Annotated in this window: 86 protein-coding genes and 1 riboswitch (1 of these 87 running past the window's edge); of the genes, 16 read left to right on the top strand and 70 right to left on the bottom strand. The window is 45.6% G+C overall.

Annotation, left to right across the window (positions count from 1 at the left end; genetic code table 11):
* The 18 genes from QVE09_RS00430 to QVE09_RS00345 all read right to left on the bottom strand — a co-directional run.
* Positions 1–344, bottom strand: the 5' end (the start) of a protein-coding gene (locus QVE09_RS00430) for a glycoside hydrolase family 32 protein (protein WP_315935171.1). The gene continues 1,132 nt to the left of window position 1, outside the view; only the first 344 of its 1,476 coding nucleotides appear in the window; it begins with the start codon at positions 342–344; its stop codon lies beyond the left edge, outside the window.
* A 346-nt stretch (positions 345–690) separates the two neighbouring features.
* Positions 691–1,674, bottom strand: a complete 984-nt coding sequence (locus QVE09_RS00425; RefSeq protein WP_315935170.1) for a LacI family DNA-binding transcriptional regulator — start codon at positions 1,672–1,674, stop codon at positions 691–693.
* Positions 1,675–1,918: 244 nt separating this feature from the next.
* Positions 1,919–3,592, bottom strand: coding sequence for a ribonuclease J (locus QVE09_RS00420; protein WP_315935169.1), 1,674 nt, complete (start codon positions 3,590–3,592; stop codon positions 1,919–1,921).
* Positions 3,593–3,750: 158 nt separating this feature from the next.
* A complete protein-coding gene (gene rhaA / locus QVE09_RS00415; protein WP_315935168.1) occupies positions 3,751–5,022 on the bottom strand; it encodes an L-rhamnose isomerase in 1,272 nt (423 codons plus the stop codon).
* 19 nt (positions 5,023–5,041) lie between these two features.
* Positions 5,042–7,111 carry a bifunctional aldolase/short-chain dehydrogenase gene (locus QVE09_RS00410; RefSeq protein ID WP_315935167.1) on the bottom strand — a complete coding sequence of 690 codons (2,070 nt, stop codon included), beginning with the start codon at positions 7,109–7,111 and terminating at the stop codon, positions 5,042–5,044.
* 178 nt (positions 7,112–7,289) lie between these two features.
* Complete coding sequence (locus QVE09_RS00405) at positions 7,290–8,222, bottom strand: glycoside hydrolase family 5 protein (protein WP_397387001.1); 933 nt, start codon at positions 8,220–8,222, stop codon at positions 7,290–7,292.
* Positions 8,223–8,633: 411 nt separating this feature from the next.
* Positions 8,634–10,973 carry a beta-galactosidase gene (locus QVE09_RS00400; RefSeq protein WP_315935165.1) on the bottom strand — a complete coding sequence of 780 codons (2,340 nt, stop codon included), beginning with the start codon at positions 10,971–10,973 and terminating at the stop codon, positions 8,634–8,636.
* A 52-nt stretch (positions 10,974–11,025) separates the two neighbouring features.
* Complete coding sequence (locus tag QVE09_RS00395) at positions 11,026–14,361, bottom strand: DUF5107 domain-containing protein (protein ID WP_315935164.1); 3,336 nt, start codon at positions 14,359–14,361, stop codon at positions 11,026–11,028.
* Between the two features lie 173 nt (positions 14,362–14,534).
* Entirely contained in the window at positions 14,535–15,245 is a 711-nt protein-coding gene (gene treR, locus QVE09_RS00390; protein WP_315935163.1) for a trehalose operon repressor, read from the bottom strand.
* Positions 15,246–15,372: 127 nt separating this feature from the next.
* Positions 15,373–22,875, bottom strand: a complete 7,503-nt coding sequence (locus QVE09_RS00385; RefSeq protein WP_315935162.1) for a fibronectin type III domain-containing protein — start codon at positions 22,873–22,875, stop codon at positions 15,373–15,375.
* A gap of 155 nt (positions 22,876–23,030) precedes the next feature.
* A complete protein-coding gene (locus QVE09_RS00380; protein WP_315935161.1) occupies positions 23,031–24,053 on the bottom strand; it encodes an SDR family oxidoreductase in 1,023 nt (340 codons plus the stop codon).
* A gap of 96 nt (positions 24,054–24,149) precedes the next feature.
* A complete protein-coding gene (locus tag QVE09_RS00375) occupies positions 24,150–24,575 on the bottom strand; it encodes a cupredoxin domain-containing protein (protein ID WP_017688751.1) in 426 nt (141 codons plus the stop codon).
* A 205-nt stretch (positions 24,576–24,780) separates the two neighbouring features.
* Positions 24,781–25,740: an EamA family transporter gene (locus QVE09_RS00370; protein ID WP_315935160.1), complete on the bottom strand. Its 960-nt coding sequence runs from the start codon at positions 25,738–25,740 to the stop codon at positions 24,781–24,783.
* A gap of 106 nt (positions 25,741–25,846) precedes the next feature.
* Positions 25,847–25,957, bottom strand: a riboswitch (purine riboswitch).
* A gap of 145 nt (positions 25,958–26,102) precedes the next feature.
* Positions 26,103–28,322, bottom strand: coding sequence for a DEAD/DEAH box helicase (locus QVE09_RS00365; RefSeq protein ID WP_315935159.1), 2,220 nt, complete (start codon positions 28,320–28,322; stop codon positions 26,103–26,105).
* A complete protein-coding gene (locus QVE09_RS00360; protein ID WP_076330930.1) occupies positions 28,319–29,662 on the bottom strand; it encodes an ATP-binding protein in 1,344 nt (447 codons plus the stop codon). Before QVE09_RS00360 ends, QVE09_RS00365 begins: the two co-directional genes overlap by 4 nt.
* Positions 29,663–29,668: 6 nt before the next feature.
* Entirely contained in the window at positions 29,669–31,249 is a 1,581-nt protein-coding gene (locus tag QVE09_RS00355; protein ID WP_315935158.1) for a TerB N-terminal domain-containing protein, read from the bottom strand.
* A gap of 210 nt (positions 31,250–31,459) precedes the next feature.
* Positions 31,460–34,000 carry a diguanylate cyclase domain-containing protein gene (locus QVE09_RS00350; RefSeq protein WP_315935157.1) on the bottom strand — a complete coding sequence of 847 codons (2,541 nt, stop codon included), beginning with the start codon at positions 33,998–34,000 and terminating at the stop codon, positions 31,460–31,462.
* A 322-nt stretch (positions 34,001–34,322) separates the two neighbouring features.
* Complete coding sequence (locus tag QVE09_RS00345; RefSeq protein ID WP_315935156.1) at positions 34,323–34,919, bottom strand: biliverdin-producing heme oxygenase; 597 nt, start codon at positions 34,917–34,919, stop codon at positions 34,323–34,325.
* Between the two features lie 347 nt (positions 34,920–35,266).
* Between QVE09_RS00345 and QVE09_RS00340 the strand changes: the two genes are divergently transcribed.
* The 4 genes from QVE09_RS00340 (at position 35,267) to QVE09_RS00325 (ending at position 38,062) form a co-directional block, all read left to right on the top strand.
* On the top strand, positions 35,267–36,064 hold the full coding sequence (locus QVE09_RS00340; RefSeq protein WP_315935155.1) for a Nif3-like dinuclear metal center hexameric protein: 798 nt from the start codon (positions 35,267–35,269) through the stop codon (positions 36,062–36,064).
* Between the two features lie 337 nt (positions 36,065–36,401).
* Complete coding sequence (locus QVE09_RS00335) at positions 36,402–36,827, top strand: DMT family transporter (RefSeq protein ID WP_017688761.1); 426 nt, start codon at positions 36,402–36,404, stop codon at positions 36,825–36,827.
* A gap of 33 nt (positions 36,828–36,860) precedes the next feature.
* Complete coding sequence (locus QVE09_RS00330) at positions 36,861–37,559, top strand: Crp/Fnr family transcriptional regulator (RefSeq protein ID WP_315935154.1); 699 nt, start codon at positions 36,861–36,863, stop codon at positions 37,557–37,559.
* Positions 37,560–37,573: 14 nt separating this feature from the next.
* On the top strand, positions 37,574–38,062 hold the full coding sequence (locus QVE09_RS00325; RefSeq protein ID WP_315935153.1) for a DMT family transporter: 489 nt from the start codon (positions 37,574–37,576) through the stop codon (positions 38,060–38,062).
* Between the two features lie 183 nt (positions 38,063–38,245).
* Here QVE09_RS00325 and QVE09_RS00320 read toward each other — a convergent pair whose 3' ends face one another.
* The 5 genes from QVE09_RS00320 to QVE09_RS00300 form a co-directional block, all read right to left on the bottom strand.
* On the bottom strand, positions 38,246–39,229 hold the full coding sequence (locus QVE09_RS00320) for a helix-turn-helix transcriptional regulator (protein ID WP_315935152.1): 984 nt from the start codon (positions 39,227–39,229) through the stop codon (positions 38,246–38,248).
* 488 nt (positions 39,230–39,717) lie between these two features.
* The gene (locus tag QVE09_RS00315; RefSeq protein ID WP_315796303.1) at positions 39,718–40,434 is read right to left on the bottom strand and encodes a YebC/PmpR family DNA-binding transcriptional regulator; all 717 of its coding nucleotides are present in this window, start codon (positions 40,432–40,434) and stop codon (positions 39,718–39,720) included.
* Positions 40,435–40,712: 278 nt separating this feature from the next.
* Positions 40,713–42,434, bottom strand: a complete 1,722-nt coding sequence (gene cysI / locus QVE09_RS00310) for an assimilatory sulfite reductase (NADPH) hemoprotein subunit (RefSeq protein WP_315935151.1) — start codon at positions 42,432–42,434, stop codon at positions 40,713–40,715.
* A 53-nt stretch (positions 42,435–42,487) separates the two neighbouring features.
* Positions 42,488–44,323, bottom strand: coding sequence for an assimilatory sulfite reductase (NADPH) flavoprotein subunit (locus QVE09_RS00305; protein WP_315935150.1), 1,836 nt, complete (start codon positions 44,321–44,323; stop codon positions 42,488–42,490).
* A 219-nt stretch (positions 44,324–44,542) separates the two neighbouring features.
* Complete coding sequence (locus QVE09_RS00300) at positions 44,543–44,920, bottom strand: winged helix-turn-helix transcriptional regulator (RefSeq protein WP_315936061.1); 378 nt, start codon at positions 44,918–44,920, stop codon at positions 44,543–44,545.
* A 192-nt stretch (positions 44,921–45,112) separates the two neighbouring features.
* Here QVE09_RS00300 and QVE09_RS00295 point away from each other — a divergent pair, with 192 nt between their 5' ends.
* The gene (locus QVE09_RS00295) at positions 45,113–45,673 is read left to right on the top strand and encodes an NAD(P)H oxidoreductase (RefSeq protein WP_315935149.1); all 561 of its coding nucleotides are present in this window, start codon (positions 45,113–45,115) and stop codon (positions 45,671–45,673) included.
* A 169-nt stretch (positions 45,674–45,842) separates the two neighbouring features.
* Here QVE09_RS00295 and QVE09_RS00290 read toward each other — a convergent pair whose 3' ends face one another.
* Positions 45,843–51,068, bottom strand: a complete 5,226-nt coding sequence (locus QVE09_RS00290) for an S-layer homology domain-containing protein (protein WP_315935148.1) — start codon at positions 51,066–51,068, stop codon at positions 45,843–45,845.
* A gap of 424 nt (positions 51,069–51,492) precedes the next feature.
* Positions 51,493–53,049 carry an ABC-F family ATP-binding cassette domain-containing protein gene (locus tag QVE09_RS00285; RefSeq protein ID WP_315935147.1) on the bottom strand — a complete coding sequence of 519 codons (1,557 nt, stop codon included), beginning with the start codon at positions 53,047–53,049 and terminating at the stop codon, positions 51,493–51,495.
* 197 nt (positions 53,050–53,246) lie between these two features.
* On the opposite strand from QVE09_RS00285, the gene QVE09_RS00280 reads away from it, so the two are divergent.
* Positions 53,247–53,720, top strand: a complete 474-nt coding sequence (locus tag QVE09_RS00280; protein ID WP_315935146.1) for an SET domain-containing protein — start codon at positions 53,247–53,249, stop codon at positions 53,718–53,720.
* A 230-nt stretch (positions 53,721–53,950) separates the two neighbouring features.
* On the opposite strand, the gene QVE09_RS00275 is transcribed toward QVE09_RS00280, so the two are convergent.
* From QVE09_RS00275 to QVE09_RS00260, 4 genes are read right to left on the bottom strand one after another with little or no spacing between them, the layout of a single operon-like run.
* Complete coding sequence (locus QVE09_RS00275) at positions 53,951–54,571, bottom strand: DUF1349 domain-containing protein (protein WP_315935145.1); 621 nt, start codon at positions 54,569–54,571, stop codon at positions 53,951–53,953.
* Positions 54,572–54,608: 37 nt separating this feature from the next.
* Entirely contained in the window at positions 54,609–55,955 is a 1,347-nt protein-coding gene (locus tag QVE09_RS00270; RefSeq protein ID WP_315936060.1) for a dihydrolipoyl dehydrogenase family protein, read from the bottom strand.
* A 50-nt stretch (positions 55,956–56,005) separates the two neighbouring features.
* The gene (opuFB, locus tag QVE09_RS00265) at positions 56,006–57,520 is read right to left on the bottom strand and encodes an osmoprotectant update ABC transporter permease/substrate-binding subunit OpuFB (RefSeq protein ID WP_315935144.1); all 1,515 of its coding nucleotides are present in this window, start codon (positions 57,518–57,520) and stop codon (positions 56,006–56,008) included.
* Complete coding sequence (locus QVE09_RS00260; RefSeq protein ID WP_315935143.1) at positions 57,513–58,493, bottom strand: ABC transporter ATP-binding protein; 981 nt, start codon at positions 58,491–58,493, stop codon at positions 57,513–57,515. Before QVE09_RS00260 ends, opuFB begins: the two co-directional genes overlap by 8 nt.
* Before the next feature lie 254 nt (positions 58,494–58,747).
* Here QVE09_RS00260 and QVE09_RS00255 point away from each other — a divergent pair, with 254 nt between their 5' ends.
* Positions 58,748–59,110, top strand: a complete 363-nt coding sequence (locus tag QVE09_RS00255) for an iron-sulfur cluster biosynthesis family protein (protein WP_315935142.1) — start codon at positions 58,748–58,750, stop codon at positions 59,108–59,110.
* A gap of 462 nt (positions 59,111–59,572) precedes the next feature.
* Positions 59,573–60,346 (top strand): M15 family metallopeptidase, encoded by a 774-nt coding sequence (locus QVE09_RS00250; protein ID WP_315935141.1) that lies wholly within the window; start codon positions 59,573–59,575, stop codon positions 60,344–60,346.
* A 133-nt stretch (positions 60,347–60,479) separates the two neighbouring features.
* Here the strand turns inward: QVE09_RS00250 and QVE09_RS00245 are convergent, their stop codons facing one another.
* A complete protein-coding gene (locus QVE09_RS00245; RefSeq protein WP_315935140.1) occupies positions 60,480–60,719 on the bottom strand; it encodes a hypothetical protein in 240 nt (79 codons plus the stop codon).
* Between the two features lie 130 nt (positions 60,720–60,849).
* Here QVE09_RS00245 and QVE09_RS00240 point away from each other — a divergent pair, with 130 nt between their 5' ends.
* Complete coding sequence (locus tag QVE09_RS00240; protein WP_315935139.1) at positions 60,850–61,482, top strand: nitroreductase family protein; 633 nt, start codon at positions 60,850–60,852, stop codon at positions 61,480–61,482.
* Positions 61,483–61,713: 231 nt separating this feature from the next.
* Here the strand turns inward: QVE09_RS00240 and QVE09_RS00235 are convergent, their stop codons facing one another.
* A complete protein-coding gene (locus QVE09_RS00235; RefSeq protein ID WP_315935138.1) occupies positions 61,714–62,874 on the bottom strand; it encodes a leucine-rich repeat domain-containing protein in 1,161 nt (386 codons plus the stop codon).
* Between the two features lie 165 nt (positions 62,875–63,039).
* Here QVE09_RS00235 and QVE09_RS00230 point away from each other — a divergent pair, with 165 nt between their 5' ends.
* On the top strand, positions 63,040–63,504 hold the full coding sequence (locus QVE09_RS00230; RefSeq protein ID WP_315935137.1) for an AraC family transcriptional regulator: 465 nt from the start codon (positions 63,040–63,042) through the stop codon (positions 63,502–63,504).
* A gap of 208 nt (positions 63,505–63,712) precedes the next feature.
* Here the strand turns inward: QVE09_RS00230 and QVE09_RS00225 are convergent, their stop codons facing one another.
* The 4 genes from QVE09_RS00225 to QVE09_RS00210 all read right to left on the bottom strand — a co-directional run bounded on the left by QVE09_RS00225 (position 63,713) and on the right by QVE09_RS00210 (position 66,034).
* Positions 63,713–63,865 carry a hypothetical protein gene (locus tag QVE09_RS00225; RefSeq protein ID WP_315935136.1) on the bottom strand — a complete coding sequence of 51 codons (153 nt, stop codon included), beginning with the start codon at positions 63,863–63,865 and terminating at the stop codon, positions 63,713–63,715.
* Positions 63,866–63,901: 36 nt separating this feature from the next.
* On the bottom strand, positions 63,902–64,444 hold the full coding sequence (locus QVE09_RS00220) for an NADPH-dependent FMN reductase (RefSeq protein ID WP_315935135.1): 543 nt from the start codon (positions 64,442–64,444) through the stop codon (positions 63,902–63,904).
* A 34-nt stretch (positions 64,445–64,478) separates the two neighbouring features.
* Complete coding sequence (locus QVE09_RS00215) at positions 64,479–64,907, bottom strand: Rrf2 family transcriptional regulator (protein WP_315935134.1); 429 nt, start codon at positions 64,905–64,907, stop codon at positions 64,479–64,481.
* 128 nt (positions 64,908–65,035) lie between these two features.
* Positions 65,036–66,034, bottom strand: coding sequence for an NAD(P)/FAD-dependent oxidoreductase (locus QVE09_RS00210; protein ID WP_036608580.1), 999 nt, complete (start codon positions 66,032–66,034; stop codon positions 65,036–65,038).
* Between the two features lie 202 nt (positions 66,035–66,236).
* Here QVE09_RS00210 and QVE09_RS00205 point away from each other — a divergent pair, with 202 nt between their 5' ends.
* Complete coding sequence (locus QVE09_RS00205) at positions 66,237–66,476, top strand: ferredoxin family protein (protein WP_036608584.1); 240 nt, start codon at positions 66,237–66,239, stop codon at positions 66,474–66,476.
* A 69-nt stretch (positions 66,477–66,545) separates the two neighbouring features.
* Here QVE09_RS00205 and QVE09_RS00200 read toward each other — a convergent pair whose 3' ends face one another.
* Positions 66,546–67,193: a helix-turn-helix transcriptional regulator gene (locus QVE09_RS00200; protein ID WP_315935133.1), complete on the bottom strand. Its 648-nt coding sequence runs from the start codon at positions 67,191–67,193 to the stop codon at positions 66,546–66,548.
* A gap of 332 nt (positions 67,194–67,525) precedes the next feature.
* On the opposite strand from QVE09_RS00200, the gene QVE09_RS00195 reads away from it, so the two are divergent.
* Entirely contained in the window at positions 67,526–68,167 is a 642-nt protein-coding gene (locus QVE09_RS00195) for a superoxide dismutase (protein WP_315935132.1), read from the top strand.
* A gap of 99 nt (positions 68,168–68,266) precedes the next feature.
* Here QVE09_RS00195 and QVE09_RS00190 read toward each other — a convergent pair whose 3' ends face one another.
* The 3 genes from QVE09_RS00190 to QVE09_RS00180 all read right to left on the bottom strand — a co-directional run bounded on the left by QVE09_RS00190 (position 68,267) and on the right by QVE09_RS00180 (position 72,488).
* Positions 68,267–69,511: an aminopeptidase gene (locus tag QVE09_RS00190; protein WP_145147292.1), complete on the bottom strand. Its 1,245-nt coding sequence runs from the start codon at positions 69,509–69,511 to the stop codon at positions 68,267–68,269.
* A gap of 114 nt (positions 69,512–69,625) precedes the next feature.
* The gene (mbcS, locus tag QVE09_RS00185; RefSeq protein ID WP_397386982.1) at positions 69,626–71,218 is read right to left on the bottom strand and encodes an acyl-CoA synthetase MbcS; all 1,593 of its coding nucleotides are present in this window, start codon (positions 71,216–71,218) and stop codon (positions 69,626–69,628) included.
* A gap of 265 nt (positions 71,219–71,483) precedes the next feature.
* Positions 71,484–72,488: an aldo/keto reductase gene (locus QVE09_RS00180; RefSeq protein ID WP_315935131.1), complete on the bottom strand. Its 1,005-nt coding sequence runs from the start codon at positions 72,486–72,488 to the stop codon at positions 71,484–71,486.
* A gap of 201 nt (positions 72,489–72,689) precedes the next feature.
* Between QVE09_RS00180 and QVE09_RS00175 the strand changes: the two genes are divergently transcribed.
* A complete protein-coding gene (locus QVE09_RS00175) occupies positions 72,690–73,535 on the top strand; it encodes an AraC family ligand binding domain-containing protein (RefSeq protein WP_315935130.1) in 846 nt (281 codons plus the stop codon).
* Between the two features lie 79 nt (positions 73,536–73,614).
* Here QVE09_RS00175 and QVE09_RS00170 read toward each other — a convergent pair whose 3' ends face one another.
* The 13 genes from QVE09_RS00170 to QVE09_RS00110 form a co-directional block, all read right to left on the bottom strand.
* Positions 73,615–74,013: an Asp23/Gls24 family envelope stress response protein gene (locus QVE09_RS00170; RefSeq protein ID WP_076330908.1), complete on the bottom strand. Its 399-nt coding sequence runs from the start codon at positions 74,011–74,013 to the stop codon at positions 73,615–73,617.
* Positions 74,014–74,042: 29 nt separating this feature from the next.
* A complete protein-coding gene (locus QVE09_RS00165) occupies positions 74,043–75,122 on the bottom strand; it encodes an AI-2E family transporter (protein ID WP_315935129.1) in 1,080 nt (359 codons plus the stop codon).
* A 35-nt stretch (positions 75,123–75,157) separates the two neighbouring features.
* Positions 75,158–76,615, bottom strand: coding sequence for a sensor histidine kinase (locus QVE09_RS00160; protein ID WP_315935128.1), 1,458 nt, complete (start codon positions 76,613–76,615; stop codon positions 75,158–75,160).
* Positions 76,593–77,300: a response regulator transcription factor gene (locus QVE09_RS00155; protein ID WP_315935127.1), complete on the bottom strand. Its 708-nt coding sequence runs from the start codon at positions 77,298–77,300 to the stop codon at positions 76,593–76,595. The genes QVE09_RS00160 and QVE09_RS00155 overlap by 23 nt, the downstream gene beginning before the upstream one ends.
* Positions 77,301–77,514: 214 nt before the next feature.
* Entirely contained in the window at positions 77,515–78,960 is a 1,446-nt protein-coding gene (locus QVE09_RS00150) for a 4-hydroxyphenylacetate 3-hydroxylase family protein (RefSeq protein ID WP_315935126.1), read from the bottom strand.
* Between the two features lie 173 nt (positions 78,961–79,133).
* Positions 79,134–81,092 (bottom strand): FtsX-like permease family protein, encoded by a 1,959-nt coding sequence (locus QVE09_RS00145; protein WP_315935125.1) that lies wholly within the window; start codon positions 81,090–81,092, stop codon positions 79,134–79,136.
* Positions 81,067–81,837, bottom strand: coding sequence for an ABC transporter ATP-binding protein (locus tag QVE09_RS00140; RefSeq protein WP_315935124.1), 771 nt, complete (start codon positions 81,835–81,837; stop codon positions 81,067–81,069). Before QVE09_RS00140 ends, QVE09_RS00145 begins: the two co-directional genes overlap by 26 nt.
* 324 nt (positions 81,838–82,161) lie before the next feature.
* Positions 82,162–83,145, bottom strand: coding sequence for a sensor histidine kinase (locus QVE09_RS00135; protein WP_315935123.1), 984 nt, complete (start codon positions 83,143–83,145; stop codon positions 82,162–82,164).
* Entirely contained in the window at positions 83,142–83,846 is a 705-nt protein-coding gene (locus QVE09_RS00130) for a response regulator transcription factor (protein WP_315935122.1), read from the bottom strand. Before QVE09_RS00130 ends, QVE09_RS00135 begins: the two co-directional genes overlap by 4 nt.
* A 41-nt stretch (positions 83,847–83,887) precedes the next feature.
* The gene (gene nagZ, locus QVE09_RS00125) at positions 83,888–85,216 is read right to left on the bottom strand and encodes a beta-N-acetylhexosaminidase (protein ID WP_315935121.1); all 1,329 of its coding nucleotides are present in this window, start codon (positions 85,214–85,216) and stop codon (positions 83,888–83,890) included.
* 398 nt (positions 85,217–85,614) lie between these two features.
* On the bottom strand, positions 85,615–86,718 hold the full coding sequence (locus tag QVE09_RS00120; RefSeq protein ID WP_315935120.1) for an NADH:flavin oxidoreductase: 1,104 nt from the start codon (positions 86,716–86,718) through the stop codon (positions 85,615–85,617).
* 331 nt (positions 86,719–87,049) lie between these two features.
* Positions 87,050–88,363, bottom strand: coding sequence for a hypothetical protein (locus QVE09_RS00115; protein WP_315935119.1), 1,314 nt, complete (start codon positions 88,361–88,363; stop codon positions 87,050–87,052).
* Positions 88,364–88,544: 181 nt separating this feature from the next.
* Positions 88,545–89,594: a 2,3-butanediol dehydrogenase gene (locus QVE09_RS00110; protein WP_315935118.1), complete on the bottom strand. Its 1,050-nt coding sequence runs from the start codon at positions 89,592–89,594 to the stop codon at positions 88,545–88,547.
* 386 nt (positions 89,595–89,980) lie between these two features.
* On the opposite strand from QVE09_RS00110, the gene QVE09_RS00105 reads away from it, so the two are divergent.
* Positions 89,981–91,018, top strand: a complete 1,038-nt coding sequence (locus QVE09_RS00105; RefSeq protein ID WP_315935117.1) for a LacI family DNA-binding transcriptional regulator — start codon at positions 89,981–89,983, stop codon at positions 91,016–91,018.
* A gap of 177 nt (positions 91,019–91,195) precedes the next feature.
* On the opposite strand, the gene QVE09_RS00100 is transcribed toward QVE09_RS00105, so the two are convergent.
* Together QVE09_RS00100 and QVE09_RS00095 are read right to left on the bottom strand one after the other, a co-directional pair.
* Positions 91,196–92,164 (bottom strand): D-2-hydroxyacid dehydrogenase family protein, encoded by a 969-nt coding sequence (locus tag QVE09_RS00100; RefSeq protein ID WP_315935116.1) that lies wholly within the window; start codon positions 92,162–92,164, stop codon positions 91,196–91,198.
* Positions 92,165–92,233: 69 nt separating this feature from the next.
* A complete protein-coding gene (locus tag QVE09_RS00095) occupies positions 92,234–92,815 on the bottom strand; it encodes a TetR/AcrR family transcriptional regulator (protein WP_315935115.1) in 582 nt (193 codons plus the stop codon).
* A gap of 240 nt (positions 92,816–93,055) precedes the next feature.
* Here QVE09_RS00095 and QVE09_RS00090 point away from each other — a divergent pair, with 240 nt between their 5' ends.
* Positions 93,056–94,276, top strand: coding sequence for an MFS transporter (locus tag QVE09_RS00090; protein WP_315935114.1), 1,221 nt, complete (start codon positions 93,056–93,058; stop codon positions 94,274–94,276).
* A 1-nt stretch (position 94,277) separates the two neighbouring features.
* Here the strand turns inward: QVE09_RS00090 and QVE09_RS00085 are convergent, their stop codons facing one another.
* From QVE09_RS00085 to QVE09_RS00025, 13 genes are all read right to left on the bottom strand, one after another.
* On the bottom strand, positions 94,278–94,439 hold the full coding sequence (locus QVE09_RS00085) for a hypothetical protein (RefSeq protein WP_155985038.1): 162 nt from the start codon (positions 94,437–94,439) through the stop codon (positions 94,278–94,280).
* A gap of 14 nt (positions 94,440–94,453) precedes the next feature.
* Entirely contained in the window at positions 94,454–94,927 is a 474-nt protein-coding gene (locus tag QVE09_RS00080) for an SRPBCC family protein (RefSeq protein WP_315935113.1), read from the bottom strand.
* Between the two features lie 161 nt (positions 94,928–95,088).
* Positions 95,089–96,180, bottom strand: coding sequence for an HD-GYP domain-containing protein (locus QVE09_RS00075; RefSeq protein ID WP_315935112.1), 1,092 nt, complete (start codon positions 96,178–96,180; stop codon positions 95,089–95,091).
* Between the two features lie 284 nt (positions 96,181–96,464).
* The gene (locus QVE09_RS00070; protein WP_315935111.1) at positions 96,465–98,300 is read right to left on the bottom strand and encodes a UbiD family decarboxylase; all 1,836 of its coding nucleotides are present in this window, start codon (positions 98,298–98,300) and stop codon (positions 96,465–96,467) included.
* A gap of 215 nt (positions 98,301–98,515) precedes the next feature.
* Positions 98,516–99,847 (bottom strand): sensor histidine kinase, encoded by a 1,332-nt coding sequence (locus QVE09_RS00065; protein WP_315935110.1) that lies wholly within the window; start codon positions 99,845–99,847, stop codon positions 98,516–98,518.
* Between the two features lie 2 nt (positions 99,848–99,849).
* Positions 99,850–100,518, bottom strand: coding sequence for a response regulator transcription factor (locus QVE09_RS00060; RefSeq protein WP_315935109.1), 669 nt, complete (start codon positions 100,516–100,518; stop codon positions 99,850–99,852).
* A gap of 27 nt (positions 100,519–100,545) precedes the next feature.
* Positions 100,546–102,510 carry an ABC transporter ATP-binding protein/permease gene (locus tag QVE09_RS00055; RefSeq protein WP_315935108.1) on the bottom strand — a complete coding sequence of 655 codons (1,965 nt, stop codon included), beginning with the start codon at positions 102,508–102,510 and terminating at the stop codon, positions 100,546–100,548.
* Positions 102,511–102,990: 480 nt separating this feature from the next.
* Entirely contained in the window at positions 102,991–104,946 is a 1,956-nt protein-coding gene (locus QVE09_RS00050; protein ID WP_315935107.1) for an S-layer homology domain-containing protein, read from the bottom strand.
* An 89-nt stretch (positions 104,947–105,035) separates the two neighbouring features.
* Positions 105,036–106,067, bottom strand: a complete 1,032-nt coding sequence (locus QVE09_RS00045; protein ID WP_315935106.1) for a dockerin type I repeat-containing protein — start codon at positions 106,065–106,067, stop codon at positions 105,036–105,038.
* Positions 106,068–106,259: 192 nt separating this feature from the next.
* A complete protein-coding gene (locus QVE09_RS00040) occupies positions 106,260–107,552 on the bottom strand; it encodes an amidohydrolase (protein ID WP_315935105.1) in 1,293 nt (430 codons plus the stop codon).
* Between the two features lie 78 nt (positions 107,553–107,630).
* Positions 107,631–107,924 carry a hypothetical protein gene (locus QVE09_RS00035; RefSeq protein WP_315935104.1) on the bottom strand — a complete coding sequence of 98 codons (294 nt, stop codon included), beginning with the start codon at positions 107,922–107,924 and terminating at the stop codon, positions 107,631–107,633.
* A gap of 74 nt (positions 107,925–107,998) precedes the next feature.
* Entirely contained in the window at positions 107,999–109,096 is a 1,098-nt protein-coding gene (locus QVE09_RS00030) for a saccharopine dehydrogenase family protein (protein ID WP_315935103.1), read from the bottom strand.
* Positions 109,080–109,787 carry a class I SAM-dependent methyltransferase gene (locus QVE09_RS00025; RefSeq protein ID WP_315935102.1) on the bottom strand — a complete coding sequence of 236 codons (708 nt, stop codon included), beginning with the start codon at positions 109,785–109,787 and terminating at the stop codon, positions 109,080–109,082. The genes QVE09_RS00030 and QVE09_RS00025 overlap by 17 nt, the downstream gene beginning before the upstream one ends.
* 129 nt (positions 109,788–109,916) lie before the next feature.
* On the opposite strand from QVE09_RS00025, the gene QVE09_RS00020 reads away from it, so the two are divergent.
* Entirely contained in the window at positions 109,917–111,026 is a 1,110-nt protein-coding gene (locus QVE09_RS00020; RefSeq protein WP_315935101.1) for a helix-turn-helix transcriptional regulator, read from the top strand.
* A 240-nt stretch (positions 111,027–111,266) separates the two neighbouring features.
* On the opposite strand, the gene QVE09_RS00015 is transcribed toward QVE09_RS00020, so the two are convergent.
* From QVE09_RS00015 to QVE09_RS00005, 3 genes are all read right to left on the bottom strand, one after another.
* A complete protein-coding gene (locus tag QVE09_RS00015; protein WP_315935100.1) occupies positions 111,267–112,280 on the bottom strand; it encodes a FecCD family ABC transporter permease in 1,014 nt (337 codons plus the stop codon).
* Positions 112,277–113,302 carry a FecCD family ABC transporter permease gene (locus tag QVE09_RS00010; protein ID WP_315935099.1) on the bottom strand — a complete coding sequence of 342 codons (1,026 nt, stop codon included), beginning with the start codon at positions 113,300–113,302 and terminating at the stop codon, positions 112,277–112,279. Before QVE09_RS00010 ends, QVE09_RS00015 begins: the two co-directional genes overlap by 4 nt.
* Before the next feature lie 116 nt (positions 113,303–113,418).
* On the bottom strand, positions 113,419–115,233 hold the full coding sequence (locus QVE09_RS00005) for a helix-turn-helix domain-containing protein (protein ID WP_315935098.1): 1,815 nt from the start codon (positions 115,231–115,233) through the stop codon (positions 113,419–113,421).
* Between the last annotated feature and the right edge of the window lie 110 nt (positions 115,234–115,343).

The raw sequence follows: 115,343 nt of genomic DNA, 5'->3' as shown, positions 1-115,343 counted from the left end.
CCGTCTTTTTCAATCGCACTGCCGGAATAAGCTCCGTGTGAATCATACCTGCCACCCGGTTCGATTCCAATTCCAACGTTTTCCCAGTTCACCAGATTCTTCGAGCGGGTATGATACCAGTATTTCATGCCATGTTCTGTCCCAAGTGGAAACCACTGATAGAACAGATGATAATAACCTTGATAATATACAAAGCCGTTAGGATCATTAAGCAGACCTGTTACAGGCTGAATATGGTAACTCTGTCTCCAAGGACATACAGATATCTGTGCTTCAAGCTTTGCAATCTCTCCAGGCTCCGCTTGCTCAATTCGTCTGTAGCGTTGCTCTCTAGTCATTTTCATAGCTGTTCTCCATTCTTGCTTATATAAGTTAGACCAAGAAATTTTACACTGGGACTACGATGCCAGAACAATCCTCCGATCGCTGTTATCCCCAGATTTCCTGATCCCTTTTCTAAAGGGTGAAATCCGGTGCTAAAGGCGAACACTACGTTTCTTCAGATTTTTTCTGCCCTCTCCGTAAATGCTTATTTCTTATTTAACTTATACGAAAATCAAATATAGGAACCGGTTCCGTTGAATACAAAAAAAATAATTCCATATGGCATTCATGCCTGCCCGTGTTCGCATATCCCAATTGGATATTCACAATGGAACCGGTTCGATGGAATTATCATAAAGGATGTTTTTATAATTTGTCAACGCTTTCTCGAGGAATAAGTTCAACATCAAGTGTTGTTCGTTCCTCCACCGATTCGCCTTTGACCAGACGAATAATGTGATTCGCGGCTACTTTCCCTGCCTGCAAATAATGATATTTCACAGTCGTCAGCGTGGGGTGAATCATCTCCGTAATATCATACCCGCCGAATCCGGTAACGGACAAATCTTGAGGTATGCGGATTTTATTGGAGAACGCAATCTTCATCACACCCAGTGCAATATTATCCGTAGCCCCGACAATGATTGTTGGTGTGATCTCTTTCAGGATGGCTTCAGCGGTAACGATGGCTTCAGACATCTTAAAGCTTGTCTCATAATACTTCACTTCACATCCACCACACTCGGCGATTGCTCGCTGGAACCCTTGTTTACGATAGATCCCTACCGCCCGATCCTTCTCGCTAACTCCCATATACACGATCTTGCGGTGACCCTGTTCGACAACATATCTACCCATCTCATAACCTGCCTGGTCATCATTGTGAACCAGACTGTGCAATTGATCATGCTGTTGCCCTACCAATAACACCGGAATCCGTATATCCTCAACGGCCTTCAGATGTGCTTCAGTCACTTCAGCAGCCAGCAGAATAATACCCGATACCTTCTGTCGTGCAAAATCATAGATGGCATCAATCTCGCGCTGCATGTCCTGACTCGTATTTGCGATCAGCATCTGATACTGATTACTCCGCAGTTCTTCATCAATTCCGATCAATGTCTGAGATGTAGCAAAAGAATCGAGACGTGGCACAACCGTACCGATAATACTGGTCTTCTTGGCCTTCAGACTCTGTGCAAATGTGTTGGGAACATAATTGTATTGTTTGATAATACGCTCAATCTTCTGGCGTGTATCTTCACTAACCGATCCCCCATTCAGGAAACGAGAGACCGTGCTTTTCGCAACACCTGCCATCTGAGCGATATCAGAAATCGTTTTATTCATAAAGACTCCTCTTGTTTCTATTAGCTAGTTTACCTTTTATTATACTTCGAATCGCAAACCCATGGGGAATTTGATTCAACTCCATTTATCGCACGTCTATTGTACATTCCCGATGTAATAACAAAAGCCCGATATCAATGTCGCTCATACAAAAGTATGATCCGACATTCATCAGGCTGTTAAACATCCATATAACACGTTTGCACAGACCATCACGGCAAGGATAATGCCTATTCCTACTGACTCAAACTTCAATAATAATAGGCAAGATCATAGGTCTTCTCTTTGTTTGAGCGTATATATAGTGACCGATCTCGTCTTTTAGCTTTCTTTTGATCACATTCCACTGATTCACGCCAGCCGCGGTTAATTCACCCATCCGATTTAAAACCAGCTCATGAATCTCATGCATGAATTCTTCCGAGTCCTTAACGAATACAAACCCTCTGGAGATAATTTCAGGTGACGTGACCATCTGTTTTTCCGTTTTGCTCAATGTGGTTACTATTACCAGCATGCCATCGGATGACAGTTGCCTGCGGTCACGCAGTACAATATTGCCGACATCACCCATGATCAGACCGTCTACGAGACTGTTCCCTGATGCAATTTTGGGACCCAGCGAAGCAATGCCGTCTTTGTACTGGACCATATCCCCATTATTCACGATAAACACATGATCACGCTCTATACCTACGGATTCAGCAAGCAGTCTGTGTTGATACAACATGCGAAACTCACCGTGGATCGGAATCAGGTAATTCGGTTTCATCAGAGTAAGCATCAATTTGAGTTCTTCCTGACTGCCGTGTCCGGAGACGTGCATTCCTGCTGCACCACTTGAACCATATATCACACGTGCTCCGAGAACATACAGGTTATCAATTACATGTGCAAGATTTCGTTCATTACCCGGAATGGCTCCGGCAGCAATAATGACCGTGTCCCCGGCGTTAATTCTTACGTGAGGATGTTTACCGGATGCCAAGCGTGACAATGCTGCCATCGCTTCTCCCTGGCTACCGGTGCATAATACAACGACTTGTTCAGGTGGAAACTGATCCGAATCGATAGCTTCAATCAACAATCCGTCAGGAACTTGCAAATACCCCAATTCACTGGCCACCGATACCACATTAACCATACTTCTGCCCAACAGTGCCAGTTTGCGCCCCGTCTCGAATGCTGCATTCACAATCTGCTGTACCCTGCTGACATTCGACGCAAAAGTAGAAATGAATACTTTTTGTTTTGCACGGATAAAGGCATCCAGAATGTGGTCTCCCACAACACGCTCGGAAGGTGTAAATCCAGGTCTTTCTGCATTGGTACTCTCGGAGAGCAAAATATGGACACCCTGTTTGCCAATCTCGGCCATACGGTGCAGATCAGGGAAAGGTCCATGTACAGGCGACATATCAAATTTGAAATCTCCGGTATGCACAACATTGCCTGCTGGAGTCTGAAAAAAGATACCAAGACAATCCGGTATACTATGACTGGTTGCGAAAAAAGAAACCTCGATCCCTCCCAGCGTAATGCTGGAATGAGCATCGATCGTATGCAAGTCGGCCTTGCGCAGCAGCCCATGCTCTTTCAGTTTAAGTTCGATCAGCCCACGAGTGAGCCTAGATGCATACACCGGGATGTTCATTTGTTTTAATAAATAGGGAATGCCACCGATGTGATCTTCATGTCCATGGGTAACTACAAGACCCCTTACTTTATCTAGGTTCTCCAGCAGATACGTTACATCCGGAATGATCAGATCAATACCAGGCAATGTTTCATCGGGAAACTTCGAACCACAGTCAATCACGATGATGTCCTGATGGTACTGGATGAAATACATATTCTTCCCTATTTCATTCACGCCGCCAAGTGCAGCGATATACAGTTTGTTGTGGGCTAGATTCAACTCTGTTATTCCTCCTCTGCGTGGCAATCGTATACGATACGGATCTATATTCCTAGTATGGAAGCAATCGCCTCAGTTATGCATTTCAGCGTGATTATGCCAAAAAAACCACCATGGAATTTTCATTCCATAGTGGTTTATACGAAAAATAAATGCGGTTACACCAATGATTTATCACGCTGTAGTAATACGTCTTGTTCATAGGTTTTGATATCGGTGATCCACTTTTCACGAACTGGAACGCCTTGCTGAGCACAATAGTAGTCCCAGATCGCGCCAAACGGATAGGATTTGAACTCTTCCGTTAAGGCAAGGCGCAACGTGTAATCCCCTTCCAACTCGGCTTGTTTCAAAGCATCCACCGGTTCGAGCATCGCTCGGAGAAGGGCTTTGATCGTGTTGCGAGTCCCCACAACCCATGCAGCTACACGGTTAATACTTGCATCAAAGAAATCCAGTCCAATATGTGTGGTCGCAAGCAGATCATGTCGAACCAGTTCACGGGCAATTTCCAGCAACTCATCGTCCATAATTACCACATGGTCACTATCCCAACGCATCGGGCGGCTTACGTGAAGCAGAATGCCACTTGTAAACAAAGACAAGGACGACAGTTTATTGGAAATAACCTCTGTTGGATGGAAATGACCCGCATCCAGGCAGATTAACGTATCATTTTGCAAACCGTAACCCATATAAAATTCATGAGAACCCACCACATATGCTTCCGAACCCAGACCAAACAACTTACTCTCTACCGCGTCCAGGTTGTGCTCCGGGTTAAGTGGTTCGCCGAATACTTCATCCAGCGATTCTTTGAGACGTTTGCGTGGTGTCAACCGATCAACCGGATTATCTTTGAATCCGTCCGGTACCCATACATTGGTTACACAAGTCTGACCAAGCTGTTCCCCGAAATAAGCACCAATCCGGCGGGACGCCTTACAGTGATCAATCCAGAACTTGCGAATCTCAGAGTCTGGATGACTGAGCGTGAACCCGTCACTTGATTTTTCATGGGAAAAACATGTTGGGTTGAAGTCCAGACCAAGTCCTTGTTCTTTGGCCCATTTCACCCAGTTCTCATAATGCTTTGGCTCAATCTGATCCAGTTCAACCTGCTCGTCGGTATCCGTGTAAATCGCGTGCAGATTGACCTTATGTTTGCCGGGAATCAGAGCAAAAGCTTGCTCCAGATCGTTACGAAGTTCTGCAGGTGTGGTCGCAGCCCCCGGATATTGACCTGTCACGGAAATACCACCTGTTAACTCCCCATCTTTATTCAGAAAACCTTTGACATCATCGCCTTGCCAGCAGTGTACGGATACTTTGATCTCCGCGAGTTTGTTCAGTACCTCTTCCGTATCAATTCCGTGCTGGGCATACAATGCCTTGGCTGCTTCATACGCTTGCTTGACTTGGTTATCCATCCGCAAGAACCCTCCTAATTTAACGTGTAAATGCTGCCGGTACACCGCCATCAATGGTCATCATACAACCGGTTGTTTTTTCGGATTTCGAAGAAGCAAAGAATGCAATTCCCTCCGCAATATCTCTTGGATAGATATTCACGAGCAATGTCGTCCGTTTGCGATAATACTCTTCCAATTGATCCGGTTCAATCCCGTATGCCGCTGCACGTTCATTTCTCCATGAACCGTTCCAGATCGCTGACCCCTGTAGAATGGCATCTGGAAGAATCGTGTTGACACGAATGCCATACTCTCCGCCTTCTGCTGCAATACAACGTGCCAGATGTGCTTCCAGCGCTTTCGCTGAGCTGTAAGCAGAAGCACTTTTACCTGCATACACCGAGTTCTTGGACCCGATAAATACCATGCTTCCCCCAATGCCCTGTTGTTTCATCAGCTTGAATGCTTCACGAGCCACGAGGAAATACCCTGTGCCCAGTACATTCATGTTCAGGTTCCATTCTTTCAGGGACGTTTCGTCAAATGGGCTGGATGTGGCCAATCCTGCATTATTTACGATGATATCCACTCCGCCATATTGCACAGCAACATCTGCATAAGCAGATTGAACGGCTTCCTCATCGGTTACGTCCATTTTCAGCGCATAAGCACGATTCGCACCGTACTGATCATTGATTTCCTGTGCTACTTTCTGTGCGCCCTCCAGGTTGAGATCAGCAAGCACCACATGTGCGCCTTCAGATACCAATCTGCGTGCTGTTTCACTTCCGATCCCGCCTGCTCCACCTGTGATAAACGCCACTTTACGGGAGAATTCGGTTTCTGCCGGAGCCAGAGACAATTTGTACAACTCCAGCGGCCAGTACTCCACATTGTAAGATTCGTTTGCACTGAGCGATACGAATTGACCCAGGCTAGTAGCTCCACGCATAACGGCAATGGCTCTGTGATACAACGCTCCGCTTACTTGGGAAAGCGCCCAGCTCTTGCCTGTATTGATCATGCCCACACCTGGAATGAGGATAACGCGTGGTGCCGCTTCGAACATGACATCACCTTCGTTTTTGTTGCTCTCAAAATACTGTTGATATTGCTCTTTGTAGGCCGCGACACCTTCTACCAGCTTGGCTTTTAAGCCTTCAATATCTTCCACATCCGGTGTCCAATCGATGAACAGAGGTACCACTTTGGTATGTACCAGATGATCCGGGCAAGCCGCACCCACCTGAGACAATTGCGGAGAATCCGCCCCGCCAACAAAAGCAAGTACGTCCTCTTGATCGTCAAAGGACAAAATCATTTTTTTGCTATCCGATACCGCTCCACGAATTGTTGGCATTACACGTGATACGATCTGACGACGAACATCAGCGGCCAGTGCCGGGTGTTTCACACCACCGAACAAACTCCCTTCGTCCACCCGTGCTTCGATGAATGCTTCGGCTTCATTGATGATCTTGATGGTCTGAGCGTAACATTCCTCGGATGTTTCTCCCCAAGTCACAAGTCCGTGTTTTTCCATCAGTACGAGTTCGGCATTGGGATTCGAGAATACGCTTTCAGCAATCATTTTAGATAACGTAAACCCTGGACGTACGTAAGGCACCCATACAAATCGATCACCGTAGATCTCTTTCGCCAATTCCTTGCCGTTATGCGCACAGCAAAGGCTGATAATCGCATCCGGATGAGTATGATCCACATGTTTATATGGAAGGAACGCATGCAGAAGAGTCTCGATGGAGGCGCGCGGGTGCTTGGCATCAATCATGCAATGTCCCAGATATTCAACCATCTCTTCATCCGACATGGATTCACGTTCAATTAATGGTCGAATGTCTTCGAGCCCAAGTCCGGTAAAATGTTTCGCTTCCATGGAACCCAGATCAGAGCCGCTTCCCTTCACATACATTACTTCTACATCACGACCACGAAAATCCTTCACTGTCGTTTTGGTAGACGTATTGCCACCGTAGATGTTACATACACTGCGATCAGTTCCAATCAGATTGGATCGGTAAACCAACTGCTCAAGTCCTGTTGTTTTCTCAGATGCCTGCGATGCATTCCATAAACTCTGTACCATTTGTTTCCCTCCGATAATGTTTGTTTTATTCCTAATCTGAGTTTAACATCTTTGTTTTGTTTTGAAAACAAAGATGTTAAAACTAAACGGAAATATTCAAAAGTCATAGTGGATTAAGCACTTTTATTAAAAAAACACCCTGACGTGAACGTCAGAGTGTTCCTGTTTCATCGGCGGATTAGAAAATCCCCGCTTTTTGGGAAGTATTTTTAATACCATAGGTATCATTAACTACGGTGTTGCCAAAACTCGTTAGGCTTCCGTTCGGGCCTGTTGCCATGTCCAGATAGTTCAGACCGGAGCTATTTCCGTACCAAGACCACGCAAGCCAGCCTACCCCTTTTTCCTGACCATATCTCATGATGGCATACTCGTCCACATCACCATTCGTGTGATATCCCCCGAATTCACCAATGATCAGAGCTAATCCTTTGTTCAGCACATTCTCCATATTGGCTTTGACCGTTGCAGCATCTTTGCCAGCATACTCATACATGTGAATGGAGAAGACGGTGTTTTTCTGAGAATCGGCTGCAAATACACTTTGTCCATAATCCACTATGGATTGAGGGAACTGTCCCCATCCGGCTGCATCCACAATTAGCGTATTTTTGATTCCCGCATTTCTTAGTTTCGGAATGGCTTTTTTGTAGCCATCAGCCCACGCACTTCCATTCCATGTTCCATACCATTCATTGGCAATGTTGACGATTACCCGATCTTCTTTGCCAATCAAAGCTTCCTTAATGCTAATCCAGTAGTTCACTGCCGCATCCAACGAATTATAGTCATCTTTCCCTGTGGCGTCATGAACCTCGAGTACAGCTATCATTTTATTTTGGTTAACCACGTTAATTATATTTTTAACAGCGTTCAGATCGTCTTTGGTGTACAGGCTACCATTCGAAAGAACAATGCGTACCGTATTCGCACCTGTTTTGGCGATTGCAGGGATAGCGATATTCAAATCATTCTTGAACCAGGAATGTCCGTGATTAACACCTCTCATGACAAAAGCCTTACCTGTGGAATCATATAACTTGTTACCGCTTACATAAAATCCAGTAGCAGCAGATGCTTTAGGGGCGGCACTCCCCAATGCCATGAACATAAGAGCAGCAATAACCGTGAAGATTGTACACTTTTTCAGATTAACCATTCGTTTGGAACCTCCTGTATTTGTTTTTTTTATTTCAATTAACCTTGCTCCAGGCAAAAAGTTAACTAAAATCGTTGGTAATAGAAGTTTTTTGGTTATTAAATAAATCACAATTAACTTTATATAAGTTACGTTATTTAGTTTAAATAAACTTTATCGTTAAGGTTATGAAGTTATAATAAGTTGAAAACGCTTACCAGTCAAGATCTTTTTACCATGATTAGGAATCATTTGTTTTTACATAACACAGCAAAAAAGGCTCTCTCCCCTCACAATCGTTCGGAGAAAGAACCCTCTGTATTATTAACGACAGTTAACTCTTGTTTAAGTCTTGTTTATCTGTTGTTTAATCCCTGATTTAGACTAAATGTCTTCCTTAACTCCCGCCAATACCAACCCAACCCGGTACTGTGGTCTCACCCGAATCTCATTAAACTTTCCGACCTCCACGCCCTTAAACCGCTCCACATAAGCCTGATTCACATAACGCTCAATCGTCCCTTTTCGAATTGGGGTTATAGACAGACGAAGCGCGTGATCAGCCAGCAAATGACGGGATTGCTTCAAACCAAGCATCCAGTTGTGCCCATAGTGAATATGATCTGTTAACATCTGATGATGAATATGTGCTGCAGCAACGTCACCTTTATAATCAATCTCAATCCACACGTCATCTAATTGTTCCGGCCACGCTGTGTCCAATCTCAGTGTTGCTGCATACTCTTTCGGATATTCAACCTCTACAGCAGGCTCATAAGGCGTAACTTGGAATGTGTAAGTACTGAATATTCCCTGCTTCGACTGGGATGACACAGCATATGTAGAAGCTGAAATATGCTCTGGAGCCGGATAAAAGGATACCTCCATCTCTGGTTGTTCCACGGATGTGCATATGAGCATCTCATTCTGTACATACAGATGACTGCTGCTAATTACAAGCCTATCTTCTCCGCCCACACAGAAACGGTAGGCATGTAATGCCTCTTCACGGGTCAATGTAATGATACGTATGATTATACCGTCCGATGTTGTGATTCGCAGATGATGGTCCTTGCCTGCAATCGGGTGAATCACAACTTCATTCCCCTGCTCCGATATTTTACCTTCGGGCATCTCCACATTTGTAACAGATGATGCATCAATAACATACTCAGGCATCATACCTTCATGGGCATAAAAGACTGCCGTAAGCTCCTGATTTACCATAAATCGGGTCAGTGGCTGAACGGTAGCACTAATGATCTTCATTCCATTCAAATTCATATGGAAAGGCAGAATAGCCGCCATGCCGGATTTCAGCTGCATCGTTCCTTCTCTTGGATAAAAAGCAGTCCCTTTGCTGGTATGCAGCTCCAATTGGATATCTCGATCAGGCAACGCCACATGATCCTGATAATTATTCATGAACAGGAATCCCGAGCCATCTTGTTGGCGAACAGACCAACGCATATCCATCGTGTTCTCAGGTGTTATCGCATGTTGACCATCCGGTACAACACAGCCCATTGGGGCAAGCAACTCACCGTATGCTTCTAGGAACATGGACAAGCTTCGAATGCGGTCATACGATTCACCAATACGTCCAAATTCTCCGAGTGGGGCTTGGTAATCATACGTCATTTTCGGCAATGCCTGTTCGTTCATATAAGATTTTTGCCCTACCGGATTGGTACCGCCGTGATACATATAATATCCGACCAGATTACTGCCATTTGCCAGCTTCACAATGGTCATCGCCTCGACACTGTCCGCATCAACAACCGGACGAGCGTTATAACTGACCTGCATGCCACCAGCAAGCTCACAATACGCAGCAGGGTACTCCAGACTGTCATAATCCACTTCTTCCACAGGATTCATATGAAGATCCCGGAATAAATACTCCCGGCTTGGAGGTTGATTGGGAATCCATGGTGTGTAAGCATACCCCGCGAGCATGGGCAATGTTCCTTCTTCAGGCACCGCAGCATTCCCCCAGGCCGTGGCAGTATAGAACATGGGGTGCATACCGACTTCTTCGGCAATACGGCGAAGCAACTTCAGATGTTCACGCCCGTCCCGACCAGAGGAAATGTACTTGTCACGTGTATAACCCCAGGTATCCATGGGTGCGCCAGCGTGCATGTACTCATTTTCCAACTGTACCCCGATAACAGGGCCACCCTCCTGATAAAAACAGCCGTTGAGCTGACGGGCAATCTCCCGATATAATCGCTTGGCATAATACAGATACCCTTCATCGTTCGATCTCACTTCAAATGGATAACTGAATAACCAATCTGGCATCCCGCCATTACGAACTTCCCCATGACAGAATGGACCAATCCGCACGATCAATGGCAGCTGATGTTTGCCGCATAGATCCACAAAGTGCCGCAAGTTCAGGTTTCCTGACCAATTAAATTCGCCTTCCTGCTCCTCGTGAAAATTCCAGAAAACATAGGAAGCGACAATGCTCACCCCGCCTGCCTTCATCTTCAGTAATTCTTCTTCCCACTGCAAGTAAGCGAATCTGGAGAAATGAAACTCACCTACCACGGGAATATGCGGTTTAGCATTACGAGTCATATAATAGTTGGTAAAATCATACGATTCCCCTCGTGGGCTTTTGCCGCCACTGCCAGTCATACGACCCGCACGAATGTCCTTATCTTCCGCGTCCAATGTAAAGCGAATATGGCTTCCTGCTATACTATCGTTCATGGATTATATAACTCCTTTGGTATAGATGGGATATGGTAGAATCGATTATCAATTATCGATGGATGATTGCCCCTTGATGATTGGGGTTCTTCTCCAGAACCCCTTCCAACTCAAGTTCGGCTTCACTTGTCCGACCAAGGCCAAGAAGACCTAATGCTCGCATGTATCGGCAATGTTCTTCATTTCGCTGATCTAGATCGTCGTGAAACACTAGGAAATCGGGCAGAGATACCGCAAAATAATCCATTCGGATGTGATCATGCATATGTCTTTCCGCATAGTCAATGAGTTTGTTAAAGCGTCGGTTTGCTTCCTTCACATTGCCAAGCTTCTGCCAGGCCAGGCCCTGATAATAGATGGATTCCGGCGGTTGGTCATTATAAAACATCGCGCTTGCCGGTTCATTCAAACCGATTGACGCCCTCTGAAAACTCTCCTCTGCCGCCTGATTCTTCTTCAGTTGCTGGTAGGCACAGCCAAGATAAAAGTAAACTGGGTTGTCTCCGGCTCCTTCCAATTTACCTTCACCTAAGTTCTCCGGGTAAACCAAAGCCTTCTTCAACAATTCCAATGCTAGTTCAGGTTGTTGTTTCTCCAGATTTTGCTTCGCCAGTCCCGTCAGTGCAGTAACATATTGTCCAGTTACCTTGCCTTCTCCACCCTCCCATGGATGAAACCGCCGGGTCTGAAGTGCATTCCATGCTTCTTGATGACTACCTTGCATATTCAATAAAGTCACCCACTCGATATACAGATCATCACGGTGGTGAACCAACTCCATATGTTGTTCCAGCAATTTGATTCGATGCTCGCAGGAATACCCTATCTTCTTGTGCAATTGATCCAACTCGTAGAAGATTCGGGCATCCAGTGAATCCAAACGGAAAGCTTCCTCTAGTGATGCCAGTGCAAGATCGGGGCGATTCAGCTTGTTATAATAAGCCAGACCCAGATTCCGATGTACAGTCGAATATGCATCCACCTCGCGTGAAGTTTCCCAATGGGTGATTGCTTCCTCATAGCGTTTATGATCATATAACCAATTTCCCAGGTAATAGTGAGCACGCGCATCATTCGAATCCACTGCCAATGCATCCTGAAGTACCATGAATTCAAATAACGTGTTAGGAAAGCAATAATCCGTTGGAGCAACTTTCCCCTGCTTTTGATATTCCCGGGCCTGCTCCACATCCCCCAGTTGACGATACACGTAGGCTTGGGCATAACCAACCATAGGATACGGCTGTGAATTTTCGGATTCAACATAGGAGAGTACCGTCAGTGCTTCTTCCCACAACCCACAATCCGCGTAATCCGCGGCTAGATTTAGATAATTATGAACGTCTCCTCGCATCAGACGATGGAAATGCTCACGCGCTTGCTCCGCTTGTTCTCTCTCTGAAGGTTCAGTTGCTCCACTGTAGATCAGGACTAATTCATGTGCAGCTCCAAATTCAACCGGGTCCAGTGTCAATGTCTCACGCGCATATTGGATCGCCTGCTTATCTTGACCCAATCTACGCAGCAAAGCCACTTTCAGATGTCGAGCCTTATAATTTCTGGTGTTACGAATCAGCGAACGTTCGATGTGATCCAAAGCTTCGATGTAGCGATGTTGCCCCGTATCGATCTGAGCAAGCATGTAATAACCCGTATCCTGATACTGTGCAGACCATACGGCTTTATACAGTGCTGCGTAGGCTTCTTCCTGTTTCCCCTGTAATTTCAAACTCAGACCGAGTTGGTAAAATGCTTCACTATCATACGGATTCGTATTTTTCCACGTCAGCGATTGAACGGCCTGTCTGAAATGCTTCTCTGCATCTTGGAACAACCCTCTACGCAGCAGCAATGTGCCATACGCTATGTTTAGACGAATATCCGTTGCATCACGCTTCAACCCTTCCAGATAATAAGGTTCCGGTTCATACGTGGCATGCCGATATTGCTCCAAATGAAGACCAGCCAGATATAGTTGTTCATTCGTACGAATCTCGGATGGTAGCGGGAGTGGTGTGGCCGGATCTGGAACTTCCTGAATCTCAGAACGTTCAGGCTGATAGGCCACGAGTACTCTTCCTTCCGCACTTCGAACACTTAACTTCAACTGATGCCATTCATCTTGTCCGCTCCACGGAAATGAAGATTTATATAGTTCCGTAGGTGAGATATTACATCTCTCATGGAGATATACCGTGGTTGGACCTATCACTTCAACGGTCACTTGTTCAAAAACCGACGTCGCATATACCCTCACGGTTACCATTCCGGTCGTTTCATCCTTTTCCAGATTAACCGCTGCATCAATCGATGCATTTTTGACCATACCAATTCCTTTATACGGCATAAAATACTGTGAAAATGATTTCGCTTCATAAGGCTGTAACCATGTAAAATCAGGCTGATTATCGGTATAGATCCCGGTCATTAATTCAATATAAGGTCCATCCTCGTCCGTTAACTGACGATCCCAGGCTTGCCCAAATTCCCCGTTCCCCCAGGTCCATTGCTTCTTGCCCGGAGAAATATGATGATTGGCTACATGCAACAAACCTGCCTGAATCCCATGGTCATAACCCCCTACAAAATTATAATCCGACTTATAAGCCATATAGGATGTGGGAACCGGTATGTTTTTGTATCGCGAGATATCCACACCTTCGGAATAGTCCATTTTGTAATAGGTGCCGGTTGCGATGGGAAAGCGGGATACGTCCCGTTTTCCGTGGTCCAGCACAGCCGTTACATCAGGCGGAAACACGGATTGCGTATGATCGTTGACGGCTACAGCCGGGTTGGCCCACCATAGAAAAGTTTGAGGTGCGCTGGTGCGATTGTATACCTCGGCATGGATTTCAAGATAGGCTTTGCCGGGATGTAATGTGAAGCCAGCGGTCATTTTGGTGCCATACATGCGATCAATCTCACCCACCCACACGGTAGCGCTTCCATCTTCATTACTGCTAAATGTATAGTCGACTGGACCAAATGTGTTGGGCCGATGATGCTGTGGCCAGTTGAATTCAATTCCTCCGGAAATCCATGGCCCTGCCAGACCCACGAGCGCAGGTTTAATCACCCGGTTATAATATACAAAATCGTAGTTGTTGGTCCGATCCAGCGCACGATAGATCCGTCCCCCCAGTTCGGGCATCATCTCGATACGTACATATTCATTTTCGAGAATAATTAATCGATACGACTTCATTTGGGCCTCATCTTCAATGCTGTCGATCACGGGATGCGGGTACACTTTACCCGAACTTCCCTGGTAGATTCTCTTTTCAAGAAACATCGGATTTTTGTCCGGTTTACCTGTACCATAGGTTAGAATATCTCTGGGTTCTTCCCATATGCGAACATTTGGTGTCGCTGTCACGTGATTCAACTCGCTCACTCCTCGGCCTCGTATATATTGTGATCATACGCTTCGACGTGCAGGAAGAACATTGACATTAAGCGGTTCTTGATGGACGATCTTCGGATTCCCACATAACCAAAGAGAGTACCTGTCCACTGAATAATGCAGTGAAAGGTACTCTCTGATCGATCTTGATTAACTTATCTTCGACGTGCAAAATCCACAAATCTGAACTTGTCCGGTCGATGCCTCGACTCCGTATACTGAAATTGACTGGCATCCTCCAGGTACACCTGGCTCCTCACCACAACCACATTATGGAACCCTTCAAGGTCAAGCAGTTCCCTGTCCTCAGCGGTGGGTTCTTCCACCAAAATCTCTTTTTTGGCAAACGAAATGGAAAGCCCCAGCTCTTGCTCAATGTACTCATAGATGGAATCATTACAGATCTCTTTGCTGAGCCCAGGAACAAGCCGCTGGCTGATGTAATCTTTGTCCAGTATGACATGCTCTCCATCCACTTTACGCACACGTCTGATCTCCCAGACCTGTTCATTCAGACCAAAGTTAATTTTCTTGTGCAACGCCTGATCCACCTGCTGCTCTTCAAAAACCTTCACATACGTTTGAGCGCGATGTCCCATTTTTTTGGCTAATTCCTTGAAGCTAACCAGACCTGAGATGGGAAAATCGATCTTGCGTATGTCCAGTACAATCGAACCCTTGCCTTGAATCTTCTGAATATAACCTTCTTCATACAACATTTTCAATGCCTTGCGAATAGTCTCTCGAGACGTTTGATAACTTTCCGATAGGTCCAGTTCCGATTGAAGCAGCGTACCTGCCTCAATCTCTCCGGTCCGAATACGATCTGCAATATCTTGATATATCCGGATAAATTTATTATTCATTATTCATCACCATTGTTCATTACCCTTTTTTTATCATATTGGCAACCATTATAGCATTAAAAACCAATCAAGCGGTAATGGCATTACTGGCGATGATCGCAGTATCACATGTAAGAATCAAATCAATCTAGATATGACGATCGAACGCTGACGCTTTCTCCACTTGATCTGTACGGTTCTCATCCATGACTTGAATCAGCTTATTTAAGCGGAAGATCAGCGCTGCAGCTTCCGATCTGCTTAAATGCTGCATGGGACGGAAGCTGCCGTCTTCATATCCGGTAATCATGTACAAACCCGCAAGTTCCTGCACTTCTTCTTTGGCCCAATATGATACATCAGTCTGGTCGGTAAACGCTCTTGGGGAAGTCAGCGGTTCCGGTCTGATTTTGCGAACAACATTTGCTATAATCTTGGATGCCTGTTCACGTGTTACCAGCGCATACGGAGCGAATTTGCCGTTCCCCATCCCTTGAACCATATCATGATGAACGGCTGCCTTAATCTCAGGAGCGAACCAATCATCATCGTTCACATCCTGGAATCCATGCTGTTCATTAACCGTTGTGTCCACACCCATCAAACGCACAATCAATGCGGTAAACTCTGCACGTGTGATCGGACGGCGTGGTTCGAAGCGTGTTTCACTTACACCTTGAATGATATTTTGTTCCGCCAGCCAGGTGATCTGGTCTCTATTGAATGTTTGGCTGATATCAATAAATTTGATATTTTTTTTCGCAGGTACATCAGGTTGCTCAGACGGTTCAGGTTGTGAACTCACCTCATCGGCTTGTTCCAATGTAACGTTTGGACTCGGGGTTGCACCGCCACCGCTCCAGGCGGATGGTGGATACGGAAAAGTCATGGCTGCTGCCCGTTTGCTTTCACTTTTTTCACCCGCTGAATTCTCTGTCCATACAACCACCTCATAATGCTGCTCGGCATTTAGCCCTGTCCATACATAACTGCGCTGCGTGCCACGGTAGATCTCACGATCTTTATGGGTGATCACAATTACCTCATTCATTGAATCCAGTTCCCAAGTTAGCTTAATCGTATTAGTACCTTGCGCTATGGCTGCTACTGTCAGTTCCTCGGAAGGCAAAGTCTCGAATTCCGGAACCTGGAGCGCCTCACCCTCCCCTGCCTCATTGAATGGAATGATTGCAAAGTCAGTATAACGCTCTGCACTATTTAATTCTGACACATGTATGGATGTCTCCGTTGTTGTCCCCACAAGCTCTTCATTTCGATAGACCCGATAACCCGCAGCACCAGGAATCAGTTCCCATACAATGTCTGCACCATACATCGAACGTCCCTCTACTACAGGAGGAGAAGAAGCACTACCGGGCAAAGTCATGGCATGAAGGTAATAACCACCATCACTACTGCCCGAGGCATTCATGGTCTTAACTGTATAGATATAGTTCACGCCCGGTTCGAGTTCCTTGTCGTCATAGAACAGTTCGTCTGCAGGAACACGAGTAACCTCTACACCGTCACGCTCAATGATGAACTGCTCGGCACCTTCGACCCGGCTCTGTTCCAATAAAAGACGAATGTGGTCCTTCGCCGAATGATACTCCACTTTGACAGGAGCTGCTGGCTTGGTCAGGACAGAATACGCCAGCTTCTCCGATGTATCTCCCTGATCATTCTCTGTGTAGATTTCAATCGGGTACTGCTTGCCTGCATCCAGTTGATCAATAATAAACTCTTTTTGTTTGCCTCGGTATACTTCTGTACTATCCAGCAATACAACGAAAGTTTCGTTCCCAAATGGGAAGTCCCATTCCAGTTTGGCGTGATCAGTCTCAGGATATATCTTCATTTCCAGCGAATCTACATGAGGCAAGGTGTAAAAAGGAGTCACGGTCATTGAGCTTCCTGAACCAGCCGTATTATAAGGAATAATCTGTACGTGATCATATCGGGTTGCACTCTCCAGATGAGTTAATCTCACCTCTGTGATATCCCCTTCTTCAATCGTGGTGATGATCTGATCTCCGATACGTATGGTATATCCCTCCGCGCCTTGTACCTTTGGCCAAGAGATCAATCCTTCCTTTTCCCCAATCTTGCTTGCATGTAAAGGTTCATGGATGGTTGCTGGCAACGTTCGCAATTGAACTTCGAAACCGGAATCACTCTCCCCCGTTGCATTCGATGTTTTGATGGTATACGAGTAATGCTCTCCTGGTGTCAGTCCATGATCTTCAAATGAAGCCTGATCTGCTGGAACCTTAGCGACTTCAACGCCATCCCGCATAATGATGAATTGCTCTGCTCCCCGTGTGGAGCTTCCAGTCAGGTCCAGTACCGCAGTCTGATCTGTAATGTGTGTTATACCTACCGTCTGAGGTGATATAGGTTTCGTTAAAACCTGAATCTGAATAGACTCTGACCGATGGCCATCTTCATTAATCGCAACAAGTTCGAATTCATACGCTGTGCCATCCAGCATACTATTGAGATGTACAGACGGTTCAGACACGCTCTGTATATCTCCCGTTACCCGATTACGAATCTCATATGCAGCCGCTCCCTTAACAACATCCCAAGCCAGATCCACCGCATGTGTTCCGGCTTTCACTGTGATACCTTCTGCAACTAATGGCAACGTTTGAGTCATTATACTGAAAGTAAGCGGCGCACTCGTTCCACTCGCATTGACTGCCCGAATGACATAAGTGTATTTCGTTCCTGGCGACAGATGCTTGTCTACGAATTGGGTTTCACTTGAATCCATCTGAGCGATCTCTCTTCCATCCCGTTCAATGACATAATGATCTGCCCCTTGGACACCAGTGTTACTGAAATCCAGACCTAGGCTGTTTTTTGCCACATCATATACTGGAACCTTATCGGGTTTCTGAGGCAAAGTCAGCAGAGATACATCCGTCGCTTCAGAACGAGTTCCCTGTCTGTTGACCGCCCATAGTTGATAGCGATGCCACGTTCCATCCTGGAGCCCTGTAATCGTTGCTTCATTCTCCATTCCTCTATAGATCTCCTTGCTATTCTGCTCGATCACGTATTCAGCGGCACCTTCCACGACAGACCAGGAAACTTTTGCCCGATGTACTCCTGGATCAACAAGTACTTCGGCAGGCGACACAGGTTTGGACAATCGGATGAGCTGAGCTGTTTCACCTGATCCAGAAGCATTCACAGCCTGAACTTCCAAAGCGTACTCTGTACCCGGCAACAATTCCTCAGCCGTGTAGGTCAGTTCTGATGTTCTGCCCACTTCTGTTCCATTGATTTTCACAATATAGAGATTTGCCGTATCTACAGCTTGCCATGCAAGTCCCATACTTGTTTCACCCGTCCATATGACATTCAGTCCTTCCGGCCTGCTAGGTAGCGTAAGAATTGTACTACTGGTGGATGCACCGTACCCGGCAGCATTGCCTGCCTGTACTTCATAGGTATACTCACGACTGCTTGACAGATGGTAGACTGCGAGTTGTGTATCTGATATCTCATGGCTCTGTCCATCGATGACCACCCGATATTTCGTTGCCCCAGCTACAGGCTCCCAGCTCAAGATCGCTCCCTGTTCAGTTACTTGAACAACGTGAAGTCCCGACGGGCTCTCCGGTAGCGTTGTTCCTGATACCAAACTGCGCATCCCTTGTCCACTTCCATTCACTGCTTGTACATCCAGTTGATAAGATGTTCCTGAACTCAGTCCCGCAAAGACCCATTCTTGGGTTCCGGCAGGAACCGTTCCCGACTTCTCTCCATTCAACCATAACTCATAACGATCGGCTCCTCGTACTGCTTCCCAATTCAGACGAAGGCTCGCTGTGGAAGCATCTGATACCTGTAAGCCGGATACCTGTCCAGGTAACGTCTTGAGCAAAGGTAAACCTGCCAACGGCCCTGGTCCTGTCTCATTTCCGGCAATTAACGCATAGCTGTACTCCGTTCCGCTATCCAGACCCGAGTCCAGATACTCCGTCTGCTCTCCTTCATATATAGCTGTTCCATCGCGTGAAAGACCATAATACGTTGCAGAAGTCACTGTCTCCCATTCTAATGAAATATCATGATCCTGAATTTGAACGGCCATAAACTCACCGGGCATTGCCGGCAGTGTGAGAAATCCGGTTCTGCTGCTACCACCTGCTCCACTTTCATTCATTGCCGTTACCGAGATGTTATGAATGGTTCCTGGAATGAGGTTGCTGACATAGGGAAGGCTGTCAGGATCAGATACTGTCTGATCAAATACGATGGCACCGTCTGAAGTAGTCGCAATAATGCGGTAAGCATCTGCTCCTCGTACTGGATCAAATTGAATCTCGGCCAAATTGGGCTGTGAATCTACTTTTCGAACGTGCAACGTTCCGGGAGCTGTCGGAGTAGTTAATACTTGAGCGCTTACTGCATCACTTACTCCGGTATGGTTTCTCACTCTAACTTCATATTCATAGACCTGACCACCGCTTAGGGAGTGATCGATTATACTGTGCTTAGGATAGTCCAGTGTCCATGACTGTCCTGTCGTTTTATTCGATATCTCATACTGATATCCATCGGTATACCTTTCCCCCGTCGGTAAATCCACTGTAAGTTCAGCTGATGTCTCAGTGATCTGTGTCATTCTCACATGACTCGGTTGCTCGGGCTTGCGTTGAATATGGTAAGGTGATGTTGTTGTCTCATATGTATTCCCTGCTCTGTCCATGGTTTTGGCATGGATGTACCATATGCCTTCCGATTCGATGGATATTTTATGCTCGTCAGAGCGAGCTTCAAGCCAATGATCCGGTGATTCTGCACTGTTCGTAACTTGATAGAATCGTTCCAGTTCCTGAACGCCTGAGTGGGCGTCGGCATACTGAATGGTAGTGGATATGTCCGTGTCCGTCCAGCCATGTCCGTTCGGAGCAAATGTAATCGTTGGAGCCATCTGATCCACATAGGCGATTCGACTGACTTCCTTGCTCACATTGCCAACGGCATCCCTCGCTCGGGCCCGAATGGTGGTAGCCCCGTTTGTACTTACTGTACCGGTATTTCCTGTCATATACGGGGCATCATTCATGCTGTATTCATAGGATATCGCTCGTTCATCCACACTACCAGCGATATTGAATTGCACATGTTCTTTACTCCATCCAGAAGAACTTAAACTAATCACCGGCTCGGTTGGAGCTGTCGTGTCGATTCGAACCGTAGCCTGAGCGGACGTGCTTATATTGCCTACACGGTCAAGTGAGCGTGCATATACGATCGTTTCTCCCTCATCGGTAACCGTCACTTCGCCCGTGTAATCGATCCAGGGGCCTTCTTCGTTAAGTCGATATTGGCTCTTGGCAAGCCCGCTGCCTGCATCTTCACCACTGTTTATTACAAAAGTTACATCCTGATTCGTCCAATCCTCTTCACTTAACGTAATCGTTGGTTGCTCAGGCCCAGTCTTGTCGATTCTGGCTGTTGCCGAAGTGGAAGCACTAACATTGGCGGCCCGATCAACACTTCGTGCATAAATCTCGGTTGTCCCTTCTTTACTGAGTGCAAAAGGGGTCCTGTAATCAATCCATTCTCCCTCGCTTCCCAGCTTATACTGTGTCAGACCAATGCCACTTGCTTCGTCCGTACCTTCCGTTAATGTCACGATTACCGCCGCTTTTGTCCATTCGGGCGGATTCAGCGAGATAACAGGTGGCGTTGGTGCCGTCCGATCTACTCTGGCTGTCACAGCCGTTTCCTGTCCTGTATTACCAAACGCATCCATACTGCGAGCCATAACTGTTGTGTTGCCTTCGCTGCTTACGGTAAACGGAGCACTGTATTCACGCCATTCTCCTGCTGGACCAACCTTCACTTCAGTCTTTTGAGTTCCGCTCAAGGCATCTTTTCCCTCTTCAACCGTGACGAGAACATCCTCCTTGGTCCATGAGGATGGAGTGACTGTAACAGATGGGGCAGTTGGACCCGTCGTATCTTTAATCATCTCTCCGGCGGATATAAATGGGGTCTGTACTCCTTCTCCATTCACTGCCGCCACAAATACTTCATATTTTCCATCCGCGAGTCCGGTCAGGGCAAACTCTGTACGTGTGGAAGTTGTTGTTCCCGTTGCGAGGACTTGCCCGCCTGGACTACGTATTTCCGTTTTGTAATGAGTGCCCGCAGGGTTGCTATTATTATTCCAACTCGCTGTAACAGAGTTGCCTGATTGTGTCACAGCCGCAGCCGCGGGTGGATTGGCCAGTGTATGCTTGGAAGCTGGACTGGAGTAACCCGTATAGGAACCACTTGAGTTTTTGGCCCGTACGGCAAAAGAATAACTGGTATTTGGCGTGAGCCCAGTCACCTGCCGACTGTTTGATGTACCTGTATCCACGATCTGATTCGTCGTCATATTCTTCAGTTCATAAGTAACGGATGCATCATTCGCCTTCTTATCCCAATTCACCGTCAAGTTATTAGAATTAACCAATGTATATGTCGGCGTTCCGGGCACAACAAAACTTCTTACCATAAAGTTAACGGTTCCTGCGGAGGACACCCCACCTTTGTCATCCATGACCCATACTTGCAATGTGTGTGTGCCATCTGGCAGGGTGTCAGGCAATGTGTAATTGGTGTTGAAAGACTGATTTAAACCCGTTGCGGTCATCTGGGTAAGAATGTTCTCGGACCCACCATCAATGGACCATTTCACGGTCAACAAGTCGCCTACATCCGTATCTCGCGTTGTACCAGAGATCTGAAGTTGCTCGCCTTTGTAATAGGTTTGACCCGAAGAGGGTGCTGTTAAGGCAAATGAAGGTGGAGCATTTTTGGGGCCAATCCCCACAATCGTTGAAAATTTACGTGAAGCCTGATTTGCTGTTGTCTTGGCGTCCCACCAAAATTGTGCAGCTGTATCACTCGCCGTAACGGTCTGGCCTGGAATGAACGCTGAAGGTGAAGACCCTCCTGTGAGTTGGGCGCTGTCTGGGCTGCTGTACTGGCCCATATATATGCGATCTGCATTCACAACATTGTACGTATTGGCATAAAAAGCCGTTACCTGAACACCACCGCTATAATTGCGCCATCCATTCTCGATGACTTCAAACGGAGATGCATCATTGCCATTCACCATCGTATCCCAATAAAATGTTCCTCCCAGATTCAGTGCCGTTCCACTACGGTTGATAGCTTCCAGTTCAACCTTCATGTACCCACCTTGTGAGGTAGCATTAACGATAGATACACGCAAAATATATTCCACATTGTCCTTTTGCCGGGACATTTCAATCACATTATTGTTAATTCGGTAATAATTCAGCGGTAATGTTTTGAAGTTCACGGGAGATCCGTTGTGGTCGATAATGGTGGATACATTCCCTGTATCGCCGCCATAAAATACATTTGTGTTTGGTAGTAATACAATTCTGTATTTACCATCACTGTTCATCTCCACTTTCACCTTGGAGGACTGTACAGCCTTCATGCTGGACGTATCGGATACAATCCCGATCGTTTCAACCGTATCAGCCATTACCGTGGTTGCGCCCCAATCAAGCAATAGGGCTTGAGGTGACAATAACGCAAATGCCAGTACCACCTTGGTTAGCTGTTCCGCTTGTTTCTTCACACGTTTTCCTGATTTCTTCAACGTCTACTCTCCTTTTTGGCACACAAAAAAGGGAGGCACCCCAACAAAGGAACGATGTCCTAAGTTGGGGTGCCTCCCCTAACAAGTGTCATTTTTTCTTGATTATAACGATTAAGCGCATGAATGTAAACACTTGATCATGAACGCCTTACTTCTCATTTCTCATCTCTGATCTTTAATAACGCTTCGTCCAATGCGCCAACGACCTTGTCACACCATACATCAAATTCCGGATCTTCGGTCTGTAATTCAGGATGCTCCAGAATGTGTTCAATCGTACTTCGAATGCCCTGATCGGCTCTTATCGTTGCTACAAATTCCGGAACAAGCCGTTTCAACTTACTGTTGTCAAACACAACGGTATTGGCTTTGTCCCCCAGCAAACCGCCGCGAAGATCCTGGTCACTGCATGCTGCCAAGAACTCAGAGGGTACATGTACCGCATGAAGCTTAACGCCCAACACGCCGGCTATAATCTCATGAATCTGATTCCAGGTGACGGATTCGTCCGAGGTGATATGTACCGATTCACCAATGGCATGGATATTACCCATAAGCCCGATAAACCCTTTGGCAAAATCAGTATTGTGCGTAATGGTCCACAGTGAGGTACCATCTCCATGGATGATAACGGGTTTGCCTTCACGTATACGCTTGAGAACCTGCCAGCTGCCTTGAGCACCATGAACACCGAGAGGTACCGATTTGTCGCCATACGTATGGCTCGGACGCACAATGGTCACCGGGAATCCATGCTCACGATATTGTTTCATCAGATAGTCTTCACAGGCAATCTTGTTGCGAGAATACTCCCAGTATGGATTTGATAAAGGCGTCCCTTCCGTGATCCGGTAATCAGCCAGGGGAGTCTGATACGCTGATGCTGAACTTATAAATATAAATTGCTTTGTTTTATCCTTGAACAAACGGTAATCTCTCTCCAGTTGAGACGGTACAAAAGCGATAAAATCTGCCACAACATCAAATTCCAGATCAGCTATCAGTTCCGCTACACGCGGCTCGTCATTAATATCCGCTTGAAGTACGTTGACTTCCTTAGGTAAGTCATGGTTATGATTGCCGCGATTAATCAAATACAGTTCACAGCCTTGCTGTGCAAGCATCTCGGTAATGGCCGTACTGATGGTGCCTGTCCCTCCAATAAATAGCGCTTTCATTTCGCCACCTCCTGATCGATTTTACCCACTTTCTCATGATATCACGCACCAAAAAAAGGAGCAAAGCTCGGTGACCCGAAACCTTGCTCCTTCTGCTTATACGACCTTAATCGTTGCATATATCATGTACATGCCGCAATGGATCTCATATTCTCCCTTGGGCAGATCTTTGTCGACCGTATAATAATTGGGTCCCTTTTGCATGTATAGATCCATGCCAAGCTTTTGTGAACCCACTGATTTCACATGTGTCACCGACCGGGTCAGGATAAAGTTGATTTTGGTCGGTACGCCAGCTTTCACCTCGATAACGTCTGGTCCAAAACCATCGTTGCTCACGTCCACATCAATGACTTCATATCCCTTCAAATCCTCCGGAGTCTCGGCTTGTGCTGTTACTGCACTTCCCGATCCCGGGGATACGTCTTTGCCCATAAAATAAACCAAAAATGATCCAAGCAGTACAACAACGGTCAGACCCAGTGTTAACCAAGGCCATGTTTTTCCAAACCAGCTTTTCATATAAACACTCCTCATTCGATGTCCCATCAATATTCAATCAACAGACGGATGTATTCTTTAAGCATACCTGATTCGCATGACAATGAAAATGACCCCTCTGGGCTATTGCGATTGAGCAAAAATATTTCAATCAAAAAAGCCTGATTTCTCAGGCTTATCTACGGGTATTCCCGTTCATGCTTCGCAATATTCCTTTTCGTATGAATTAGGAATAGATCGGTTTACTGCGACTGCGACTTCGTTTCATACGTAATTTATACAACTCTGGCAAGGCCACACCAATGAGCACAATAATAACTCCGAACCATTGCAATCCGCTGACATGCTCATGGAGCACGATTGAGGATAACAATACTGCAATTGGAAGTTCCACTGCACCCAGGATTCCGGCCATGTCACCACCAATATGCGGAACGCCGATAGCGAACAGTACTGGTGGAATGAATGCCCCGAAGAATCCAAGCAGCAATCCAAATACAAGCAACTGGCTCCAGATCAATCCGTTAAAGAGGAATGTCGGCGGGAACAAAATGCACAGCAGGATCAATCCGCCTGTAACCATCCACGCACTGCGGAAGGCTGGATGCGCTGAAGGAACCGCTTTGCCGCTGAACAAGACAAACAGGGAATAACTTACAGCTGCCATTAGTCCAAGAGCAATACCCAGACCGTTGAACTCACCCAATCCTTGTTCCAGGAAACCTGCTGCCAGCAAGGTTCCACCAAACAGAATGATCAACGTCAGGAACGTGACTTTGTCTGGACGTTGACGTTTGCTTATCGCCTGAATCAACACGCTAATCCATGTGAACTGGAACAACAGGATAATGGCAAGTGAAGCCGGGATATAACGTAAAGACTGATAATACACAAGACCTGTAATTACCGTTGGTGTTCCGGCAGCCATCAATAACAGACGTTGTTTCCACGTCAACCGCTTGAATACCTGTGCCACGGCTCCTGATGCTTTGCCATTTGACTGTGACTTGCGTTTGGTTCTAAACCGTGTGTATAGCGCCAGCATCCAGGAAAGAAGAAAACCCGTGATTAACTGTGTTCCCACAACCTCACCAAGTTTATATCCTTCGCCGTACGCCAGAACCACAATCGTGGATAATATGCCATAGCTCATCGCTCCCGCGAGAACGGACAGATAATATTTCATTGTGAATAAACCTCCTGATGATAAGAAAAATACGCCCGCATGTTGGTTCATGCCAAGGTCACAGACACCATCTAAATGCAAAAAATCCTAACTACGAGCAAGGAATACATTGATTCCTTGGCATCGTAGTTAGGAAGTATAGGCTTCCCGTAGAGACCCTCGCCCTGTGTACACTTTCGGCCTGCGAGGTTATACGAAATGATATATGCAATTTGATGTAATTCGTGTGTGACGACTTTTCATATATTACATGGGAGGTGAGATGGTGTCAACCCTATTCCGTATAAAAGTTGAACTAAATTATTACACTGAGTCGCTTCGATTGCTGACTATTCTTCGCGCAATCTAATTACGTAAAAACGTCATGCTCGATTGGAGCCTGAAGAGTCCCACTCCAATGTTTGCTGTAATCCTTCCTTCAATCCATCCAGATCCAGCCCATCCACGGCAAAAGCCTCACGAATCAAAGGCGGCGCGACAAATTCATCATACTTGCCCAGATAAGGCGCTTCATCTTCAGCCAGTAACGCAGATGCGTCTTCAGCCGCCCGACACTCACTCATAATCTCGGCTAACAATGTTCGTTCATCGACCTTGCCGGACACCACAAAATAATATGGCTCCATGGGCACAACCGAACGCAAGGCAAGTTTCTTGGACAGATTATGCTTCATCAGGCGCTCCAATGTACGGAATGATTTACTTCCAACCCAAGGAAGAACATACATCGAATCTCCACCTGCCGGAATGACGACCTGCTTCAATAGTCCGCTTTCACGAGCTAGGCGGCGCGCCCGTTCAAGTCGATTGACGGCTTGTGGTGACAAATAGGGATAGATGGTCGAGTCGGACAACACTTCACGCATTTTCTGTACTACCGACGTATGAATATCTCCTCCCGCTCCAAGCCATAACGTATCTACCTTACCTTTTGCAGACTTCACATACACAGCCTTGTGCTTGTGATCGACTTCTTCCACTTTCCACAGTTTGCCTGCGAGCGAGAAGCAATAGCCAGGTGGGGGTACGGTTGTAATCGAACCAATCTCTTCCGAGCCGTTTAGTACTTTATGTTCCTCATCGTCCTTGAACACTGCATAGAAGCGATAATTATTCACAATTTTCTCACCGGTCAGACCGATGATCAATGTTCGATCCTCTGTCCATTGCAGATGATCTGTATCGATGAGGTAATTCAGGAATACCTGATATTGATCAGGTCTAAACAACGCAAATGGAGCCAGCGAAAGGATGGCTTCAGCAAGATCTCTCGGCTCAGCCTCTCCCATACTTTTCAACATGCTCATCGTCTGATGGTAGAGCACACCTATGGGCATTTTGCGAGCTTCCAGCGGCTCGACCCACTTCGTTTTTACATATAGTTCGATAACAGCAATCGCACGCATTAACGTCCACGGCATGCGTGCTGGTAATTGTGCTTCCTCATCCTCTTCCTCCGGACATACAAAAAGCATCTCCGATGCCATATCCTCTCGTCTCCCCGAACGTCCCAGACGCTGCACAAAGCTGGACGCACTATACGGTGCACCGAGCTGAACCACACGTTCCAGCTCGCCCAGATCGATGCCCAGTTCAAGCGTGACCGTTGCCGCAGCAACCGCGGGCCCCGATCCGGTGCGTAGGGCAGCTTCCGTTTCCTCCCTAAGCATGGCGGAGATACTTCCATGATGCACATGGAACACATCACGCTCTTGCCTGCGAGCCGCGACCCGCCGCATCTCAAGAATAGTGACTTCAGCATCCGTTCGGCTGTTGGTGAAGATCAACGCTTTTTTACGATGTGTGCTCTCATAGATGAAGTCGTAGTAGGCTTTGCGTGCGTTATGAAGCTGCTCCGCCTGCTCCTCGTCCTGCGCGTCTGGAAAAGAGAAATGTTCCACCCGCAGCCGCAACTTGCGACCACCTGGAGAAGAGACCACATCCACCCCCTGCTGCGTTCCGGCAGCAAGCCAAGATGTAGCCGCATCATAGTCACTAAGTGTAGCGGACAATCCAACTCTTCGTGGTGCACAGCCAGCCATACGCTCGATTCTGGCAAGTTCGCTGAGTACTTGAATGCCCCGATCTGCACCCATAAAGGCATGCACCTCATCTATGATGACATATCGCAAGTCATGAAACAGCGCCGGGATTGCATTTGGTCGATTCATGAGCAGACCTTCCAGCGATTCTGGCGTTATCTGGAGCACACCGGACGGATTCTTCATCAGTTTTGTTTTCTCCGCCTGAGGTACGTCCCCGTGCCAATGCCAAACCGGAATATTTCCTTCGGATAACAGATCCTTAAGACGTTCAAATTGATCATTAATCAGGGCTTTCAGAGGTCCAATGTACAAAATGCCAACCGACTTGGAAGGCCGTTCATACAGCTCGGTCAATGCAGGAAAAAAAGCCGCCTCCGTCTTGCCGGAGGCCGTTCCCGCCGCAATCAGCATATGATGCGGGGTATGAAAACAGATATTGCAGGCCTCAATCTGGGCAGGCCGAAGCGATTCCCATCTTTTTTTATATATAAATTCCTGAACAAACGGCGCCAGCCGATAGAATGGATTATCACTCATAATTCAAACTCCGCCAGGAAATCGTCCAGATCATCTGTATTTGCGGAAGCATCTGCCCCTTTACCCGTTTCCTGAGGTTTGGCAACCCGCTCGCCAAGTAATTGAGTATAAGTCACTTCAGGATTCTGGTGTAACGTATGCAGTACATCCATAAAGTCGCGTACCACTTCACGCGTGGTCAGCAATTCATCCGCACCCAGCCGGTTCACCGCCGTTTGCATAAAATCAACCAATTGTTCATCCGTCAGACTTGCACTGTATCCAAAATGCAGGGCATGAATCTGCCGCAGCTTCTGGAGCAGTATCAGAATCTCTTCATGCGATAACATCGCAAGCTTCAGAATCGGGCCTGTATAATTCGCGTACGCTTTGGTCGCATAACGTCCATCAATAAGCCTGGAGCGAAGCGCTTCATAGCTGTATAGTCCGCGTCGTTCATCCTCCACAAATTGCGGCGTACCGCCCACAAATATGCCCAGATGCTCCGCCTTGCCCTGCATCGTATCATTGAACATGGTCAGCAATTTCTCATAGTTGCTTTGACGGGAGACGCTATTTGTAATTTTATACAGATTCACCGCTTCATCAATGAACAACAACAATCCTTTATAACCAATGCGCGCTGTGAATTCAGACCACAATTTGAAGTAGTCGTACCAGTTGTCATCGTCGATAATGACGCCAACAGCCAGTTCTTTTTTCGCTTCCGTTTTGGTTGCAAATTCTCCTCGAAGCCAGCGAAGGGCCGCCTGTTTGCGATCATCATCAGCCAGCTTGTACCCATTCCAGTATGAAGCCAGTACCTTGGCAAAATCAAAACCGTGAACCAGATTCTGCATCTCCCCCGTCACCGCATAGATCTGCTTCTCTACCTCCAGCGGCAGAGCGGGATCATCCGGGCGCAAGTTCTGACTCTGCATGGTGGATTGTTGTAGCCCTGCGATCCATTTTTGCAAAATCGGCTCCAACGCTCCCCCATCCGGGCGTGTGCGTGTAGACAGACGAGTCATCAGTTCGCGATATGTCGCAAGTCCCTGCCCCTTGGTCCCCACCAATCGTCGCTCAGGTGACAGATCCGCATCTGCCACAACAAAATCCCGATCCATCGCATAATTACGAATCATCTGCAAAAGAAAGCTTTTACCGCTGCCGTAACGACCCGTAATGAGTTTAAACGCTGCGCCGCCCTCAGCGATATTGTCCATATCCCGCAAAATGGCTTCCACTTCCGGTTTCCGACCAACAGCAATCTGCTCCAGTCCAATTCGCGGGACTACACCCGCCGTCAATGAATTTACAAGTGCGGTGGTCAGCCGCTTTGGTATTTTAAGTTCTGTCACTGCGTATCACCTCTTCACATGTTCGAACACATCTATATAATCAGGAACAATCCGATCACCATCAATCAGAAGATCACCGATCGTTTCCATAGCCACATCATTAATTTCATCCAGCAGAAGCGTAGGCATCGTTCCATATTGCTCAGCCAGACGCATCAGCTCCGTATCTGGACTTGCGCCAAGTAGAACATGAATCGTTTGCACCTGCTGAGGGGAGAGTTCCTGGGCAAAGAGCAGCCATTCTTCATCCAAATCAGCCTCTGCCCCCACGTCCCATTGCAGCCCAATTGATTCTGCTGACACTCCTGTTGTAATCTCTACCACAGATGGAGCTGGCTCCATGGAATCTTCAGTTGGAGTGATCTCATCCCTTGCTTCCAGTACATCGAATGGATTACTTGTAACATTTGCGTTGTTATCTTCTTCATCCTTCACTTCAGAAGGGTGCTCATCCTCAATTGTAAGCGCCAATCGCACGTACTCACTTTCCTGCTGTAACGATGCCAGTTTCTCTGAATCAATACGAATCATCGGTTGTTCCACAGACTCCGCCTGTTCGATCGCATATGTTTTGTCCAGGTACCGTTCAATCAGATTTGCAAGTTCGGGTTCAAGAGTCTGTCCTCGCAATCGGCCTCTGAATCCGAGCAGTTCACGAAGTTTATTTTCAGTACATCGATAGATCCGCGTGACCATCTGCACAAATTCAACCTGTTCACCTATGGGCATATATCTGAACGATACCGATCTTCCATAGATCGAATCATCATAGACTGCTTTGCGAAACAGGATGCGCTCCATTGTGCGTTCATCGTTAGGATCACACTCAGACAACAGTCCAACTAGTCGCGTACGTTCCAGGTACGAATCAACCAAGGCCATAACCCGCGGGATGTACTGCTCCATCACTTCTTTGCCGCCATCTCTATAAAATTTACTGAGTGTAATATCGTAATCATAGTATCTTTGCAGCATATTCAGCGAGATATCCGATACATTATCCTGTAAAATACGTTGCAGTTCCCTATCCAGCATCTCTGCTGGCAGGTATCCGCCCGAAAGGCCCATGACCTCGGATAAGGACATCTCCATCTGATGGACCAGTACATAATCGACCATCCACTCTTGCATATATATATTTAATTGGGGCAGCCGTTCACGGTAGTTCACCCATAGCTGCTTTAATTGATCATAACCATCCTGAGCATTCTGCCAGCCAATGCCGTTAATCAACTCATATATATGAACAAATAGATAGGACAGATCAGTATCCGGGTATCTCCCCTGACGAACTTCCTTTCTCCAATACAAATACCACTTGCGTTGGGCTTCGTTCATCACGCCATACGTTGGCCAGTAACTCATGAAGGGAACCCACGGGGCTACATCTCCTTCCATCTCTGACCACTGCTTTGCTTCCTCTACAAAACGTTTCTCCGAGGACAATATGACTCCACGATGCTGCATCGTATGATGTGCAGATTGCTGCACAATGGTTGAACGATCAGGAACCGGAACCGATGCTGTTTCAGGTTCTTCGCTCAGATCTATCTCCATAAATTCCAATTGTCTTGAGTTGTCTTTCATAGAACGTTATCTCACCCTCCTTCAAGACAGAATACGAACAAGTGTATCCATAGGGATCATTATATCACTTGTCCTGTGTCTGCGGTGGCGAAATTTAGACATTCTTGGACACAAAAAAGAAGGCATTTCTGCCCTCTTTTTCATCATGTCTATTTAACTTTTTTCAAATAATGATTGTATCGTTTCAAATCGAACGTTGCACAGGCGTAATCACACGACAATTGCGCGATTTTTCCCTTCACTCTTGGCTTGTACCAACGCACGACTGGCTTTTTCAATTAGATCGGATACACTTGTCTGCTCATCAGGCACCAAAACTGCCCCACCCACACTGACCGTTACCACGCCACTTGGACCCGATGATTCCCTTTGAATCTGTAAAGCCAACACATGTTGTCTAATCTCTTCCGCAAGCTGTGCTGAATGTTCAGAAGTTGTGCTCTTCATTTTCAACATGAATGTACCTCCGCGAAGACGGGATATTAGTGCGTTGTGCTGCTCACTGACCACGGTAAGTACCTCACCGATCCATTGCAGACACAGATCGCCTCCCTGAAGTCCGTATGCCGCGTTATATGAACGGAAATCATCAATATCTATAATGAGCAGTCCCAGACTGCATATCTCCTTTAAACAGTCATCCCAGTCATCCTGAAGCTGAGATTTGAACACCGTCTGAATCGGCATATCTATTAACGGATCTGTGTTCAGATAATTTTGCAGCTGGCTCGTCGTTTCGGTGTAAAAATCTTGTTCATGGTGAGACGCTCCGCTGTGAAGTAGGACCATCACAGAAGGTTTCCCTGCATGCGTAACAGCAGCGAGTGTAACTTCAAGCAACAGTGAGGTACCTGCCGCTGTAGTGAAATAAGACTGGCTGGTAATCAAACTTGTGTGATTAAGCTTTAATTCCTCAAAATTTTGCTGCAAGGTGACTCTCGTATTGTCAGGTATAAATTCTCTGAAATCCTTGCCCATCAGGTTTTTGGAACTCTCGAACCCGAGCAGCTCAGCAGCCTTTGTATTACAGTAGATAATCTGACCGTCAGTCAGAGTAAAGAATGCCACGGGCGAGTAATCCATTAACTGCAAATAACGCTGTTCATTTTGTCGCAAAATACGAGCGTTCTGCAGTGCCTGTTCTTCGGCCTGAACCAACTGGTTTTCTGTCTGCCGACGTACAATGGTTTTGAGTAAAGGTAACACGCTCAGCTCTTTGGATGTCCATGGATACGAAGTTGATTTTACAACCTCACGCCATTTCTCGAATGATTTACGAGGGGACAACCGCATGCCGTCATCCGTCTTGAGCACCGCTTTGGCTGGGTCACCCGCCCAATCAACAACTTGGACAACCTCAGGTCGGAACCAGATCATGTAGTTATGCTGTCCCGGCGAAATGGCAACATAAATAACCCCGGAAGCTTTATCCTGATAAGCTTTGGATGTTTCATACTCTAAACTCAGTTTCGACGTGTAATAACTATAATCCTCGGACTTTCCTGCAAGCCAACCTGCCAGTTCACGAACCTGGCCGCTGTTTGGTGTTTCACCATATAACAATAACTTGTCCTGATAACAGATTGCTGCTCCGGCAGCACCCATCAGATTTAACACCGTCTCTTCTTCTCCCTGTAATTCCTCAAGTACTCGGGCAGGACTGGTGTTTCCGATAAAAATGTTGGCAATTCGTGAAGCAGCTTCACGTGATTGAATCTCTGCTTGATAATCATCGAGTTGCTGACGCTGGAACAATTCATTCGAGAAGAACGCCCCCAGGAAATTGCACAGATTCCGTACGCGATGGGGTACATATCTGGCCTTATAATGATGGCATGTAATGAGTCCCCACAGCTGATTGTTATGAATGAGCGAGATCGTTACAGTCGCACCTACACCCATATTATGCAAATATTCGATATGAAGAGGAGATACGCTACGCAGGACCGAAAGACTCAAATTTAGCGGTTTGCCAGTAAGCGGTTGAAGCATAGGCACAATCTCGACGGGTTTATAATTGACATTCACAATGGTTCGCAGCCAATTGCGAAGATACAATTCCCGAGCCTGTTTTGGAATATCCGAAGCCGGATAGTGATGTCCAAGGAATGGTTCGAGTTCTTGTTCACGCGCCTCAGCAATAACTTTACCATTCCATTGCTCGTCAAACTCATAGATCATCACTCGGTCATAACCGAGCATTTCCTTCACCTGTTCAGCCGCAATCTGACTTGCTTCCACGCGACTGTCTGTGCTTTTCATCCGACCGAAGAATCGGGATATCCACTCAAAGTCGGTAGTCTCCATGTTCTCTTTTTCATAAAAAGGCTCAATCTCGAGAATGAGCAGCCCTTCACTTTCATGAAGAACAGAGGAGAAGACCCGGTCCTCACCGGATACCTTAATGGTCAGGTCCATGTAATGCAAATCAGAGGTTACATCTGCATTGAAGCTGCTAGCCAACAGTTTGCGTACATCTTCCTCGCCAATCAGATTTTCCAAAGACATGCCCAAAACGTCCTCATAGGCAATACCCAGATGGTCCTCCGTATTTTGGCTACATTGAACAATAGTTGGCGTAAGACTGGTATTGATGGCCAAAAGAACACCATGAGGTTGAATAAAACCGGGGATATGAATTGGTTCTTTATCACAGTTATTCAAATCTATCGGATCAGTTGTGTATGTTCCCTGATGAAGCAATGTGCGGTTCAACAAATTTTGTTCTTTCTTGGACTTCGGTTCGGCCATGGCCAGGAAAATCCCCTCTCATGATGTTATATAAGTTGAATTAATGATTATTTACACGATACTACGATGACAGAATAACCTTCCAATCGCTGTTACCCCAGATTTTCTCGATTCCCTTTTCTAAGAAAGGGAAAAATCCGGTTATACGCGTATGCTTACGATGTAGCTTTCTTGCAGAAAGCTTTAGGCGAACGCTTCGCTTTTCCAGCTTTTTTCTGTCCTCTCCGTTAGGTGTAAATGATTAAATCAACTTATATAGATACCTTTAAAAATAATGAAAAAAAGTCCGCCCTACAGGCGTTCGGGTTGATGAAAAGGGACGTTACTTGTCCGTATTAATCCACTGGTCCAGTAGTCGGAATGTCTCTGAGGCACTGTGTACCATGTTGTCATGATCTTCTGGCGTGCTTATGGACTGCTGCAGCAAATCCGTAAACTCGCTCCATCTTGTTCTTGTCTCTGAGCCGTAGGCGTTGAAATATTCCAATCCGCGATCAGCTTCAATGGGCAGGAACTGCGACAATCGTTTGGTCATAATCTGTCCACCGTTCGTGGACCCCTCAATTACATACAGATATCCGAACAAACGGGCAGGTGTTGAAATATCCGGCAGTTCTTCACATAGCGGAAGTTGAGTGATCTCTTCTTCACTGGCACCCAGATTTCGTAAATCTTTTTCCAAGAGTCCAGCCTTGCCTCTAATCTCAATATCCAGTCCCGTACTTCCCCAGAAAGGCTGCTGCACAGCCTGATCCTCCAGCGGTTTCAGGAATCCATAAAATTTCTCTAAATACGTTCTATATTCTTCTATAGTCACAGTTTGATTCATAATGGCTTTTGCATAAGGGTTCTGTTCTACTTGTCTGTGATAATGAGCTGTCTCGCTCTTCAGACGTTCCATAATAGTTGTTGCTGTCATCGTAGTTATCCCCTTTCACAATCTGTTCTGTTGTTGCAAATGAATGCTGATCCTCAACTGATTCTCAGTATATTGAAATAGAAACTGCTTTCCTTGCACTCAGCTCCATTTAATACAAGCAAAGACTCTATGTAAGTATACTTATTCTTGTTTGAGAAAACTATATGAATCCAACATCCGCATACAGCCAATACATTCCCCCGTTGTTATCTTAACTGACTGTAATCTGTATGTTTTAGTATTAACCGAAAACAATAAAAATGACCCCTATAATCTGGAAGGCAGTAGATTTCAGATGTCAACATGGTACACTAACGTTATATCCTGTCATTGGAGGAATGCATTCTATGGATCTTACAGTTCAAGACGTTGTACTTCATCTCACAGATAACATTGAATTGCCGGAAAACACGGTAGATCAGCTCATTACGGGCTCACTTGATCGTAAGGTCACAGGGATTATCATTGCTTTTATGCCCACACATTATGTTATTGAACAAGCCATTCAGCAAGGTGCGAACTTGATCATTGCGCATGAATCTCCGTTTTACAACCATCACAGTCATACGGATTGGCTTGCAAATGATTCGGTTTATGTGGACAAAAGAAAGTTGATTGACCATGCAGGCATTTCCATCTATCGATGTCATGATATCATCCACCGATTCCAACCGGATGGCATTACCGAAGGACTGATTCAGGCCTTGGGGTGGTCCTCTTATGTGGAGCAACAACTACCGGAAGCAGACATCCTTTGTTTTCCGGGAGGAAGCACCGCCCAAGCTATTGCTCACCATATGAAAAGTTCCCTGGGCATCGATTATGTACGCGTTGCAGGCAATGCGGAAATAATCTGTAGACGCGCAGCGGTACTGGTAGGTTTTCGTGGCAATGGACATGTGACGATTCCCTTGATTCAGAACGAGCAATTGGACCTCATCATTGCTGGAGAAGGATTCGAATGGGAGACACCGGAATATATCCGTGATGCCGTGCAACAAGGCAAGTCCAAGGCACTAATCATGATGGGACATGCTGAGAGTGAGGCCCCGGGAATGAAGCTATTAGCAGACAGGTTGGCAGAACGTTTTCCCGAATTGTCTGTTCGTTTTGTAGGCGAGAAGCCTTTATACACTGTGATCTAATGATATGAATTTGATGTGTACGGAGAGGATCTAGCTGATTGGTTCTAATCTCATTGCCCAGCGTACCCCGGAGCTTGTGTACTTTCAACGCTTCGGGGTCGAGTCGGCAGACTCTCTTTTCATTTCTTGGATAGTTTCTTGGATAGCTAGATTATGATGAAAAATGAGTACTGAGCATATATGCCACGCATCTCTTCATACCCCATCTGGATTTTCGGGGTTCTTTATTGTACTCTAAATGCTGTGACTTCAAAGGTCAGGACATTTGTCCTTGGCGTTCAGAGTCAAATTATCATTTAATAATAGAAGTCGAAGTGATTTAATAAGGAGCGTACATATGAGAGGAATTATTTTTGCATTACTGGGCGGCGCGTGTATCACACTCCAAGGGGTTGCCAATACTCGGATTAGCACCGACATGGGCACATGGCAGGCCGCTACGATTACACAACTGACAGGATTCATATTAGCGGCGCTGATCCTAATGTTTGTTAGAGACACCAACCTTCAAGGACTCAAACAAGTAAAACCCATGTACCTGGCTGGAGGTGCTTTTGGCGCCGTCATTATTTTCAGCGAAGTGACGGCAATTCAGCAAATTGGGGTTACGTTTACGATCTCTGCTCTGTTGATTGCTCAGCTGTTCCTAACCTTTCTGGTGGATAGTAACGGATGGTTCGGCGTTGTGAAACAAAAGATGAAACTGCCTCAATTCCTGGGCATTGCCTTGATGATTACAGGCGTCATCATTATGAAACTGTAGCTTTCTAGAATATAGTCGGGGGTGAACAACAGCGTGCAAGAGATCCATAACGAGCAACAATTAGTGCAGTATCTGAAGCAATATCAACTCGAAACAGTATTTCACGAGCCCCTGCGTACACATATGACGTTATGCCACTTCGAGAAGTGTGAACTGATTTGTCGTGAAGGGGAGGCTTCCGAATATTTATACGTGTTGGTCGAGGGTAAAATCAAGATTTTTACCACCTCCGCTCAGGACAAAACGCTCGTGCTTTGCTTCAAGACACCGCTTGAAGTCGTCGGTGACATAGAGTATGTCCGTGAAAGCGATATTGTTAATACGGTTCAGGCCGTGTCACCTGTGGTGATGCTTCGTATTCATTATCAATGGCTCGCTGAGCTTGCCAGCGATTATGCACCTTTACTTAAATTTTTGCTCAAAATCATCTCACACAAATTCTACATTGACTCGAACTTTTCCAATTTCAACCTGATGTACCCGGTGGAGGTTCGTCTAGCCAGCTACCTGCTCTCCATCTCGACAGAAGAAGCCGGCAGTATCGTTCACGAAGAGCTGGACGCGTTCAATCTGACCGACATCGCGAATCTGATCGGCACCAGTTACCGACACCTGAACCGGGTCATCCAGAAGCTCTGTGCAGACGGGTTAATTGAACGACATCAGGGATTGATTATGATCAAGGACCGGGCGGGTATACGTGAAATAGCAGGTCACAACATTTATGAATAAGGAGTTCGACAACCATGTTAATCACAGGTATTTCGCTTGCACTACTGGCAGGTGCACTTGTCAGTCTGCAAACGATTTTTAATAGCAAAGTTAATGAACGCACCGGCTCATGGTCTACAACAACGATGGTTCTTTTCACCGGATTCATTGCTTCATTCCTCATCTCTCTGCTAGTGGAGGGCAAGAATACATTCAGCTTCCAGCATATGCAACCCTGGTACTGGCTCAGTGGAGCCATCGGCGTTGGCGTGGTCTTCTGTCTCGTGCAAGGCATGAAGCTGCTTGGTCCCACGTATGCCATCTCTATCGTGCTAACATCCCAATTGAGTTTTGCACTCCTATTTGATTCCATGGGATGGCTAGGTCTGGAGCAAATTCCGTTTTCGTGGAATCAACTGTTCGGTGTACTTGTCATTGTTGGAGGAATTGTGTTATTCAAGTTCGGTGGTGGGAAATCGGAAAAATCAGAGCAGTCCCCTGGCACGTTGCAGTCTGACTCGTAAACGAACAAAAAAGAGTGTCTGACCAATCCCACAGATTGGTCAGACACTCTTTTCATGCAATCAAACCACGTATCGCCTCGTTCTCTTATACGAACTCTACGTTATGGTAGACCTGCTGAACATCTCAAGTCTCCCATATCGGCCCAAGCGTCCTCCCAAAAGATAAAGAAGTCACGAAAGCTTTTACTTCACTCCAGAAACCTGTGTTTTTACTGGTCTGATATACTTTAAAAACCGCTCCGGATCATGATAACAATAAATGATTCTACCAGGGGAAGTATCAAAGCAGTAACTGGTATTTTCAAAATCAAAAGTTGCCATTGCCTTCTCCACCTTTTCCTCTACACTACGATTTTCCTGCTCATAATCAAATGGCCCATGTTCGAAAACAATATATTCAGCTTCGGGAACATCAATCATAAGCATTTGTGGCGGTACTTCACCTTTATAATCCAAAGGAAGACGTATCCCATAACACTCTGTACGTAGAATACCCCAATCGCATAATCTACCGTCAGGGTCATTTATATATGCCATAATCTGACCACCGCCGCTGTTAGCTTCGCTCCCACCATCGTCATCCAATTTGCCCTTAAAACTATCAAGTAATCCGCAAATTGTATGGCAGTCCTGTCCCGGAATAAGACTTTGTTTTTGCCAAAAATCCCAATAACCATTACTCTCATCGTTTTTAATGTGCAAAAATTTGTGTGCGAGAATAGTTACAAAATAAATTTTAATATCATCGGTAGACTTTAACATACCAATCTCTCCTAATCCTAAAAAGTAGCGGTCAAAAGAGTTTATTTTTGTACGAAGAACGACCGGCTTAGGCGCTTTTCGGTATTCACTTGGCGTTACACCATATGTTCCTTTAAAAGCTCTGGTAAAAGCTTCATGTGATGAAAAACCATAATTAAAAGCAATATCCAACATGCTTCTTTCACTATCTCGAACCTCTTTTAGTGCAAAAGCTAATTTTCTATGCCGTAAATAATCCCTAAATTGCATACCCGCTATTTCTTTGAATTTTCTCGTTGTATAAAACTCGGAATAACCCAGCCTGCGAGAAAGAAAGCGCAGTGTCAAAGCTTCATTACTATCATTTTTAATACATTTATCAATTTCATCAACGATGATTTGAATTTGTTTCTGCCACTCGTACATTACTCTGTTCACCTCTTTTCAACTGCTCTACATTTAGTATAAAGATATGGAGAGATTACTATTTGATTTTACTTGCTGTTATTTTATTTTTTCTTATAAGAAAAAGGCGAAAATCGAACCTGTCCTTTGAGATAAAAGTTTCAACGACTTCTTCTTTGACTCCCTACAGATTAGACTGCAAACAACCTATCCCAATCTTATGCTCTATTGTTAGTTCTATATCCTTTTATAGTGCGGATAATATAGTTATTGATCTCCTAATCAAAAAAACTCACTCCTTATATGGATATTTCCATACAAAAAGTGAGTTTAGATACTGCCCTTAGACATCTTAGATAAGAAAACGTACATCATCATAGGAATCAACAAGAACTAACACGTATACCCTCGCTGAGTGATGAAATTGATGAATTCTTAACATTTTCCCTAATCCAACAGGGCTACAAAAGCTCCAAAAGACCAATCACACCACGTATCGCCTCGTTCTCTTACACGAACTCTACGTTATGGTAGACCTGCTGAACATCTTCAAGGTCTTCAAGCGCATCGATCAGTTTTTCGAACTGAGCTTGTGCATCCTCTGGAAGTTCAATATGGTTTTGCGCAAGCATGGTCAGCTCGGCTACTGTGAACTCGGTAACACCGGCAGCTTTGAATGCTTCCTGTACAGCGTGGAATTGATCCGGTTCTGCATATACAATTACAGCATCGTCTTCGTCCACGATATCACGTACATCCACGTCTGCTTCAAGCAAAAGTTCAAGTACTTCTTCGGAATTCTTGCCTTCTATACCGATAACCGCTGTAGGATCAAACATGTAAGCAACAGAACCACTGACACCCATGTTACCCGCATTTTTGTTAAACGCAGAGCGCACTTCCGGCGCAGTACGATTTACATTGTTGGTGAGTGCATCAACGATGACCATCGCACCATTCGGCCCGAAGCCTTCATAACGCAGCTCTTCATAGTTCTCATCCCCGCTGCCTTTAGCTTTTTCCATCGCACGATCAATAATGGCTTTGGGTACATTATACGTTTTGGCACGTTCCAGCACGACTTTCAGTGCACGGTTCGCTTCCGGGTCCGGTTCGCCCTTCTTGGCAGCTACATAGATCTCAACGCCGAATTTAGCGTAGACCCGGCTCGTGTTTGCATCTTTTGAAGCTTTCTTTTCCTTGATATTATTCCACTTACGACCCATATCGTTTCCGCTCACTTTCAACATGTAATCTGCTTTCTACTATGCCATTATATCTTGTTGAGCGTACTTCAACAAGTTAATATACACGAAATAATGGGAATAACTGCGGTGATTATCCATCTCCATTTGAAGATTAGCCTCAGTTTATACTCTCATAAATCTCTCAGCAGCAACTAACGTTACCTCTATTCACTCCATATATAGCAGACAAGAAGCACCCCATAAAGGAATGCTTCCGCCCTAAATCAGTCCTAATTCCAGTTCATCTTACCCTGTCATTAGGCGTGAAATTGTCGACCATCCAACACTTCAGGAACATAACCCGCACGAATGACAAAGTCTCCGAAATGTTCACCTTCATTACGCTCTTTGGCATACTGGTTCACCATTGGAGTCAACGTGTCCAGAATCTCGGTTTCGCCAATGTTTTCTTTGTACAGCTTATTCAAGCGATGTCCGGTGAAGCTGCCACCGAGATACATATTGTATTTCCCTGGTGCTTTACCTATAAATGAAATCTCCGCCAGCATCGGTCTTGCGCATCCGTTCGGGCAGCCGGTCATCCGAATAACAATCTCTTCGTCTCTCAGCCCAGCCTCGTCCAGTACAGGCTCCAGTTTGTCGATCAGAGACGGCAAGTAACGTTCTGACTCAGCCATCGCGAGACCGCAAGTCGGAAGCGCAACACAAGCCATGGAACTTCTGCGCAGCGCAGAGTAATGTGCTCCATCGGTCAGATTGTATTGCTGAATCAGCGCTTCAATCTTTTTCTTCTTCTGACTGCTAATATTACCGATGATCAGATTCTGGTTCGCAGTCAGACGGAAATCACCCGTATGCACTTTGGCAATTTCACGTAAACCCGTCATGAGAGGATATCCATCAACATCCTTTACACGACCATTCTGAATGAACAGCGTGTAGTGCCATCTGCCATTATTACCTTTTACCCAACCATATCGATCTCCGTTAGTCTCAAAATGATACGGACGTGCCGCATCCAGTTTCCATCCCAGACGGCTGGTCAACTCTTCGACAAACCACTCCACACCACGGTCATCCAGCGTATATTTGAAACGAGCATGTTTACGAACTGCACGATCTCCATAATCACGCTGAATCATAACTGTTTTCTCTGCCACATCAATCATTTGCTCCGGAGTACAGAAACCAATGACTTTGGACACCTGAGGATAGGTTTTGGCGTCACCATGAGACATCCCCATACCGCCGCCTACGGAAACGTTGAAGCCTTGCAGCTTGCCGTTCTCCACAATAGCAATAAAACCAAGATCCTGTGAATAGACATCCACATCATTGGATGGTGGTACAGCAATACCGATCTTGAACTTCCGTGGCAAATACACTTTGCCATAGATTGGTTCAACTTCTTCGTCCGAGTCCTGGGAATCAATCACTTTCTCTCCGTCCAGCCACAGCTCATGATAAGCCCGGGTGCGAGGGTCCAAATGATTGCTCACCTGACATGCCCACTCGTACACTTCAGCATGCACATCGGATTGATTCGGATTCGGGTTACACATCACGTTACGGTTTACGTCACCACATGCAGCCAGTGTGCTTAACAACGAATCGTTTACTTCACGAATGGTGTTCTTAAGATCCCACTTCAGTACGCCATGCAGTTGGAAAGACTGACGTGTGGTCAGACGAATCGTCTCATTCGCATATTTATGCGCCACTCTGTCCATCATCAACCACTGCTCCGGGGTTACAATCCCACCGGACGCACGTACACGCAACATGAATTGGTAAGCAGGCTCCAGCTTGGATTTGTGACGCTCATTACGCAGGTCGCGGTCATCCTGCATATAACTGCCGTGGTGTTTCATCAGACGGTTGTCGTCCTCTGGAATTGCACCCGTGATGCGATCAGCCAACGTTTCGGTTAGACTTCCGCGCAAGTAATCACTTTTGATCTTTATATCTTCCACATCACTATTCGTGCGCTGTGGGTTAAGTAAGTTATTATAAACCATGCTGCTTTCTCCTCTCGTCTCTGCGGGATGGTACAATCCGGCTGGGCCGGTAATTAATAGACGTCCCGCTGATAACGTTTCTCCTGCTGTAACCGTGTCAGATATTCCGATGCCTGCTCAGGCGATAAACCGCCTTCTTGTTCAAGAATCGTGGTGAGCGCAGCATGCACATCATGTGCCATTTTTTTCTCGTCACCACAGATATATACGCTTGCACCTTCCTGAAGCCACTGGTACAACTCTTTGCTGTGTTCCAACATGCGATGTTGTACATACACTTTCTGTTCCGTATCACGTGAGAAGGCCACATCCATCTTAGTGAGTACACCATCTTTGAGCCAACGCTGCCATTCCGTCTGGTACAAGAAGTCAGTGGCGAAATGCTGATCTCCATAGAACAGCCATGTCTTGCCCTCTGCTCCTGTTTCTTCACGCTCACCAAGGAAAGATCTGAACGGCGCTACACCTGTACCTGGGCCAACCATGATGATCGGTGTATCCGGGTTCTCAGGCAGTTTGAAATTCGGGTTATGCTGTATATATACAGGCAGGGTGTCGCCAACTTCGATTCGTTCAGCCAGATGTACCGAGCATACACCGTAACGTTCTCTGCCACGCGCTTCATAACGTACCGAGCGAACGGTAAGATGAACTTCATCCGGGAAAGACTTCGAACTACTCGCTATGGAGTACAGACGTGCCGGAATTTTGCGAAGAGCAGCTACGAATTCTCCAGCAGGAATCCCTTTCAGATTATAATCCTGAACCAGATCCAGCAGATCACAGCTATTCATGACCGTGCGGAATTCGGAATCATCTGCGAGTAACGCTGTCAGGCCACTCCCAGGATTCAGTTTCGCAAGTTGTTCCACGACCGGTTTCGTCACCGCTGTAATTTCAAAATAACGCAGCAACGCTTCGTGCACAGATGCCTGATCGCCGTTTTTATTCACGGTCACGCGTTCATCGGCATTCCATTCCATGGCTGCAATCAATTCCTCCACAAGGCGCGGATGATTCTCAGGGAATACCCCGAGGCTGTCACCGGGCTCGTAGTCCAGGCTGGAGCCTTCCAAAGACAACTCAATGTGGCGTGTTTCACGGTCCGATCCTCTGCCATTCAGATTGAGATTCTCCAACACTTCAGCCTTGAATGGATTCGTGCGATCATATTCGGATTCCCCGCCGCTCACCGCAGCTGTAACAGCCTCAGTGGTTACCGTACTCGTAGCAGCAGATGTACTGCTTAAGGATGCCAGTACTTCATTCATCCACTCCGCAGCTGCTTCATCAAAATCAACATCACAGTCCACGCGCGGTACAAGGGCTGTACCACCCAATTCCTGCAATCGTTTATCGAAGTCCTTACCTGTCTGACAAAAGAACTCATAGGAGGTATCTCCCAGAGCCAACACCGAGTAACGAAGTTTTTCAAGCTTCGGAGCACGTTTGCTGTTCAGGAATTCATGCAGCGGTATTGCATTATCCGGTGGTTCGCCTTCGCCATGCGTACTGACGATGATGAGGAGATTTTCAATTTTCTTGAGTCCGTTCGGTTTGAAATCTCCCATCGATGACAACGTTACCTGAAGACCTTGCTCTTCAAGTTTCTTGGCCAGCTTCTTCGATAGGCCACTGGAATTCCCGGTTTGTGAACCGAAGAGCACGGTAACTTCCCGGGATACTGGCGGAGCACTGACAGGTGCAATACCTGTAGTGGGTGCAGCCTGTACCAGGTTAGCTGGAGCCGCTATTGTCGCGCTTGCCTGGATTGCTGCAATATATCCGCTCAACCAAGTCCGTTGTCCATCGGTCAATGTAGGAATAAGACGATTAAGCAGTTCAACTTGTTCTTGATTAAAAGGGCTGTTTGTCACTTGAAGTTCCACTGTTTGCCACCTCGCGCATTGCTTCGATTTTAATTCCGACTAAAATCATCACATTAATTTAATTTCTTCTCTCTAAAACCTAACACACCGGGTGTTAAGGGTCAATTTCAATGATTTTATAGCATTTATCAGTTTCGCTGATAAAGGACAAAAAACAACAAAAACCCTCCTTTTCAAATCAAGGACGGTTTTTGTTTTATTTTTAATTTGACGGTCAGTTCAAGTAGAAGTTGAAAGTGGAGTATAGTCACTAAAATGATTTCCCAGCACTCTGCTTTTATCTCCGTATACTTTGTCCAAGTGATTTTCTCCCCACAGACATATGCGGTCAATGATTTCCTGTAGTGTCAAGCCGTACTCTGTCATCTCATACTCTACCTTGGGCGGAATCTGGGGATGAATGATCCGATGGATGATTTCATTCTTTTCCAGTTCACGCAGCTGCTGGGTTAATACCTTCTGGGTAATACCAGGAATGGCTCTGCGAAGTTCGCTTGTTCGTTTTTTACCTGATATCAGCTGGTGCAGAATAAGAATCCTCCATTTTCCACCGACCAGTTCCAGCATGGCCTGCACACCACTCTCATATTTTTTCATTTCTTGTTCCACTTGTACTCCCCCATAATTCACATATATGTATACCCGTTATTAAAAGTAACCGAAGAACCCCAAGGTATCTACAGCACTCTCAGGTGCGTACTTCTCAATAAGATGTCATCAAACTTATAATAACATTGGTCAGAATGTTTAACCAAAAAAAATTAAAGAAAAAAGGATGGTTACTCCTACATGAAAGTTAAACTGGTCGTTACTCACCCAAGACAGGATTCCCTAACATTTGCTGTGATGAATCGTTTTATAGAAGGTATGCAGGAGAATTCCCATGAAATCGATATCCTCGATCTTTATCATGACGGATTCGATCCCCTATATCGTGTAGAAGATGAGCGAGACTGGCAAAATCCCGACAAACAGCATGCTCCTGTGATTCGCAAAGAGCTGGATCGTGTGCTTGCAGCTGATGCCATTGTATTTATTTTCCCGGTATGGTGGTACAACGTTCCCTCCATGCTCAAAGCTTATCTCGACAAGGTATGGAACATGGGGCTGCTCAACAAGGCAAACTCCAAAAAGGCACTGTGGATTGCACTAGCTGGGGGGACGGAGGCTTCATTCCATAAATACGACTATTACAACATGATTTCGAATTATCTGAATAACGGGATCGCGGGTTATGCAAGAATGCAGGAATCCCGAGTCGAATTCCTCTATGAAACCATTTCAGAATCCAAAGAACATATCGAAGACCTGCTTGAGCAAGCATATCAAATCGGCAAACATTACAATTAACAATTCGCAGATATTACAGATAACAACTGAAAAACGATAGGAGGTTACTCGTTCGTTGAGTAACTGACTTTTCGCCCATGACGGGCGTACAATCAAGAAGGCTTACTCCAACCTGGGTTCCAGGTCAAAGTAAGCCTTCTTTTTCACACGCTACGATTCTGGTGTATCATCATTTCTTCCATACCAGTTTGCTCATCATCGCATATAGTAACGTAGCCGATTCGGCTCGGGTCGCTTCGGCAAGTGGTTTCACCTCACCGTTGTACCCGTGGGCGATGCCCAGATCCACAAGTAATGCCACACTATCCCTGGCATAGGAGCGAATCTCGGAAGCGTCGTGGAAACGAGTAAGGTTATCAGTTGCAGCCGTCTCTGAGTCAACCAGTCCAGCCGCTGCAAGTGCCCTCACTGTCAATGTCATCATCTCCTGACGAGTGATCGTGGACTCTGGCAAGAAGCGCCCGTCACCGGTACCACTGGTGATACCTAGCGAACGCGCAGCTGTAACTGCTTCGTAGTACGGAGCCATTTCGTTTACATCAGAGAACGCATTCCCGGAAGAAACATTCAAGCCCAGCGCAGTCATCAACCATTGCATGTATTGGCCGCGGGTCATCTCCTGTTTTGGATGTAACTGCGTGGAATCACCGCTTGCCTCAGCATCAATTACACCTCGGACAGCCAAAGCCTCCATTGCTTTCTTGGCCCACTGCACTTCTGCAAGATCTGCGAATGTCTGCTCCACAGGCACAACAGCATAATTTCCTGTGAGTGATGTTACGGAAAATACAAGCTGCCCGCTTTTTTGATCGTAGTAACTTTTCGGCAATGGGGTTGCCACACCGTTCGCACCAATGGCAAATGCTACAATCCGATCCTGCTGAGCACTTGGTGATGATTGGTAAGGCAGACGAAGGTTCAACTCACTTTCCGATGGCCATGGTTGACCATCCAGTTGAAGTTCAAGCTGGACTCCATATTGCGTGCCAAGCTGATCTGCGACTGTTTGTGGTAACTCCGTTCTGACCAATCGGATGGATGCGATCCCATCACCAACTATATCCTTCGTTAATAGTGTCGCAGGAAGCTCCAACGTCCCCAGTTCTGTAACAATGTTGAACACATGTGAATCTCCCTGATCTATTAATGCAGAGGCAGGCAGAGACACTTCATATGCCGTTGCTCCCGAAACCGGCTTCAGCCGAAGTTCAACCAAGCGCTGACCCGCATCCGTAGAGGGGGCAACTTGAAAAGCCTCTTTAATCGTTGAAGCATCCACGTTGGACTGCACTACACCCTTCTGGTCAGACTGTCCCTGCAACTCCAGAACAGAACGATCCTTCTCCGGTTTAGGTTGCGGTACAGCATTCTCTGCACTTGGGTTACCACTTCCTGATTGTCCGCCATTGTTGGCTAAACCAGAACCATTTCCTGTATTCCCACCGGAATTGCCGCCTGAATTACCGCCCGAACCAGGGTCCGTGCCTCCAGGGGAAGGAACAGATGCCGGCACCTTCACTGTCAACGGTACAGTCAAGGCTGTACTGTCGTCAGAAGTTCGAGTAATTTCCAGCTCCAGTGTTACGGTTGTTTCCTTGGATGGTGGGACAATCGTTCCATCGGTTTGAATGACCGACGGTACCGAACTGGAAGCGATCTTCACCGTGAAACCTTGCGGCACGGATGGTAACTTCAGTTTTTTCGTACCTGCGGAAGGTTGTTCCAATGCTGTAATGCTTGTAGCTACATCGGCAGCGCTCTGCTGAGCCGTATGCACCTGATAAGCGGAAGATACACCTCTCACGGATTGCCCCGTCGCATCTAAAGCTTCCACTTTGTAATAATATTGCGTGCCGGGGTTCAGTTCGCTGTCCTTGTACTCCCGCCCATTGCCGCTATAGACCACCTTGTACTCACCTTGCTCACGATCTGAGCGGTAGAGCTTGTAGCTTGCTGCACCAAGATGAGCATCCCAGCGAAGCGTTACGCTCGTTGAATCTAATGCATCAGCATTAAGGCCAGCACTATCATTTGCAGGTGGCGCTGCGTCAGGTTTAACGATCATAATCCAACTAATCATCGGGTCCTGTGATGCCGTATTGCGCACAGTCAGTTCCAGCTTGTTGTCCGACACGCTGATGTCTTTGTGTGCTCTAACACTGGCAGGTGTAAAAGTAACTGCACCAGTGTTGGTGCCATTGATAAGGAAGTTCGCTTTGCGCGATGTATTGGTCCACGGATCGTTGAATCCGGCGTACACATCGTATGTCCCGTTTGGCACATCAAATGTATAGGTTAAATCCGTGCCCTTAGGAGAATTGCTGACATTCCCACCATTCAGATAACGTACGGTCGAGAATATATCTCCGCCATTCGAACCGGATGACAGTGCATCTGCGCTGGTATACCCCCAATTGCGTCCCTCAACCGGAGTGTACATCTGATCCGCCGTTCCCGGGTTGGCAAGTGTTCCTTTCATATAAGCACCCATAAGATTGTAATCAGCCGTTTCATAACCTCCACTATTCACGAAATAAATTACATTGTCTGGAATGACATTTACGCGAACTGCCTGCTTTTTGTTGTTATATTCCGGTGTCGTTACCTGTAACGTGAGCGGTCCTGGCTTAGCAAAATCTTCTGCCGTCATGGCCCGGTTATCTATTGTCCATACTGCTGGCGTTGACACCAGTTCACCACCGTCACGTACATTCAATGTCGTTGGCAGGGATGGTACTTTGCCTAATGCCACGGCTTCTGGCAACGGATCAGCAATATCAACCTTGCCCATCGAATTCAGTAGATCAGGTGTCCAGCTGTTATACCACTTGATCGCTATGTCGGAGCCTATTCCAAACTCAATTGGCAAGAACACGTATTTTGCAGCGTCATTCGAGAAATTGCCACCATTCCACGTATCCCCCACATAAATGAATTTTCCTTTTTCCGGATCGACCGGAATGACGGATGTGGTCTGTGTGCCAAATGCCTTGCCTGGATCGGGATCGGTTGGCAACGTACGCACGAACGGATTGGTCTGCGTTGACCACGGGCCAAAAATGTTATCCGCCACCGTCACTTTGTTTTCGTTAGGGGCCCAACCGGAAGCTCCGGAAGCCAAAATATAATATTTCCCCTGATACTTAAACATCGCCGGTGCTTCACGTTGCCCTCCCGGGAACACACGCACGTAATCTACGCCGTATTCCGCCTGATAGGTGGAATCTCGTACCGGATTGCCTTTGTCATCCGTTCGTCCTTCCTTATGCCACCCTGTTACATCACTATAGTCTTCATTCAGTTTGGAGATATATAACGTCAGGTTTTCTTCGCTGGAGTAGATTAGATAACCCGTACCGTCATCGTCCTTGAACAACGTCATATCACGTGCCATGCCCTTATCGCTTGGGAAGTAATCTTTCTCCCCCTCGGGAGCTCTGTCCATCCGATAACTCTTCTGATACACAAAAGGCCCTGTTGGAGAGTCGCTGATCGCATAACCGGCCCGCGCCTTACCGTAATTCGCATTATCGTTATAGGGGTCTTTGTCGCCGTCCATGTGGGCCCACATCACGTATTTCTTCGTTTTGTCGTTGTAGATGACCTTCGGTCGTTCAATAATCCGTCCTCTGCGGATATCTGCCCAGATATCCACGCGGTCCTCACGCCCCGCATACAACTCGGAGATCAATGGGTCATGGTCAAAATCATCCATCGATTGAAGCGTCGTCAGAGCCATGCCCTCGTCAGTCCAGTTCATCAGGTCCTTGGATGAATACACACGCACACCAACAGCTGGCCAGCCGCCCTTATGATATTCGCCATACCAGTAATAGGTCTCCGTCTGTTCATCATAGAAAAAGCCAGCCCCATGCGCATCGATCGGTTTCCCGTCCAGATCTGGCCACAATTGCCCTGGTGTAATGCTTGTGCGAACTGTGGCAACGCCCAACGGTGTGGATGCTGGAGAAGTTACGCCGTCCACAGTCGCCTGAATGATGTAAAAATATCCTGTGCCCATCGTCAGACCACTATCGTTAAACGTGCTTTCATTGCCACTATAGACCTGCTGATACGTGCCCGTAGCACTGGTAGACCTCGAGAGCTTATACGTTACATCAGATCCAGTAAGGGCATTCCACCCCAGAGAGATTGATGTATCCGTCACAGCTGTGGCAGCAAACTCTGCTGGAGAGTCAATGGAATATGTCGTGGCTTCAGCAACAGTGGCCACTGACTCACCAGCTGCATTAAAGGCCGTCACACGATAGCTGTATCTGGTGCCCGGCTCAAGTGCATTATCCGTGACTGTGAGCCCCTTGCCTTCATAGATCTGCTCGTATTGCTCACTGCCAGCTTCGGCCCGAGCCACTCGATAACCCGTTGACTTGTCCACGGCGGCCCAAGATAGCTTCACGCTTGTGGCATTAAGTGCTTCGGCCTTTAATTCGCCAGGAGCCTGTGGTGCCGCCGCAGTCGTCCGAACTTCCAGCGGAGCAGTCCATAGTGACTCGGTTAGACCTCCGTATTCATAAGCGAGCTTGTAATAATACACCGTATCCCCGCTTAATCCTACATCCGTGTGTCCCAAAGTCCCGGTGTTGGTTACCAGAGAATAACCGCCTTCAGGCGTAGAGGAACGGTACAGGCGATAGGCTGAAGCACCCGCGATTTCAGACCATTGCAGTGAAACCGAAGACGCCGTCTGCTCAGCAATAGAGAGCTGAATATCGTTCCCAGGCGGTTGCTCGGCAATGATCACGTCATCTGCATGTACCGACTGCCACTTATTCCGAATGCCCACGGTACCTGACCCGTATGTAGGATCGACCAGATCAAATACCAACCGATCGGAGCCGTTTTCCGCGATATACCCGCGAATGGTGGTACCTGATAACACCACTTTGAGCGTGTACCATGTATCTTTGGCAAAAGCATAGTCCACCGTTTTCAAAGTAGTATCTGTTCCGTTCACCCGTTTGGAGAAAACGAGTTTATTATTGGGGACCTGCATTTGAAAATAGTAAAAGTTGCTCTTATCCTGAAACCGTGGCAATATTCCCGGATACCCCTGACCGGCTCCCGTGTAAAAGCGCATGGACACGGTCATGTCCGACATGGAGTCTCCAGTAGAGATGATGCCTTCATTGGTGTCACTCTGGAAAAGCGTGGAGTTGGACGTATCTGTCGGGTCCGCGAGTACTTCCCAGTTGCCTGAGCTTACGTTCCACGCGGGTGATTCCGTGTAATTCCCATCCGAAAAATCGTCCTGCAACAACGTGGCGGATATACTGCTCAGATCGGCATACGCCTTACTCGGCAGCATCAACGGTCCGGAAGACAGCGCAAGTGTTGCAGATAACATAAATATCATGGGTTTCCTGAGTTTATCCAATGTTCATTCTCTCCTTTGGCGTGAAAGATGAAAGCATGGTTCATGTATGCGCGGTGTTGTTGTTCAGCCTATCCTCAGCAAACAGTGGTCAGTAACGAGCTTTTGTCCACCTCCTTGTTTTAATGAAACCGGTTTCATTAGAGTGCAAAAAAAGACCTGCCTTCCCTTCTAAGTGCAATGATACCCATACGGAATACCGTGTCTTCCTTGCCCCTATGCAGTGAAACAGGTTTTTAATATAGGAATGTAATCGCTTTCTTGAATTATATTATTGCCTCATTCAAGCTGTCAACTGTGAATTCAACTCAACCATTTTTCGGTAAAACCATGCAAAAAAAGCGCGAGTTCTGCCTGTTTTGCAAGCGAAATTCGCGCCTTTCTCACCCTTCGAGCTTGTTCGCAAGCTCGCTCGTATTACATTACCTTAGAATACTTTCGTGGTCCATGACTCACAGTTCCACGTCTCCGTAACTACATCACGGTAGAATTCCGGTTCGTGGGAGATCAGAAGAATACTGCCTTTGTAAGCCTTGAGCGCACGTTTCAACTCTTCCTTGGCATCAACGTCCAGATGGTTCGTCGGCTCATCGAGTACAAGCAGGTTGGTTTCATTATTGATCAGCTTACAGAGACGCACTTTGGCTTTCTCGCCACCACTGAGTACAGCTACCTTGCTCTCAATGTGTTTTGTAGTCAATCCACATTTTGCAAGTGCAGCACGTACCTCGAATTGGGTATATGAAGGGAACTCCTGCCAGATCTCTTCAATACAGGTATTGTAATTGGCATCCTTCATCTCTTGCTGGAAGTAACCAATCTCCAGATGTTCACCGCGTTGAACGGTTCCTTCGAGAGCCTGAATTTCACCCAGAATACTGCGCATCAGAGTTGTTTTACCAATTCCGTTCGCACCAACAAGGGCGATCTTCTGTCCACGCTCCATACGCAGATCCAGTGGTCTGGACAACGGTTCGTTGTATCCAATTACAAGACCTTTGGTTTCAAAAATGAGCTTGCCGGACGTTCTTGCATCACGGAAATTAAACTGCGGTTTTGGTTTTTCCTTCGCGAGTTCAATGACATCCATCTTGTCGAGTTTCTTCTGTCTGGACATCGCCATATTCCGCGTAGCTACACTTGCTTTGTTCCGGGCTACAAAGTCCTTGAGGTCAGCGATCTCTTGTTGTTGGCGTTTGTACGCCGACTCCAGCTGCTGTTTTCTCATCTCATGCACTTCCTGGAAGTGATCATAATCGCCCACATAACGGGTCAGATCCTGATTTTCCATATGATAGATCAAGTTGATAACACTGTTCAGGAACGGAATATCATGAGAGATCAGAATAAAAGCATTCTCATATTCCTGCAAATAACGTTTCAGCCATTCGATATGCAATTCATCCAAATAGTTCGTAGGCTCATCGAGCAGCAAAATATCGGGTTTTTCCAACAGCAGCTTGGCAAGCAGTACTTTGGTACGCTGTCCACCACTCAGGTCATTGACGTCTTTATCCAGACCGATATCCGTCAGACCCAGACCACGTGCGGTTTCATCCACTTTGGCGTCGATCATGTAGAAATCCTGGTTTGTCAGCGTATCCTGAATTGTGCCCACGTCTTCAAGAAGTTGTTCAAGCTCCTCAGGAGTCACATCGCCCATTTTGCCATACATATCATTCATTTCCTGTTCCATGTCAAACAAATACTGGAACGCGCCGCGAAGTACGTCACGGATCGATTGGCCTTTGTTCAATACAGCATGCTGGTCCAGATAACCAACACGCATCCGCTTGGACCACTCCACCTTGCCTTCATCCGGCTGAAGTTTTCCTGTAATAATGTTCATGAAGGTGGATTTACCTTCACCATTGGCCCCGATCAGACCAATATGTTCGCCCTTCAAGAGGCGGAATGAAACGTCGTTAAAGATAGCACGGTCACCAAAACCGTGACTTAATTTTTCTACATTTAATATACTCATTCATGACACCTTTTCTATATAGACTTAATTCTTTGTATATTATAAGCGTTATATCCTGCACAACTCAACGCTATATTAAAAATTATTCCACCTTTTTGGCTGAAATTTGCCTTATATGAAAGTATGGGTTAAAATTTTGCCTTAACGAATTACTACTATATAGAACGGAGCTCTTCGAAGAGCATCAGGTGAAAAATATGATTGAAGTGAAACAATCCAAGTTAGGTGATGGTGGTGAGTTTAACCGCGGGGTATTTGCTACCGTTGATATTGCCAAAGGAACGCTTATCCATCAGGCACCCGTTGTGCCTTACCCAAATGAAGATCATGAGCATGTCGAAAAAACGATTTTGGAAGATTACGTGTTCGAATATGGGGCGAATCATACCGCCATTCTGCTCGGCTACGGCAGTCTGATCAACCACTCCTATGAACCTAACGCTACTTATGATATCAATTTTGATAACCACACCTTTGACTTCTACGCATATACGGACATCAAGGCTGGCGACGAAATCGTAATCAATTATAACGGTGAGGAAGACAGTATGGACCCGTTATGGTTCCTGGACGATTACGAGGAGCGTATGCTTGAGTTCAATAAGTCCAATGATGATGAGGGTGAAAAAGAGGCCGAAACCCAGTCCGTGGATACGGACACGAGTAAATAAACGTTAAACTCAGTAAAGTTCGCAAGCACTCTCGTTGTAAATGCGAAAAGAACTCACTGAACCCGGTGAATGATGAAACGAGTACCGGAGTACTCTTCATGGTCCAAAGTTTAAACGCACAAATAAGCAAGTCCTCCGTTAGTGGAAGACTTGCTTATTTGTGTGGTCTTGCTTTCTAAGCCAGATACACTTGTTCATGTTTCATTGTTTATCGTGCATCTTAACTTGTTTTAATCTGTAATCGGCGGATCTGTATGCAAGTCTTGATCGGGTGTCGTGGATTTCCACTTGGTAAAGGCTACCTCGAACCCTGCACGCTTCGGTGCACACAGAAATGGACCTGCGTGTTTGTTCGTCGGATAGGCAAACCGTGCAACCCGAATCGTACGCCAAGGATGCTCATCTGTGCGAGCACGAATTACAACGGCCTCGTTACTGTAGGAGGCTCTAATTGTTACGATTCGTCCACCCCACTCTGGCACAGGAGAGAGTGACCAATCGGAATACGTATCCGTCACGACAGCTCCAACATGTGCCACACCATCATTGACCTCAACTCCGGCCTTGATCCATTGGTCTTCTCCGTACCATAACATTAATCCCGCCTGATCATATAATTCGGTGAATGAGCTTAGATCAAACGATACCTCAATCGCTTCCGTTCCGTCCCATGGAGCAAGCATGGCATGTCCATCCCGATGACAGAACCCGTAGAATGTGTTCTCCCAGAAGTCACTGCCTTCCCGAGCTTCCACAACGAAACGATCCCCATCCATCCGTGCAGCAACGGGTTCTTTAGTCCACTTGCCTTCATTAAGCCCAATAAAATCCGATGACATCGTTGTTTTCATCCTTCCTTCCATCCCAAAGGGGAGTTCATCATCACTTCTAAATTAAAGAACTCAGGTCCGATGCAGCAGTAGGATACGCAAAATTCATGGTGTTTAACTGATCGTTAGTCAGATTGAACTGAATCGCCATTGCAAAAAGGTTGATCAATTCTTCTGTTTTGCTCCCGAGCACATGCGCACCCAGAATACGTCCGGTTGATTTGTCGATCACCACTTTGGCCATGGCAAATTTTTCATGAGTTCGCTTGTAAGTATACCATTTCGACATATCATTTACCCGCACCTCGTAGCCCTCTTTCTTGGCTTGTTCCGTGCTCATACCTACAGCTCCCAGGGCAGGGACAGTAAATACAATGGAAGGCATCACTTTATAATTAGGTTTGTGTTGATTCCCCTCCAACAAATTGAACGATACAGCCCGGGATTCCTGACCTGCTAACGGGGTCAAAGGCAACCCTTTTGTATCGGTTACATCACCAGCAGCATACACTCGTGGATTGCTTTCGCTTTGCAAGTGCTCGTTCACCGTAATCCCCTTTTTGCTGTAGCTGACGTTGGCTTTCTCCAATTCCAGCCCATCCACATGAGGAACACGCCCGGCTCCATGAACGACAAGTCCACACTGCCACTGGTGATCTGCACCATTGCGTGTGCCATGAACGACATATGAGTTCCCCTCTTGCCGTATGGACTTCACCTCCGCGTTCAAGTGAACATGGATGCCGATCTCTTTTGATCTTTGCAACAAAGATTCTACCAGCTCCGCATCAAACGATTTCAGAGGCTGTTCACTCCGATGCAGGATGTGGACTTCCGTCCCGGCTCTGGCCGCAATATGCGCAAACTCAAATGCAATGTATCCACCGCCTACCAGAACTAATCGATCCGGCAGCTGTTCCAGATCCAGAAAGTCATCACTATATATAAGATGCTGTGAGCCCTCAATCTCAAGTGGCGCAGGTCTTGCACCAGTAGCAATCAGGATGTGTTTGCCATGGAGCACTTCTTCTCCCACTTGAATATGGTCTTCATCGACAAATGAAGCTTTACCATGGAACGTATCCATTCCGGCCTGTTTGAATTTATCCTCGCTTGCTCTAGGTATGCTCTCGGTAAAGGTACGTTTAAAGGCCATAAGTTCAGACCAGTTGATGGTCGCCTGTCCCTGAATTCCTTTCCCTTGCATCCGTTCATTCCAGTCAATCAGCTCAGCCGCTCCAGCCAGCACTTTCTTGGGATCACAGCCACGCAGTGCACACGTTCCGCCGAACTCACGTTCATCAATTACAGCGATTTTCCAGCCAGCTTCAGCGCAACGGGTGATTACAGAGCTTGCCGCGCTTCCTGTTCCAATTGCAATCAAGTCATACGTTTCTTGTGTCATCATGGTTCCTCCTCTTCCTTTTGTTACATCTATTTTTGGGATACACAACGTTAAAGCAACCCAGCCTGTTTAAGGTACTCCCTAGCCACCTGCTCGGGATTCGCTCCATCCACGTTCACGTCATAGTTCATCTGACGCATCTCGTCATCCGTAATTTTGCCAGCAAGCTGATTCAGCACCTCAAGCAGTTGTGGATATTGATCTGCCGTTTCTTGACGAAGCATCGGTGCGCCTTGATACGGTGGGAATAACTCCTGATCATCCTCCAGCACAACAAGTTCATATTGTCTCAACTCACTATCTGTGGAGTAGGCATCTACGAGATTGATATTGCCACGTTGAACAGCACCATAGCGAAGCTTAGGTTCCATTGTTGCAACGTTTGGAAATTCAATCCCATACTTCTTCTGAATGCCTAGGTAACCGTCTTCCCGATCCGAGAATTCCAGGGTAAATCCTGCCTTCATCTGCTGTTCCACCGGTTTGAGATCCGAAATGGTCTTGAGATTGTATTGATCTGCGATGCTCTTTGGAACGGCCAACGTATACGTATTGTTGTAATCCATAGGGTTCAGCAGCACCATGTTGAACTGGCTCAGCATTCCATCTCTTGCCTGTTCGTACACCTCTGTCCGATCGGTACTCACTGCCGTTTCCTTCATGAACTCGGAGATCGCTGTCCCGGTGAATTCGGGATAGATGTCAATATCACCTGATTTGAGTGCATTGAAAAGGAATGGCGTTTTGCCTAATCCGGGTTTTAGTTCAACGGTCAGGTCTGTGTCTTTTTCGATTAGCAATTTGTACATATTAATGAGAATTTCGGGTTCAGCTCCCAGTTTGCCAGCAATCACGAGATCCTTCTGCCCTCCACGTGCCAAGAAGGGAATGGTAATCACAAGTATCGCGATCAGAGCAAGCGAACCAAGGGTGACCAGTGTTTTCTTGAAGGATAACCGCTGGAACTGACGCAATAGTACATCAAATAAAATCGCCAGTAATGCGGCCGGAATGGCTCCCAGGATGATCAGTGCCGTATCATTCCGATCAATGCCCAGCAAGATTAATGCACCCAATCCTCCTGCGCCGATCAAAGCAGCAAGTGTCGCCGTTCCTACAATCAGGACCATCGCGGTCCGAATTCCGGCCATAATGACAGGCATCGCCAGTGGCAGTTCCACTTTGATTAGACGTTGCCAACTATTCATGCCCATCGCATTAGCTGCTTCCACCATGGAAGGATCAACTTCGGATATGCCTGTGTACGTGTTGCGAAGTACGGGAAGCAACGCATACACCACCAATGCAATAATTGCAGGAAGTGTGCCTATGCCGAATAACGGGATGAGCAATCCGAGAAGCGCCAAGGAAGGTATCGTCTGCAACACAGCCGTAACCCCGATAATGGGTTCAGCCACTTTTGGTTTGCGTGTCAGGTATATACCTAGCGGAATAGCGATGAGGACAGCAAAGAACAATGCGATAAATGAGATCTGAATATGTTCCAGCAGAGCAGACAACAACTGACCTTTGCGCTCACTGAACACCTCCGTGAATCTACTCATGTCTTTCACCTCGTTCCTGTAACTGACCAGACCAGTATTTCATCAGATCAACTCGACTGATCTCGCCAATAATCTGGCGGTTACGTTCAACCAGCAGATAGTCATGGGAAGCCATGATATCAACTAATTCCGTTAACGTAATGGATACAGGAACAGCAGTTTTAGCTGATTTTGGCACATGACCCGGTGAGAGTGGTGACATGATGGATTCGAGATCAAAATCAAAATCAGATTGTGAACTCGTATCGGCGTTAGGACTTCCAACAAATTCACGTACGAAGTCATTAGCTGGCTGTCGGATCAGTTCTTCCGGGGTGCCTACCTGCAAAACCTGTCCATCCTTCATAATGCAGATGCGATCCCCCAGCTTCATCGCTTCCTGAATATCATGGGTGACAAACACAATTGTTTTTTTCATCTGGCGCTGGATATCCAGAATATCATCCTGCAATTTCTCACGGCTCATTGGATCGAGTGCACTGAACGGTTCATCCATCAAAACAATCTCGGGATCGGCAGCAAGTGCACGCAACACACCAATTCTCTGCTGTTGTCCTCCGGATAACTCGGACGGTTTACGCTCACTGTACGTATCTCCGTGCAAACCTACCATGTCCAGTAGCGTATGTACGCGCTTCTTGATTTGATCTGACTTCCATTTTCGCAGTTCAGGAACAACCGCAATATTTTCGGCAATCGTCATATGCGGGAATAGTGCAATCTGTTGCAGCACATATCCGATATTCCAGCGCAATTCGTGAATGTTGTATTCATCGATTGGGCGTTCATTAATGCGCACTGTTCCATCTGTTCGTTCAATCAGACGATTGATCATTTTGAGCATGGTGGTTTTGCCACATCCACTCGGACCAATCATGACAAACAGTTCTCCCTTGTTAATGTTGAGGTTAACCTGACGCAAAGCCGTTGTTCCATCAGGATATTGTTTCGATACATTTTCGAACTGAATCATTCGCTCTCTTCGCCCCTTTATCTAGAACATGTTTCAGACACGCCCTAACATTCATCCTCATCTATTTCCCCAAAAGTGTGTTCGTATAATCACTGCTACATATAAAGGTGTTGCTTCAATCATTTTCACTGCAGCTATTCGTACACGAAAAAATAATGCGTTGATTTATGTCGATAGTGGTATAATAATGGTAGTCATTGAAACTACGAATTATCCTTTCGCCACTTTTTTCATTCATAAAGGAGTGTACCTATATGTATATTCAAATTACAGATTTGGCTGCAAAACGATTGACGGAAAGCCTGAATGACCAACCTGGATATTTCAAAGTGATCTATGACATGGAAGGTTGCGGATGTAACGGAGTTATCGCTATTATCATTGTTGATGAACTCGAGGCTCTCGACGCGCAGATTGAAACCAACCTGGTTCCGTTCTATGTTGATCCAAAACAGCAGCTGAACCTAGAACAACATATGAAGCTGGATACGGAAGAAAATTATCCTTCATTTAAATTAAGCAGTGATTCCGGTGTGCTCAGCGGTAATGTTCGTGTTCGTGACACCCGTGCCGTAACTGTGGGAAGTTCCGGTGGATCTGACGCCTGCATGTTGTAATACAGTCTCCAGCAAACTTGAAGTAATTTAGCATTATCTATCTTCACATCTAAAGCCGTTGCATCTAATGCAACGGTTTTTTTAACGTTCTTTTCCTTATATGCCTCTATCAGAGTTGCAAAAAAGACTCTATAAAAGATGGACTAAACATTTACACGAAACGGAGAGGACAGAAAGAACCTGAAGAAGCGAAGCGTTCGCCTAAAAGCTTTCTGAAAGAAAGCTGCATCGGAAGCATACGCTATCACAAGATTTTCACCATTATAAGATTGAATCAAAAAAATCAGGGGATAACAGCGATCGGAAGGTTGTTCTGTCATCGAAGTGGCAAGGTAAATATCCTCTAGTTAGATTTTATAGCAAACTTTGTTTACAACTCGGAAACAATTGGAGAACCTATGGATATAATCCTCTAGTATACTCGGTATATAGATTCATATATTCCGAGGAGGAACACACATCATGAAACCTTTTACTCGTAAATCCATTATATCTACCATTCTCATAGGCTCTGTTGTAGCAGGTTCTGCTTTTACTACGTTTCCCATCACGTCAAGCCTGAATCCCGTCGCATCTGCTGCAAGCTCCAGCTTCACTCAATTTCTGCATGATAATGCACCTGGTCGTACGATCAAAACCATCAAAAATGTGGCAACCGTGACCAATGTGTCTAGTACAGTTGTGCTTGTCAATAAAAAGAGAAATCTGCCTTCAACTTATGCACCTCAAGATTTGGTTGTACCTAATATTCCTTTTAGCTTCTCAGGTGCCAGTCCGAAGAAACAAATGCGTAAAGTGGCCGCAACTGCGATTGAAAAATTATTTGCTGCTGCCAAAAAAGACGGTATCGATATCAAAGCGGTGTCTGGCTATCGCTCTTATGCGACCCAAAAATCGATCTTTGACCGTAATGCTAGCATCAAAGGTGAAGCTGTTGCCAATAAAACAAGTGCTCGGCCAGGACAAAGCGAACATCAAACGGGTCTAGCCATGGATATCTCCAGCGCTTCGGCTGGTTATGATTTGCAACAAAGCTTCGGCAACACCAAAGAAGGCAAATGGCTGAAAGCCAATGCCCACAAGTACGGATTCATCATCCGTTATGGCAAAGATCAGGAGAAATTGACTGGTTACTCCTATGAGCCATGGCATGTACGTTATGTAGGCGTATATATTGCTGGTGAGATTACCAACCAGAAACTTACGCTGGAGCAATATTTGGAACGTGCCAAATAAGGCAGGTTGAACCCCAAGCTTAGTCAGTTATCCGATCAGATAAAAGAAGCATGACTATAGATAACATGGCTGAAGTAGAAGATGGGGCCGCAACTGGCCCTCTTCTGCTTCAATCTTTCATTTGCACACCTCATCATGTCCCAACGATTCTTCTAAATACCAGTGGCAATCTCTTCATGCTTTCCGTTCCAGCCCACGAACCCACTCCAGCAAGTAGTGCATTATGGCACAAATACAGTGCGACATTGTACACGATTGAACCCAGAATAATCTCCATTACTACAAAACGTTTTAACGTCGAAGATTGGATCACATATACCCGAAATTCATGCGGGTTATGCCCTCCCTTATACCTTGTGATCAATGCTTTCATGAATCACCTCTAGTGTTTTATTTTAGCGTATGGCAGACAATCCTTGTCTTATTCTAAAATAATACTTACATAAAGTAACTAAGTGTGTTATAGTCAGTTTATAAATTATACATAAGCGAGGGAAACTACCATGAGTGAGTTGGATAATCTAGTCAAAAACCGTAGATCGGCCGTTATTTTTGAAGAAGGAATTGAAATTTCGGATTCGGAACTGCAAGAAATGTTTGCCCTGAACAAATTTGCACCATCTGCCTTTAACCTGCAACACACGCACTATCTTGTGATTAAAGACGAGGAACAGAAAGAGAAAGTCTATGAAGCTTCCCAGCAATATAAGGTAAAAACAGCTTCTGCGGTCATCGTGGTATTGGGCGACGTCAATGCGCATCATCATATCCGCACTATTAACGAAGGCTTGCTGAACCTGGGCGCTCTTACTCCGTTCCAATACGAGCAGGAATCCCAAAGTGTCACTGAATTTTACGAATCTCGCGGCAGATTCTTCCAACGTGAGGATGCGATTCGCAATGCCAGCCTGTCTGCCATGCAATTGATGCTGATCGCTCAAGATCGCGGTTGGGACACTTGTCCAATGATTGGTTTTGACTCGGAAGAGTTGCAACGGAGTTTGGATATCCCAGACCATTATGTACCTGTCATGATGATCACCATCGGCAAAAAGTCGGAAGCCAAACAGCGCCCACGCGGTTACCGTAAACCGATTAACGAATATGTTAGCTTCAACAAAATGCACGCTGAATAACATATAATATAACAAATTATATAAGTTGAACTAACATTTACACGATAACGGAGAGGACAGAAAAAACCTGAAAAAGCGAAGCGTGCGCCTTTATCCCCGGATTTTCCCCTTTAGAAAAGGAATGGAAATACAATCTGGGGATAACAGCGATTGGAAGGTTGTTCTGTCATCGTAGTGTCAGTGTAAATAATCTTTAGTTCAACAAAGCAAAAAAGCCACGATCTCGTGGCTTTAATACGTTTCATAGATCAAGGTGTCCAGCATTTGAAATTCATCGTCAAACTCCGCATATATGTACAGTCGACCAGCAGGTGTATCCCCCGCATCATAACCCAATCGAAGGTATTGATCTCCCTGAAATTCTGCATCAGCCAAAATCAATTCATTGATATCTTCGTCCGGATGGGCCTTGGCAATGGTTTTAAGCGCCTGCTCACCAAGTATGTCCCACCGTTTCCACGTCTCTTCCATATATGGGGATAAGGCTTCCATCTCTGTCTTGGTTGAAACCTGTGCAGTGACTACAAGCTCATTACCCTGAACCAGCAAGCGCATCTGATAGTTGGACATTGATGCGTCATACTGGAATACACCCATCCCCTGAACTTCATGATTGGATTCAAAAATCAGATTGTCTGCATACTGCAGTCTTTCCAGCTTGGGATTAGCGCTATAATCCAACTCGGTCAATTTGTTCTCGGAACAGTACAACTCTCTTAGTTGTACGTTATGGCGAATATCCAGCTCGCTAATATGGTTGTTAAAACAACGGACACTCTCCAAAACCAAATTTGAACGAAAATCCAACTGCTTGATATGGTTGTGGTTACAACGAAGTTCAACCAAGTTGGGACAACCAGTTACATCAAGTTCCAGCATGTAATTGTTGGCGCAATCGAGTCGCCGCAGTTGCTTATTGTGTTCAAGTTCAAGTGAGAAAAGAGCATTGTAGCTGCAACTAAGTTCCTCCAACTGCTGAAGAAACTCCGAAGCCAACTCCGATAACATATTCCAATGACAATCCACCGTTACAAGTTTGGGATTATGAGAAAGATCCAATTTGCGAAGTCGATTAAAACTGCAATCCAGCATTTGCAATTCCGAATTGGAACGGAGGTCCAGGGTAAGAAGCTGATTCTCTCTGCAACGCAACGTCCTCAGCTTGTGATTCTGACCTAGATCCAGACTTGTCAATTGATTATAGGCACAATCCAACTCTTGAAGATCCCTGAAATACTCGATTCCATCAAGATTGCTAATATTGTGATTGGAAAGTTGCAATATCTCAACCTCACAAACGTCACTCTCCTGAATGAAATCCCGCTGATCACAAAAACGATCCAACACAACTTGCCGAAAACGCTCATCCGTGAAGGCATAAGTAATATCCATGTCTAACGCCTCCCCTCTCGTTTTGCTCTATTGGAACAACCTTCCAACATATTATCACTATTCTATGAGTTTCGTCGCCGGGATTCAACAATTACCTAAGCAAATTCTTTTATACCATGTTAACATCCAACATGTAAGAGAAATCGTACAGAGAGGAAGATTTTCATGGAAATGTATATCGAAAACCTCCCGTCATCTCGTATCGCCTATGTGCGACAAGTTGGTCCGTATGGGCCTGCCAACAGTCAAGCTATGGAAATGTTAAAGAGTTGGGCTAGAGCCAAAAACCTGCTTACTGCATCGACTGTATTATTCGGTATCCCCCAAGATAACCCGGAAACCACGATTCCCGAAGATTGCCGATACGATGCTTGTATTGTCATTTCGAAAGATTTTCCTATGAATGAATTGACGCCCGATCTAAACGAAACTGAACTTCCAGGCGGGCAATATCTGGTTTGCAAAGTCAAACATACTACAGAGGCTGTTCAGCAAGCATGGACTGAAATTTTCCCGCATTTGCAGAGTAGCGGTTATACTCTGGATAACAAGCCAGTTATGGAAAGGTATACGGGCCATCTTGTTAACCTTGATTTTTGCGAGATATGTGTTCCAATCAGGCCTGTTTAGTTGCAAAAAAAGTGACTTCAGTCAATGAAGTCACTTTTTTGCTTTGGGTTCCAACAAAGACCACTAATCTCTTCACTCCGCTCCTTGCTATTGCTAATCAAGCTTAGAAGAAGATTTTTTTACTGAATTGTATTACACTTTCAATGCGTTGAGTATCCAGGTAGAAAACATTGGAGCAACTCTACCGAAGCAAATGTAGATTGTTGCATTATTGCTTTTCAAAAAATTCAGTTGCTTTATGCACGTATTTCAAGTATTGCGAAGGTAAACCCTCTTCATAGTAGATCGCTTCAACTGGACAAACGTCTAAACAATCAGTTGCTTTTTCTGAAATACATGCTTCGGTAATTACAAAAGGCATTTCTTCCAATCTCCTTTTCGTATTTAGAATGATATCTTATCGCGACTTCAATTGAATCTGCATGAAGACTATTTCTTCGGCCAATTTCTCCAACCGACTCAGCGCATCAGCATCTTCGATATTATTCTCAGCACCAAAATGATCACTATTTAAATAAACATATCTTGGCGCTACATATGAACGAAAAAAGCCCGCGATCGGTTTTAATTGATTTTCGACAACCAAATAATGCTGATATGTGCCCCCAGTTGCAATAAAGCCTATCACTTTATTATAAAAACTCTGTACAGGGAGTAGATCGAACACATTTTTCAGTACACCTGTCAAAGAGGATTGATATATAGGTGTACCGATAACGAAAAAATCAGCATCAATCATTTTTTGGATTACTGACCGGGTGTGTTCATTATAATCCTCTAACTTGCGGCCATCGCAAAATTCGATGTTTTTGTATTCTCTCAAGTCTATTAGTTCAATTTCAATTTCCGGATGATTTTTTTTCACGAATTGTAGTACAGTATCCACACCAATTGCAGTCTTTGATCCAATCAATGACCCAGACAAACCTAGTAATTTCATAACTGGTCCTCCTAATCACTTATCTGTATTTGAACTATTCCGTTCGTTCTAATTGACAGCCAGTCATTAATTTGAGCATACTACCCAAGTTGATTTTTCCTAACTGCCTCATCAGATGTTGTTCACACTCTATAAAAATACTTGTGAGTTGCATATCTATCTCTGCTGTTAGATGTCCCTTACTGCTCATGGATGGTTTAGGAATCTGTAAGGGCTTAGACGACACCAATTTATATATATCTTGCAAGGTTATATCATGCGGCTCCACAGACAACACATAACCACCATCAATACCCTCTTTTGTCTTAACATATCCCACTTTTTTAAATGAGGTAAGGATACGGCGTATCCTAACAGGGTTTACACTAATCTTTTCTGAGATCTGAGCACTGGTTAGTTTCTCATTCTTATGTGAACTAAGGAGAATGAGAATGTATATGACAACACTTAGCTCACTATTCATATTAGGCCCCCTAGTTCATTATTCTTCGTAGTTGTCCTTCAAATCCAGTGGCATGGACTGTAGGAGGCTGACCTTTATCAAACCATGATTTCCTTTGAAATCTTGCGTCATTTACCTTGCTTAGCATATCAGAGCTTCATGTTACTGCTATGACCTGGTGATAATTTGGCAGTAGGATCAATATAAACTTTAGCATTGTTGATTGCAGTTGGAGCCTCTCCGAAGCCTACAGCGATCAGCTTAATTTTCCCTGGGTAGGACGTAACGTCTCCAGCTGCAAATACTCCTGGAATATTGGTTTGCATCCGCGTATCAACAACAATAGATCCGTTATCAACTTCCAATCCCCACTCAGCAATGGGACCCAAAGAAGAAACAAAACCAAAATTCACGATAAGAGCATCACAAGGAATGATTCTTTTCTCCCCCGTTTTCGCAATAGTGACTGTAATCTCGGTTATCCGTTCATCACCAGTTAACCCGGTAATCTCAGACGGAGTGACGATATTAACTGAAGATGCCCTCAATTTTTCAACGCTATGTTCGTGAGCACGAAATTTATCTCGTCTGTGAAGTAAAGTGACTTGTTTGGCAATGGGCTCAAGCATAAGTGCCCAATCGACTGCTGAATCTCCACCACCGTTAATAATCACATGTTGATTGGAGAACTGCTGCAAATCTTCAACAAAATAATGAAGGTTAGATTGTTCAAACTGACTCGCGTTCTCCAGTTCCAATCGGCGTGGTTCGAATGCCCCTATACCTGCGGCAATAATAACCGACTTACTGTAATGAATAGATTTATCTGTAATAATTTCGAAATGATGTTCCCCTTTTTTTAATACCTGTTGTACCTTCTCCTCTAAATAGACATCAACCGGAAATAATTGCATCTGCTCCAGTAAATTTTCAACGAGCTGAGCAGCAGTAACCCTTGGGAATCCAGCAATATCATAGATATATTTCTCAGGGTAGAGGGCAATCGCTTGACCACCTAATTGCGGCATACTATCAATAATTTTGACACTTGCTTGACGCATACCAGCATAAAAAGCGGCAAACATTCCAGTTGGTCCACCACCAATAATTGTGATATCAGTAATTGATGGAGTAAGTTCTAGTGACAATGGGAGCTCTCCCTCTCTTTATGTTTTTATAATACACAACATAATATACTATAATGTATAAAATATATAAATATCAAATAAAATTCTTTATTAAGTTCAAACATAAACGATAGATTTGATATTTTTATACTTATATGTATACTATGTATATGTTAAAGAGTTGTGAATAGTAGAAATGAAAAGATGGGAGGTTTGGAGGAATATGCCCTTTGTAATTACAGAGCATTGCATTCATGAACAAGCTGCCGATTGTCTTGATGTATGTCCAGTCGATTGCATTGTAAAAGGAGAAGACCAATATTTTATCAATCCTGACCAATGCATAGATTGTGGGAACTGTGAAACAGCTTGTCCTGTTGGAGCTATTTATTATGAGGAAGATTTACCTGATCATCATCAAATATATGTAAGCAAGGCTCTCGACTTCTTTAAGTTAAGTTAAATGAATATATAAAAAAGATGCTTCCTAGCGTTATGCTAGGAAGCATCTTTACATATCTAATACGTTCAATTACTCTTTTTTTACTTTTATGGAATATGTGCAACGTTGCCCGCCGTCAGCCAAACACTCCATTCTTTTGACTTCAGCATCTCCAAGCAATGATTTAAACATACTTAATTCACATTGACAAACCTTCTTATATTTCATGGCGACGTGACTAATTGGGCAGTTATTTTCCTTTAAAATAAATTCATCATCGCTAATCTTCTCAAGTCCCACCATATAGCCATTCTCATTCTGAATGTTCGCAAGTGTCTCAACACGCTCCGAGATATTTTTCGCTTTCATACTTTGGTCATATTTTTCGATCATTTTATTTTTGCGACTTTCAAAAATTTTCTCAACAGCTTCCGGTCCTAATTGTTCTTCAAGCTCAGTCAATATATCCAATGTTAGTGAATGATATTTATTAGGAAAATATCCTACAGACTGTTCAGTTAAACAATACACTGTTGTTGGTCTTCCAATAGATTGTCGCTGTATCTTAGACGTAATTAAATTATCTCGTTCTAGCGATTGGATATGACGCCGAACCGCCATGGTGGTGATCCCAAGCTCATCGGTAAGATCTTTAGTAGTCATGTCCCCTTTGGTTTTGAGGAGATGTAATATAATTTCTCTGGTTGGAAGACTATTCACCAGATCAGGATTAGTCATTTATGATTCAGCCTCCTTACGAATAAACAATTTTTAACACCTTCGATTTCGTAAATACAATCAATGTATATCGCTCTCGTTGTTTACATCATCTCATGTTCTCAGATACATTATATCCATAAACAACCGATATAACTAATTTTATATTTATTATATATAATATACGTGTTAGTTCAAACTCTAATAAATGGAAAATAACCCAAACTATTAATTGTGATCATATACATACGAGAATAACAAAATAAACTTTATATACATAAATGTTGATTAAGTATATAAAATGAAGTATGATCAATTTAGAAAGATCACTATAAACATTGGAGGAATAACACATGACATATCAATTACCTGCATTACCCTATGCAAATAACGCACTCGAACCACATATTGATGAGCAAACGATGATGATCCATCATGATCGTCATCATAATACTTACATTACGAATCTGAATGCTGCTCTGGAGCATTTGCCTGAACTGCAAGGGAAATCAATTGAAGCTTTGATCTCCAATCTGGACAGTGTTCCACAGGAACTTCGCGCAGCTGTTCGAAATAACGGAGGCGGGCACGCCAATCACAGCTTGTTTTGGAAAATCATTGGCCCCAACGGGGGAGGAAATCCAACAGGAGCATTGGCAAAAGCGATCGATAATGAACTGGGTGGATTTGAAGAATTTAAAGCGAAATTTACGAAAGCGGCAACTACTCGGTTTGGCAGTGGATGGGCGTTCCTTTCCGTTGCGAATGGAAAATTGAAAGTCGATAGTCTTCCTAATCAAGATAGTCCTTTGATGGAGGGGGAAACTCCGATTATTGGTCTGGATGTCTGGGAACATGCCTACTATTTGAAATACCAGAATAAGCGCCCAGATTATATTAGCGCATTTTGGAATGTAATCAATTGGAGCGAGGTAAATAAGCGCTACGAATTGGCAATCAAACAAAGCATTGATTCCAACTTCATCATTTCATAAATTCAAGTCTTCAACTATGCTGCTAAGAGTATGACCAAAAGGAGAAGAGCAACCTCATTAGAGATTGCTCTTCTCCTTTTTCACTACACATATTAGAAATTAAAATGCCCAGTTGCCTTTACGGAATACCGGCTCGATTGTACCGTCCTGTAACTCACCATCAATATCCAGTTCAGCGGAACCGATCATGAAATCAACGTGTGTCAAGCTCACATTGCACTCATGCTTCAGCAACTCTTCGTTCGACATCGTTGTGCCATCTTTCATGTTGAATGGGTATGCACTTCCCACAGCCAAGTGGCAAGATGCATTTTCATCAATACCTGTATTATAGAAAATACGATTCAGGTTGGAGATCGGGGAGTCATGTGGTACTAGTGCGACCTCACCCAGATAACGTGCTCCTTCATCGGTGGCAAACAGGTTCTTTAGATGTTCTTCACCGGATGCTGCCGTAAACGCTACAACCTGTCCATCCTTGAATGTGATTCTCATCTGGTCTACCAGTTGCCCGTTCAGGTTCAAAGGCATGGTGCTGCTAACATATCCATTCACTCCGCTGCGCTTAGGCATGGTGAATACTTCTTCAGTCGGCATATTGGCGACCGTGTATACACCTTGTTTATTTTCGCTACCACCGCCACCCCAGATGTGGTTGTGGACCAATTCAATTTTCAAGTCTGTACCTGGCGCACGGTAATGCAGACTCTTATAGTTCTTTTTGTTCAGGAGATCACTCATGGTATTCAGGGTATCCAGATGTTCTCTCCAATTTTGTACAGCGTCTCCGCCATCGACACGGTTCATTTTGAAGATGGTTTCCCACATCACGTTGATTCGGTCTTCTTCCGGGATGTCGGCAAACACTTTGTTCGCCCAAGCCTTGGTCGGTGCCTTGATCAGACACCAGCTAATTTCATGATTACGTGTGTATTTTGAGTACCCTTTACGTGCCTGAGCAGCCGCTTTGGTTGCCCGGGACACGCTGTCGGAGTCAATACCGTTATACAGTTCAGGATCTGGAACTTTGATCGTCAGGGTAGCGCCGCCTGCTTCTGCAAACTTCTCCATCATATCCGCCTTCCAGGCTGGATAGTAGTCAAAGCTGTCATTGGAGCCATGTTCAAAACGACTGCGGGTAATGTTGTCGTCATCAAAGTCCACTTGTACATAGTTTGCACCAGCCGCATAGGCTTTTTGCACAATCAGACGTGTGAATTCAAGCGTTTCGATGGGTGCAGTGACGAGCAGATCCTGTCCTTTTTGAATATTCACGCCAACTTTGACAACCAGTTCTGCGTATTGTTCCAATGACTTTTCAAAGGTTTGTTCAAATTGACTCATGGTTGTGTTCACTCCAGTTTCATATATTGTACGAACGCTATCGCTTCTGCAGAATCGATTTCTTCTCTTTCACTACGCAGGCTCAATTCCAATACTTTATTTATACAAAATGATTTAACCATTTCGTTTTTCTTGTTCGCGCAACTCGATCCGGCGGATTTTGCCTGAGTTTGTCTTTGGCAGATCCGTAACAAATTCGATCTTACGTGGATATTTATAAGGTGCTGTGATTTCCTTGACGTGGTGCTGCAATTCACGCATCAGTTCTGGTGAAGCCAGTGAATCATCTCGCAGTACGACAAATGCTTTCACCACATTGCCACGGATCTCATCCGGACTTGCAACCACCGCGCATTCCTTCACACTGGCGTGTTTCATAAGTGCTTCTTCCACTTCGAATGGTCCAATCGTGTAACCCGAACTGATGATGATATCGTCACTGCGACCTTCAAACCAGAAGTAACCTTCTTCGTCTTTGCGTGCACGGTCCCCTGTTACAAAATAATCGCCACGCTGACTCGCTTCCTTCCGACCCTCATCCTGATAATAGGACCGGAACAAAGCTGGCATCTCTTTGTGCACCGCGATATCTCCTACTTTACCCGCAGGCACAGGTTGTCCCTCTTCATCAATAATTTCAATCAATCCAGGTGTAATCGACTGACCCATGGAGCCAATACGTACAGGCGCATCTTTGAGACTGCCGATTAACAACGTGCTCTCGGTCTGTCCATATCCGTCTCGAATAGTCAGGTCGAAGTGACGCTGGAAGATTTCAATGACTTCCTGATTGAGCGGTTCACCCGCTGAAACAGCACTGCGCAGATGAGACAGATCATAATGTCCAAGATCATCGGCTTTGGCCATCAACCGATATTCGGTCGGTGTACAGCAAAGGACATTAATCTGATGTTCCTGCATCAGTTCCAGGTAACGCTTGGGCTGGAATGATCCATTGTAGACCAGTCCAGTCGCGCCTCTTCCAAGTACCGACAGGAACGGACTCCAGATCCATTTTTGCCAGCCAGGTGCAGCCGTTGCCCATACGGTATCTGAAGGTTGAATATCCAGCCATAATGAAGAAGCGATCCGCAGGTGGGCATATCCCCAACCGTGGCTATGTACAACTCCTTTGGGATTACCAGTTGTGCCCGAAGTGTAAGCAAGAATAGCCGTATCATCACGGTGTGTTTCCACCGCAGCCATCTCATCGGGTTGATTCTGCATTAACTCATGCACATTGACCCAGCCTTCAGCAGGTACGCCAACTTCGCCATTCGGTGATGCCACGATTCGATGTGCCAGTGATGGCAGATCCGCGTCCATCTTTTCCACTTCCGAAGTTGTCTCGGACCATACAATAACAGCCCGCGCCTCAGAGTGACGCAGACGATATTCCAGATCTTTGGCCCGTAACATCTCGGAGGAAGGAATAACGGCAATCCCCAATTTCAGACAAGCAATGTAAATAACATAGGCAATAATACGGCGTGGTACCATGACCAACACCCGATCACCCTTCTCTAGTCCAAGTTCACGCAAACCTCCAGCAAGACGATTCGCCTGCTTGAACAAATCACCATACGTGATCTCTTCCAATTCTCGTTGATCGCTGAGCCATCTAAGTGCAATCCGGTCTGATGGATGATTCTCCATCTCGGATGTCAGGTTATAGCTTTCAGGCGAAATCCACTGTTCAAAGTTCAAATGGAGCCTCTCCTTCGTAGTTCAATTGTAAAGCTTCTATATATTATACCCTAAATCCTAGGACCAGGTGCTATGAACTAGGCTCATTTTGAAAAAATAAACATAGGTCAATTAATGAACCATTATAATAGATCTTATCCTATAAAGAAAATGACATATACAAAATGGCGCCTTCCTGATTGATCAGATAGGCGCCATTTCATTCTTCATTTATATTACATTAGTTTTACCTAACTATAATTTTCACACAGCTATACTGTGTATGTTACCACGGATAATTACCCATTCCGTCCAGAATGCTCTCAATTTCATTGAGTTCTTCCGTTGTCAGATCCGGTGCCTGAAGGGCAGCCACGTTTTCTTCGATCTGGGACACACGGCTTGCACCAATCAGTGCGGAGGTTACACGGTTACCACGCAAAATCCAGTTCAGAGCCAGTTGAGAGATCGTCTGTCCTCTTCGCTCCGCAACCGCCTGAAGCGCATCAAACTTGGCAATCCGTTCGTCTGTGTATGCTTCTTTTTTCAAATTACCTGTTGGATTGGCTCGTTCTTCCTTGATCTTGTCGACATATTTATTGGTCAGCTGACCGCGGCCGAGTGGACAGAACGCAATGGAGCCTACGCCCTGCTCATCCAGTACGTCTTGCAAACCGTCTTCAATCCAACGATTCAGCATCGAGTAGTTTGGTTGATGAACCAGACATGGCGTACCCAGACGACGAAGAATGGTCACCGCTTCTTGTGTCTGTTCTGCATTATAATTGGATAAGCCCACATACAGAGCTTTACCTTGCCGCACGATATGATCCAGTGCCGTCATGGTCTCTTCCAACGGCGTATCCGGATCTGGACGGTGATGATAGAAAATGTCCACATAGTCCAGCCCCATCCGACCAAGACTTTGATCGAGACTAGAAATCAGGTTTTTGCGGGAACCCCATTCGCCGTAAGGTCCACTCCACATATGGTAGCCTGCCTTCGACGAGATGAGCAGTTCATCCCGATAAGGACGCAGATGTTTTTTATAAATCACACCAAAGTTCTCTTCCGCTGAACCTGGAGGTGGACCGTAGTTATTCGCCAGATCAAAATGGTTAATTCCGAGGTCGAATGCACGTAAAATCATCTCTTCCTGAATATCCAATGTACGGTTACCACCAAAGTTCTGCCATAATCCCAGGGCAATTTGCGGCAGTCTGATTCCGGATTTGCCGGAACGTACATATTTCATCTCATCATATCGTTGTTCACTCGCAGTATAGGGCATCGTAATTCTCACTTTCCTGTAAGGTTTGTTGAATTCCTTTTCATCTTAGACAATTGTCTGGATAAACGATATGGCATTTCACTTCGAATATATGGAATAATGATTGTTATCTAATTAAACTAATCTTAAATCATTCATCTTTTACACTAATTAATATGTTAAAATGCAAGATGTGACGAAATCGTACAGGAGTGAATACCCTTGATTACGTATATGTTCAAAAACAATCATTTTCAGGAGCTTCAGCTCCTTCATTATGGCACCGAAGCCTGTACACCAGGTCACCACTTTGGCCCCGCCATGAGAGACTATTATAAAATTCATTATATTTTGAATGGCAAAGGCACCTTCGAAGTGGGAGGCAAAACGTACACCCTGCACAAAGGTCAAGGTTTTCTGATCGTTCCGCATTCTGTTGTTCATTACCAAGCAGATCAGGATGACCCATGGGAATACAGCTGGGTTGCTTTTCAAGGCAGCAATAGCCAATCCTTTTTACAGCAAGCATGCCTGTCCGAGCATCACCCGATCTTTGAGCTGGGCAATGAGGATGACGAGATGCGATCCTGTCTGCACCGAATGATCAATTCGCGCAATACCCACAAAGGCTGGGAAATCAGTATGACTGGATTGCTGTATCAATTCTTCTCCATTTTGATTGATCAGGCCAATTCAGAGCATCTTCAACCCATCCAGGATTATTCGAAGGAAACGTACGTGACGCAGGTAATGGACTTTATCGAGATAAACTATGCCAATGCTATTACCGTTCAATCCATCGCGGCCCATGTCGGTTTGCAGCGCAGTTACCTGTGCTCTCTGTTCAAGGATCAGATGGGAAGCAGTATTCAGTCGTATCTGGTCCATTATCGGATGCGCAGGGCAGCCGAATTGACCCTTGATCCCGGTCTGACCATTGGCGATATTGCCCGTTCTGTGGGCTACAGTGATCCTTTGCTTTTCTCCAAAATGTTCAAAAAAGTGATGGGCGAAGCGCCCACCTATTACCGCAAACATAAAACAGCACCCTCCCAGTTAAGCTGCTAATTGGGAAGGTGCTGTTTTTTTGCCAATCCATATCACTTGCATTTGTTCAATCCTTACAATCGTTATCTCTTACATTCGTTTATACCGTCTCCGGCATGGATACACCAACGACTTGTACTTTAATTTCATTGACCATAACGCCAGCTAATTGTTCTACAGCCTGTTGAACATTATGTTGAAGTTCACGGCAGACCTCATGCATCTTGTTACCATATTGAATGTTGATGCGCAGTTGGATGGTGGCCTGATCGTCTTTGACGTGCACATCAATCCCTTTTTGCAGACTCTTGCCGCTGATACTCTTGGCAATGCCTTCAGTCAGTCCAACGGACATGGAGGATACGCCATTCGTGCTCTGAGCGGCCATCCCCACGATCTTGGACAACACATCGTTCGAGATGTGAATGGTACCCATTTGAACAGATTGAGGTGCGATATATTCAGGTTCGTTATATGGTTTTTCGATAATTTCAGACATGTGTTCCACTCCTTCGAATAATTTAGATGTTATGCATTCTGCCATTTGTCCTTGAAGAACATGTTATAGATTCGAACCAAAAGAATTTTAACGATCATATAAACCGGAATAATAATCAGGATGGCAATAATTCCACCCAGGTCCCCTGCACCCAACACCAGAATAATAGTCGTGAGCGGGTGAATATCGAGCTTTTTGCCGAATACGTACGGTGCAACCAGGTTGTCCTGAATCTGCTGAGCGACAAGAATAATAATCAGAGACCAGATGGCAACCGAGGGTGATACCACGAGACCCATGATGACAATAGGTACGGACGACACAATCGCTCCGATAAATGGAACAAAGTTCATGATGACCGCAATTACCGTGAGCAGTAATGCGTACGGCAGTCCAATAATCAGGAAACCGATATACATCAGTACACCCAGCGCCAGATTCACCAAGACTCTTCCTACAATAAAACCACTCAGCGCCTGATCGATCTCAAGCACAACTTCACGGCTGTCATTTTGGAAACGTTTTGGAGCGATATGTGCCAGTTTACGGCCAAATTTCTCACCTTGTTTCAGCATATAGAACAGAATGATCGGTAATGTAAACAGGATGATCGCAAAACTGGAAACAAGCGAGAAAAATCCACTTACATAGTTCGTTACAAAGTTAAATCCTTTGTTAATATACTCCGTGATCTGAGAGAAAGGTGTTGAGCCCTCAGGGAATAATGCTTGAATAGCACCATTTTGCTCTAGCTCTCTGAGCTGCTCACTTAATGAATTGATTAGATTTGGTGCGTTATCGACCAGGTTGACCAGTTGCTCACGTAACGATGGCCATAAGCCAATGATGAAGAACACTCCCAGAATAGCAATAACCAGATAGATTAGCAAAATACTTAGCGTACGATTTATTTTCTTTTTCTCCATATAATTCACAAGCGGCCTTAGCAGATAATAAAAGAACACGGACAACATCATTGGTACGGTAATGACCGTGATCATGGTGACAAGCGGCTGAAAGATGAAGCTCACACGTGATAATAAATAGATATTAACCAATATCAGCGCCAGTGCAATACTGAACCGGACAAACGTATTTGCTTTGAACAAAATTTTCCCCTCCACATGGACATTTCTTCTCTAATTTAATTTGGAATCTGAATGGTAAACACAGTGGTCTCTCGCCCACGCCGGGAAAGGATCAGACGCCCACCCATTTTCTCCGTATTACGCCGTGCGATGGACAATCCCAGTCCGGTGCCTCCGGTCGCTGTCCGCGCCTCATCCCCTCGTACAAACGGGTCAAAGATCGTTGACCACAGTTCTTGGGGTATGCCCACCCCGGTATCAGCCACTTCAATCACCACATGGGTATCCAACGGAATGAGTTCCACGCGCAATTCTGTCCCGAGCGGATTGTAAGATAAGGCATTGGTGATTAGATTCTGAATGACTCTTGATAACAGCTCCGGATCATACCTTGCATAGATCTCCTCATCAGGAACAAATACATGAAGGACAAACTGCTTCTGCTCAATTTCCCCATAGGTATCTGCCATGATCTCGCGCACGAATTCTCCAATTTCTCTTCTCTCAATCTGCATGCGGAAATCAGGCGAATCCACCTTGAGCAGCTCCAGCATATTCTGTATCATGCGTGCAACTTGAACCGACTTGTTATAGATGTATCCCAGATATCTTTGCTGCCTGTCCTTGTCCTCTCCGCGTCCTTCCACCAATGCCTGAGCATATCCCTGTATAGATGTTATCGGTGTTTTCAGATCATGTGATAAGTCTACAATCAGTCGCTGTTTGCTCTCTTCGGCGTATCGTTTCTCCGCAGAGGTGTTTTCAATAACGTCAGCCATGTAGTTAAAGGTCTCCCCGATCTGGACAAACTCCCTCTCGGCCGAGATCGACATCCGTGTACTATAATTTCCCTGGATCATCTGCGTAAGACCCGAGGAGAGAATACTGAGTGGCTTTTTGATTCTCCGTGCGACCCAATAGCTATAGACAAAGATCAACAACAAAACTAAACCGATGCCAATCATAATGTAAAAGGATAATGGGTGTTTCAGATTGGTAATCAACTGATTATCATTAATCCTTACGCTGACCAGATCACGAGGGATCTTCAGCAACACATACGTTGCTGCTCCTTCTGTTGAAAACGGAGTGATGGAGTAATAGTACGGCTGGTCGCTTCGGTTCTCCAGTACAGCATACAGATCAGCTTCACTGTAATGGATGAACGAATCTTGCTTGTCTCCCACATGATGAATGACGTTGCCATTCGCATCCAGAATTTCAATCCAGCCGCCGCTGTCCTTGAGACGTTGAATCTCTGTGTCTTTGCCTTTCGCCACCGAACCACCACCAGAGTAAAATTCGTTCTCCAGCTCTGTCACGTACACGTGGGCTTCAACATTCAGATCCGGATCAACGACCTGATCCGAAATGCGGAAATCCACAACATCCAGTGACACCATAAGGTACACGATTAATACCAGTAACAGCAAAAAGAAGTTGAACAGCAAGAAATCCAGTGTCAGGGATGTCTGCAACAGTCGCTTTTCTCTAGCTTTCCATGGGCGCTTCAATTTTGTATCCCAGTCCCCTTATCGTTTTGAGATATTCCGGTTGTCTGGAATCACGCTCGATCTTCTCCCGAATGTTGCTGATATGTACCATGATGGTGCTGTCCTCGTGCGCATAATAATCGCCCCAGACCGCTTCGTATATTTTTTTACGGGTGAACACTCGGCCAGGTTGATCAAGCAACAATTCCATAATTTTATATTCTGTAGAGGTTAATGTTACAGGCGTTCCTGAACGAAAAAGAATACATTGGGAGCGATCCAGGGTCAGATCACCTAATACCAGATTCTCTTCTTTCGCTGCGGGGATCTCCACTGCATCAAATTGATTGACTCTTCTGAGCAACGCCTCTACTCTGGCGACAATCTCAAGCGGGTTAAACGGCTTCGCTATATAATCATCTGCCCCAAGTCCGAGTCCAAGGATTTTATCGTGATCCTGACTTTTGGCGGACAGGAACAGTACAGGCATGTGATGTGTAGCCCTGATCTGTTTGATCAACTGCAATCCATCCATTACAGGCATCATAATGTCCAGTATGACCAGATCGATCTGTGTTGAACTTATGGTTTGTAGCGCCTCGGCTCCATTCACCGCAGTCTTAATGGTATAGTCCTTCTCCAGATAGAGTTGAAGCAGTTCAACAATCTCTGGTTCGTCATCTGCTATTAATACGGTGTATCTCATGTTATTCCTCTCATTTCCTATACTCTATGCCTATCTCTACATTAATACTATATACTACGTCTCTTAATTCAACCTAAATCATTTCTAAAGATAATCTAAATAAATAGAAATAGAGCCCCGGCGCAAGCCAAGGCTTTAACTAAAATAGGGCTGTTTTCAGCCTACATTCAGGCTTTTCAATCTTCATTCGGACCATTTGTATTAGATTATCAGATCAGTCCTTACCCGAACGTAGCCACGGCTCAACTTTCCCCCATAAACGTTCCTTGTCATACTGCACATATTGGCTCGCCCGGTTGCGCACCGGGTCACCCGCGTAGAAGTGTTCATACAGCTCATGCCTTACTCCGAGTGGACTTCCGGTCAGCTCCCATGCGAGTTGAAAGAGTCGAATCTTCTCCGGGGCTTGCATCGTTACTCCACCAAGATATTTGCCTATCATGGAACCCATCATTTCATTCATTTCAAACGTACCCGAAGGAATCTGAATCAGACCACCCGCAGCAATGGTCTTCAAGATCTCCACCGCGCGGGGATAATACCGATTGCCCAGATTACGTGCGGTTTCAATATATTTGAATTCCGGCAGCCAGTTGCCGAATGTATCCGGCTTGGACTGTGCTTCAGCAGCAATAATCAGTCCCTCGATAGTCTGCATCTGACTGATCAGCTCTCCAAGTTGATCCTGCACATTCAGGAAGGTGTCCACCCCGATCTCCTTGGCAATGGCAGAGGTGACGGCTGTTATGAACTCCAGTTTCGACTGTAATCGAATGACACTCTGATGATAGGCCAGACTGGCCGAAGCTGTATTACAGCGGATCTGCCATACGGCTTCAGGGTTATTGTGTAGCAATACACGTTCCCAGGGCACAAATACATCGTCAAAAAATAACACGGCATCCATCTCATCATACTGCGCACTGAGTGGATGTGATTGATCTGTATCTTTTGCTGCAAAAGACTCTCGACACATCATGTGTAAGCCCGGACTGTCCGCAGCTACAATCACCATATGGGCCAGCTCTGGCAGGTGGGACGGAATTCGTTGAACGGGATAAGCAATAATATCATCTGCATAAGGCGCTGCTGTTGCCACCATTTTGGCCCCGCGAATGACTACGCCCTCCGTATTGCTTTTGACAATTCTCAGCATGGCATCCTCATCTTCACCAACAGGCAAGGAACGGTTAATCTGCGGGTCGCGCTGGACAATTGTCAGGAATGCATCTTTTCGTTTGGCTTGTTCAAAATAAGCCGATATTTTACCTGCAAATGCAGGATCATGTGCTGTCATCTCATGTCGTGTTGCATACCAGCCGGTCAGGCGGGATCGCGCATAATCAGACAATCGGCTCATCACCCCATAGGTCCGCTCAGACCAAAGCCGAAAAGCCCCCGCTCTGTTGTTTACGTCAGGAAGTGAACGAGGCACTAGAAAAGAGCGATGCACGTAACTTCCCGTCTGTTCGTCCCAATAGGCTACGGTTTCCCTTGTCTCCGGGTCATCCACCAGATTGAACAATCCTTCTATCGTTTGAAGTGTTCCCTGAAAGGCCTGATGCCCAGTTACCCGGATACGCTCACCATCCAGCCATACATTCCGCTCATCATTCAATCGTTGAATGTAAGCTTGTCCACGAGACATCGTGATGCTCATGATATGTCCTCCCTCTCAGGCATCTGCCTGACATTTCTGTAACCCCATCCTTCTAACTGCTTGAGAAACTATATAATGATACATTCTGTATCCAATAAAATAGTACTGTGCCTTGGATAGAAAAGTCAACAGACACCGAGCCATAAGTCCGGTGTCTGTTGGGACATGCTATTTTAGACTAACTTGGAATACATATGACGCAGATACCGCCAGCGCACAAGTGCAAAATACAAGATCTGCATGGAAGCAAACACCAAGAAGATGCGCAGGCTGTATCCAAAGACCGAGAAGTCAACCAGTTGCTGTAACGCTACAAAGGCAACCGAACTGTGGATGACCGCCACCAGAATCGGCAGGAAGAACATAAGCAATAGCTGCCTTGTTACGATCTTACGGAGTTCGGGACGACTCAGTCCCATTTTGCCAATCATGCGATACTGCGCTTCATCCCGTTCTAGATCTGCGTAAAGTCTGAAATACGTGAAACTTGCTGCAAAGGTGAAGAAAACAATGCCAATCAGACCGCTCAAGATCAGAATGATGCCATTGGTCTGCTTGGAATTAAGCCAATCCACCACAAGCGCGCTGACCTCGTAATAACCTCTGTCGGAATGATCATCTTGAATAGATTTGATCAATTCAGGAGCAAAGCTGCGTGTACCCATCCATTCTTTTACGACAAATTGCGTCGTTCGCATGGAATAGAAATCTTCAGGCATCCCCACTTCCGCGTTGTACGCAGGTCTCATCTTCTCAAACAATTCGTCGGTTACAACGTAGAGATTAATTTCATTTTGAAAAGGAATGACAATATCAGTACCAGGAGTCGTTACCTGAATCTGTTCGGACCGATTCTCAATCTCCAGATTGACCTCCGCCCCTGAGAATCCTTGTTCAGCTTGATCACGGTACTTCTTACGAACTGCCAAATTGCTTGGTGTCATAAATGACTCATCAACCTGTTTCAACGTACGTTCCTCATACCCGAGTGCCTTAGCCAGACGATTATATTCACTTAGCTTAATAATGTACCCATTATTATTTTCAGATATAGGAGCATAACTACCCTTCACGTAGGGAACTTGATGATCAATCAACGTTTCTTCAATCTGCCGAATATGTCGCTCGGAGTTTGGAGTATCCCATATATTCATATAACTGAATGCGTACGGATTCGACATGGACGACAACCCCGGGTCAGCAATAGCAAGCATGGTGCCAATTCCCGTAAATGAAGAAGCTGAAATGATACTTACCATGAAAAACATGATGGCGTTATCTTTCATTCGATAGGTAAGTTCAGATAAGAAGAGCAGATTGGTTTTACGGAAAAACAACCCTGGATTTCTTTTCAGTGCCCGAATGATGTATACACTGAGCTGTGTGAACAGAAAGTAAGTACCTACTATAACAACCACGACACTTGCAAGTAATAACGGAAAAGAGAAGCTTACCCATACAAAAGTGAATACTCCTGCATAACCCCCGCCAATGAACAGCACCGACAGCAAGGCGAGGAAGCGTGATGCTTTGGGTTCGGGTTTCGGTTTTTCCTCTGATTTCACAAGGTCAATGAGTGAACCTTTCCGTATGAGCAAGGATGACGACATCGCAATGATAACAAACAGCAGCAGAAATGCGCCAGCCGTCAGGGCAATGCCTTTCAGTGGAAAATAGAATCGAAGACTGTCCTCAACAGCCAGCATGGAGCCACAGATGAGCAGAATCAATTTGCCAAAAACAATTCCGAGCCCGATGCCGGTAATGATTGAAGCTAATCCAATACACATATTCTCCATAAACAGAAGCCGATTCATCTGTTTGCGTGTCATGCCTATCATCAGGAAAATACCAAATTCTTTTTTGCGCGTCTTCAGAAATGAACCAACGGAGTAGAGCAGGAACAGGAATGAAAAGATGAATATAATGATCTCTGCAATCATAAACCCCTGATTCGCAAGCAACGTAACCGTACCACTTGATCCCTTTAACCCCGCTTTCAAATCAGGATGGAACAGGAGCAATGCGTAAGTAAAAAAGATCATGACGGAAAATGTACTGCTCAGAAAATGAGCCAGATAAATTCGTTTGTTGCGAACAACGTTATTAATGGCGAACTGGCGAAAATTCATGTCCTGAACCTCCCATTAGGGATAATACATTAATAATCTTCTGGTAAAAGGCTGCGCGATTATCGCCGTAGTGAATTTCATTATACAGTTTGCCATCCTTGATAAAGACAACCCGACTGCAATAACTTGCAGCTACTGCATCATGAGTGACCAGCAGCATCGTAGCCTGATCCTCCTGATTGCGAGTTTCGAGAATCTCCATGACATCTCTTGCCGCCTTCGAATCCAGGTTGCCTGTTGGCTCATCGGCCAGAATCAGCTTCGGGGAATGGATAAGCGCTCTGGCAATGGCCGTACGCTGTGCCTGTCCTCCTGATATCTCATATGTCCGTTTGTTCAGAATACTGTTGATCCCCAGCTTGCTTGCCAGCTGTTCAACACGAGTGTTCATCTCTGCTAGCGAAACACCGTCAAGAGTCAGTGGCAGCACAATGTTTTCCTTAACTGTCAGGGTATTTAACAGATTGAACGATTGAAAAACGAATCCAAGTTCTTTGCGCCGGAACAGCGCGAGTTCGTCCTGATTCAATTCAAACGGATTCTTCCCTGCAATCCGCAGTTCGCCTGATGTTGGGTGATCAATGGTTGAGATCATGTTCAGCAGTGTTGTTTTGCCACTACCGGATGGTCCCATGATGCCAACAAACTCACCTTCCTGAATACTGAGGTCAATACCTGATAACGCTTCATAAGATACGATGCCTTTGTAGATTTTACTGATCTGTTTCACAGAACAAATCTCCATGGTTACAACTCCTTAGTGATGTAATAATTCAAAATCAAGTTACATTCATGCTGTCTTCATTTGTATTGTGCGTGGCCTTTCCTGTACTCTTATGACTATAGTCTATCGAAGTTTCGGCCATTCTCCTATGGTTTAACCTTTCATCAACATGACAATGTTGTAAGGTTGGATCATGAAAATCAAAAAGACGCCTTCGCCCCGATCAGGCAATAGACGTCTATACTTACACTTACACTTACACTTACACTGTAATTCATACTCCACTCACACTTTTTCAACAAAAATACAGGCCTCACGTCCCAATCTTATCTTCAACCTGTCACTTCAGGAGTTGAATGTGATTCGGACGGTCGTTCCTTCGCCGTACACAGATTCAAGATCAATCCGATGATTCATCCGTGTTAACACTTCTTTGGCAATATACAGCCCCATGCCTGTCGACTCTTTGAAATGCCGCCCGTTCTCCCCGGTGAAGAAAGGCTGGAATACCCGATTCAGATCAGACTTCGGAATCCCGATGCCCTGATCCTGCACTTCCAGCATGATGGAGCGTTCCGCTTCATATGCACGCACATAGATCTTTTGCCCGCTGCCCGCGGAGTACTTTATTGCGTTCGACAGTAACTGTACCAGGACGAAACGAATCCACTTGGCATCGGATTGCACAACCAGCGAAGGTTCTATATGCATCTCTGGATAGACGTGATTGCGAATAAAGAATCGCTTGAGCTCATGGATCGCTTCTTCCCCAGCGGTCTTCAGTATCACAGGTTCCACACTGAAATCCTGCTCGAAGGTATCCAACCGGGCCACATACAGCACAGTTTCCAATCCCCGTCTCATCTGGTCTGCTTCCTCTCGAATGCTTATGAGCCGAGGGTCGTCATCTTCCTGACCTTCCACGGTCAACTCGATGACGGATAATGGTGTCTTCATCTGATGTACCCACTGGTTCATGAACGTCAGATATTCTTGTTGCCGTTGTTCCAGCCGATGCAGATGTGCGTGATACTGGCCGTATTGTGAATCCAACAACTTCTCCAGCGCCAGTGATAATGGACTTGTTTCGTTCAAGGGTACAAACTCCTTCAGCGAATCCATCGATCGTGACATCCGGGTATAAAAGGAGCGATGTGAATAATAACGATAGATCAAATATCCGATGTACAAAAATAATCCCAACGCTACGGCATAAGCAGCCGTGACCCAATCGTTGTAACCGTCATACCAGAACACTGCAACAACGGTCAATAAGATAGCAACAACCCAGCAAGTTAAAGCGAGATGTTCTCGTATAAACAATCTCATGATGGAGAAGCGGCCTTCCAGTTATTGTTCAGTCGATAACCCGAACCTCTGACCGTTTCCAGTGCATCCGTAATGCCAAGCTCAGCTAATCGTTTACGCACCCGGGTAACATTAACACTGAGTGTGTTGTCATCCACAAAAGAGTCATCCCACAGTTTCTCCAGAATTGTCTCTCTGCTTACCAGCTTCGGACTTCGGCGCAGTAATGTTTCCAGCAAAATCGTTTCCTTCTTCGTCAGCTGCACTTTAAGATCACCGAGTTGAATCTCCTGTCTTTCCAGATACACAACCAAGCCATCCAGTTCCACCTTGCGTTCTTCGTCACGTGTTGCATAGTCCCCATACACCCGGCGCAGCTGACTACGGATTTTCGCTATGACGATCTCGTGTTCAAACGGCTTGGTGATATAATCATCTGCTCCGTTCTCCAGTGCCATGACCTGATCCATCTTTCCACTCCGAGCGGAAATAAACAGAATAGGGCATGTGGACAGCGTACGGATCTGGCGGCACCAGTAGAAACCATCGTAACTGGGTAAATTGATATCCAGAAGCACCACATGCGGCTGTACCTGCTCAAACTGTTGTACAATCATCTCAAAATCCTCGGCCAAAACCGCCCGGTCCCCATAGCGCTCAATATGTGATTTTAATAATCCCGCAATCTTGGGATCGTCCTCTATAATCATAATTGTATACATTATTGGATCTCACCTCTGGCAAAATCATAACACAGGATTTATTATCTAGCATCGATTTGCTTACGCCAATCCACAATATCTGCATTCAATTGCTTCAGGTCCCCAGAAGCTTTCTGATCATCCGATAACTTGTATTGTTGCTTCAATGCCAGGATACGATATACACTTTCATCGATTCGGGATTCGGAAATCTCGCCTGATTTCACCGCACTCATCAGTGTATCAAAAATCGTCTTAGCACTTTCATAACTGTGAGCTACCAAAAGAATGTCACTGCCTGCTTTTACAGTCGCTAGGGCAGCTTCGTCCAACTTGAAGTTCTTCGCAATCGCACCCATACTCAGGTCATCTGTGATGACGACACCGTCATACTTGAACTTCCCGCGCAGATGTTCACCAATAATGACATTGGATAAGGAAGCCGGATGATCCGGATCCAGCTTCGGGAACAAAATGTGTGCAACCATGACCGCCTCCACATTTTCCTTCACTGCGGCCTGGAACGGAATCCATTCAAGCTCGGCCAGTTGTTTTTCCGTTTTGTTCACGACAGGCAGATCGAGATGGGAGTCCACGGATGTATCGCCATGACCCGGAAAATGCTTCACCACCGGGATAATACCTTCACTACGTAATCCTTTCATCTCAGCAATCCCCATACGTGACACCAGCTCTGCCGAGCTTCCGAATGAACGATCTCCGATCACCGGGTTCTTCGGGTTACTATTCACATCCAGCACAGGCGCGAAGTCCACATTAAAACCTGCAAGTTGAACCTGTCTCGCCAGCAATTCCCCCATCGTTTCAGCGAGTGCGCTATCTTTTGTCTGGCCTACTTTTTGGTTGGAAGGAATGGATTCCACCGTCTCCGGCATACGACTGACTTTGCCGCCCTCCTGATCCACACTCATGAAGATGGGTACCGGGTTGGATTGATTCGCTTCCTTGATGGATTGCACAAACTTGGCTGTTCCCTCGAGTGTCGATACATTGTTGGCATAGAAAATAATGCCCCCTACCTTCTGATCCGTAATCATTTGTTTAGCTTGATCATCCAGCGTTGTCCCTTGAACACCAGCAAGTATCATCTGTCCAATCTTCTCTTCTAACGTTAATGAACGGAGCTGCTCCTGAACCGGATCGGCTTCCTCCTGCACTTCTTCCTGCGGTGGAACGGTATTTTGCTCCGGCGCTGAGGAAGATTGCCCTGTGTTGGAGCCAGCATTCGAGCCGGTGTTTGAGCCTGTGGCAGAAGAAGGTTTCTGAGCTTGGCCACATGCCGATAATAGCAGAACGATGCCAAGCAGAAGACTCAAAATCCCCAGTGATTTTCTCCATTGATTGTTTGAATTGTAACTATAGTTGTACAAGGATATTCATCCTCCTTATGTAATGTCGTCTTGGTAAACTAAAGGTTTAGGCCTAACCTTATCATAAGGTGTTGGATTTTCAAAATAAGTTGTGCTGAAGATCGGATCGTTGTTCAGATACATAAGCAGCAAAAAAAGTGGTTGCAATGGAACCTGAGATGTGGAACTTAATGGTGTTGTGACTACGCGCGTGTGGGATGTATGGGAGTAATAAACAGGTACAGCGGTGCAGAAAACGATTTTCTATTGTGAATTTTTCATATGTTGAAATTATTAGTATAGGTAGGTGAAAAAGCCGCCCAAAGGCGGCTTATTTGTTCGTTTTTGTTTCATTTTCCGTTGCAAATCGGCGCCGTTTGGCGTTGGTTCACCTTTTGCCAAATGTTCTTAGCCTTCAATTAATGGAGTGTTTGCAACACTTCCGTTGTAAATGGAATGATTTCAGATATGCGACCTTCGCGAACTTTGGCAGGCCATTCGGGATCACTAAGCAGAACACGACCCAAGGCGATCAATTCAAATTCATTATTCTCCAGCTTCTCATTTAATAGATCCAGATGGGCATCCCCTGTTCCCTGATTCTCGGTTGCTCTGTCCACAAATTCAGCTTCAAGACCTACCGATCCAACCGAAATAGCTGGTTTACCCGTTATTTTTTGCGTCCAACCCGCAAGATTCAGCTCAGATCCTTCGAATTCCGGTAACCAGAACCGGCGTGTAGAACAATGGAATATATCCACGCCAGCAGCACTGAGTGGTGCCAGGAATTGCTCCAATTGTTCTGGCGTCTCCACCAGACTTGCCTCATAATTCCCCATCTTCCATTGGGAGAACCGAAGCACAATTGGGTAATCAGGACCAACCGCTGCACGACAAGCTTTAATCACTTCAACCGCAAATTGGGTTCGCCGTACCAAGTCACCACCATAATTGTCGGTTCGTCGATTCGTCTGCTCCCAGAAGAATTGGTCAATCAGGTAACCATGGGCTCCGTGCAGTTCAATTCCGTCAAAACCGATTCGCTGTGCATCCGCTGCCGCTTGGGCAAATGCCTGTACAAGATCTTGAATCTCCTCTTCCGTCAAGGGTTCACGTGATGGTTCACCTGCCATGCTAACCCCTGACGGACATACAGGCTCAGCTTCTGCATTAGGCAAGTCGCCGGAACGACGTGCTGTACCCACATGCCACAATTGTGGCATGATTTTGCCACCCGCTTCATGTACTGCTTTCACTACGTTAGCCCATCCTTGCAAAGAATCTTCCCCATGGAACAATGGAATACTCGCTCCACTAACCGAAGATGGATGATTAATGCCTGTACCTTCTGTAATGATGAGCCCCACCCCGCCTGCTGCTCTGCGACGGTAGTATTCAGCAACTTCTGGTCCAGGTACGCCCTCTGGTGAGAATCCGCGAGTCATGGGTGCCATAACGATTCGATTAGACAATGTTAGCTTGTCCGAGGTGAAAGGTTTGAATAATGCTGAAGGTACGTTCATTGTACATTGCTCCTTTGCAATTGGGAGTATGGAACTCTGCATCCACGTGAAATGCGAAATGCTTTTGTATATCGTAACAAGTGTAATCCAGTTGACTGGTATAGGCTTATTTCTTTATCCATTTTATTGTTTCTTAATTTTATTTTCAAATTTTCGAAGTTGGGCGTTCAAACTAATCTTATATAAAAAAAGAAAGCTACCTTACGGCAGCCTCTGTTGGATCACACTACCGATGCAGTCTGGCATGAACTCTACTAGATCTTAAGGTATTTTCCCGGTCACCAATAATGTGGATGTAGCATAGTATATAATCCATAATCTTCCTTCCAATTTAATTAGCATTCACGGGGATATCACTGCGATTCACTCGAAGCAATTTCCCTGACGAAGTCGATAACACATCCGGATCGGTACCCAGACCAAAGTAGAAGTCACCCTCGTTCTCTTCAAATGACTTGGCATACGTGTCCTGGTTAAAACGTAAAATCTCATTCCATGTTGTCAGATCAGTGGATTGGTAGACCCGATTGATATACAGATTGGCACTTTGGCGCGTGTACGTAAGCACATACACCTTGCCATCACGCAACAGCACATCCGTAGGAAGCGCCTTGGCATCTGGCAGATTAACTCGTCTTGCCTGATTAATATCGGTCATGACATTCAAGGATTTGGGCAGCAGCTGCCCATCATTGAACACGCCTCCGGCTATATAGAGCAACTTGTTATTAAAGCTAATATTTTTGCCTATTTTATTATAAGGAATCGTGCCCGTTTGATAGGTTAGTCCAGGCAGCATTTTGCTGCCATAGATGACAACGTCCCGTTTCTCAAGCTTTTCATTAATCTCCAGGATATTGGTTTTGTCATTCCATATTTTATTGGCGGGATACATCATGCCAGATGCATATAACTTGCCATTAAGATGGAACATGGTGTAGGCCCGGAAGCCAAACGTATTGATCGTCGCATATTTCTGCCAAGTTTCACCTTCGTTATGAGAGATTAATATGGTTGGTTTCGACTCCGTACCCAGCGCGGCAAACATCTTACCTTGATAAGAAGCCAAATCGTATACGTGTACACCGAGTGGCAGATTGCGATATTTAGTCCACACCTCTCCATCCAAACGGTAGAAGTTGCCCAGTTCCCATTTCTCACCATCCGAATCATTGCCAGGGATATATAACTTGTCGTTCAGCACTCTGTAAATGTCAATCTGTTCCTCATCCACATACATTTTCGTCAATGGCATTATGCTCGGATTGCTGTTAGTTACCGACTGGGTCTTGAATTTCGCATTCGCTGTATCATAATAAATGACTGGAATAGGACCGGAATTCGGGGCTACACCCAGATTACTACTGTTCCCGTGACCCAGATATATCTTGCCATTGTACAGTTGCATGTCCCAGACGTTATTGGCATATGGTGTTTTGCTAAAAGGTCTGCCCAGCAGTTCAATCTTTGATGTTACGTCCGCTGAACTGATTGGTGCATTCGACACCTTGGCAAGCCCACGTTCAGTTGCAGGTGGTTGACTCGGTGACGTGTTGTTTCTCGGTTTGGAGTTACCCATTAGCATCCAGCTCACTCCAGCGACGATGGTCAAAATCACGGCTGTCCATTTCGTATGTCTCTGCATGTCCGCTTCCTCCTTCATAGTTTCACAATATTTACCTTCACACCAAGATGATACAAATTGTATCTTTTTATACTATGTAATTCGACCCGTACATGCAACAAATTCCGCCCGATCTATACAAAAAAAAGTAGACAATCACATCTATTGATGTGCTGTCTACTCGCTCTTACTGCCTATGGTTCTATTCTGCTTTTACCAAAATCTTAACCTGATTTTTCTCTTTTAGCAGTGCTTCAAATCCATGTTCCACCACTTCATCCAACGAAATTCGTTTGGTTACCAGCTTGTCTGCGGGGAAGAAACCTTTATCCATCAGACTGATGACTGCCGGGAACACATCGCGATAACCAATAATGCCGTTGACCGTACGCTCTTTCATAACAATAGAGTTCGGGTGAATCGGTGCTTCCTGTTCAAAAATGCTGACGATCATTAATTCACCGCCAATACGTGTCGAATCGATCGCTTGTTGCAGTACACGTGGAACACCTGTTACTTCATAGGCTACGTTAACGCCACCTTGTGTACGCTGATGGATCTCTTCCACCACATTGAACTGTGTTGGGTCAATCACAATGGCACCGAGTTCTTCGGCTTTGGCTTTCCGTTCATCCGACAACTCCACCACATAAATATCCGACGCTCCCGAAGCCTTAAGTGCTTCAATAACCAATAATCCAATCGGACCTGCACCAAACACCGCTGCGGTATCGCCCACTTTCAGCTTGCTTTGACGCACGGCGTGAAGTGCTACAGCCGAAGGTTCAACCAATGCACCTTGCTCATACGAGATTGAATCCGGTATGGCATGGACCATGTATTCTTCAGCAGTTACATATTCGGAGAATCCGCCTCCGCCTCCAGCGAGTCCAAGGAAACCCATTTTATCGCACAGATTGTATTTCCCTTGTTTACAAGCTTCGCAGTGTCCACATGCATAGATCGGTTCTACGACCACTCGATCGCCCGCCTTGAAACGTGTAACACCTTCCCCTACTTCAACCACCTGTCCTGAGAATTCATGCCCCATGACTATAGGCGCTTGTTCCCCTGTTAGCGGATGCGGTGCTTGAGCCGGAATGAAGATTGGACCTGCTGTGTACTCGTGCAAATCACTGCCGCAGATGCCGCACCATTCCACTTTTATTTTGACCTTACCTTCTTCAGGTTGAGGTTCATTAATATTTTCGAGACGTAAATCTTTGACTCCATGCCAACGTAATGCTTTCATTCATTTCATCTCCCAGATTATAGTTTATGACATAATCGGAAACGTTTCCGTAAATTAAATATGTCACATTTTAGATACGCTGTCAAACATATTTCTCCACTAATATGTCTATTTCGTGATCATATCGAGTTCACTTTAGAATGCTTTTACTTTAATTCAAGTGATCTTAGCGGTATTACAAACGGTGTAATCCTTGTTATTAAGATATATCATAGCAAATTTTATTGCAGACCAAATGAAATATAATCATACCTCGGCATAATTCTGGTCCATTCACGGGATACTTCAATGTTCAAATGTTATAATCAAGTTATATAACTATCGTGAAGTGCATACATATTCCTAATATTTCGGAATCGTTTCCGATAAAGTGAGGTAACCGTACATTGAGGAAAGAACAGAAACTTACGATCAAGGACGTGGCAGAGCGTGCTGGCGTGGGCATCGCTACCGTATCCCGGGCCATCAACAATTCAGAAGGCATAAGTAGTAAAACACGAGATAAGGTAATGCAGGCCATTGAAGAACTGGGGTTTGTACCCAACACCTCGGCACAGAGTCTGAAAATTCGGCAAACGCACCAGATCGCGCTCGTTGTACCCGACATACGTAACGCCATCATTCCGGAAATCTCCTGGTCTGTAGAGCAAACGGCGAAGCAGCATGGGTACCATGTCGTGCAGATCAATACGGCAGGCAATGCCAGAACCGAGCTGGAAACTATTCGTAACGTAAAAAAATTGCATGTGGACGGACTGATCTTCATGCCTCTGGCGTACCCCAAAACGTTACCCGGACTGATTGATAAAGCTCCGCTCCCGATCTCCATGATTAACTACGGCAAAAAACTGGAACCGGGCATGAAGGCAGACATCGTCTCTCTGTCTCAACCCGAAGGCAAACTGGTAATGGAGCATCTGTTCAAAATCGGCCGGACTCGAATCGCATATGCCGGTGCACCCAAAGACATTATTGAAGAGCGCTACCGTGCTTATGAGCAAGCTGTAGGTCATGTGGACATTTCTCTTGTCTACTTTGGTGAGGACTTTTCATTGAATACAGGTGCCAATGCTGCAGATTATTTCTACGGACTTACGCATATGCCAGATGCAGTCTATGCCATTAATGATATGGTTGCTATCGGATTGGTTAATCGGTTCAAGGAGTTAGGGGTTCGTGTACCCGAAGATGTGGCTGTAGTGGGTGTGGATAACAATCAATGGACCACTGTCTCGTCACCGCAGATTAGTTCCGTGTCCATTATGGGCGAAGAAGTTGCCAGACTTGCTACCGAGCTGTTGTTAAAACGAATTCGGGAGATGAACACGACCGATTACGAACACATCCAATTTGAACCACGCTTAATCGTTCGTGAATCAAGCGTAGCCATGATTCATTCTTCCCAGCGAGGATCACACAGTTAAATTTGATGAGGGGATGGGTCAGTAGGATAGAATATATTTTACGGCTATTCCTTCATTTGTTCTGCTACACAGATATACTAAAAAGGTGTTGCTCAGGTCTAACTCTTTCCTGGCAGCACCTTATTTGTCTTTGATTTTATATATCTATAGCAGAGTCGTACTCCGCATCCGTTCATTCTAAGAAAGCAGTTGCCTGATCGGTGTTCCCTTCAGGAACATCTCTATGTTCTCTACGGTATGCTTATAATAGATCTCATAATTGCCACGAGTCACATAACCCAGATGCGGTGTGGCCAGAACATTTGGCAATGTTCGCATCACATGGTTAACTGGTAGCGGTTCCTGCTCATATACATCCAGACCTGCACCAGCAATCACACCACTCTGCAATGCCTCTACCATAGCTTCCTGATCGACAATTCCCGCTCGCGACGTATTGATGAGTAGCGCACTCGCTTTCATTTGTTGAAACTCGGCTTGTCCTATAAGATTGCGCGTACGATCACTCAATACCAGATGAATGGATACAATGTCGCTTTGTGAGAGCAATTGCTCCTTGGTCTCGGACCAGGTGACACCATGTTTTTCAGCTTTCTCTCGTGTTAGATTCTCGCTCCAAGCCATCACATTCATGCCAAATGCTTGTGCAATCTCAGCCATACGAGTACCTATTTTGCCCAAACCGAGTAATCCAAGTGTTCTCCCATGCAAATCCAACCCTACAGTGCTCTGCCAATTGCCATTGGAGCGAAGTGCACTATTTTCCGCAATCAGTTGTCTGGACAGACCCAGAATCAGCGCCCACGTAAGTTCCGTCGGCGGATTAGAGCTTCCCTCGGTTCCGCACACAATGATCCCGTTCTGCTCTGCAGCCTTGATATCTATCGACGCGTTGCGCATACCACTTGTAATCAGAAGTTTTAGATTAGGGAGCTGCGAAATGACCTTCTCTGGAAACGGTGTACGTTCCCGCATCAGGACCACAATATCGAAATCCTGCAATTCCTGAATGACTTTTTCTTCCGAGCCCATATAGTTGTTGAATGTCTGAATCTCTACCTGATCCATCAACGGACTCCAGTCCGCCGACGTCAGCGCAACGTTCTGATAATCATCCAAAACGGCACAGCGCAACTTCGTATTCATTCCTGATCTCCTCCTATATTCGCTCAATTCTTAAGGTACTCTGCGTCACTTTAAAAAGTATCATTCCCATTACTGTAACAAAGATAGTGTTACCTGGATGCTCTGCTCTACAAACAAACGGTCCGGTCCCGATTTCATCAAAACAGTCAATCCAATCATGGATACCACCAAAGACTGCGCTACCGCATTTGCGTTCATGTCAGCGGACAACTCCCCGCTCTGTTGCCCTCGTTCTATCGTTTCTTTGAAAAGAACACCCAGATACATCTGATGCTCCCGTGTAAGGACAGCGAATTTGGGATCATGTGGAGCCAACTCAACCATCGTATTAATGCAAAAACAGCCGTGACTAGGCTCGGTCACACTCCCCTCTGCTCCAATATGTTCAAACAATCCACGAAAGGCTTCCCGCACGGAGGAGCCCTGTTGAAGTCTGGCTCTGACTTGAGCCGCGTGCTGAGTGGTATACCTGCGAAGTGCTGTTTCGAATAATTCCTTTTTATCGCCAAAAGCCGCGTACAGACTGGGACGTTGTATGCCCATTGCGGTCGTCAAGTCATTTAAAGATGCCGCTTCGAACCCTTTGTCCCAAAACGTATGCATCGCTGCATCAAGTGCTTTATCCGTATCAAATTCCCGTTGTCTAACCATACAATTCACCTCTTTATGTATCGATCAGTATGTTTATATATTTTAACCTCATAACAATGGGTAAGTCAAAAAGATCACTAACTTAAAAATATTAAATTAAATAAACTCATCCATAAAGCTTTTTTAACCAGACTGAAAATCTCACCCAATTCTCTGTTGACAGAATTCACGCAAATAAAGTATGGTTATTCCGAAACATAACATACCGATCAGTACATAATAGAAAGGTGACATCCATTTATGCAAACTTCTTCTCCAGATCCACAATTATCCAATAAGGATCGTTCTGCCATGTCACGGTTAGTTGCTCTTCTTTTTGCCGTGTGCAGCGGACTTGCGGTCGCCAATATCTATTATGCTCAGCCTTTACTGGACTCCATCGCTCAAGAATTCAGTCTCTCTCCGTCGTCCATAGGGTTTGTCATCACAGTGACTCAAATATGTTATGCCCTAGGGCTGTTCCTTCTCGTTCCGCTCGGGGACCTCTTAAACCGCCGCAAGCTGATCATCATTCAAATGCTCTTATCCGTACTTGCACTGGTTCTCGTAGGAACCGCACAATCCAGTTCCCTGTTGTTCATGGGGATGGCTGTCGTTGGTTTATTAGCCGTCATTACACAAACATTGGTTGCCTTTGCTGCACACTTGGCGGCCCCATCCGAACGTGGTCGCATCGTCGGACAGGTAACCAGCGGAATCGTCATTGGCATTTTACTTGCACGAACGGTTGCAGGTACGCTGAACGATTGGCTCGGATGGAGATCGGTATATCTCTTCTCTGCCAGCCTTACATTAATCGGAATTGTCGTCTTATTTCTTGTTCTCCCAAGGCAACAATCCCCACAAGTAAAACAAAGCTATATCCAATTACTCGGCTCCGTCTTGCAACTGTACCGGGAGTTGCGTGTTTTACGAGTACGAGGTGTACTGGCTATGCTGATTTTTACAGCCTTCAGCATTCTGTGGACTTCCATGGTTCTGCCACTAAGTAGCCCTCCACTGTCCCTGTCTCATACAGTCATAGGTGCATTTGGTCTTGCAGGAGCGGCTGGAGCACTGGCTGCTGCCCGTGCAGGTAAACTCGCCGATCAGGGGTTTGGGCAAAAAACAACCGGCGTCTCTCTTGTCATTCTGCTCTTGTCCTGGCTGCCCATCGGTTATGTCCATCACTCTTTGTGGTTCCTGATCCTGGGTGTTATCCTGCTCGATCTCGCCGTGCAGGCCGTACATGTTACCAACCAGAGCCTGATCTACGAAGTTCGCCCCGAAGCACAGAGCCGCCTGACGGCAGCTTATATGATCTTTTATTCCATCGGCAGTGCAACCGGATCCATCGTTTCTACCCAAGTGTATGCATGGGCGGGTTGGACAGCGGTTTGCTGGTTAGGTGCGGGTGTTAGCGCAGCCGCCCTTGTGTTCTGGATGATCGATCGTTATATGCATCGGAATCTCGATCGTTGAATTAGTCCAGTTTATTCCACACCACAATAAAGAGGGTTGCCAACGGACCAAATAACAGGGAAATCAGAAACCAGTTCCGACCACTTCTGTTTTTTCCCTGAGCCAGTCCGGCATTAATCAAGGCAAGTGTGCCCCAACCTACAAAATATTCATTATCCATCAAACGTCTTCTCTCCTTTATCCATTTAACTCTGGCTGCTGCTCAAGCATCGCTTTAAGTTTACGATTGCGACTCTCCAGAAATGCCTGCATGTATCTCTTCAGCACAAGGCGCTCCGTTGCCCATCCCAACAATCCAAGTGGCGCTTCAAACCGAAGTGTGTCTCTCATGCAAGTCATCTGATCTCCGCATTCGCTAAAATGATGTTCATGTCGCATGCTCTTGAAAGCCCCTTTTTCCATCTGATCCACAAAGAGGAAAGGTCGTTCAAACTGCACAATCCGGGACTTCAGCTTCTGTCTGACACCAAAATGAGTAGCCTGAAATGTAACTGTATCCCCTGCTCCAATTCTTCCTGTTGTTACTCCTGCAACTGCGCGCTCTCTCGTATGTTGCCAGACGGTCTGTGTATGTACATCAATATCCCGGGCATAGTCAAAGCACCATTCAATCGAGGCATGTATCGTAATCTCGGTTGTCACTTCAATCATGGCGATCGCTCCTTGGCAGGAAAATTAAGGTCTTTGCAAAGTATACGCTTGCTTCCTTAGTCTAACAACACATCTAGGATGATATAACAAAAAACGGGTCCCCTGTCTTAGTACAGGAGGCCCGTCCTCAATATAAGTAAGGAATACAGATCATATTTAGATTAAATAAGCAATTCATCAATGGCAAGTGTACGCTCTTTGGAGAGATCACGATATTCTTCAGACTCCACTTTGATGAGCGGTTTGAAAATATCAGACGTATTGTTCATGACAATAACACCTTTTTCTCCATTGCTGAGCAGTACCTGTTTCCCGATGAAATTAGGAAGCAAATGCTGCATCAATGCCTGAACCGGTTTTTCATTCAATTTACCAAATCCCATTCCATAGATATCTCTAAGGTTGTTGATCAGGTTAGGATTGCTGCCTCCGTGGTTCCCGGATCTCATGCCTATATAGATATCCGCTACAGATACAATCTGGGTATATGGATGAATTTCACTTTTCTCAAGTTGCATCGGATAACCCGATCCATCTTCCCGCTCGTGATGTTGCAGAGCAACCAATGCTGTCGCTTCATCCGTCATCGAATTTTTGATAATTTCATGGCCATAGATCGTGTGACGCTGCATTTCAAGCTGCTCATCAGCCGTCAAAGGTTCTGTTTTGTTCCGAATCCGGTGGGATACTTTGCACTTTCCAATGTCATGCAGATAACCACCGCGACTAATTTGATAACTCTCCTTCTGAGAATATCCAAGCCAATTCGCAAGGTAGAAGGACAACAATCCTACCTGGATTGAATGTGTATAGTTATTGACGTCATCCCGCTCTAGCATCATCAGGAGATGAACGACATCTTTCTGCTCATCCAGTCCCTCAACCATCGGTTGCAGTGCATCATCCACCATGGTGGCGTTGAACTTGCCAACGGTCAGAGCTTCGAGGAAAGCATTTTGATAATTATGTACTGTCTGAATAAATTGGGACTTCATCTCTTCTTCAGGCGGCTCTTCCTTCGTGCTTGTAGTTAACCCGGAAGCATGCTTGGCGGCTGCAGCAAAAAATTCTGCTTCAGTGATTTCCTCTTCGCGTGATTCAATATCTACATAATCTACACGGTGCTGCATAAGCAAGGTGATATCCTCACCTTTGATCACAGTTCCCTTCCCGAGAACGTGTAATCCTGCATCGCTGAATGTATCCGCAGTTAGACGGTCTCCGTCTTGCAGGTTCATAATATGGATTCTCAAATCGGTATTCCCCCTGAACAATTCATTATAGTAACAGCACCCAACGGAACGGGGCCACAAAAATACCTATACTTCTTTATATCGTTATAATTCTTCATTTCATACATAGTTCAAACGACCTTAATCGAAAAGGTAAATACGAACGTATAAGACTTTATCCTCACTCCTATATCCAGATTAGTCCCGGTTTTAAACTTTTAGACACTTTTGAGTCTCTTCGCTGTATCAGAGTATGCCAAAGAAGTTCAAACTCTTTTGTTTGAACTTCTTTAAGACATCTCACATTAGATCTTGATCGAACCCAGACTTGCCCCTTTAACAAATAAACGTTCAATGCTCTTCTCCACCGAAAGATCGGGAATCAGCGGCGGTGCTTGGTGAGGTTTGGTACGCGCATCAATAATCACCTGATCACAACCCCAATGCTTGTGGTCATATCCGCTATTAACCCCATACATGTCATGTGAAGGGTTGCTTCGAGTAAACGTTGCCCATAAGAAGTTGCTGAGGTTAGCACTCAGGAACGAACTGTCGTCACATAGAATGATCATCGGACACGAGTCCAGACCTCCCTGTTCTTTCAATAGAGACGTGAATGCTTGCATCTCCTGTGCTGTATCCGCATAACTCGTGAAGGCCGATGTCTGGATCGAAATGATACCCGGCATGATGAGCTGTGGATTCTCATAACCACGAATGTTTTTCAAAGACTCCGGCACTTCCGTGCACAACTCTCGAACCTTATCGCCATATGCTGCAAAAACGACCTTGCTGCCACTGTTCAGTCCTGTACCCGAATAATCGAGTGTATCAATGGTCGTATGGGTATGGAAATGAATATCCCGCTGCATATCCATACGTTCCAAGATATAGGTCAGGAATTCAACTTCCTTATGGGTGTCCAAAGGCTGCTGATCCTCAGCGGTAATAAACAGGTACTTCGCCAAACTGAGCTGCCCTGTTCCCAAAATACGATTGGCAATCGTGAGCAACTCTGTCGGCTGCTTCACCGCCTGATACGGCGTGTACCGTTCACTGCCAATGGCAAACAGCAATGGATGGACCCCTGCCGCATCGACCGCATGCACTTCTTTGACACCTGGAATCTCTTGTTTGATCGCGTCTCCAGTAATCTCATGAATCAAATCGCCAAAAGCCGTATCCTCTTGCGGTGGACGACCAACAACCGTAAACGGCCAGATGGCATTCGGTTTGGCATAGACTTTATGCACACGCATTAACGGGAATTCATGCGTCAGACTATAATATCCCAAATGATCGCCGAACGGACCTTCGGGTTTTGTCTCGCCTGGGTAAATATCACCTGTGATGACAAAATCAGCATCATTACTGATGCAATATCCGTCCTTGTAACTGTACCGGAAGCGACGTCCAGCGAGCAGGCCGGCAAATGTCATCTCACTTAGTCCTTCAGGCAAAGGCATAACCGCCGAAAGTGTATGAGCGGGTGGACCCCCAATGAAAATGCTAACTTTCAGTGGTTCTCCCTTTTTCACCGCTTTGGCTTGATGTATACCAATTCCGCGATGAATCTGATAGTGCAATCCAATTTCTTTGTTTAATTCAAAGTCATTGCCATTCAGCTGAACCCGGTACATCCCCAAGTTCGAATTCATGATGCCTGGCTTATCTGGATCTTCGGAATACACCTGTGGTAGCGTCACAAATGCCCCACCGTCCATAGGCCAGTGTTTAATTAGGGGCAGGTCTGAGATTTGAATCTCTTGTGCCGACACGGGTAGGCCAATAGATTTCTGTTTTGGCAGCGCCTGCCATGCAGCAAGACCTGTGCGGACATGCTGAAATGGCGTCTTAAGCGCCTTCATGGGATCGTCACGAACTGCCATGACCCGTTGTACGCCTTCCAGCGTCCCCCGGAACATGAATTTGCTTCGTTCCACCGTACCGAACAGATTGGATACGGCCTGAAACTTTGAGCCTTTTACATTTTCGAATAACAACGCCGGGCCTTTAGCCTCGTGCACTTTCATGTGGATCGCTGCCATCTCCAGATGAGGATCAACCTCTTCTTTGACCCGAATCAAATGACCGTGCTGCTCCAGATCGTTAATACAATCTTCCATATTGCGATATTTCATTGGATGGCTCCATTCTCTGTATGATAAATTGATTAAGTTCATAGATTCACATAACGCCTCTTCTATTTTATCAAATGATCCACTGCTAAACAAAACTATATGTGAAATTTTGTCGCGAATACAGATATCAAAAAAAGCAATATGGCAGCAATCTGAATCCTGAACGCACAGGGACCGATTGCTTCCATACTGCTCTCTCTCTGTTCTGGGTTGCCTTAAGGTGTAATGGTCGATCTGGGGATCGTGACAATAAACTGTGTGCCTTTACCCATTTCGCTCTCCACATCAATTGTACATTGATGCAATTTCAATATTTTAATGACAATGGACAAACCCAATCCATTCCCTCGAAGCGAACTGCTTCGCGCTTTGTCCACCATGTAGAATCGATCAAAGATATACGGGAGGGCTTCCTCAGGTATTCCTTGTCCAGAATCTCTAATCAACACCTTCACAAATGAAGATGACGTCTCAATTTCGACATGAATGGTACCTTTAAGACCGGTGTATTTGATCGCATTGTTTATTAAATTCTGCCAGACCTGATCAAACAAATCTTTGTCCACTGTGATGTCACAGGGCAACAGGTCCAACTCGATCTGGATGTCCTTCTGCGCCCACTGCGGCTCTGCCAGTAAAATCGCCCTTCTTAATTGTTCATCCAACTGGAATGTGGTGAAATGAACAGGGTGATGCTCCGAATCCAGCGAGGCTAGCCGAAGCAGATTATCACTGAGCCTCGATAAGCGCAGCGTTTCCTCATAGATGATATCCAGATGCTCTTTCTGCTCTTCTAATGGAATAACACCATCCTGTAGTGCTCTGGCAAATCCCCTGATCGAAGTGAGCGGAGACTGCATTTCATGAGAGACGTTGCTGACAAAGTCATCACGAACCGAATCAATTTTTTGCAACTCACTGGCCATATGATTAAAGCTCTCCATCAGTTCGCCAAACTCATCCTGATTATTATGTTTCAAGCGGACCGACAGGTCACCTGATGACATCTCCTTCGCTGCAACCGTTAATCTCTTAATCGGTTTCACAATGTACCCGGACATGAACAGGATTAATAAGCTACCAATGACAAGAACCGTTAACAGTGAGGTTAAGAGCGTGTTTCGCAGTGTATGAAAAAGAGATGAGAAATCACTTTGAATCAGAAATGTGCCGATCCCCTCGTTTGTTCCAGGAACACCTATGGTCGCAATTCCATCTTTACTGGACATAAACATTGCATCGGTTGTACTTGCCTCAAACAACGAATGAACTTTGTCCTCCGGCAAGGAAGACAACACTTCACTTTGTTCACTCACGGGAGTGATATTTAAGCCGTAGCGGGCAAAGATATCCAAGCTTGATTTCACTTTTTCGGGATCATCGATCAGGTTAATCAGTGTAGCGAGGTCTTGAGCAAAGGTAACCATAAAACGATTCGGTGTCTTTTCTTGGGACCCGTTATTTATCATAAAGGAGAGAATCAAACTCACGAGAACAATCCCGATAAAAGTAGCTACGATGCGAAGTCGCAGGCTTTTCCTAAACATTTTCATGCCCGCTCCAGACGATATCCAAGTCCTCTTACCGTTGAGATCACTAGCTCAGGAACATGCTCAAGACGTTCCCTTAACCGTTTGATATGTACATCAACCGTACGCTCCTCTCCTTCGTAATCGATGCCCCATATATCATCTATAAGCTGTGTACGTGTGAATATTTTCCCTGGCGAACTCGCCAGAGAAAATAACAATTCACATTCCTTCTTTTTCAGTTCGATAGTTTGTCCGTCTGCAACGACCATCAGATTGCCCAAATCAATCGTTACACCGCTGACCTGAATCATATTTGATGAACTTTTGTTATATCGTTTCAATAATGATTTCACACGCAAGATTAACTCCACAGGATCAAACGGTTTAACCAGGTAATCGTCTGACCCGGCATTAAATCCTCTGACTTTGTCCTTGGATTCTCCCTTGGCAGTCACCATCAGGATCGGAATATCCAGATAAGACCGGATATCTTCCGTCAGTTCAATGCCGTCTATTCGCGGCATCATTACATCCACAATCGCCAGATCAACTTTCGTATGAGATAAAATATCTAACGCCTCTTGACCGTCTGCTGCTTCCAGCACGGAGAATTGATTTTTTTCAAGATAGATTCGGATTAATTTGCGGATATGGGAATCATCGTCCACCACCAGAATTGTGTTCATGCAGCCATTATCCTTTCCGCAATTGGTTTATTCGTATCGCAAGGATTCCATCGGGTCCAGCTTCGCCGCTTTTGATGATGGCATCAAACCCGCCACAATACTAATCGCTGTACTTACCACGATACCAAACAAGATATAATATCCCGAGAGATTAATGAGTTTTGCTCCAAATGCATTGTCCAATAGAATGTTTAATACATAACTAATGATCACTGCAAAGATTACCGCAATAATACCACTAAATACGCCTAATAAGGCAGATTCGGAGAAGAATATTCGCTTGATATCTTTCTTTCTTGCTCCAATCGCCCGAAGAATTCCGATCTCCTTTGTCCGTTCCACGACACTAATGTAGAGTACTACCAGTATCATAATACCGGATACGATCAACGAAATGCCTGCAATACCCGCAAGTACAATGGAAGCCATACTTACATATGTCGTGATATTTTCCATGACCTTGGCCATCTGGGAGCCTGCGAAGCCAGCGTTAACAGCAGCTTCATTGATTTCATTTACATATTTCATATCGGTTGCATAGGCGTTAACCTGAATTGGCGCGATTGTTATTCCTTTATCCGTATACATTTGCTCCAACGTCTCTGATGAAATGTATCCCGGGGATTGTTGCATTGGAGATCGTTGATCTGCTGCTTCGTAGATACCTGAGATCGTTACTTCCTTCTCCAAAGTTACCGGTTTATTATTGCTATCCATCTCGTTGATATATAGGAACACGGACTTGCCGATCATAGAATCAGCTTGGTCATTTCCACTTAATTTATTCGCCGTATCGAGGGGTAACAAAATCTCATTTTCTGCCGGCAGAGCACCCGTTGTCATCAATGCTGGATCAAAAGCATCCGTTAACGTTGTTAACTGCGTGAGTCCTACACTTTGTTTTTCATTCACCATAGTCGATTGCCCTGTAATGGTCGTAATTGTCTCTACATGATCTACATTAGGGAAATTTCGGATCGTCTCGATATCAGCTTCGGTGAACGGTTCACCTGTCGCCATCAAAGCTTCCGGGCCTTGCATATCCTTGGCTTCTTCACTCGGCTTGGTTATATCCACGAGCAAAGGGTCCATACTTGAATTGATTTCGTCATTCATATACGTTGTTATTCCATTCCCCAAGGAGAGCATCAGGATTACACTTAATATACCTATAGATCCACCCAGAGCCACCAGGACATTACGCTTGGCGTTGAGTTTCATATTTTTGAGTGCCATGTTGAATGAAGCAAGCAGGCCCAAGCTGCGGGAGGAATCCTGACCACTCTCGTAAACAGCCGTAGAAGGATCTTTCAGGTGAATATCATCACTAATGCGCCCCTCTTCAACTTTCACAATACGTGTACCTGAGTCAGCAACTTTCTGGGAGTGAGTTACGGCAATCACCAGCATTCCCTTTTTGGCTATACTGTCGAGCAGAGCGAGGATTTGATCTCCGTTTTCCCTATCCAGAGCACCCGTCGGTTCATCTGCGAGTATAATATCGGGATTGTTGGATAAAGCCCGTGCGATGGAAACCCGTTGCTTCTGACCGCCAGATAACTGGTTGGGACGTTTGTTCAGATGATCCTTCAGTCCAACCTCTGTTAATATATCAACGGCACGTTGATTACGATCCTTCTCATTCGTATCCGTCATTTGCATCGCAATCGTTACATTTTCGAGGACAGACAGATGCGGGATCAGATTGAAATTTTGAAAGACAAAGCCGATATTATTCTTCCGATAATCATCCATTTCTTTCTCTGTCATGGCACTTAAGTTCTTGCCATGAACAACGACGTCCCCTTCATAGTCGGAGTCCATGCCACCAATGATATTCATCAGTGTTGACTTACCGCAGCCAGATTCGCCAAGGATGGAGACAAATTCCCCTGTCTCAAAACTCAGATTCAAACCGTGGAGTACCGGAACTCTTTCTTTTCCATATAAGGTGTATGATTTCTTCACATTTTTGACTTCTAGTATTTTCATATGGATCTCTTCCTCTCCTGATCATGCACAATATCTATCTATTTGATGTTCATATCGTAACAAATCAGTATGAACTGATAATGAACTGGACCATTGCACCTATAAGAGGTTGTTCGAACACAAATTATATGTAAAAAAACACCTACACTTACTTGAAATGAATCTTTCCAAGTAAGTGTAGGTGCAAGACAACCCGAATCCTTAGATATAAGGACTCGGGTTGTCTTATTTCGTTACTGCATTTGATAATATAAGTTAAACTAATCATTTACACATAACGGAGAGGACAGAAAAAACCTGAAAAAGCGAAGCGTTCGCCTAAGAGCTTTCTGAAAGAAAGCTACATCGGAAGCATACTCTTATCCCCGGATTTTCCCCTTTGGAAAAGGGAATCAAAAAAATTTGGGGATAACAGCGATTGGAAGGTTATTCTGTCATCGTAGTGTCAGTGTAAATATTCTTTAGTTCAACTTATATAGTTTAGATTAGTCCAGCTTTTGCAAGTAACCTTTTCACAATCGCCGCCGACTGCGCACGACTAATGTCTGCATCTGACATCAGTTTGCCATCAGCACCTTGTACCAGCTCTTGTTTAATCGCCGATGCAACTGGCTCTGCTGCCCAAGCCTGTACTTTAGCGCTATCGCTGTATGTGCTCAGCAGACTTGTTGTCTCTGACGCGTCGGCCTGTGCCAGACCGACCAGTTTCATCGCACGTGACACAATAGTCAGCGCTTCAGCACGAGAAATTTCGCTGTTCGGACGGAAGCTGTCATCAGCATAACCTGAGATCAGTCCATAGGACACAGCCGTCTGAACCTCATCCTCATACCAGCTGCCATTCTTCACATCTGTGAACGATGCCGCTTCTGTACTGCGCGGGGAGTGCAGACCCAAACCTCTTAACAGAACTGCCGTAAACTCTGCTCGTGTAATACTCCGGTCTGGCGCAAACACGTTCGCACCGGTACCTTGTACGATCAGACGGGATGCCAGATCCTGTACGTCATCACGACTCCAGTGGCTTGATACATCGCTGAATGTTGCCGGATGATAGATCAGGGCGTAAGTACTGTTCGTCAAGCTGTTAATAATAGCAGAATCTTGCACGTTACCTTTGATAACCTTGGTCGGTACATGCAGAAGGCTGCCATCTGGCTGAAGCACAACTCCTGTCGTGATCTTAGAACCATCGACACCCTCTGGCAATGTAATAGAGCGCTCTACATAAGAGTTGAAACGATCCACATTAACTTGCTGCCCGTTCCAGATCGCTTTTACTTCAAAATCAACAGGAGTTGCAACCACCGTAGTGTTCTGCAGCTTGTCCGCTGCGGCCTGAATTGCTGTTTGTTTAGATGTGGCACTAGGCGAAATAGCGATTTGAATTGTGATATCTTCGAGTGGAACGGTGCTTCCGAATTGGTTCAGAACCTGATCTACCTGAATCTGATTAGCTGGAAGGGTGTACGTACCGCTGTCAGTCTGAATGACAACTTCAGCATTACTTCCTTCCATTGTTTTGACCAGTTTGCCGTTCAGTTCACCAACGACCGCGCCCTTGCCAGTACCTGTAATCGGCAGCAGAAGCGTTCTTAGTCCACTTCCAATCTGATTGATGACTTTGTCATTATCCACATGAACAGTGGTGGTAACCTGATTGTTTACCGTTGATGTGGTAGCCGTCGCAGACTGTTCCTGTTTCTGACCGTTCACATAGATGTCTACACCTTTGGTTACCGCTGGAGTAGATGGAACTGGGGTAAGAACTGGTGAAGTTGGTGAAACACTACCTCCTCCTCCACCCGAAGAGTTACCAGGATTCGGTGTAGGTGTCGAGCCAGAATTGTCGCCACCTGAGTTTGCTGCTGTAATTGTGATTGTTCCACCGGACAACTCAGTGTAATTTTCATAATCTACGTTTGTGAAACTCCAGTGTTCTGCATCTTCCCGATTAACCGTGAGTTTTTTCGTTCCTGGAGCCGCATTATTTTTGGCTCTGACCTCAATATCAAACAGTTGCTGTTCCACAGGTACTGGATGTTCACCTGCAGTCAAATCAGCCCAGATGATCCGTACCCAGCCAGCTTTATTATCAATCTTATAATGGAAATTTGATTCATTGTTTTCTACTATGGATGGAAAATTGCCGCCGACATATTTAGGAGTGATACGCACGATCTCCAATACAGATGAGTCATAATCAATCTGCATATTATACGCGGTAACTGCGCTGTAATCGGGTTGTTTTAACGTCACTGGAACGTGGACACTCTGACCAGCCTGTACGCTAACATCCGTAAACTGTACACGTGATGGTTCCATCGGCTCTGCTCCTGCTACACTCGGTAATACGAGTGACGAGAGTAACGTCAGTGCGATCAAACCTGACATTGTTTTTCTGATTCTTGGACGTTTCTTTTTCCGTTGAAACATGTAATAACCTCCGTGTCTATATTCATTGGTAGATTGTATGGTGATGATAAAAAAGTATTGTTATTCGTTATCTGAATTAAAAATATGAATTAATCAGGGCGTTGTATTTTTTCTTTTCCAACAATGTATACTCGTCTAGGCTCCGTGTTCGCGTCCGAAGAGGACTTCGCAACAACTTCGAGCACAAGGTAATAATCAACATCCTCATTTCTAACAGTATATTGATCTCGTGTCTCCCCTACGATTGGAACCATATCTTCTCCTAAAGCGTCTGTTGCGCGGTACCACTGATAAGAAGGAGTATGAATATCATCACCATCAACATCAACATCCATTAAATAATAATCAACGCCGATTGCGTTTCCAATTTGCATGTCATACTTCAATTCACCATTCAGCACATACGGCGCATCGTCCACTTGCTTAAATGTCAACACATAACGGTTATCCTTGGCACCAAGCGTTGTATCCGCATAGCCTTCCAGCAAAGCCTGAGGATCAGACCAAAAAACTTCACCGTCACGGTCGACATCCATCCGATTCATCTCAACAGCAGAATAAGAGATAAGGTTGAAATTGTTACGAAGATGTTTCAATAGCGCTGCTGCATCCGAGGAATTCACTTTGCCATCATTATTCACATCGCCTTGTTTACTAATGTTAAGTTCAAAGTTATCCGTAACCGTTTCCGGTACATCAGATACAGTATATTTAGCTTTCAATTCAATATTGATCTTGCCACTTCTATAAGGAACAACAACTAATTTATTTCCACCTTCTATATATACGCTTGCTACACTATAATCACCTGAAGTGGCGCTGATGATATTAAACTCATCCGGATGAAAATGGGTACTTAAATCAATCGTAACTGTTCTGTTCATTACGTCGATGGGTACACCGGACACAAAAGAAGGATCGTTTTGTTCCGATGATTTATTTAACCAATGGATGCCCTCATTGAGCACTGGTCGCGAAATGTTAATCTCTGGGCCAATTTCTCCCGCATTGACCTGCGGAAGCGTTCCACCTATAGGCAATGCAATGCCCAACCCGAGTGCAGTCAACATGCTTTTTTTCAATATCGGCTTAAGCCGTTTTTTGTTTTGTTTCCCCTTCAATTCATGTTCCTCCTCGTATACATTTCAAATTTGAACAACTACATGCTCAGTATAACGAGTCATTCTGAACCGATTCTGAACAGGACCATGGAACTATTTCCAGTAGTAATTCGACAAAAAACGCTATGGAGTAAGCCTCCATAGCGTTTTGAACACAAATCATTTTCCAATTCGGATCAAATTCACCTAAAATTAAATTCCTTCAACAATCCTTTTGGCTCTAACCTTCACCTCACGGTAAAGTTCATCCTCATCAATCGTTAACAGCTTCCTGCCTTGCATGAGGATCTGACCATTCACGATCGTGGTGTCCACATCCGCCCCATTTACGCTGTAAGCCAGTAGCGATTCTACTTCATGTACCGGTTGAAGATGTGGTTTCGCCAGATCGATCAGGATTAGATCAGCTTTGTGCCCCACCTCAAGGATACTCACTTCATTTTGTAGACCCAGCAGACTAGCACTTCCGCGTGTAGCCATGCTTAGTACGTCCTTGGCTGGCAAGCGAGTGGGATCACCATAGTCCAGCTTTTGCAGCCAGGTCGCGGCTTTGATCTCCTCGAACATATCCACGGTGGTGGCACTTCCCGCTCCATCCGTTCCGATTCCCACGTTAATTCCCTGGGCCAACATCTCGGTAATTGGAGCAATTCCACACCCCAACTTCAGATTGCTGACCGGATTATGTGCTACACCGCCACGCATGCCCTTCAATCTGCCGATGTCCCTTCGATTCAGGTGTACACCGTGCGCAAGCAGTACATGTGCCTGTTCGAACATCCCCGCCTCTTCCAAATACTCTGTCGGTGTCATGCCATAGCGCTCACGAATCTTCACAACCTCTTCCTTTGTCTCAGCCAGATGAATATGCAGCGGGATATCCTCCGTTACAGCCATGGCAATGACTTCACGGAGCGGCTCCATGGGACAAGTGTAGGGTGAGTGGGGTCCATACATGGTTGTAATCCGTCCCTCGGCCGCTCCAGACCAGCGCATTACAAGATCGATCGCTTCCTGCAACCTGCGTCCCCCATCCTCCTCCATGAATACCATCCCACGTGTAAGCGATGCCCGGATACCTGTTTGCTTAACCACTTCAGCAATCTCGTTCATATGAATGTACATATCTGCAAACGCAGTTGTACCCGAACGAATCATCTCGGCGATGGATAACTTGGCACCCCAATAGATGTCTTCCGGGTTCATCCGCGCTTCGGCAGGCAACATTTTGCGTTCGAGCCAGTCCATCAGCTTCAGATCATCCGAGAATCCCCGGAGCAGACTCATCGGTGTATGCTGGTGGGCATTAATCAGTCCTGGCATGGCAATCTTATTGCGACCATCAATAATCTCATCTTGCGGTTGAGGCAGAATGTGGTCAGCAATCTGCGTAATGCGATCTCCCTCAACAAGGATATCCCCTGTGAAGGGGGCATCGGCATCTTTCATCGTTAGGATTGTAGCTTGCTGAATCAGTATACTCATTACATTCACGACTCCTCTGAATTGGTTATGGTTCTTTCCATATCCGAGGGTATGCCTTCACGTAACGGCAAGGTCAAGTCATTTTAATCTTTGTATCGTCATCTTTCTGAAAGTTTGTATAAAAGGTTTGGGGTCGATCTCGACCATATATGGATATACTCCTGTGCTTGTGTGCAGATAGAAAAATCCACCTTCATCACCCATACGGCGAAATGACATATCAAACACTTCCGTGATATTGAATTCACGGTATTTGGTCACGATTTTATCTGAATACAGAATCATGGAGCGGGCATTCATCTCAATCTCTTGGGCGAGACCCGTCACTTCTCTCTGTACTTTGTAATAAGGTAATACAGCAACGCAGTTCATGATCTCCCTCCATTCATGCCATGATTATTGTTCCATCATAGCAGATCGGAGGGTCCCAGCAAAAGAACATGAAGCTAGGTGATCTTGGTAGTCACCTTTAGTGGCGTATGAAGTGCATCCTGAATGTCCTGCAAAGAGAGACACTGTTCAATATGAAACACACCATGTGGCAACTCTGTTTTATACACACGTTCTGCCACGGCTGCGGCTACCGCTGCTGTTGCATCTGCTTCCTTTGCGCCGACCAGTAGTTGTTCGACGCGGATTTGCTCACCATTTTCCCACCCTACGGCATCGACCTTGACTGCATACATTGGCTCGCCTCCAGGAATAAGGCCAAATGCCTTAACCGTTCCACTCCGAATAGACGGGATACGCAGCAACGAAAACAACCCTGCACGTTTGGAGATTGCCATGGATTTTGTGATCCAGCGGGAGTCCAGACAGAGTCTGGTAGATACGGTTGGAATACGTAACGTCCGAGCAACCACGTGCTGATCCGAAAAGTTAAATCGATAGGCCTTCCTGTTCCCCAACTCCGTTCCAAAATCAATACATTTGCCATCTCCGAAACTTTGTACCTCAGCAGGTTTGCCTTTTTGCATCACTTGGTAGGTGGCATTCATCTGATCAACGGTCCACTCCACGGCAGCTTTCCCGTGTTTCTCGCCAAGTCCCAGCATCACGGTAATATCTGCTTCCTCCACCTGATCCATATGCATGGTGGCTTCGCGCACAAGCAAATTAGTCACTCCGGGTGATAATCCAACGCTGAGGATCGCGGTTGATTTGGAACGTTGCATTTTGGTGTGCAATTGTTCAACCTTAGCGAGAAAATCATATTTTGCAGAAATATCAATATAGTCGGTTCCGGCTTGTGAACAGGCTTCAACGAACCGGGTATCGCTCTGGTCAACACACATGATGACCAGCTTCACAGGCCGTAACATTGAAGGCTCCACAGGTCGTGTTACATCCAGTTGAAGCGGTAGCACAGCACCACCTGTAGACCTGCTGAACTCTTCCGCACGGTTCATGCGTGTACCCGCAGCCCATACTTTACCCGGGAACAATTTCCCCAGTTGAGTACATATCATCTGCCCCACTTGACCATAACCGCCAACCACCCAGATCTGATCTTTCATAGGTTTTACGTTAGTTTCGAATTGCATAATACCCCTCCACCCAGAACGCCCCGAAGTAACGTGTAATATGTGAGAAACCGCATTCGGTCAGTAGCTGAGTCATCTCTTCAGAGCATATTGGATCGGATTCACGGCCCAAGGAAGCAGCAAAGCGCTCCCACTCTTCAGGAAGCACGCCCACACTCAACATGTGTTCTTTCCAAGCTTCCATCATGATTGGATGTGCAGGTGAACGAAGATCAGCATTTACAGCCGCAATGACCAGTGGTGCACCCGGTTTAAGTCTCGCTGCGAGGCTGGTAAGAAACGTTCTCTTGGCCTCCATCCCCTGAAGGAAATGTAACATGAGCATGCTTGTCGCCCCATCATATACAATATCCTTAGGCAATTCTTCAACCGTGACAGGTTGCAGCTTCACTCTGGAACCGATGCCTGCTTCCGCGACTCGTTTCTCAGCAAGTTGCAGCATGGGCTGTGAAGGATCTACTCCAGTCAATGTCCAACCGGCATGACGTGATCCGAGCAGAGCAACCTCTTTTCCCCCTCCCGCTCCGGCAACAAGGATATGAATATCGTTGTTATTCGCAAAAGATGCTGCAAGCAGCCGTTCCATTAGATCATGCATATGAGAATAACCCGGAATTTTCAGGGCTATCGATTGTTCGTAACGATGAACATCTGCTGTTTCCCAGCTCATCGGTGATGGATTGTGATTCATGGACACCGCACTCCTCTTGAATTGAAGTTAGACTTGACTCGTTGTTCGTCTAATTTCATTATAGAAGGATACAGCGAGCCTACAATCCCAGAACATTGGGATATGCGCACAGAGAGAGGAGTAATCTTGTTGACATCACGTATTGATCGGAACCACAGACTTATCACTTCTCTTGAAAAAGGAACCTGGACCTCACGTACTTACCGGGAAGCTGTTCTCAAGCAGATCCATTCGGTTGTACCTTACGACGCATACTGTTTCACCACCGTTGATCCTCTGACTCTTCTCTCCACAGGAGCCGTGACAGAAGATGGCATTGAGGCCATTCATGATCGGTTATTCATTAATGAATACATGGAAGAAGATATACATAAATACGCTGAATTAATTCGCAGCGGTGAGCACACAGCTATACTTCATGCGTCCATGAACTCAAAGTTTGAACAAAGTCCACGTTATATCAACATTCTTCAGCCAGCGGGGTTCGGTGATGAACTGCGTGCTGTATTGGTCAGTGGAGACACTTGCTGGGGATATATGACCCTATATCGTAAGACAGAAAGTGCTGTCTTTACAGAGGAGGAGCGGTTGATGATTCAGTCCTGGACCGCTTCTATTGCATCGATGCTGCGGTCCACGAGCCTGACACTGATCGATGAGATCACGAGTGAAAGTCCCGAAGAACCCGGAATTTTGATCACCTCAGACACGTTCCAGCTCTTATCCCTGAACGCCTCCGCTCAATATTGGCTGTCCCAATTGCGCATGCTGGAACTTGTCGGGCCGGATGTTCTGCCCCGTCCGGTACGTGCAGTGAGTTCCCACTTGCAGCGCAAGAATCGGGCAAAACTGGTTGTGGGTACTCAGATTGCACCCGACTCACCCTCCAAAGTTTGCATCCAACTTCCGGATGGGCGTTACCTCATACTTCATGCCAGTCTCATGCAACAGCTTAAGGGACCGGATCAGATTGCTATCCGTTTGGAGCAGGCGATGCCGCAGGATTTGCTGCCCTTGCTCGCCGAAAGCCATGGATTATCCAGTCGAGAGCGGGAACTGCTCGGATATGTGCTGCGCAGCTATTCTTCCAAAGAGATTGCTGCCGCGATGCATATTTCTGTCTACACCGTTCAGGATCATTTAAAATCCATTTTCGCCAAAACCAAAGTGTCCTCACGACGAGAGCTCATCTGGTATTTCGTATCTCGCTTCCAACTGTCGGATGAGCCTGCCATATAAATCCTGAGTAATTTTCCAGTAATCAACTTGACTATCAAATGAGAAAAAATCAAAAGATGCCAATACGATATCCTCGTAATGGCATCTTTTTCTATATGCTATTGATTAAGAAGCATAGCGGTAATACAGGGTAACTTCGATCTTTGAACTTTTGATATCGTGCATTCCGCTTTAAAACGCGAGCGTACAGTCCTGCCAAACCGTTTTCCACAAAATATTCAGACTATATCATTGATTGTGTTATTTGGCTTTTGCTAGTAAATAAAGAAAATATGGAACACTAATGACTGTAATGACGATTCCTGTCGGCACATCTCCTACCAGGCTAACCGTGCGCGTAATCGTATCAGCCAACACCACGACTAGTCCCCCGGCCAAGCTGGCAGCCGGAATGAGCAATTTGTGATCGGGACCGACCAGTTTTCTGGCCATATGCGGAGCGATTAACCCAACAAAAAAGAAGCTTCCTCCCACGGCTACACTGCCAGAGGATAAAGCAACAGCAGCGATTGACAACCCCAAAAACTGCCGCTTTACGGAAACACCAAGCCCCTGTGCTGTCTGATTACCCAGATGGAGGGCATTCAGTATGCGAGCCTTGTAAAAAATATAGCCGAGTAAGATCAAGACCCATGGTGTCAGTATGGAAATATAGCCCCAATCATCGCCCCATAGGCTCCCCGCCAGCCAATACAGCATGAAGTTCATCTGTGAATCATCCAGCTTGAGTGTCAAGAAAGTCGTCAGCGCCCCATACCCGCTTCCTAGCGCGACCCCGGTCAAGATTAAACCGATTGGTGAGATATCTCGTCCGCGGCGATACGATAATAAGAAGATCAAGCCCGCCGCCAATAGTCCGCCAACAAAGGCCAACAGAGGCAGAGCAATGAAGGAACTCTTTCCTGTGGGTGCAATGAATACAACGAAGAACAGGACAAACAAGCCCGATCCCGAACTAATTCCCAGTGTTCCCGGACTAGCCATGTCATTGCGCAGCAAACTCTGCATCACGCCCCCCGCCGCTCCCATTCCCAGACCTACCAAGATCGAAAGTACAATTCGTGGCAGACGAAAATCAAACACAATCAGATTTTGCTTATCGGTACCGTTTCCTATGAGAACGTTCAGCACTTCTAGCGGTGAAAGATTCATTTTGCCAGAATTCATGCTAATGATCGCAAACACAAGGATGAGCACCATAAGCACTACATTGATGATAATGCCTCGTTTCATCGTATAATGCCGCTTGATCATTCATATTCCCTCCTTTGTCTTCGAGCCAAGAAGAGAAAATACGGCACACCAATGATAGAAAATATAATGGCGATCGGCGTTTCGAACGGTTTATTGATCAAACGTCCAGCCAAATCGGCCGATACGGTCAGCAACGCACCATATAACGCCGCTGCCGGAATAATGTATCGATAGTCGACACCTACCATATATCGCACAATATGCGGGGTGATCAGACCCACAAAACCGACCGGGCCAACCACAACAACAGCCAATCCAGTCAGCACAAGTACAATAATTGTCGACAAAATCTTGACCAGTCCGCTACGAATGCCGAGTCCACTTGCCACATCATCTCCCAAACTGAGCAATGTAACGGAAGGGGACAGCGCCAGTGCCAGCAGTATACCACCAACAAAGAGCGGTGAGATAATCAGTAATTCTCCCCATTTGACCCCCGCTGTACTACCCGCCGTCCAGAATGTCAATGCTCGGCCCAGGTTATAATTGATCGCCAAATACTGACTGAGTGCGCCAAACAACATTGAAATGGATAGACCTGCGAGTACAAGCCGCTGAGGCGTCATTCCGCGATTGCCCAGTGACGCGGTAAAGTAAGTCATACCGGTGGCGATCGCTGCTCCCAGACAAGCGAACAACATCATCTGCCAATACGAATAACCCGGCAGAAAGGCCAGGCAAAGTGCAATTGCAAATGCTGCCCCAGAGCTAATCCCCATGAGCCCGGAGTCTGCCAGCGGATTGCGCGTCGTCCCCTGCATGATAGCCCCACATACCGCAAGGCTGCACCCGACGATCAGATCAGCTACGGTACGCGGAAGACGCATCGTTTGAATAATTTGATGTTCAGTGAGCATTGGATCAAATCGGAATATAGCTTCCCATACCGTTGCTAACCTCATATCAGCGGCGCCAAACATAATCGATGCCGCCGACATGAGAACCGTTAATCCAAGCCCTACTGCCATGTACATGGTGAAGTTCATCGCCCCACGGCGTTTTTGTTCAGGCTTGCTTTTCATCTCGTTTCCCTTTCATCACCTATTGACAATCCAAACGAATATGGATATTAGCGTCCATAAATTCGACTGGTCATGTTTGAAAATTGGAGTTCTCAATTAAAATTTCATTCTAACTCTTATTTAGCTAATGCCAGCAATTGACTAACAATATAATCAATCAATGCACTGGAAGTCATTACGTCCGTGGACCAAGATAGCGAAGAATCCACCTTTACGATCCGATCATGTTGCACAGCAGGTATGGAGTTCCACACTGCATTATCAGCAGCAACGTTTCCATCTCCTAAAAAGATCATATAATCCCCAGTGTAAGCGGGTAGTACTTCCATGGAGACATCACCCCAATATTTATCTGTGTCGATAATATCCGTTTGGACTTTTGGAGGTGCCTGCAATTGAAGTTCATTGTAAACAAGCTCACCAACCGCATGCTTGGCTCCAGCTATGTAATTACTTTTATCACTGAATTCTCCAACCGTAATCGTCACATCGGATAGGCCCGCATTCTGAAAGGCTAGCTTTGATTCTTCGATTTTTCCGGTATAAGCATTCAAAACAGCCTCAGCCTCTTCCTGTTTGTTCAAAACATCGCTAATAAAATGTATCCGCTCTTCTGTAGTCATATCACCATAGGGAACATAAATTGTGGGAGCAATTTTGGATAAATCATCATATGACTCATCGCTCCATGCCAAAATGATCAGATCAGGCTCAAGCGTCATGATATCTTCCGGCTCCATGGCTACTTTAATAGAGTCTGTAATCTGGTTAGCATAAACAGGCTCTGTCTCGCCCCTTGCCGCTCTTGCCACACCTAAAGGCGTTACACCTAGGGCTACCACATCACCAACCAAATAATCGACTACAACTCGCTGAGGGTTGTTAGGCACCTCAACATCACCCTTTACTGTAGATATCGTTCTGGTCTGCGAGACGGCTTCCGAAGCTTTTGTCTCCGACCCTTCCTGTTGTGTCGTCTGCTGTGTCTGCGCAGGTGTTGTATTCGCCGTTCCACCATTATTTGCTGGCGTTCCTGACGTACATGCCGTCAATAACAGCATCATGCTTATCGCCGCTGCCAAAATCATTTCTTTACTTCTTAAAGATCCAAACATCGTTGATTCCCCATCTCTATAAGACTTGACTAGACTCGCTAGTTCCCTCTCATCGTAAGGGAGATGAGAATCATTATCAATACCATCAACCTGCATGGATGGTGCGTTTATTTTCCGATAATCACTTGGTGTCATCTTGTAATGCTTCTTAAACATTCGGAACAGATTTTTCTCATCTGTAAAACCAGCTCCAGTTGCGATTTCTTTAACCGTCGCTTCTGTATGTTTCAAGTCATGACAGGCTGCTTCAATCCTTCTCTGAATGAGATACTCCTGTAAGTTCATCCCCTCCCTTTTTTTGAACAACCGCGTTAACTGTCCACCACTGATCCCAAACATATCGGCAATTTGTTGAAACATAATCGGCTCCCTGTAATGTTTATCGAGATATATCTTGGCAGAACAGGCTGGATCTGGCTGGAGATACCGAATCTCACCACCCTCCAAATCCCTGTACACCTCATGAATCAATTGATATAGAAAACTTTTGGCCTGCAACTGATCCATCGCCTTGCCCCGTTTCCAGCCATTCATCATCCGTTGGAACCAATCGCGTAGCATGATGGGATTACTTGGCGTATAACCAAACTGTTGAACAAATGGATTTACTTGCTCCAGTAATTGCTGCAGGTGTTTCTTGAAAAAGAGAGGTGATTCTGCTCTATAAAACACCATAAAGGTCTTCACAATCTCCCCTTTAGGCATAATACTGAGCACGCTCCCCTTCCCGCCGTGAACTAAACCGAAGCGTTCCATTGCAAATGTGGTTTCATTCAGTTGGATTTGCGCTTCTCCCCCATATGCATAGATAAACATATAAGATGGACACTTTAAAAAAGGTCATCTTGTAGGGTCTTTTTGTGTACAATGAATAAAAAAACGAGCGGTGGTCAAGCGAATGTCAAAAAAACACTTTACAACTCAAG

It is taken from the genome of Paenibacillus sp. ClWae2A, from assembly GCF_032452295.1.
Lineage (GTDB): Bacteria > Bacillota > Bacilli > Paenibacillales > Paenibacillaceae > Paenibacillus.
Note: the sequence above shows the minus strand (reverse complement) of the source record. Positions and strands in the feature narration are given on the sequence as shown.

Coding starts and splice junctions, on each gene's coding strand:
- QVE09_RS00425 (WP_315935170.1), bottom strand. CDS start 1,674: ATGAATAAAACGATTTCTGATATCGCTCAGATGGCAGGTGTTGCGAAA.
- rhaA (WP_315935168.1), bottom strand. CDS start 5,022: ATGGATAACCAAGTCAAGCAAGCGTATGAAGCAGCCAAGGCATTGTAT.
- QVE09_RS00410 (WP_315935167.1), bottom strand. CDS start 7,111: ATGGTACAGAGTTTATGGAATGCATCGCAGGCATCTGAGAAAACAACA.
- QVE09_RS00405 (WP_397387001.1), bottom strand. CDS start 8,222: ATGTTCATGGCATTGGGGAGTGCCGCCCCTAAAGCATCTGCTGCTACT.
- QVE09_RS00400 (WP_315935165.1), bottom strand. CDS start 10,973: ATGAACGATAGTATAGCAGGAAGCCATATTCGCTTTACATTGGACGCG.
- treR (WP_315935163.1), bottom strand. CDS start 15,245: ATGAATAATAAATTTATCCGGATATATCAAGATATTGCAGATCGTATT.
- QVE09_RS00380 (WP_315935161.1), bottom strand. CDS start 24,053: ATGAAAGCGCTATTTATTGGAGGGACAGGCACCATCAGTACGGCCATT.
- QVE09_RS00375 (WP_017688751.1), bottom strand. CDS start 24,575: ATGAAAAGCTGGTTTGGAAAAACATGGCCTTGGTTAACACTGGGTCTG.
- QVE09_RS00370 (WP_315935160.1), bottom strand. CDS start 25,740: ATGAAATATTATCTGTCCGTTCTCGCGGGAGCGATGAGCTATGGCATA.
- QVE09_RS00365 (WP_315935159.1), bottom strand. CDS start 28,322: ATGAGTGATAATCCATTCTATCGGCTGGCGCCGTTTGTTCAGGAATTT.
- QVE09_RS00355 (WP_315935158.1), bottom strand. CDS start 31,249: ATGAAAGACAACTCAAGACAATTGGAATTTATGGAGATAGATCTGAGC.
- QVE09_RS00350 (WP_315935157.1), bottom strand. CDS start 34,000: ATGGCCGAACCGAAGTCCAAGAAAGAACAAAATTTGTTGAACCGCACA.
- QVE09_RS00345 (WP_315935156.1), bottom strand. CDS start 34,919: ATGACAGCAACAACTATTATGGAACGTCTGAAGAGCGAGACAGCTCAT.
- QVE09_RS00340 (WP_315935155.1), top strand. CDS start 35,267: ATGGATCTTACAGTTCAAGACGTTGTACTTCATCTCACAGATAACATT.
- QVE09_RS00335 (WP_017688761.1), top strand. CDS start 36,402: ATGAGAGGAATTATTTTTGCATTACTGGGCGGCGCGTGTATCACACTC.
- QVE09_RS00325 (WP_315935153.1), top strand. CDS start 37,574: ATGTTAATCACAGGTATTTCGCTTGCACTACTGGCAGGTGCACTTGTC.
- QVE09_RS00320 (WP_315935152.1), bottom strand. CDS start 39,229: ATGTACGAGTGGCAGAAACAAATTCAAATCATCGTTGATGAAATTGAT.
- QVE09_RS00315 (WP_315796303.1), bottom strand. CDS start 40,434: ATGGGTCGTAAGTGGAATAATATCAAGGAAAAGAAAGCTTCAAAAGAT.
- cysI (WP_315935151.1), bottom strand. CDS start 42,434: ATGGTTTATAATAACTTACTTAACCCACAGCGCACGAATAGTGATGTG.
- QVE09_RS00300 (WP_315936061.1), bottom strand. CDS start 44,920: ATGAAAAAATATGAGAGTGGTGTGCAGGCCATGCTGGAACTGGTCGGT.
- QVE09_RS00295 (WP_315935149.1), top strand. CDS start 45,113: ATGAAAGTTAAACTGGTCGTTACTCACCCAAGACAGGATTCCCTAACA.
- QVE09_RS00285 (WP_315935147.1), bottom strand. CDS start 53,049: ATGAGTATATTAAATGTAGAAAAATTAAGTCACGGTTTTGGTGACCGT.
- QVE09_RS00280 (WP_315935146.1), top strand. CDS start 53,247: ATGATTGAAGTGAAACAATCCAAGTTAGGTGATGGTGGTGAGTTTAAC.
- QVE09_RS00275 (WP_315935145.1), bottom strand. CDS start 54,571: ATGAAAACAACGATGTCATCGGATTTTATTGGGCTTAATGAAGGCAAG.
- QVE09_RS00270 (WP_315936060.1), bottom strand. CDS start 55,955: ATGACACAAGAAACGTATGACTTGATTGCAATTGGAACAGGAAGCGCG.
- opuFB (WP_315935144.1), bottom strand. CDS start 57,520: ATGAGTAGATTCACGGAGGTGTTCAGTGAGCGCAAAGGTCAGTTGTTG.
- QVE09_RS00260 (WP_315935143.1), bottom strand. CDS start 58,493: ATGATTCAGTTCGAAAATGTATCGAAACAATATCCTGATGGAACAACG.
- QVE09_RS00255 (WP_315935142.1), top strand. CDS start 58,748: ATGTATATTCAAATTACAGATTTGGCTGCAAAACGATTGACGGAAAGC.
- QVE09_RS00250 (WP_315935141.1), top strand. CDS start 59,573: ATGAAACCTTTTACTCGTAAATCCATTATATCTACCATTCTCATAGGC.
- QVE09_RS00245 (WP_315935140.1), bottom strand. CDS start 60,719: ATGAAAGCATTGATCACAAGGTATAAGGGAGGGCATAACCCGCATGAA.
- QVE09_RS00240 (WP_315935139.1), top strand. CDS start 60,850: ATGAGTGAGTTGGATAATCTAGTCAAAAACCGTAGATCGGCCGTTATT.
- QVE09_RS00235 (WP_315935138.1), bottom strand. CDS start 62,874: ATGGATATTACTTATGCCTTCACGGATGAGCGTTTTCGGCAAGTTGTG.
- QVE09_RS00230 (WP_315935137.1), top strand. CDS start 63,040: ATGGAAATGTATATCGAAAACCTCCCGTCATCTCGTATCGCCTATGTG.
- QVE09_RS00225 (WP_315935136.1), bottom strand. CDS start 63,865: ATGCCTTTTGTAATTACCGAAGCATGTATTTCAGAAAAAGCAACTGAT.
- QVE09_RS00220 (WP_315935135.1), bottom strand. CDS start 64,444: ATGAAATTACTAGGTTTGTCTGGGTCATTGATTGGATCAAAGACTGCA.
- QVE09_RS00215 (WP_315935134.1), bottom strand. CDS start 64,907: ATGAATAGTGAGCTAAGTGTTGTCATATACATTCTCATTCTCCTTAGT.
- QVE09_RS00205 (WP_036608584.1), top strand. CDS start 66,237: ATGCCCTTTGTAATTACAGAGCATTGCATTCATGAACAAGCTGCCGAT.
- QVE09_RS00200 (WP_315935133.1), bottom strand. CDS start 67,193: ATGACTAATCCTGATCTGGTGAATAGTCTTCCAACCAGAGAAATTATA.
- QVE09_RS00195 (WP_315935132.1), top strand. CDS start 67,526: ATGACATATCAATTACCTGCATTACCCTATGCAAATAACGCACTCGAA.
- QVE09_RS00190 (WP_145147292.1), bottom strand. CDS start 69,511: ATGAGTCAATTTGAACAAACCTTTGAAAAGTCATTGGAACAATACGCA.
- QVE09_RS00180 (WP_315935131.1), bottom strand. CDS start 72,488: ATGCCCTATACTGCGAGTGAACAACGATATGATGAGATGAAATATGTA.
- QVE09_RS00170 (WP_076330908.1), bottom strand. CDS start 74,013: ATGTCTGAAATTATCGAAAAACCATATAACGAACCTGAATATATCGCA.
- QVE09_RS00155 (WP_315935127.1), bottom strand. CDS start 77,300: ATGAGATACACCGTATTAATAGCAGATGACGAACCAGAGATTGTTGAA.
- QVE09_RS00150 (WP_315935126.1), bottom strand. CDS start 78,960: ATGAGCATCACGATGTCTCGTGGACAAGCTTACATTCAACGATTGAAT.
- QVE09_RS00145 (WP_315935125.1), bottom strand. CDS start 81,092: ATGAATTTTCGCCAGTTCGCCATTAATAACGTTGTTCGCAACAAACGA.
- QVE09_RS00140 (WP_315935124.1), bottom strand. CDS start 81,837: ATGGAGATTTGTTCTGTGAAACAGATCAGTAAAATCTACAAAGGCATC.
- QVE09_RS00135 (WP_315935123.1), bottom strand. CDS start 83,145: ATGAGATTGTTTATACGAGAACATCTCGCTTTAACTTGCTGGGTTGTT.
- QVE09_RS00130 (WP_315935122.1), bottom strand. CDS start 83,846: ATGTATACAATTATGATTATAGAGGACGATCCCAAGATTGCGGGATTA.
- QVE09_RS00120 (WP_315935120.1), bottom strand. CDS start 86,718: ATGAACGTACCTTCAGCATTATTCAAACCTTTCACCTCGGACAAGCTA.
- QVE09_RS00115 (WP_315935119.1), bottom strand. CDS start 88,363: ATGCAGAGACATACGAAATGGACAGCCGTGATTTTGACCATCGTCGCT.
- QVE09_RS00110 (WP_315935118.1), bottom strand. CDS start 89,594: ATGAAAGCATTACGTTGGCATGGAGTCAAAGATTTACGTCTCGAAAAT.
- QVE09_RS00100 (WP_315935116.1), bottom strand. CDS start 92,164: ATGAATACGAAGTTGCGCTGTGCCGTTTTGGATGATTATCAGAACGTT.
- QVE09_RS00095 (WP_315935115.1), bottom strand. CDS start 92,815: ATGGTTAGACAACGGGAATTTGATACGGATAAAGCACTTGATGCAGCG.
- QVE09_RS00090 (WP_315935114.1), top strand. CDS start 93,056: ATGCAAACTTCTTCTCCAGATCCACAATTATCCAATAAGGATCGTTCT.
- QVE09_RS00080 (WP_315935113.1), bottom strand. CDS start 94,927: ATGATTGAAGTGACAACCGAGATTACGATACATGCCTCGATTGAATGG.
- QVE09_RS00070 (WP_315935111.1), bottom strand. CDS start 98,300: ATGAAATATCGCAATATGGAAGATTGTATTAACGATCTGGAGCAGCAC.
- QVE09_RS00065 (WP_315935110.1), bottom strand. CDS start 99,847: ATGTTTAGGAAAAGCCTGCGACTTCGCATCGTAGCTACTTTTATCGGG.
- QVE09_RS00060 (WP_315935109.1), bottom strand. CDS start 100,518: ATGAACACAATTCTGGTGGTGGACGATGATTCCCATATCCGCAAATTA.
- QVE09_RS00055 (WP_315935108.1), bottom strand. CDS start 102,510: ATGAAAATACTAGAAGTCAAAAATGTGAAGAAATCATACACCTTATAT.
- QVE09_RS00050 (WP_315935107.1), bottom strand. CDS start 104,946: ATGTTTCAACGGAAAAAGAAACGTCCAAGAATCAGAAAAACAATGTCA.
- QVE09_RS00040 (WP_315935105.1), bottom strand. CDS start 107,552: ATGAGTATACTGATTCAGCAAGCTACAATCCTAACGATGAAAGATGCC.
- QVE09_RS00035 (WP_315935104.1), bottom strand. CDS start 107,924: ATGAACTGCGTTGCTGTATTACCTTATTACAAAGTACAGAGAGAAGTG.
- QVE09_RS00030 (WP_315935103.1), bottom strand. CDS start 109,096: ATGCAATTCGAAACTAACGTAAAACCTATGAAAGATCAGATCTGGGTG.
- QVE09_RS00025 (WP_315935102.1), bottom strand. CDS start 109,787: ATGAATCACAATCCATCACCGATGAGCTGGGAAACAGCAGATGTTCAT.
- QVE09_RS00015 (WP_315935100.1), bottom strand. CDS start 112,280: ATGATCAAGCGGCATTATACGATGAAACGAGGCATTATCATCAATGTA.
- QVE09_RS00010 (WP_315935099.1), bottom strand. CDS start 113,302: ATGAAAAGCAAGCCTGAACAAAAACGCCGTGGGGCGATGAACTTCACC.
- QVE09_RS00005 (WP_315935098.1), bottom strand. CDS start 115,233: ATGTTTATCTATGCATATGGGGGAGAAGCGCAAATCCAACTGAATGAA.